Annotated in this window: 93 protein-coding genes and 1 tRNA gene (1 of these 94 running past the window's edge); 47 read left to right on the forward strand and 47 right to left on the reverse strand. The window is 55.0% G+C overall.

What is annotated here, in order from left to right:
- A partial coding sequence (locus JIN85_RS05135) for a hypothetical protein (RefSeq protein WP_200268298.1) occupies positions 1–489 on the reverse strand: 489 nt, incomplete at its 3' end.
- A 542-nt stretch (positions 490–1,031) separates the two neighbouring features.
- Here JIN85_RS05135 and JIN85_RS05140 point away from each other — a divergent pair.
- From JIN85_RS05140 to JIN85_RS05155, 4 genes are all read left to right on the forward strand, one after another.
- On the forward strand, positions 1,032–1,499 hold the full coding sequence (locus tag JIN85_RS05140) for an iron-sulfur cluster assembly scaffold protein (protein ID WP_200268300.1): 468 nt from the start codon (positions 1,032–1,034) through the stop codon (positions 1,497–1,499).
- Between the two features lie 21 nt (positions 1,500–1,520).
- Entirely contained in the window at positions 1,521–3,251 is a 1,731-nt protein-coding gene (locus tag JIN85_RS05145) for an ABC transporter ATP-binding protein/permease (protein WP_200268303.1), read from the forward strand.
- 78 nt (positions 3,252–3,329) lie between these two features.
- Complete coding sequence (locus JIN85_RS05150; protein WP_200268305.1) at positions 3,330–3,734, forward strand: hypothetical protein; 405 nt, start codon at positions 3,330–3,332, stop codon at positions 3,732–3,734.
- 15 nt (positions 3,735–3,749) lie between these two features.
- Entirely contained in the window at positions 3,750–5,627 is a 1,878-nt protein-coding gene (locus tag JIN85_RS05155; protein ID WP_200268308.1) for a hypothetical protein, read from the forward strand.
- 27 nt (positions 5,628–5,654) lie between these two features.
- Here JIN85_RS05155 and JIN85_RS05160 read toward each other — a convergent pair whose 3' ends face one another.
- Entirely contained in the window at positions 5,655–6,626 is a 972-nt protein-coding gene (locus tag JIN85_RS05160; protein WP_200268310.1) for a helix-turn-helix domain-containing protein, read from the reverse strand.
- A gap of 102 nt (positions 6,627–6,728) precedes the next feature.
- Here JIN85_RS05160 and JIN85_RS05165 point away from each other — a divergent pair, with 102 nt between their 5' ends.
- The 5 genes from JIN85_RS05165 to rsmI all read left to right on the forward strand — a co-directional run bounded on the left by JIN85_RS05165 (position 6,729) and on the right by rsmI (position 14,476).
- Positions 6,729–7,925, forward strand: coding sequence for a substrate-binding domain-containing protein (locus JIN85_RS05165; protein WP_200268312.1), 1,197 nt, complete (start codon positions 6,729–6,731; stop codon positions 7,923–7,925).
- Positions 7,926–7,971: 46 nt separating this feature from the next.
- Positions 7,972–11,997 (forward strand): family 78 glycoside hydrolase catalytic domain, encoded by a 4,026-nt coding sequence (locus tag JIN85_RS05170; protein WP_200268314.1) that lies wholly within the window; start codon positions 7,972–7,974, stop codon positions 11,995–11,997.
- A gap of 133 nt (positions 11,998–12,130) precedes the next feature.
- On the forward strand, positions 12,131–13,378 hold the full coding sequence (gene fabF / locus JIN85_RS05175; RefSeq protein ID WP_200268316.1) for a beta-ketoacyl-ACP synthase II: 1,248 nt from the start codon (positions 12,131–12,133) through the stop codon (positions 13,376–13,378).
- Positions 13,379–13,382: 4 nt separating this feature from the next.
- Entirely contained in the window at positions 13,383–13,781 is a 399-nt protein-coding gene (locus JIN85_RS05180) for an acyl-CoA thioesterase (protein WP_200268318.1), read from the forward strand.
- Positions 13,778–14,476 carry a 16S rRNA (cytidine(1402)-2'-O)-methyltransferase gene (gene rsmI, locus JIN85_RS05185; RefSeq protein WP_234047253.1) on the forward strand — a complete coding sequence of 233 codons (699 nt, stop codon included), beginning with the start codon at positions 13,778–13,780 and terminating at the stop codon, positions 14,474–14,476. The genes JIN85_RS05180 and rsmI overlap by 4 nt, the downstream gene beginning before the upstream one ends.
- A gap of 16 nt (positions 14,477–14,492) precedes the next feature.
- Here the strand turns inward: rsmI and JIN85_RS05190 are convergent, their stop codons facing one another.
- From JIN85_RS05190 to JIN85_RS05215, 6 genes are all read right to left on the reverse strand, one after another.
- Positions 14,493–15,692: a hypothetical protein gene (locus JIN85_RS05190; protein ID WP_200268320.1), complete on the reverse strand. Its 1,200-nt coding sequence runs from the start codon at positions 15,690–15,692 to the stop codon at positions 14,493–14,495.
- Positions 15,693–15,823: 131 nt separating this feature from the next.
- Positions 15,824–17,227, reverse strand: coding sequence for a sulfatase-like hydrolase/transferase (locus JIN85_RS05195; RefSeq protein WP_200268322.1), 1,404 nt, complete (start codon positions 17,225–17,227; stop codon positions 15,824–15,826).
- A gap of 93 nt (positions 17,228–17,320) precedes the next feature.
- Complete coding sequence (locus tag JIN85_RS05200; RefSeq protein WP_200268324.1) at positions 17,321–18,226, reverse strand: alpha/beta hydrolase; 906 nt, start codon at positions 18,224–18,226, stop codon at positions 17,321–17,323.
- Positions 18,227–18,327: 101 nt separating this feature from the next.
- On the reverse strand, positions 18,328–18,750 hold the full coding sequence (locus tag JIN85_RS05205; protein ID WP_200268326.1) for an ExbD/TolR family protein: 423 nt from the start codon (positions 18,748–18,750) through the stop codon (positions 18,328–18,330).
- Between the two features lie 3 nt (positions 18,751–18,753).
- Positions 18,754–19,404, reverse strand: a complete 651-nt coding sequence (locus JIN85_RS05210) for a MotA/TolQ/ExbB proton channel family protein (protein ID WP_200268328.1) — start codon at positions 19,402–19,404, stop codon at positions 18,754–18,756.
- Between the two features lie 9 nt (positions 19,405–19,413).
- Entirely contained in the window at positions 19,414–20,583 is a 1,170-nt protein-coding gene (locus JIN85_RS05215; protein WP_200268330.1) for a hypothetical protein, read from the reverse strand.
- Between the two features lie 271 nt (positions 20,584–20,854).
- Here JIN85_RS05215 and ilvB point away from each other — a divergent pair, with 271 nt between their 5' ends.
- From ilvB to JIN85_RS05230, 3 genes are all read left to right on the forward strand, one after another.
- A complete protein-coding gene (gene ilvB / locus JIN85_RS05220; RefSeq protein WP_200268332.1) occupies positions 20,855–22,582 on the forward strand; it encodes a biosynthetic-type acetolactate synthase large subunit in 1,728 nt (575 codons plus the stop codon).
- Positions 22,583–22,626: 44 nt separating this feature from the next.
- Entirely contained in the window at positions 22,627–23,169 is a 543-nt protein-coding gene (ilvN, locus tag JIN85_RS05225) for an acetolactate synthase small subunit (protein WP_200268333.1), read from the forward strand.
- Between the two features lie 153 nt (positions 23,170–23,322).
- Entirely contained in the window at positions 23,323–23,970 is a 648-nt protein-coding gene (locus tag JIN85_RS05230) for a lamin tail domain-containing protein (protein ID WP_200268335.1), read from the forward strand.
- 73 nt (positions 23,971–24,043) lie between these two features.
- On the opposite strand, the gene pbpC is transcribed toward JIN85_RS05230, so the two are convergent.
- Positions 24,044–26,326, reverse strand: coding sequence for a penicillin-binding protein 1C (gene pbpC / locus JIN85_RS05235; protein ID WP_200268337.1), 2,283 nt, complete (start codon positions 26,324–26,326; stop codon positions 24,044–24,046).
- Positions 26,327–26,419: 93 nt separating this feature from the next.
- On the opposite strand from pbpC, the gene JIN85_RS05240 reads away from it, so the two are divergent.
- Positions 26,420–26,884 (forward strand): cytochrome b562, encoded by a 465-nt coding sequence (locus JIN85_RS05240; protein WP_200268339.1) that lies wholly within the window; start codon positions 26,420–26,422, stop codon positions 26,882–26,884.
- Between the two features lie 68 nt (positions 26,885–26,952).
- Here the strand turns inward: JIN85_RS05240 and JIN85_RS05245 are convergent, their stop codons facing one another.
- Genes JIN85_RS05245 through JIN85_RS05265 form a run of 5 tightly spaced genes read right to left on the reverse strand, consistent with a single transcriptional unit; the run spans position 26,953 to position 31,188 of the window.
- Positions 26,953–27,606 (reverse strand): L,D-transpeptidase, encoded by a 654-nt coding sequence (locus JIN85_RS05245; RefSeq protein WP_200268341.1) that lies wholly within the window; start codon positions 27,604–27,606, stop codon positions 26,953–26,955.
- Positions 27,607–27,639: 33 nt separating this feature from the next.
- Positions 27,640–28,389 carry an SGNH/GDSL hydrolase family protein gene (locus JIN85_RS05250; RefSeq protein ID WP_200268343.1) on the reverse strand — a complete coding sequence of 250 codons (750 nt, stop codon included), beginning with the start codon at positions 28,387–28,389 and terminating at the stop codon, positions 27,640–27,642.
- 28 nt (positions 28,390–28,417) lie between these two features.
- Complete coding sequence (xerA, locus tag JIN85_RS05255; protein ID WP_200268345.1) at positions 28,418–29,308, reverse strand: site-specific tyrosine recombinase/integron integrase; 891 nt, start codon at positions 29,306–29,308, stop codon at positions 28,418–28,420.
- 24 nt (positions 29,309–29,332) lie between these two features.
- Positions 29,333–30,232: a thiamine-phosphate kinase gene (locus tag JIN85_RS05260; protein WP_234047261.1), complete on the reverse strand. Its 900-nt coding sequence runs from the start codon at positions 30,230–30,232 to the stop codon at positions 29,333–29,335.
- The gene (locus tag JIN85_RS05265) at positions 30,232–31,188 is read right to left on the reverse strand and encodes a CPBP family intramembrane glutamic endopeptidase (RefSeq protein WP_200268349.1); all 957 of its coding nucleotides are present in this window, start codon (positions 31,186–31,188) and stop codon (positions 30,232–30,234) included. The genes JIN85_RS05260 and JIN85_RS05265 overlap by 1 nt, the downstream gene beginning before the upstream one ends.
- Before the next feature lie 69 nt (positions 31,189–31,257).
- Here JIN85_RS05265 and JIN85_RS05270 point away from each other — a divergent pair, with 69 nt between their 5' ends.
- Positions 31,258–32,676, forward strand: coding sequence for a CPBP family intramembrane glutamic endopeptidase (locus JIN85_RS05270; RefSeq protein WP_200268351.1), 1,419 nt, complete (start codon positions 31,258–31,260; stop codon positions 32,674–32,676).
- Here JIN85_RS05270 and JIN85_RS05275 read toward each other — a convergent pair.
- Positions 32,673–33,068: a globin domain-containing protein gene (locus JIN85_RS05275; RefSeq protein ID WP_200268353.1), complete on the reverse strand. Its 396-nt coding sequence runs from the start codon at positions 33,066–33,068 to the stop codon at positions 32,673–32,675. The genes JIN85_RS05270 and JIN85_RS05275 overlap by 4 nt on opposite strands.
- A 192-nt stretch (positions 33,069–33,260) precedes the next feature.
- Between JIN85_RS05275 and JIN85_RS05280 the strand changes: the two genes are divergently transcribed.
- Both JIN85_RS05280 and uvrA read left to right on the forward strand, forming a co-directional pair.
- Complete coding sequence (locus tag JIN85_RS05280) at positions 33,261–34,967, forward strand: serine/threonine-protein kinase (RefSeq protein WP_200268355.1); 1,707 nt, start codon at positions 33,261–33,263, stop codon at positions 34,965–34,967.
- A gap of 71 nt (positions 34,968–35,038) precedes the next feature.
- A complete protein-coding gene (gene uvrA, locus JIN85_RS21890; protein ID WP_325108394.1) occupies positions 35,039–40,660 on the forward strand; it encodes an excinuclease ABC subunit UvrA in 5,622 nt (1,873 codons plus the stop codon).
- Positions 40,661–40,707: 47 nt separating this feature from the next.
- Here the strand turns inward: uvrA and JIN85_RS05290 are convergent, their stop codons facing one another.
- From JIN85_RS05290 to JIN85_RS05305, 4 genes are all read right to left on the reverse strand, one after another.
- Positions 40,708–41,616 carry a PEP-CTERM sorting domain-containing protein gene (locus tag JIN85_RS05290; RefSeq protein ID WP_200268357.1) on the reverse strand — a complete coding sequence of 303 codons (909 nt, stop codon included), beginning with the start codon at positions 41,614–41,616 and terminating at the stop codon, positions 40,708–40,710.
- 77 nt (positions 41,617–41,693) lie between these two features.
- Positions 41,694–46,349, reverse strand: a complete 4,656-nt coding sequence (locus tag JIN85_RS05295; protein ID WP_200268359.1) for a beta strand repeat-containing protein — start codon at positions 46,347–46,349, stop codon at positions 41,694–41,696.
- A 118-nt stretch (positions 46,350–46,467) separates the two neighbouring features.
- Positions 46,468–47,094, reverse strand: a complete 627-nt coding sequence (locus tag JIN85_RS05300; RefSeq protein ID WP_200268361.1) for a response regulator — start codon at positions 47,092–47,094, stop codon at positions 46,468–46,470.
- Positions 47,091–49,202 (reverse strand): sensor histidine kinase, encoded by a 2,112-nt coding sequence (locus tag JIN85_RS05305; RefSeq protein WP_200268363.1) that lies wholly within the window; start codon positions 49,200–49,202, stop codon positions 47,091–47,093. Before JIN85_RS05305 ends, JIN85_RS05300 begins: the two co-directional genes overlap by 4 nt.
- Positions 49,203–49,452: 250 nt before the next feature.
- On the opposite strand from JIN85_RS05305, the gene JIN85_RS05310 reads away from it, so the two are divergent.
- Entirely contained in the window at positions 49,453–50,487 is a 1,035-nt protein-coding gene (locus tag JIN85_RS05310; protein WP_200268365.1) for a hypothetical protein, read from the forward strand.
- Positions 50,488–50,546: 59 nt separating this feature from the next.
- On the forward strand, positions 50,547–51,635 hold the full coding sequence (locus JIN85_RS05315; RefSeq protein WP_200268367.1) for a hypothetical protein: 1,089 nt from the start codon (positions 50,547–50,549) through the stop codon (positions 51,633–51,635).
- A 14-nt stretch (positions 51,636–51,649) separates the two neighbouring features.
- Here JIN85_RS05315 and JIN85_RS05320 read toward each other — a convergent pair whose 3' ends face one another.
- Both JIN85_RS05320 and prfB read right to left on the reverse strand, forming a co-directional pair.
- Positions 51,650–51,808, reverse strand: coding sequence for a hypothetical protein (locus JIN85_RS05320; protein WP_200268369.1), 159 nt, complete (start codon positions 51,806–51,808; stop codon positions 51,650–51,652).
- Positions 51,809–52,021: 213 nt separating this feature from the next.
- Positions 52,022–53,162 (reverse strand): peptide chain release factor 2 gene (gene prfB / locus JIN85_RS05325; protein ID WP_200268371.1). Its coding sequence is split into 2 segments (ribosomal slippage): positions 52,022–53,083 and positions 53,085–53,162, totalling 1,140 coding nucleotides; the frame shifts between segments, so codons are not numbered across the junction.
- Positions 53,163–53,356: 194 nt separating this feature from the next.
- Between prfB and JIN85_RS05330 the strand changes: the two genes are divergently transcribed.
- On the forward strand, positions 53,357–54,133 hold the full coding sequence (locus JIN85_RS05330; protein WP_200268373.1) for a GNAT family N-acetyltransferase: 777 nt from the start codon (positions 53,357–53,359) through the stop codon (positions 54,131–54,133).
- On the opposite strand, the gene JIN85_RS05335 is transcribed toward JIN85_RS05330, so the two are convergent.
- Entirely contained in the window at positions 54,106–55,041 is a 936-nt protein-coding gene (locus tag JIN85_RS05335) for a hypothetical protein (RefSeq protein WP_200268375.1), read from the reverse strand. The genes JIN85_RS05330 and JIN85_RS05335 overlap by 28 nt on opposite strands.
- A 164-nt stretch (positions 55,042–55,205) precedes the next feature.
- On the reverse strand, positions 55,206–57,473 hold the full coding sequence (locus JIN85_RS05340) for a glycoside hydrolase family 2 protein (RefSeq protein ID WP_200268377.1): 2,268 nt from the start codon (positions 57,471–57,473) through the stop codon (positions 55,206–55,208).
- 218 nt (positions 57,474–57,691) lie between these two features.
- Here JIN85_RS05340 and JIN85_RS05345 point away from each other — a divergent pair, with 218 nt between their 5' ends.
- The 3 genes from JIN85_RS05345 (at position 57,692) to JIN85_RS05355 (ending at position 63,738) form a co-directional block, all read left to right on the forward strand.
- On the forward strand, positions 57,692–58,219 hold the full coding sequence (locus tag JIN85_RS05345; RefSeq protein WP_200268379.1) for an RNA polymerase sigma factor: 528 nt from the start codon (positions 57,692–57,694) through the stop codon (positions 58,217–58,219).
- Complete coding sequence (locus JIN85_RS05350) at positions 58,216–59,586, forward strand: FecR family protein (protein WP_200268381.1); 1,371 nt, start codon at positions 58,216–58,218, stop codon at positions 59,584–59,586. The genes JIN85_RS05345 and JIN85_RS05350 overlap by 4 nt, the downstream gene beginning before the upstream one ends.
- Positions 59,587–59,841: 255 nt before the next feature.
- Positions 59,842–63,738, forward strand: coding sequence for a sulfatase-like hydrolase/transferase (locus JIN85_RS05355; RefSeq protein WP_200268383.1), 3,897 nt, complete (start codon positions 59,842–59,844; stop codon positions 63,736–63,738).
- A 97-nt stretch (positions 63,739–63,835) separates the two neighbouring features.
- Here the strand turns inward: JIN85_RS05355 and trxA are convergent, their stop codons facing one another.
- Both trxA and JIN85_RS05365 read right to left on the reverse strand, forming a co-directional pair.
- A complete protein-coding gene (trxA, locus tag JIN85_RS05360; RefSeq protein WP_200268385.1) occupies positions 63,836–64,156 on the reverse strand; it encodes a thioredoxin in 321 nt (106 codons plus the stop codon).
- Between the two features lie 204 nt (positions 64,157–64,360).
- The gene (locus JIN85_RS05365) at positions 64,361–64,990 is read right to left on the reverse strand and encodes a hypothetical protein (RefSeq protein WP_200268387.1); all 630 of its coding nucleotides are present in this window, start codon (positions 64,988–64,990) and stop codon (positions 64,361–64,363) included.
- 198 nt (positions 64,991–65,188) lie between these two features.
- Between JIN85_RS05365 and proS the strand changes: the two genes are divergently transcribed.
- On the forward strand, positions 65,189–66,706 hold the full coding sequence (gene proS / locus JIN85_RS05370) for a proline--tRNA ligase (RefSeq protein WP_200268389.1): 1,518 nt from the start codon (positions 65,189–65,191) through the stop codon (positions 66,704–66,706).
- A 507-nt stretch (positions 66,707–67,213) separates the two neighbouring features.
- Here the strand turns inward: proS and JIN85_RS05375 are convergent.
- The 9 genes from JIN85_RS05375 to JIN85_RS05415 all read right to left on the reverse strand — a co-directional run bounded on the left by JIN85_RS05375 (position 67,214) and on the right by JIN85_RS05415 (position 75,995).
- A tRNA-Arg gene (locus JIN85_RS05375) sits at positions 67,214–67,290 on the reverse strand.
- Positions 67,291–67,382: 92 nt separating this feature from the next.
- Entirely contained in the window at positions 67,383–68,180 is a 798-nt protein-coding gene (locus JIN85_RS05380) for an HAD family hydrolase (protein WP_200268391.1), read from the reverse strand.
- Between the two features lie 13 nt (positions 68,181–68,193).
- The gene (locus tag JIN85_RS05385) at positions 68,194–68,652 is read right to left on the reverse strand and encodes an ExbD/TolR family protein (protein WP_200268393.1); all 459 of its coding nucleotides are present in this window, start codon (positions 68,650–68,652) and stop codon (positions 68,194–68,196) included.
- A gap of 5 nt (positions 68,653–68,657) precedes the next feature.
- The gene (locus JIN85_RS05390) at positions 68,658–69,095 is read right to left on the reverse strand and encodes an ExbD/TolR family protein (RefSeq protein WP_267906619.1); all 438 of its coding nucleotides are present in this window, start codon (positions 69,093–69,095) and stop codon (positions 68,658–68,660) included.
- Positions 69,096–69,135: 40 nt separating this feature from the next.
- On the reverse strand, positions 69,136–69,900 hold the full coding sequence (locus tag JIN85_RS05395) for a MotA/TolQ/ExbB proton channel family protein (RefSeq protein ID WP_200268397.1): 765 nt from the start codon (positions 69,898–69,900) through the stop codon (positions 69,136–69,138).
- 44 nt (positions 69,901–69,944) lie between these two features.
- Positions 69,945–70,799, reverse strand: a complete 855-nt coding sequence (locus tag JIN85_RS05400) for a tetratricopeptide repeat protein (RefSeq protein WP_200268399.1) — start codon at positions 70,797–70,799, stop codon at positions 69,945–69,947.
- An 11-nt stretch (positions 70,800–70,810) separates the two neighbouring features.
- Entirely contained in the window at positions 70,811–73,702 is a 2,892-nt protein-coding gene (bamD, locus tag JIN85_RS05405; RefSeq protein WP_200268401.1) for an outer membrane protein assembly factor BamD, read from the reverse strand.
- A gap of 106 nt (positions 73,703–73,808) precedes the next feature.
- Positions 73,809–75,143, reverse strand: a complete 1,335-nt coding sequence (locus JIN85_RS05410; RefSeq protein WP_200268403.1) for a hypothetical protein — start codon at positions 75,141–75,143, stop codon at positions 73,809–73,811.
- 174 nt (positions 75,144–75,317) lie between these two features.
- Positions 75,318–75,995, reverse strand: coding sequence for a class I SAM-dependent methyltransferase (locus tag JIN85_RS05415; RefSeq protein WP_200268405.1), 678 nt, complete (start codon positions 75,993–75,995; stop codon positions 75,318–75,320).
- 50 nt (positions 75,996–76,045) lie between these two features.
- On the opposite strand from JIN85_RS05415, the gene JIN85_RS05420 reads away from it, so the two are divergent.
- On the forward strand, positions 76,046–76,375 hold the full coding sequence (locus JIN85_RS05420) for a TM2 domain-containing protein (RefSeq protein ID WP_200268407.1): 330 nt from the start codon (positions 76,046–76,048) through the stop codon (positions 76,373–76,375).
- A gap of 92 nt (positions 76,376–76,467) precedes the next feature.
- Here JIN85_RS05420 and JIN85_RS05425 read toward each other — a convergent pair whose 3' ends face one another.
- Entirely contained in the window at positions 76,468–76,743 is a 276-nt protein-coding gene (locus tag JIN85_RS05425; protein WP_200268409.1) for an HU family DNA-binding protein, read from the reverse strand.
- Positions 76,744–76,979: 236 nt separating this feature from the next.
- Between JIN85_RS05425 and JIN85_RS21895 the strand changes: the two genes are divergently transcribed.
- The 13 genes from JIN85_RS21895 (at position 76,980) to JIN85_RS05490 (ending at position 90,780) form a co-directional block, all read left to right on the forward strand.
- The gene (locus tag JIN85_RS21895) at positions 76,980–78,317 is read left to right on the forward strand and encodes a YiiX/YebB-like N1pC/P60 family cysteine hydrolase (RefSeq protein WP_200268411.1); all 1,338 of its coding nucleotides are present in this window, start codon (positions 76,980–76,982) and stop codon (positions 78,315–78,317) included.
- 126 nt (positions 78,318–78,443) lie between these two features.
- Positions 78,444–79,334, forward strand: coding sequence for a F0F1 ATP synthase subunit A (atpB, locus tag JIN85_RS05435; RefSeq protein ID WP_200268413.1), 891 nt, complete (start codon positions 78,444–78,446; stop codon positions 79,332–79,334).
- Positions 79,335–79,405: 71 nt separating this feature from the next.
- The gene (locus JIN85_RS05440; protein ID WP_200268415.1) at positions 79,406–79,633 is read left to right on the forward strand and encodes an ATP synthase F0 subunit C; all 228 of its coding nucleotides are present in this window, start codon (positions 79,406–79,408) and stop codon (positions 79,631–79,633) included.
- Between the two features lie 84 nt (positions 79,634–79,717).
- A complete protein-coding gene (locus tag JIN85_RS05445) occupies positions 79,718–80,284 on the forward strand; it encodes a F0F1 ATP synthase subunit B (protein WP_234047254.1) in 567 nt (188 codons plus the stop codon).
- A gap of 23 nt (positions 80,285–80,307) precedes the next feature.
- Positions 80,308–80,700, forward strand: a complete 393-nt coding sequence (locus JIN85_RS05450) for a F0F1 ATP synthase subunit delta (protein WP_200268417.1) — start codon at positions 80,308–80,310, stop codon at positions 80,698–80,700.
- A 42-nt stretch (positions 80,701–80,742) separates the two neighbouring features.
- Entirely contained in the window at positions 80,743–82,284 is a 1,542-nt protein-coding gene (gene atpA, locus JIN85_RS05455; RefSeq protein ID WP_200268419.1) for a F0F1 ATP synthase subunit alpha, read from the forward strand.
- 103 nt (positions 82,285–82,387) lie between these two features.
- Positions 82,388–83,233, forward strand: a complete 846-nt coding sequence (gene atpG / locus JIN85_RS05460) for an ATP synthase F1 subunit gamma (RefSeq protein ID WP_200268421.1) — start codon at positions 82,388–82,390, stop codon at positions 83,231–83,233.
- A gap of 82 nt (positions 83,234–83,315) precedes the next feature.
- On the forward strand, positions 83,316–83,636 hold the full coding sequence (locus tag JIN85_RS05465) for a hypothetical protein (RefSeq protein WP_200268423.1): 321 nt from the start codon (positions 83,316–83,318) through the stop codon (positions 83,634–83,636).
- Positions 83,637–83,684: 48 nt separating this feature from the next.
- Entirely contained in the window at positions 83,685–85,148 is a 1,464-nt protein-coding gene (gene atpD, locus JIN85_RS05470) for a F0F1 ATP synthase subunit beta (protein ID WP_200268425.1), read from the forward strand.
- 84 nt (positions 85,149–85,232) lie between these two features.
- Entirely contained in the window at positions 85,233–85,646 is a 414-nt protein-coding gene (atpC, locus tag JIN85_RS05475) for an ATP synthase F1 subunit epsilon (protein ID WP_200268427.1), read from the forward strand.
- Positions 85,647–85,769: 123 nt separating this feature from the next.
- Complete coding sequence (gene proB, locus JIN85_RS05480) at positions 85,770–86,540, forward strand: glutamate 5-kinase (protein ID WP_200268429.1); 771 nt, start codon at positions 85,770–85,772, stop codon at positions 86,538–86,540.
- A 5-nt stretch (positions 86,541–86,545) separates the two neighbouring features.
- Positions 86,546–87,808: a glutamate-5-semialdehyde dehydrogenase gene (locus tag JIN85_RS05485; RefSeq protein WP_200268431.1), complete on the forward strand. Its 1,263-nt coding sequence runs from the start codon at positions 86,546–86,548 to the stop codon at positions 87,806–87,808.
- Between the two features lie 716 nt (positions 87,809–88,524).
- Positions 88,525–90,780 carry a discoidin domain-containing protein gene (locus JIN85_RS05490; RefSeq protein WP_200268433.1) on the forward strand — a complete coding sequence of 752 codons (2,256 nt, stop codon included), beginning with the start codon at positions 88,525–88,527 and terminating at the stop codon, positions 90,778–90,780.
- Positions 90,781–90,847: 67 nt separating this feature from the next.
- Here the strand turns inward: JIN85_RS05490 and JIN85_RS05495 are convergent, their stop codons facing one another.
- From JIN85_RS05495 to JIN85_RS05515, 5 genes are all read right to left on the reverse strand, one after another.
- Positions 90,848–91,906: a peptidylprolyl isomerase gene (locus tag JIN85_RS05495; RefSeq protein ID WP_200268435.1), complete on the reverse strand. Its 1,059-nt coding sequence runs from the start codon at positions 91,904–91,906 to the stop codon at positions 90,848–90,850.
- 10 nt (positions 91,907–91,916) lie between these two features.
- Positions 91,917–93,056: a L,D-transpeptidase family protein gene (locus JIN85_RS05500; protein WP_200268437.1), complete on the reverse strand. Its 1,140-nt coding sequence runs from the start codon at positions 93,054–93,056 to the stop codon at positions 91,917–91,919.
- A gap of 19 nt (positions 93,057–93,075) precedes the next feature.
- Positions 93,076–94,377, reverse strand: coding sequence for a GTPase HflX (gene hflX, locus JIN85_RS05505; RefSeq protein WP_200268439.1), 1,302 nt, complete (start codon positions 94,375–94,377; stop codon positions 93,076–93,078).
- Between the two features lie 67 nt (positions 94,378–94,444).
- Positions 94,445–94,786, reverse strand: a complete 342-nt coding sequence (locus JIN85_RS05510) for a hypothetical protein (RefSeq protein ID WP_200268441.1) — start codon at positions 94,784–94,786, stop codon at positions 94,445–94,447.
- Positions 94,770–95,189: a hypothetical protein gene (locus tag JIN85_RS05515; protein WP_200268443.1), complete on the reverse strand. Its 420-nt coding sequence runs from the start codon at positions 95,187–95,189 to the stop codon at positions 94,770–94,772. Before JIN85_RS05515 ends, JIN85_RS05510 begins: the two co-directional genes overlap by 17 nt.
- Before the next feature lie 356 nt (positions 95,190–95,545).
- Between JIN85_RS05515 and lysS the strand changes: the two genes are divergently transcribed.
- On the forward strand, positions 95,546–97,021 hold the full coding sequence (gene lysS, locus JIN85_RS05520; RefSeq protein ID WP_200268445.1) for a lysine--tRNA ligase: 1,476 nt from the start codon (positions 95,546–95,548) through the stop codon (positions 97,019–97,021).
- A 66-nt stretch (positions 97,022–97,087) separates the two neighbouring features.
- Positions 97,088–98,314, forward strand: coding sequence for an aspartate kinase (locus JIN85_RS05525; protein WP_200268447.1), 1,227 nt, complete (start codon positions 97,088–97,090; stop codon positions 98,312–98,314).
- A gap of 14 nt (positions 98,315–98,328) precedes the next feature.
- Here the strand turns inward: JIN85_RS05525 and JIN85_RS05530 are convergent, their stop codons facing one another.
- The gene (locus tag JIN85_RS05530) at positions 98,329–99,039 is read right to left on the reverse strand and encodes a hypothetical protein (protein WP_200268449.1); all 711 of its coding nucleotides are present in this window, start codon (positions 99,037–99,039) and stop codon (positions 98,329–98,331) included.
- A gap of 557 nt (positions 99,040–99,596) precedes the next feature.
- A complete protein-coding gene (locus tag JIN85_RS05535) occupies positions 99,597–100,670 on the reverse strand; it encodes a tetratricopeptide repeat protein (RefSeq protein ID WP_200268451.1) in 1,074 nt (357 codons plus the stop codon).
- A gap of 101 nt (positions 100,671–100,771) precedes the next feature.
- On the opposite strand from JIN85_RS05535, the gene JIN85_RS05540 reads away from it, so the two are divergent.
- Positions 100,772–102,082, forward strand: a complete 1,311-nt coding sequence (locus JIN85_RS05540; RefSeq protein ID WP_234047255.1) for a Glu/Leu/Phe/Val family dehydrogenase — start codon at positions 100,772–100,774, stop codon at positions 102,080–102,082.
- 11 nt (positions 102,083–102,093) lie between these two features.
- Here JIN85_RS05540 and holA read toward each other — a convergent pair whose 3' ends face one another.
- From holA to tadA, 4 genes are all read right to left on the reverse strand, one after another.
- Entirely contained in the window at positions 102,094–103,242 is a 1,149-nt protein-coding gene (gene holA, locus JIN85_RS05545; RefSeq protein WP_200268453.1) for a DNA polymerase III subunit delta, read from the reverse strand.
- Positions 103,243–103,314: 72 nt separating this feature from the next.
- Positions 103,315–104,913, reverse strand: coding sequence for a leucine-rich repeat domain-containing protein (locus JIN85_RS05550; protein ID WP_200268454.1), 1,599 nt, complete (start codon positions 104,911–104,913; stop codon positions 103,315–103,317).
- 16 nt (positions 104,914–104,929) lie between these two features.
- Positions 104,930–106,975: a carbohydrate-binding domain-containing protein gene (locus tag JIN85_RS05555; RefSeq protein ID WP_200268456.1), complete on the reverse strand. Its 2,046-nt coding sequence runs from the start codon at positions 106,973–106,975 to the stop codon at positions 104,930–104,932.
- Positions 106,976–107,073: 98 nt separating this feature from the next.
- Positions 107,074–107,625: a tRNA adenosine(34) deaminase TadA gene (tadA, locus tag JIN85_RS05560; RefSeq protein WP_325108426.1), complete on the reverse strand. Its 552-nt coding sequence runs from the start codon at positions 107,623–107,625 to the stop codon at positions 107,074–107,076.
- 81 nt (positions 107,626–107,706) lie between these two features.
- On the opposite strand from tadA, the gene rpe reads away from it, so the two are divergent.
- Positions 107,707–108,375 carry a ribulose-phosphate 3-epimerase gene (gene rpe / locus JIN85_RS05565; RefSeq protein WP_325108428.1) on the forward strand — a complete coding sequence of 223 codons (669 nt, stop codon included), beginning with the start codon at positions 107,707–107,709 and terminating at the stop codon, positions 108,373–108,375.
- 50 nt (positions 108,376–108,425) lie between these two features.
- Positions 108,426–109,274, forward strand: a complete 849-nt coding sequence (locus tag JIN85_RS05570) for a hypothetical protein (RefSeq protein WP_200268459.1) — start codon at positions 108,426–108,428, stop codon at positions 109,272–109,274.
- Here JIN85_RS05570 and JIN85_RS05575 read toward each other — a convergent pair.
- Positions 109,271–110,203: an AraC family transcriptional regulator gene (locus tag JIN85_RS05575; protein ID WP_200268461.1), complete on the reverse strand. Its 933-nt coding sequence runs from the start codon at positions 110,201–110,203 to the stop codon at positions 109,271–109,273. The genes JIN85_RS05570 and JIN85_RS05575 overlap by 4 nt on opposite strands.
- Before the next feature lie 167 nt (positions 110,204–110,370).
- Between JIN85_RS05575 and JIN85_RS05580 the strand changes: the two genes are divergently transcribed.
- The 5 genes from JIN85_RS05580 to JIN85_RS05600 form a co-directional block, all read left to right on the forward strand.
- Positions 110,371–111,105, forward strand: a complete 735-nt coding sequence (locus JIN85_RS05580) for an SDR family oxidoreductase (RefSeq protein WP_200268463.1) — start codon at positions 110,371–110,373, stop codon at positions 111,103–111,105.
- Between the two features lie 29 nt (positions 111,106–111,134).
- Complete coding sequence (locus JIN85_RS05585) at positions 111,135–111,896, forward strand: SDR family NAD(P)-dependent oxidoreductase (RefSeq protein ID WP_200268465.1); 762 nt, start codon at positions 111,135–111,137, stop codon at positions 111,894–111,896.
- 114 nt (positions 111,897–112,010) lie between these two features.
- On the forward strand, positions 112,011–113,642 hold the full coding sequence (locus tag JIN85_RS05590; protein WP_200268467.1) for a hypothetical protein: 1,632 nt from the start codon (positions 112,011–112,013) through the stop codon (positions 113,640–113,642).
- 8 nt (positions 113,643–113,650) lie between these two features.
- Positions 113,651–115,009 (forward strand): hypothetical protein, encoded by a 1,359-nt coding sequence (locus JIN85_RS05595; RefSeq protein ID WP_200268469.1) that lies wholly within the window; start codon positions 113,651–113,653, stop codon positions 115,007–115,009.
- Between the two features lie 109 nt (positions 115,010–115,118).
- A protein-coding gene (locus JIN85_RS05600) for an ankyrin repeat domain-containing protein (protein WP_200268471.1) crosses the window boundary here: on the forward strand, positions 115,119–115,343 show its start. The gene runs 2,874 nt beyond the window's last position; only the first 225 of its 3,099 coding nucleotides appear in the window; its start codon is at positions 115,119–115,121; its stop codon lies off the right edge, out of view.

Raw genomic sequence — 115,343 nt, forward strand, 5'->3', positions numbered from 1 at the left:
TCCAGTTGCTCCAGTTGCTCCAGTTGCTCCAGTTGCTCCAGTTGCTCCAGTTGCTCCAGTTGCTCCAGTTGCTCCAGTTGCTCCAGTTGCTCCAGCAGGACCCGTCGGCCCGATAAGATCAGCTAGTCCAGGGCCAGTGATTTCTCCGGCAGGTCCATCAATCGTCAGGTATTCGTCACCATTCGAATCCACGATGGTGGTAGAGGTGGTTCTCAATGGAATCAAATCCAATGGCAGCACCAAGGTCCCGTCATCTTTGATCCCGGTAAACTGACCGACGGGTGCGACCAGGTTTGCCAATCCAGTGTTGATATCGGTCCAAGTTCCTCCGCCGAGTGCGATGGTTAGATAATTGTAAATGTAACCGTCGGTTGTGGGTCCCATGCTGATCCCGGCTGAGGCATCAATCGGTTCCGCGGCTTTTGTGAAACTCGGTGCTGCAATGGCGGCTGCTGCAAAGGCTGCGAGATAGTTTGTCTTAATTTTCATTCTTTTGATGGATATTACAAATGTGAGCGGAGAATTATGAATGACTTATCAAAACTTCTATTTGATAAGTCTGCTCGATTCGCTGAGAGGTCCGAGAAGGCTAAAAATAGTTTATGGTGCTTCGAGATTACGAAAGCGGTGCAATTCTACTGTGGGGGAGTTGTAGGGTTCCTCTCGGAATGGCTGCAGATGTATATCTAAAGAAATCCCATGGGATATAGGATTTGTCATGTTTTAAACTAAGTATATTGCCGAATATCCACCAGGTTCGGGATGATTGTGTGATGAGGCTGGTACTCTCAAATGCAATGACTCGTTAACTTGATTTTGATGCCTGCTGAATGAGTCTTATGACATAATAATAAACTCATTCTGAAATTGTTATATGATGAGGATCAAAAGGCCTGGATGCCTGATCTGGTTATTTTATTCATCAAATGCGATGGTTGAGACCACTCGAATCAGTAAGCTCTGTTTGTTGAAGAGGAGCGGCTACAACCTTACCGCTTGCGGGTTTCGATGGGCTCCGGCATTTTTCCGGCATGAGCGATTTCGAAGCAAAGGTCCGCGAGGCTTTGTCCAACCCACAAAATCAGGGAGAAATCTCGGATGCGGATGCCGTTGGCACCGTCGGTTCACCCGATTGCGGCGATATGATGCGGATGTGGCTGAAATTTACGGAAAAGGGCGGAAAGCGTGTGATCGACCGCGCGTCATTTCAGGCTTTTGGCTGCCAGACCGCGATTGCCGTTGCGTCCATGGCAACGCAGCTGTTGAAAGGAAAGACTGCCGAGGAAGCTGCGAAGCTTTCTGCTCAGGATTTGGCTGGGGATCTTGGCGCGCTGCCGCCGATGAAAATCCATTGTGGGCAATTGGTAGAAGGGGCACTGCAAAATGCGTTAAACCCAGCCGCATCAACCCCGTCGGATAAACCATCAGCCCCAGACACGCTGTCTTCTGCGTTGAATCGTCCTGCCGCTGGTAAAATCCGCATTGTGCCGCTTGACTGAAGCCTTTTCCTATTTCTTCCCGTGCTGGAACTCCAAGATGTTTACTTCACGATTCGCAAAGACGGCGCGGATCATAATTTGGTCGATCAAGTCTCGCTCCGGATCCCCGCAGGCCATTTTATGGCGATCGTGGGGCCCTCGGGTTGCGGTAAAACGACCTTGCTGAAAACGATCGCCGGACTGCAGCCGGAATCCGCAGGGGCATTGCTGTGGGAAGGTCGGAATTTGGCGACGGAGGGGGATTTCGCGCCCTCGGAAATCGGCTATGTCCCGCAATTTTCCGTGGCTTATGATCCGTTGACGGTCGACGAATCGGTGGAAGCCGCGACCCGATTGAGGGTTCGCAGCAAGTCGACAGCGGATCTGGATCATCGGATCGACCGGGTTTTGGAAGAAACCGGCCTTACCACGATCAGTGATCGCTTGGTGAAGGTCCTTTCCGGAGGGCAAAAACGCCGGCTGGGTCTGGCGATGGAACTGGTTTCCGACCCGAAATTGCTGCTTTGTGATGAAGTCACCTCAGGGCTGGACCCACGATCTGAAAGGGAGATCGTTCACTTGCTGCATGATCTTTCGCGCAAGGATGGCCGCATCGTGCTTTCAGTGACGCACTCTTTGGCTCATCTGGAACTTTATGATTCCGTGCTGGTTCTGCACGAAGGGCGGGTCGCCTTCCATGGTCCGCCCGATAAATTGAATCATTATTTCTCGGTTAAGGACACGGAGGAAATCTATCCCCAGCTCACGACTCGGTCCGCAGAATCCTGGCAGGCATCCTGGCAGAAGCATGGCGTGGCTTATGATCAAATGATCGCCCGCAACCGGGAGAAATTGATCCAAAAGGGGGCACTGCTGCTGCCAGCCGAAGTGGCTGAAGGTGAAGAACCACCGGCGGTGAAAGAACCCGGCTTTTTCAGCCAGTTTAAGACGCTGCTCTCGCGCCGGTGGCGGATATTTTTGCGCGATCGTGGTCAGGTCATGCTGCAGCTCGCGATTCTGCTTTGTTTCCCGATTCTGGTTACGATTTTCAGCGACAAGGCGTCTGGCAATATCCGCAAATTTTCCGATACGCGGCAGTCGGACTTCATCGCTGAAATCCAGGAACAACAAAATGTGCGCGCAGACCAAGCCAAGGTGGGATCTGCGATTTCAGGCATCATCATGTTCCAGGTGGTTTTGCTGGCGCTGATGGGATCGAACAACTCCGCGCGCGAAATCGCTGGCGAGCGGCCGATTTACGAGAAGGAGAAATTCGGCGGACTGCGGCCATCGGCCTACCTTGCGTCAAAACTGGCGTTCCTCAGCTGTCTGGTTGTCGCCCAATCGCTCTGGATGGCGTTTTTTGTGAACTACTTCGGAGAGTTCCGGGGTGATTTTTTCCAACATGCGATCTTTCTGCTGTTGATCAATGGCGCGATGACCTCGATCTGTCTGGGGATTTCCTCGCTGATGCGGACGGCCGAACAGGCGTCATTGCTTTCGATCTATCTCGTTGGCTTTCAATTGCCTTTGTCGGGGGCGGTACTCGCTTTGCCGGAGCACATCGAAGCGTTCACGCGGCCGTTCATTTCCGCTTATTGGGCCTGGTCGGGTTCTGTTGACGCGCTGCAGACGCAGGTTCACACAGCGGTGAAATCGATCATCGACACTTCGTTATCGGTGAAGGGAGCCTGCCTGTATACCTTGGCGATCCACATCGGCATCGGGGTCATTGTGGCATGGGCTGGTGCGAGGCGCGCGCAATGGGAGTGATGTGAGCGGGGATTTTCGGTGAACTTCTCTCTCGCTCTCTCGGCTGTTGCGCCTAGACTGGCGAGAGATTTCTAAATTATGGCCCGTCGCGCGAGTTCAAGTCTTCATCCCGGTATCATCATTGGTGGCGTGATTGCCATCATTCTGGTCGTGGTTGCCGGAAAGTCCCTGGTTGGCAAAAAATCATCGCCTTTCAGTAATGTGCAGAAGCTGGATGTCAGTGAGTTACTGCAAGATGGCAATCAGCTGCGAGGTGGCGAATATCTGGTTGAGGGTAAAATCGATGAGAAGCTGCGCTGGACGCCAACCAAAGGCCAGATCGTCAGTGTTCGTGTGGACGATGATGGCCATGAGGAATTTGTGGGCATCGAGATCCCCGCTAAATTTCACAACATCAATATTGAGCGCGAGCAACGCTATGCATTCCGGGTCGAATTCCAAAGCGGCGGCATCGCGGTCGCTACTGATGTAACTCGCCTCTAAATCCAATTTCGACTGATGAAACTTCCACGGATATTGCCCCTTTTGCTGGTCGGTCTCGCGCAGGCTCAGGTCTACACACCTCCTCCGCAGCCAGCGCCAGCACCTGTTCCACAAGAGACGGCTCCTGCGCCTGCGTCATCTGGTAATTCCAATCCGGCGTCGCCTCTTGGCCAGGAATTCCCGCTACTGGATGCTTCTGCAGAGACGATCACCATCGGAGGGATCACGATTCCGCTAGGGGATAACCGCTTGCTGAAAGCCCGTTTTGAGAAATATCTGAGCCAACCTGCGGAAGATGGTGAAGAAGCGGAAGCCTACCGGGCGACGATCAAAGAGATTCTGGACACGGTTTCCCCCTTCCATGCCGGAGGCCCGGATCTGTATGAGGCTTTCAAAAAATTGCCCACAGCCTCCGTTTATCCGGGGGATGCGAATATCTGCGGCTCCCTGGCGGAGGCCATTTATTCGTCGATGCTCGCCAAGAAAGACATTCAAGGATTGAAAAACCTGAACGCATCGATCGAAGCGGAAAAGCAGCACATCATCAGTCAAGCGGATTGGGCGAGCCGCCATGAGAAGGAAACCATGCTGCGTCAGGTCCCTGCAAAAGCAGGCGAAAAACAAGGTAGCACGACAGAAACCCAAGTCGTGCCCGGACAAGGTGTGGCATCCCTCAAATACGCGGACCAGCTCCGGCGCATCGCTGAAATTGAGGCGATGAAAAAAGCGAACATCGCCCGCACCGAAACTCAAACCATCAGCACCAAGGCGCAATACCAGGTCAGCATGGCTCAGTGGTTCTTCCAGCGCCGCTATGAGCATGTCCTCATGGCTTCGAGGTTCTACAACCAGATTTGGAAAGACGGTGATAGCGCCCTGCGCATCAACAAGAACTCGGACGTGGCCAAGCTCTTCACCCAGTCCGTTGGCATCAATCCCACCGTTTCCTCGTTGGATTCGCTTTCGAATGAAGCGATCCGTGAGGTGGAAAGCTACGTGCAGGCATTCGAATTGATGCTTTCCCGCGGTGAGCTCCATTCCGCATCGAAGCGTCTCATGGAGGCCTTTGCCCTGGGTGAGTTTCTTCCACCGGTTGAAACCCTGCCATTGGAGAAAAAGCAGATGGTTGCAGGCTATGTCCGCGATCTGGATGAGCTTTATGGCTCGCTCCAAGCTCACGATTTCACCCGCGCCAAGGTGCTTTGTGCCAGTCTGAAGCAGCAAGCGAAGGATTTCCCATCGTCCAAGGTGGATAGCGTGATTGCTGCCTCCACCTTGGCATCCGATCTTGCGATCGAGGAAGCAAAGGCCCAATTGATGGCTCGGGACAGTGATAAAGCTGCGGAAAAAATCCGCCAGGCAACCGAGTTCTGGCCGACCAATCCGAAGCTCGACGATTTCCGCAAGCTGGTGGGAAATTCGAGTGCTCTGGTGATGGCTCGCAATGATTTCGACCGACTCCTAAGCGAAGGGAATTACCGGGAAATCGCCAACCGTCAGTATGAATTCGCTCCGGCGATCCAAGGCGATGCGCAGCGCCAGGAAGCGTTCAAGCAGATTATTACCAATCTCACCACCATCGAAACCGCACTCAGCAAAGCCTCGGAATTCAGCCGGGTGGGTCAGAATTACTCGGCCTGGGAGCAGCTGGCGAAGCTGAGAAAAGATTTCCCGGATGATCCCAAGCTGGGCCGCGAACTCGAAATTCTGGCACCGAAAGTGGCGGATTTCACCAAAGCGCTGGATCAGGCAGAGCAGTTTGAAAATCGGACTCCCAAGCAAACCGGATCAGCCCTTTCCTGGTATTTGAAAGCTCGCGGCATTTACCCCCAGAGTGATTTCGCCAAGGCAGGCATCGATCGCTTGCTGGACCAAATCATGCCAGGGGAATGATCGTCTCCGAAGGGATAGCAAGTTGTATCATTCTTCCGCGGTGATGCTGAATTCGCGTCTTACCCAGCGATTCCAGAGGATTCGCGTTTCATGGGGGAAGTGAGCTTCCCGCAAAAAGCGGTTCATGAACAGCTTGAGCGGCGGCGGCATCTCGCCGCCTTCCCAGAGAGGGCCAGCCAAGACGGCCATGGGTTTCATGGAGTTGCGCAGATCGTGGGTATCCAGCGTGGCGGATCGGATAAATTGTTCGTCCACCGCGAGATAGACACTCGCGTGGGCTGAAGCGTGACACGAATTGGTCGCAAATTCCATCGCCCGCCAATGGTCCGCATCATGGGCACCGTCCTTGCTGCTGCGGGCGGCGATAAGGGATTCCAGCAGCCTGGCAGCACCGATCGCGACAGCAAATGCAGCGTCCGCCGCATGGGCGTCCTCTTCAAATTGGGAATTTTTGGCAAAGCCCGCCGCCAGGAAGCAGGCGTCTGCTCCTTTGGCCAGTTCGCTGATCTCCGGCATCCGACCGGGGCCGCCCATTAAGAAGGTGATCGTTCGCAATCCAGAGACGACCGCCGCGACTAAATGCCGAAAGTGCGCCTTTGCCTCACTGGATCTCGGTGAATAGACCGGCATGATTCTGGCCAGATTTCGGATAGCGAGTGCCTGCAACAGCAGCGGCGGCATCTGGTAGAGCATTTCCCGGCTTTGCACCCACACGGAGCCGATTTTTGGCGCAGCCTCACGTTTGAACGGTGAAACTATCTGTTCTTCGACACTCCGATTCCAGTCTTCCGAAACGATCAAATCGGTATCCGAGCAGCCGAAAACGGAAACCAGAGCTTGGATGGTTGCAGGCGCGAGCGGGCCGCCGCGCTCAGCTTTTTGAATGACGCTGCGGGTTAGGCGGCTTTGGCTGGCAAGCTGGTCTTGGGTGAGGCCTTGGTTTTCGCGCTGTGTGCGTACGAATCGGCCATCGATGAGGAATCCTTTGGGGCGAGGCATTTGTAGAAAAAATGCTAGAGTGAGCTTTTAATATCAATCGGATAACGATTCCCAGGGTACATGGCAAGCTGTAGTTCCTGAAAACATCATCCACTCCCAAGTATGAAACCCCCGGGAATCCAATATCAGCCTGTTTCCGGAATGGTCGCCACCAAGCGCCCATCCTTGAAATCTCGCGATTTTCCGGCTGCAGCGGCAGAATTGCCAACGCGGCGGATTGCTGCGAGATCGGCCATTTTGGTGACCCTGACAATGGGCGATTACGATCCGCGTATTCATCTTGGGTTTATCCGTGCCGGGCGAGAATTGGGATGGAATATTCAGGAAATCCGCGAATTTTCACAGGATTTCACAACTCCTTGGAAGTTGGAGGCTGGTGATTGCAGCATCCGGCTTTTTCCGGCAGACGGATTTTTCACCAAAGAGTCCCACGGAAGAGCGGTTTCGTTGCCATTTGCCGCAGCCGGTGCAGCAGCGGCGAAGCATCTGATCGCGTTGAACTATCCGCATCTTGCATTTTTCTATAGCCATCCAGATCAGATCCGTGGGCGCATGTTTGAGTCATTCGTTCGATGCTGTGCGGAGGCTGGCAAGGAGGTGATTCCGTTGGCTGGGGATTTGCAAAGTGGTTTGGAGGCGTGCCATCGGACCCTTGAAATGCTCAAATCCCTACCGCTGCCCTGTGCGGTTTTCGCGGCAAGCGATGAAGACGCAGCCGCTTTGATCAATGCGGCTGCCACGATCGGGATCAGCGTGCCTTCACAATTGGCGGTGCTTGGTTGCGGAGATCACGAAATCGCCCGCGCCAAGTGCCATACCGGATTGTGCTCGATCGACCTCAACCACGAGCTCGCAGCTTACACGACTGCGAAATTGTTCCATCATTTACTGAGTGGCGATGCCATCGCCGAGACGAACTGGACGGTGAAGCCGGGCAAGCTGATCGAACGCGAATCGAGCGGTAAAAATGGATCTCATCCAGGAGTCAGCCATGTTCTTGCCCGTATTGAGAAGGACTACTCAGAGCCGCTGGCTGTGCCGCAATTGGCGAGAGAGGTCGGCATGTCGGTCCGCACCTTGCAGCGCATGTATGGTGCAATGACTGGCAGCGTGATCGGCGAGGATCTGCTGATCCGGCGACTCAATGCTGCTTCCAAATTGTTGAAAAACAGCGACTTAAAATTAGAGGCGATCGCTCACATGGTGGGCCTTGGGAACGCCAATCGCCTTTGCCGTTTATTTCGCGCCCGTTTCGGTTGCACCCCCAACCAATGCCGAATGGAGCCTGGAGCTCACTAAACCATCATTTTCCAAGCAAAACCCAAATTTAGTCCTTAACACATTCATGTTCCACCAGAACCAAAACCAAAAGTCGTCATCCAGGCGGCTACGTACGCCAGCACTGGCGACGGCGTTGGCAATTTCCAGTTTCATGCCATTGCATGCAGCTTTGGAAGTTGCGAATCCGCGCTGCGAATACCTGACAAATCCCCAAGGGATCGATCAATTGAAGCCACGTTTTTCGTGGATCGTGGAATCGGCAGAACGGGGAGAGAAACAAACCGCGTGGCAATTGCTTGTTGCGTCGAGCCCGGAGGAGTTGGCTTCAGACCAAGGCTCGGTTTGGGACAGCGGCAAGGTGATGGGCGATGAAACGAGTCAGATCGTTTATGCGGGGTCAGATCTCGTATCCAGAGAGGTTTGCTATTGGAAAGTCCGCTCCTGGAACAAGGATGACGAGCCATCCCCATGGAGTGAAACGGCGACATTCAGCATGGGTCTGCTCGAATCGAGCGATTGGTCAGCCAAGTGGATCGACGGCTTGCTTCCCGTGCCGACGAGTTCGGAAGATCAACAACGGGTGATCGTTTCCGCAACTTATGGTGCGGTTACCGGAACGGGTTCTTACAACGTGACAGCCCAACTGCAGGAGTTGGCTGCGGAGGGTAACTACGCGCTTCCAGTCACCAATGATACCTTCGGTGGAGACCCGGCCTATAATAGCCTCAAGCAGCTTCGTGTCGTTTACACCATCAACGGCCAGACCCTGGTGAAGACCTTCGCGGAAGACACGTTGATCATTTTTCCGGCGGATTTGCCGGGGATTTTGGAGCCGGAAATCACCAGCGCTCGATACGAGTCAGTCGCCGGGACCGGCTTTAATGACGTGACTGCCAAGCTGGCGGCACTGGACCAAGGCGAGCCTTACTCGGTGGTGGTGAACAATACCAACTTCGGCCCTGACCCAGCTTACAACCAAGTGAAGCAACTCCGGGTCAACTATACCCTGAATGGTTTGTCGGGAGTGGCTTTGTTCGCGGAAAACGTCACCTTCAATTTCCCAACCGATCTTCCCGAGCTGGTGGAAGCGCCGACGTTGACGGCGGCTACCTACACGGCGATTGACGGTTCGGGGAGTAGAAATGTTCTCGCTACGTTGAACACAAAGGCGGCCGCCGGTTCCTTCTCGTTGGTCGTTAATAATGCCAATCTCGGTGGCGATCCCGCACCGGATAAAGTCAAGCGGCTGATTCTGGAATACGAATTGGATGGAAAGCAGGTGGTGAAATACTTCGACGAGGCGGCCACTCTGAATTTCCCATCCGATCTGGCGGAGCCAACGAATGTCCCGTATTTGCGCAAGAGCTTCACGGTGGATAAGCCGATCGCGAGGGCGACGGTCTATGCGACCGCGTTGGGACTTTACGAACTTTCGCTGAATGGCAGCCGCATCGGCGATCATACCCTGGCACCGGATTGGACGACTTATGATAAGCGCCTGCGTTATCAGGCTTTCGATGTGACGGCCCAATTGACGAATGGCGAAAACGTCATCGGTGCTCAACTGGCGAACGGCTGGTATGCCGGTCACATCGGCAACGGTGGTTACCAACATTGGGGCGTTAGCCCGGCATTGTTTGCCCAGATGGAAATCACCTATGAGGATGGTTCCACCCAAACGGTTGTCACCGATGGCAGCTGGAAGATGGGCAACAGCCCGCTCAACTTCACCGACTTCATGTATGGCGAAGATTACGATGCGCGCCGTGAAGTGGCAGGTTGGAATGCTCCTGGATTTGACGATTCAGCCTGGTCCGGCGTGCTCTTGCGGCCGGGCACCGATGTTCCGATCGATGCCCAAGTGATGGAGCCTGCCCGCGAAGTGATGGAGATCAAACCGATTTCGCTGAGTGAGCCAGCCACCGGCAAATGGACCTACAACATGGGCCAGAACATGGTCGGCGTTTTGCGCCTGAAAATCACAGCAGAGGCTGGAACGAAAATCACCCTCCGCCATGGTGAACGCCTCAACCCGGATGGGACTCTCTACACCGCGAACCTTCGGGGGGCACCCTCCATCGATACCTACATTTGCAAAGGTGGGGGCGAGGAAACCTGGCAGCCGAAATTCACCTTCCACGGCTTCCAATATGTCGAACTGACGGGGATTTCCGAAGCTCCGACACTCGACACCATCACGGGAATTGTCATCGCATCCGACACTCCGAAAACCGGCGAATTGACCACTTCGGACGGCGTTGTGAACCAACTCCAGTCGAACATCGAGTGGGGTCAACGCGGCAATTACCTCAGCGTGCCGACCGACTGCCCGCAGCGCGACGAACGCTTAGGCTGGATGGGTGACGCGCAGGTTTTCATCCGCACCGCCACCTACAATGCCGATGTCGCAGCCTTCTTCACCAAGTGGCTGCAGGATGTCCGCGATGGACAATACACCAATGGCTCTTACCCAGACGTAGCCCCTGATGATGCCCCATCCAGCGGCACACCAGCATGGGGTGATGCCGGCGTCATCTGTCCGTGGATCATTTATGAAGCCTATGGCGATACCCGCATCCTTGAGGATAGCTATGCTTCCATGGTGGGTTGGGTGAATTTCTGCAAAGCAAGCTCGCCGAACTACATCCGCACCCTCAATCGCGGCGGTGACTACGGTGACTGGCTTTCAATCAATGCCGACACCAGCAAGGAAATGATCGGCACTGCGTATTACGCCTACTCCACCAAACTGCTTGCGAAAGCAGCAGCAGTCCTGGGGAAAACCGACGATGCCGCAACTTATGAGGCATTATTCCAGTCGATCAAAAGCGCTTACATCGCGAAGTATGTGAACACCACCACCGGTGTCATCACCAGTGATACCCAGTGCGCTTACCTGATGGCATTGAAGTTCGATCTGCTTCCAACCGATGCCTTGCGTGAACTCGCCACCCAGCATCTCGTCGATGATATTGCGGCAAAGGGAACTCACCTTTCCACCGGATTCGTCGGGGTCAGCTACCTGCTGCCGGTCCTGACTAAGATGGGTCGCACGGATGTCGCCTACCAATTGCTGCACCAGGACACTTTCCCATCCTGGATGTTCTCCATCAAATATGGAGCCACCACCATTTGGGAGCGTTGGGATGGATGGACGCCTGAGAACGGATTCCAAACCACGATCATGAACTCGTTCAACCACTACTCGCTCGGCTCATGTGGCGAGTGGCTGTATGGCACGGTTGCGGGTATTGATATGGATCCTGAAGTTCCAGGTTACAAAAAGATCGTCATCCACCCTCAACCCGGCGGCAAACTGACCAGCGCCAAGGGTAGCCTGAATTCCATCCACGGACTGATCTCGACATCGTGGCGCACCTACGAAGGTGGCTTCACACTCGAAACCGAGATCCCCGCGAATACGACTGCGACCGTTTATGTTCCAGCGACGGGTGAGGATGACGTGAAGGAATCCGGAAAAGCGATCGCTGATGCCGAGGGTGTTTCCTTCGTCGGCATGGAAGGTGATTTCGCCGTCTTTGCGGTGGAGTCCGGGCGCTATCGTTTCACCTCAGGGGATGGCGTGGATCCTGGTGGAGACACCGTGATGCACGATGCCGGCGCGCCGGTGAAAATCCGCATTTCCACCCTCATGGGAAACGACGGGGATGGACCTTATGAGTTTGTCTCGGCCGGTCCGACCAGTGTCAACGGTGGCACGATTTCCGTCCAGGACGGATGGGTGATCTACACTCCTGCTGCAGGAGCTTCCAGCACGGGTGACTCCTTCACTTACTCCATCCGCGATGAAAACGGAGGCGTCAGCACCATGACTGTCGAGGTGGACTTGATCCCGGAAGACGCTCCTGTGCAATCCACTCTGGATTTTGGCATGAATCAGGATGGGTCACGGCGCATTGTGTTTCTAGGGGTTCCGGGCCGGATTTACCGAGTTCAGATGGTCGACCACCTCGGCACGGATGATTGGCAAACCGTTGCTAGCGTTCAGGCGGATGAAGATGGGAGCTTTGAATACCTGGACACGGCTTCGGCTCCTTCGGCCCGTTTTTACCGTGCGGTCTTCCCCTGAATTTGCCTGAGGGCCTTTCTCCCTCCAGTCGCCGTAGCCCCGAATGTTGTTCGGATAGGGGTTGCGGCGATTTTTCGTATCGCGATGAGACTTGCGCCCTTGCGCGGGAGGCCCCAAAGTCCCCAAACAAACTATGAGTGAACGACGCGTGGTGATCACAGGCATTGGCTGCCTCAGTCCTCTCGGGAAAGACCTGAAGAGCACTTGGGACGGATTGAAGAACGGCCGCAGCGGTATCGGACGGATTACTCTGCTCGATCCGGAGCCGTTTGATTGCAAAATCGGCGGTGAAGTGAAGGACTTCAATGCGGATGAATATTTCCGGGTGCCAAAGGACGCCCGCCGCGCGGATCGCTATGTGCAACTCGCTGTGGCTGCGTCGAAAATGGCGATGGAAGACTCCGGGGTTGATGTTGAAAAAGTCGATCGCCGCCGCTTCGGCGTCATGGTCGGCAGCGGCATTGGCGGCCTCGGCACGCTGGAGCGCGAACACGAAACCTACATCAAAAAAGGTCCGAAGCGCGTTTCTCCGTTCACCATCCCAATGATGATTTCGAACATCGCCAGCGGCATCGTTTCCATGGAACACGGGCTCTACGGGCCGAACATGGGCATCGTCACCGCTTGTGCGACTTCCAACAACAACATTGGTGAAGCCTGGCGCATCATCAAGTTCGGCGATGCCGACGCGTTCCTCTGCGGTGGTTCCGAAGCGGCCATCCTGCCGATGGGCCTTTCCGGATTTGCCAACATGAAAGCGCTCAGCACGCGCAACGACGAGCCAGAACGCGCATCCCGCCCGTTCGATCGCGATCGCGACGGCTTTGTCATGGGCGAAGGTGCAGCAGTGCTCGTGATCGAAGAACTGGAGCACGCCAAAAAGCGCGGTGCGAAGATTTACGCGGAACTCATCGGCTACGGGGTCAGTGCGGATGCGCACCACCTGAGTGCGCCGACACCAGACGGAACCGGCCCTGCATTTGCGATCGAAATGGCGCTGAAGCACGGCAAGATGAATCCGGAGGACGTTGACTACCTCAACGCCCACGCGACCTCGACCGGCCTGGGCGACATTGCGGAAACCAAGGCCATCAAGCTCGCCTTCGGTGATTATGCCAAGAACGGCCTGCTCGTCAGCTCCACCAAATCGATGACCGGTCACATGCTCGGCGCAGCAGGTGGTATCGAGTTGATTGCCAGCATCATGGCCATCCAAGAAGGCATCGTCCCGCCGACCATCAACGTCGAAAATCAGGATCCGCTTTGCGATCTGGACGTCGTACCAAACGTTGCCCGCGAGGCCAAAGTCAAAGTCGCTCTCAGTAACGGCTTCGGCTTCGGTGGTCACAACGCAGCGGTGTTGGTCCGTAATTTCGAGTGATCCCATGGAAAACCCGCTTCACCGCCAGGCATTCGAAGTCGCTTTCGGGGACACCGATGCCAGCGGGTGGATGCATTTTCCAAAGATCTTCACCTACGTTGAAGCGGCCGAGCACGCCTACTTGCGTTCTCGAGGTGTGCTCGTTTTCGCCCGCGATCAGGGCGGTTGGCCCCGGGTCAAAGTGGAATGTGATTACAAGCGGCCCTTCCTTTCGGGAGATCCGCTTGAAGTCCAGCTGCGGATCGCCCGCATCGGCGGAGCTTCGCTGACTTGGGAATTCGAAGTCTACAACGCTGCTCAGGAACTCGCAGCCGTCGGCAGCATCGTCTCCGTCCGGGTCAATCACCTTGGCCGACCCCAGGAAATTTCCGCTGAAGAACGAGCCGCCCTCTTGCCATCTTGAACTCGAACGACGAACTCTCAGGTCGCATCATTTTGGTGCCGACGCCGATTGGCAATCTGGGCGACATGACCTTGCGGGCGCTGGAAATCCTGCGCGCAGCGGATCGGATTGCCTGTGAAGATACCCGCCACTCGGCGCCGTTGCTGTCGCATTACGGCATTTCCGGCAAGCCGCTGGTCGCATTGCACGATCACAACGAGGCACGCAAAGCGCCGGAACTCATCGCCGCCGCTCGGGCTGGCGAGTTGATCGCCGTGATCACCGATGCCGGGATGCCTGGGATTTCCGATCCGGGCTATCGCTTGGTGCAAGCGTGCATCGAAACCGGAACTCCGTTCGAAGTCCTGCCCGGTCCATCAGCGGTCGTCACCGCGTTGATAGGCTCCGGATTTCCCTGCCACGCGTTTCGCTTCGGCGGGTTTCTTTCAGTGAAGTCAGGAAAACGCCGCACGGCTTTGAGTGCCGCATTGGGCTCCGGCGAAACCGGGATTTTCTTCGAATCGCCACACCGCATCCTTTCCACGCTGCAAATTTTGGCAGAAATCGACCCGGCTGCACGCACGTGTGTCGCACGTGAGCTGACCAAGAAATTTGAGACCTACCACCGCGGCACCGCCGCCGAGGTGCTGGAATATTTCCAGGCTCATCCTGCGAAAGGCGAAATCGTGCTATTGGTTCACGCGGCGGAAGACTGAAAATCAACAGACCCAATCACGGTCTCGGCGGAATCAAACCGGCCCTTTCCCAATCCAGTCGGGTTGCGGAGGGAATCCGGGATTGAACCTCAGGTTGTTGCAGGAAGGTGGCCCGTTCCGCCGGCGATAACTTCGAGAGAAGTTCCCGGCGGAGCACATCGGAGCTTCCTCCACTGCGATTGGCCGTGGTAGTGAGAAGTTGTTCGATCAAAGTATTAGCAGGGGTGTCAGGGGATGCTTGTTCAAGAAAGGAGTCGATTGTGACCGAATCCGGCCGGGTCGCGAGGGCTGTCCAAACCTCCGAGACTGCCGCCGCCGGATTCTCCGCTTTGGAATAGTATTCGGCAGTGAATTGGCCGAGCGATTCGGCATCGGCGACCCGGGCGTAGTCGCCGAAAAATGATTGCAAGCTGTACTGGCCAGGAGCTTGATTCTTCCAGGTTTCGCCTTCAGTAGTGAGGCACCAGTCGAAGGCCGCCTGGGGATCTTCCGAGATCCAGGATTGTAGCAAATTTGCAGGATAAGCACCGAGTCGAGCAGGTAATTCATTCTTGTCGCGCGAGGCATCGAGCTCCTGCAGTGACCCCTTGAGCTGTTGCATGAACCCGGAATAATCAAAACCTACTGGGAAGTTCACATTCCAGCCGCTGGAGGTGTTATTCTTGCAGGCGGTTGCTACGATGGCTCTGCCGAGGAGCTCGGGATCTTCTGCCAGTGCCCGATCGAAAAGATCATAGGGGATCTGGATCTCCGTGGAATCGGTACACGAATACCGGTCCAGTAAATCGACCGCCTGGCGAATGTCCTTGGAAGCAAGATCCGGCAGGACTTGTTCAAAGAAAAACTGCCGGTCGGGAGAATCCGGCAGGGTGTCGAGCCAAGCGAGGAATCCATCTGGATCATCGGCATACCAACTTTTAATCAAGGATTTAAGACGAGTGGCATCTCCCTGATTGATTCCCCGAATGCCGCCTTGCATGGCCAGACGGATCACCGCGCTGGGTAGTTCTGATTTGCTCAATGGCATGGTAACGTCGCGAATTCTCGAAAGCGTCAGACTTGGACTTGAAGAAATCTGTACATTACGCGGACGCGATGACCTGGAACTTTCAGGTTTGGTGGCGATCGGCGATTGCTGAGCGCCACCCAAGGCCACCCAGCCGATGCCGATTCCGATAGAAAGGGAAATGAGAGCGGTGAACAGATGCGATTTCATCAGGCTAGCAAATCGAAAGTGATAGTTACGATTCATACGAAGTTTTCAGCGTCGTGGAATCATATAAGTTAGAAAAAAGCCGCCCTGGAATTGGGCGGCTTTGAAAACAGGCAAGAAGTTCGGCCTTTGGCTCAGTTTTTGCCAAGCTCCGGTCCGTTATCGGTCGGCATCGTCGCATTCCAGGCTAACACTTTCTCGGTTAGCTCCTTGACGATCTTCGGATGCTTTTCTGCGACGTTTTTGGTCTCTTCACGATCGTTCTTCATCGAGAAGAGTTTCGGTTTGCTGCCATCGTATTGGCACAGCAGTTTCCAATCCCCATCGCGCACGGAAAGGTCCGGCAGACGGGCATTTTTCGGGCCCGGGCGATCCGGTGGGCGGCGGAAGAACAGCGGCGCGGAGCGTGAGGCATCGGACTTCCCGAGCAGGATGTCTGGCAGGGCTTCACCGTCGTATTTCACCTCATCAGGCACTGGCGTGCCGGTGATTTTCAGGATCGTCGGCGCAAAGTCGATGGCGGCGAACACCGAGCTGGTGTTGGTGGTGCCTTGTTTGTCTGCAGGGATGAATTTGGGGCCCCAGGCGATCAGCGAGGAACGCACTCCGCCTTCGAAGAGTTCCCCTTTGTGACCACGGAACGGGCCGGCTGAACCTGCGCCTGGTTCTGGGCCGTTGTCCGAGCAAATGACGACGAGGGTGTTGTTGCGCAGTTTTTCATCGTTGCGGATGTAATCAAAAATCGGCGCAAACTGCTCGTCCATGGTATCGAGCACGCCGTGGAAAAGTTGTCGTTTGCTGCCATCACCGCGGCGATCAGAAGGCGGGAAAAACGGCGAGTGGACATCGTCCGGCCACAGATTCACGTAAAATGGCTGATCCTTTTTTTCGGCATCCTTGATGAAGTCGAGAGCCGCGGAGGTGAAGGACTGGGTGACCAGCGACCGGTCTTTCCAAGTGATCGGGCCATGTCCAAGGCTGGCGGAGCCGAGGTCGTAGCGCTTTGGCGGTTTGCCGTCGAACGCATTGAGCAGTGGCAAAACTCGCGGTCCCAAGCCTTCGAAATTGGTCAATGTTTTGTCGAAACCGTATTCCGCGATGAGCGGAGCCTCGCCCACATCACGCTGACCGCCCATGTGCCATTTGCCGAAATGTCCGGTGGTGTAGCCGGCCTTGTGAAGAATGCCAGCCAGGACGGGTGCCTTGAGGTCGAGCCATTGTGCCATGCCGCGGCGTTTGTTGTCTTCCCGATTGCTCAGGTAGGACGAAATCTTCCAGCGCTGGGGATATTGACCGGTTGTAATCGCGGTGCGGGATGGGGAGCAGATGGGAGAATTGACGTAGAATTGCTCGAAGCGGACCCCTTCTTTCGCCATTTGGTCGATGTTTTGAGTCTGCACGGTTTTGTCGCCAAAGCAGGAAAAGTCACCCCAGCCCATGTCATCGACGAAGACGAGGAGGACGTTTGGTTTTTCAGCGGAAAAGGCAGGAAGTGGAGCGAGGAATAGCAGGGAGAGAAAAGTGGGAATTCGTAACATGAGTCAGCATTGGGTTAGGCGGGATCATGGTGAAACCCCACCAGGGTTGCCAGGTTTTAGAAATAGTGTTGCCTACCAGTGATTTGTGCTCGGCTATTTCACGATCCGGCGGATCCAGGTGTCGAGAAGGGAAGGCCATTCGGCAAGGTCGCCTTTGCCATGGAGTCCGTAACCGTGGCCACCGGTTTCAAAAAGATGAAGGCTGACGGGAACGTGGTTGGCCTTGCAGGCGCTGGCAAAATTCAGGCTGTTGCGGCAATCGACACCGTCATCGGCGGTGGTTAGCAGGAAAACCGGCGGGGTGTCCTTGGTGACCGCCTTTTCAGTCGAGAGTTTCTCGATCATTTCGTCGCTCGGATTTTCGCCCAGCAAACGTCGGCGTGATCCGCTGTGGGTCAGGCCGTTTTCCATCGTGATGACCGGGTAGATCAGGATGGCGAAATCCGGCCTGCAGCTTTGCTGGTCGATTGGATCTTTCGTTTCTTGGTCGAAGGTATCTCCAAAACGGGTGGCGCAGAGGCTGGCAAGATGGCCACCGGCCGATGAACCCATCACGCCGACTTTTTTGGGGTCGATGTGCCAGGCAGCCGCATTTTCCCGGACCGTGCGGATGGCGCGGCGCGCATCGAGAAAAGGCACCGGGTATCCATAGTGCAGTGCGTCCTGACCGCTCACCCGATATTTAACGACCATGCCGAGAATCCCGCGTTCGGCGAGCCATTTGGCGTATTCATGGCCTTCGTGATTCATGGCATCGAAGGTATAGCCGCCACCTGGAAAGATGACCACTGCGGCCCCCGTCGCCTTCTCCTTGTCAGGAAGATAGAGCATGTATTGAGGAACCTCTACGTCGGTGGTCCGGCCACCATCGCCGACTTTTTCCGTCCCGGCAGGAGGTCTGGGCGCACCCGGAGCCTCAGTCGGCCACAAATCCTTCCATTGGGCGGCAGCGATTGAAGTCAAAGCGAACAGGGCGAGAAGCGTGCGTTGGAAGAGCATGGTGGGTTTTTGCAAATTTACTACGGATTCGTAAACTTGAGGCTTTCATCACTCCGCTCCGAACTTCGAGGGTGGCTCCAAGCACCGCTTGCCTGCCGTGCTCAGGATTTTTCCGGCAGTTTGATCCGTGCGGGGACTTCCTTGATGGGAATGCCGGCTTTGGTGAGGGCTTCCCAAACCGAAAGCAGGCGCTCCAGCGGGAGCTTGCGGTCTGCTTCGAGCTCAAGCTTGCGACCGGGATTCTGCTTTTGAAAAGCCGCCAGGTAGGACTCCAGTAGCCCTTCCGGCACGGCTAGCGAATCGAGAGTGATGTTGCCGAGCGCGTCGACGGCGATGACCGATCGCTGCTCGGTGGTGGTGTCGGAAGGGATTTCATGCACGGTCGGTAGATCGATGCTGAGGATTTCCCGCGGCTTTTTGAAGGTGGTGGAAACCACGAAAAAGATCAGCAGGATCAACAGGATGTCGATCATCGGCACGACCTGGATCTGCGCTCTGGTCCGACTGGAGCGATACAAATTCATGGATCAGGCGTGGGGGTTTTTGCGTTGGCAGGCGCTGACCAGATCAGAAAGCAGGATTTCCAGCCGGGCGGTGAGGATCTCGATTTTCCGCAGGAAATAACCGTGGGCGATCACGCAGGGCACGGCGATGGCGAGGCCGAAAATGGTGGTGTAGAGCGCTTCGGCGATGCCGAGGGCGATGCGCGAGTTGTCGTTGGTTTCGCCAAGTCCTCGGAAAATCGTAACGAGTCCGGATGCGGTGCCGAGAAGGCCAAGCAAGGGAGCCACGGTGATGACGATATCGAGCACGCCGATTCCGGAGTGAAGCCGGACGTTTTCTTCGCGCGATGCCGCTTCTACGGCCTGGATGATTTCCTCACGTGGTTTGCCGCGATGCTTGATGGTCACGGCGGCGAGTCGCGCCAAGGTGCTTTGTCCTGCCTGGATTTCGCGCAGCGCGGCGTCGTTGTTTTTCGCGGACTCCGGAAAGGAGGCGAGGCTGCGTGACAGACTTGGTGGGATGATGCGGCTTGGGGCGAGGGAGAGATATTTGTAAATCACCGCCATGACCCCGGCAACGGAGGTGAGGATCAGCGGGTAAATGAAGGGACCGCTCTTGAAAAAGAAATCGGTAAGGGCATTGGACTTGGGGGCCAGGGCGAGGATTTCGAACATGTGGATCGGTTAGAAGTAGAAGTTGAAGATGAGTTCCAGTGGCTCGTCGGCGTATTCTTCCCGCACTCCCTTGGGCATGGCGGGGATGGCGGCATCGCGGATGGAATTGAGGGTGAATCCTTTCTGGATTTGGCCGGTTTCCATTTCACCGACAAATTCCACACTGCGGACTTTGCCCGATGGCTCGACGAAGAATCGGACCGTGAGGTAGCCCGGGATGATGAAATCGCGATTTCGCACGCAGTTGAGCTGCCACTCGCGTTCCACGGCTTTGCTGATGGCGGCTTGATAGCGGCCCAATGGCGTGTCCGCGACATCGTGAGAACTGCGGCCGGTGCGTGAGATATTGCCGCGGATTGCGGTTTTCCGCTGATAGCCACTGAATCCGGGTTTGCCTGATGCGGGCGGGGTTGCGGGTTTTTCTGGCTGCGGTGTTTCGGCATCCGCCTGCTGTTTTTCCTGCTCTTTCTCCGGCGGGGTGTCCTCCTTGGTGACTTCTTCCTCTGGCTTGGCCTCTTCCTTTTCCTCTACCGGCGGAGCATCATGAGGCGTTTCCCCCGGGATTTCCTTGGGCACCGGGACATCGACCGGATTCGGTCCGTCTACCAATGCTTCCCGCGGAGGCGTGGCTGGCGGTGGAGGTGGCGGATTCGCGGGTTTTGCCGATGCCTCTTGGGGTGGTGTCGGAGGCGTTTCCGGAGCGGGTGGAACGGGAGGCATCGGTTGATCCGCAGTTTCGGCCTCCGCGGAATGATCGAGATCGCCTTCCTGATAATCGCTCTCGGTTGTTTCCATTTCCTCGTTATTGCGAGGATCAATACCGGCCTGCGAGGGGAGAGCTGGTGCCGATTCATCAGGCGGGCGGTCGCTGGTCGCCTGGGTATCGCGTTCGCCCATGAAGGCAGGTTTGTCCGGGCGTTTGCCGCGTTGATCCTCCGAAGTGCGGGCAAATTTCGGGTCGGCTGCCGGTGGAGTGGGTGCTTTCTCCGCAACGGCCTGGAAGAGATCCGGCGAAATCAAAACCGAAGCCTCGCGCGGTGACTCCTGCGGTTTGGGCGGAGTGGACGTTGGTTTCTCCGGTAAGATGATGGAAGCAATCCCTAGAAGCGCGAGAAGGGACAGGTTGATCAAGACAGACGCCGCGAAGGCGACCGCCCAAAGGCGACCGTCACCATGCATTGTGGCTGACTTTCGTTTTCCCATTGGCGGACGCCGCACATGTTTGGCTCAAAACAGGTTCCATGCAATGCATGATTTTCGCCAGTATGGTGGATTTTATGTCTCCAAGTTTTTTGGCAGGATTGTGCGGCTTATCAGGTATTTGGGTTTGAATTGGCAAATTTTAAATAGGATAAGCCGGAATTGTGGCAACTTTGCCTCAAAAACCTCAATTTTCGGTTTGCTTGACGGGGTGATCTGGGGTTTTCTCGCTCCCCAACCCTCATTTTTCATGAGCAAAGCACAGATTGACGGCGCACAGGCGCTCATCCAGACGCTCGATGACCTCGGCATCGAATTCATCTTCGGCTACTCCGGTGGAGCAGCCATTCCTATTTTCGACGCGCTCGAAACGGTCAAGACGAAGATGAAGTTCATCCTCGTCCGCCACGAGCAAGGCGCTGTCCATATGGCTGACGGCTACGCGCGCGCCACCGGCAAACCGGCTGCGGTTCTGGTCACATCCGGACCAGGTGCGGGCAATACCGTGACAGGCCTGATGACCGCCATGATGGATTCGGTACCGATGATCGTCATTTCCGGTCAAACCGTGACCTGGATGCTCGGCAAGGATGCTTTCCAGGAGGCAGACATTTTCGGCATCACCATTCCGGTGGTGAAGCACAACTATTTGGTGAAAGACACCAACTCGCTGCCGCGCATTGCCCGGGAAGCACATCACATTGCAACAACGGGCCGACCAGGTCCGGTGTTGATCGATATTCCGAAAGACATCTCCTCGGGTGCATTCACGGGTGATATGAACCCGCCATTCCAACTTCCGGGGTATGATCCGAAGAGTGCCTTTGAGATCGATGCGAACGCGGTAAAAGCTGCCGCTGAGCTGATCTCCCAGGCCAAGCGCCCGGTGATTCTCGCTGGTCAAGGCTGCATGATCGCACGTGCCGACAAGGAGCTGCGTTACCTCGCGGAAACCTTGAACGCGCCGGTCACTTCCACGTTGCTCGGCAAGGGAGTTTTCCCGGAGACCCACCCACTTTCCTTGGGAATGCTGGGCATGCACGGCACCGCCTACGCCAACAAGGCGATGATCGAGTGCGATCTGCTCATCAACATCGGTTCGCGGTTTGATGACCGGATCATCGGCAATCCGGCAAAATTCTGCTCTTCGGCGAAGATCATCCACATCGACATCGATCCGGCGGAGGCTGGAAAAATGATCCAGCCGGACGTGATGATCGTCGGCGATGCGAAGGCGGTGCTTTCGGAAATCAACGAAAAGGTCGGCCCGCTTGAGACCGAAGAATGGCTGGTGAAGCTCGATGGCTATAAAAAGAAATACCCGCTCGGCTACAAAAAGCAGGGTGGTCTGCGCATGCAGCAGGTCATCGACGAGTTGTATGAACTCACCGAGGGCAAGGCCATTGTTTCGACAGACGTCGGCCAGCACCAGATGTGGGCCGCACAGTTTTACAAGAACCACGAATCGTTCCATTGGCTCTCATCCGGTGGTGCTGGAACCATGGGATTTGGTTTCCCGGCAGCGATCGGTGCCCAGCTGGCGCATCCGGAAAAAACCGTGATCTCCATTTCCGGAGACGGTGGATTCCAGATGACCTTGTTCGAATTGGCCACGGCGCAGATCCACAAGTTGCCGATCAAGATCGTGGTGCTGAACAACCACTACCTCGGCATGGTTCGCCAGTGGCAGGAGCTTTTCTACGAAGATCGCACCTCGGGTGTGGACCTCGTTGGGAACCCGGATTTCTGCAAACTGGCAGCCGCTTACGGCATCCCGTCCGTGTTCATCAAACGCCCGGCGGATGTCACCAAACAGCTGGAAAAGGCGCTGGCATATAATGACGGGCCGATCCTGATCCACGCGGAGTGCGTGAAGACCGACAATGTTTTCCCGATGATCCCATCCGGTGCACCGCTTGAGGAAATGATCATCGAAGCGCCGAAGACGAAGATGGAAAAACCCATCGGTTCCACGTGATTCGAAAAGCCCATCACTGAGTTTCATTCTACCCTTTTTCGAAAATGTCTACGATCGTAACCACCGACACCCCGTCGCCGAATCCGGCAAAAATCCGTGGCGGGACTCATACGCTTTCCATCCTGGTCAACAACGCTCCTGGAGTTCTGATGCGCATTTGCCAGGTCTTCTCCCGGCGTGCCTTCAACATTGATTCCCTCGTTGTCTCCCAAGGTCGAAATGGCCACTTTTCACGGATGACCATTGGGATTTCCGGAGATCCGAACGGGCTGCATCAGATCATCATGCAGGTCTCCAAATTGGTCGATGTGATCCATTGCTCCGAGCACAATCTGGATGCGGCGGTCACCAAGGAAATGATGTTGATCAAGCTCAAGTGCTCGCCTGCGGAGCGTTCGCAAGCGCTGCAGATCACCGAGCACTTCGGCGGAAAAACCGTGGATCTGACACCGGTTTCAATGATTGTGATGATCAACGGTGACAGTCCGAAATTGGATGCTGCCGTGGCGATGTTTTCCCAATTCGACATCATCGAGACGGTGCGCACCGGCAAGGTCGTGATGGCCCGCGGCGAGATGCCGACCTGATCCAGGTCGGGCATTTGTCAATTTTGTAACTACAGCTGGATTGCTCGAGGGGGCACCAATGAGGAACCATCGTGTTTAAGTGTGGCACGATGTGTGCTCATTGGTGCTCTTCGGCTTTTTCGAAGAGTCAATTAAAAATCGAATCCAGCTCCTATGAAATTGAAACTCGCTCTATTTTCTGCGGTCGCATTGGCTGCTGCTCAGTCCTCTAAAGGTGCCTTGATCATCAGCCAGTACTACGAAGGCTCCTCCCTTAATAAGTACATCGAAATTACGAATACTTCTTCCACCAGTATTGATCTGGGAGCTGAGAGTTATTACTTGGCACTCTTTTCGAATGGAAACCGTGAAATTTGGAAAACTGATGGCACACCAACCGCCACAATCGCATTAACAGGAACGATCGTTGCGGGTGAAACCTTGGTGTTTATGAACGCCGGTGCAGTTGATCCCAGCTACGCGTCTACAACTGCTACTACGATTTCTTCAGTTAACTTCAATGGAGATGACTCTGTTGTGATTTATACTGGCTCTTCGTTCACAACCGCATCAATTGTTGATGTGTTTGGAGCAACCGCGAGTTTATATGCAGATACTAGTTATGTCCGCAATGCTGACGTGCTAACTGGAACGACCACTGATTTTGATTCTGCTCAATGGACCCAGTATAGCCTCGCGGATGTTGCGAACGCAGATCCATCCTCCACAGAATACTTGGGAACCCACGTTGTCATCCCGGAACCCGCCAGCGCACTTCTCGGTGCCTTAGGCTTGGTCGGTTTGCTTCGCCGCCGCCGCTAAGCCGTTTTCTCGGTTCATGGTTTATAAAACCCCGGTGGCTGATTTAGCTACCGGGCTTTTTTGTGCTCCAGCATCACATCGATTTCACATGCAGCGTCAGGTGCTGCTGGCTACCGTCGCGCGGATCGGTTGCGGTAAGGATATGATCTCCGGGAACGAGATGAATCATCGGTTCTGGCGATCCTTGTTCGATTTTCAAGGTTGCCGAACTCCATTGCGCCACGCCGGGGAGATTGGTGATGGGGCGCAGTTGATCGGAGCCAGAGGGGATTTCCGGATCAATGAGAAAGGTCGCACCATCACGTGGCGAAATGATTTTGAGTGAAGCGAGCGAGACCGCTTTCGCATTCATCGCCAATTCTCCCCTGCGTTGATTGTAGCTGCTGTTGAACCAGCTGGAGTAGATTGGATCGAGGAGCGCCTTTTGGCCGTCCACGTTGTAGTCGGATGCTGACGCAAGCATCGGAATTCTGTCCGTTGGCACGAGGTCGCTCACCGCTTGTGGAGCTTGGTTGGCGGTATTGCCTGTCAGTAATTTTCCGTTGCGGCGATCAATGGTGATTTTGCTCAAACCCTCGGGCATGGCGAACCAGTGAGGCGAGGTTCCTTGATAAAGTTCCAGCATGGTTCGATGAAAAATGGGTCCGGCGCCATCGATCCCGGATAAGCCTTTCATCGGTTGCTGCTCGAAGTTTCCAGCCCACACGCCGACCGTGAAATCCGGGGTGAAACCGACACACCAGTTGTCGTGGAAGTCGGACGAGGTTCCGGTTTTTACGGCGCATCGAAAAGGTAGATCCAGGGGGCCGCCAGGGGTGAAGGCCGGGGCACGGGCCGTGGAGTCCGAAAGGATATCGGCCATCAGGTAGGCAGAAATGGCATCGAACCATCGCTTTTTCTCCGTGATCTCAGCTGGAAGAAAAATGGTGGGAGGAAAGGAAATTCCGCCCCGGGCGATCGCCGCGTAGGCATTTGTTAGGTCGAGCAAACGCACCGGGGCGTTTCCAAGTGTGAGGCCAAGCCCGTAAAATTCAGGTTTTTGCTCGAAGGTATCGATGCCCAATTTTTGTAACAAATGATACAGCGGGGTAGGGCCGCCAAGTTCATTCAGTTCGCGCAATGCTGGCACATTCAGTGAGCAGGCCAAGGCGGTCCTCAGTGTCACGGGGCCGCGGTAGCACCGGTCGTAATTTTCCGGCAGGTCGAGACCTTGTGGCGTGCGGAACGGGCTGGGGATATCCGCTAAAATGGAGGCGGGGGTGAGCTTCTCTTGTTGGAATGCCAATAAATAGGTGAATGGTTTAAGGGTGGAGCCGGGAGATCGAGGAATCAGCGCGCCATTGAGCTGGCCGCCACGTGGATCGTCCCAAGAGGCGGATGAGACCAAAGCAAGGACTTCCCCGGTGGGATTGTCGATCACCACCACCGCGGCATGCCGAAGGTTGGAGTCTCTCAATTTCGCGGTTTCTTCCCGCACGATCCGTTCCACGGCTTTCTGCAGCGGTAGATCCAGAGAAGTTCGATGTTTGGTAGAACCTGTGGAAAAATCCGGTAGCCACGGAGCTGCCCTGGCCTGGCGCAGCGGCCTTAGTTCGAGCGGCTCATGCATCGCCGTTGAAATCCGCGTCGCCGAATATGCCGGGTTATCAGCGAGCCGTTCCAAGACCATGTTCCGACGTTTTACCGCCCGTTGCGGATGGCGTAATGGATTGAGCCGCGATGGCGCTTGCGGCAGCCCCGCCAAAAGGGCGGATTCTGCAAGTGAAAGGTCGGCCAGCGGTTTCTGAAAATAAAACCGGGCTGCTTCGGCCGATCCGATCCGGAGGTTCCCGTAATCCAGCCGGTTGAGATAAGCAGTTAGAATCTGATCCTTGGACCAGATCATTTCCAAATGTCTGGCTGTGAATGCTTCCCGCAGCTTGGTCCCAAGGTTTCGCTTACGTCTTGGCGACGAAATCTTGATCAGCTGCTGGGTGATGGTCGAGGCCCCGGAAGTCACACGCCGGTGCAGCACAAAATCCCGGGTTGCTCTGCTGATGGAGAGCAAATCCACTCCACCATGCTCGAAGAACCGCTTATCTTCAGCAGCTAAGGTGCAGGCGAGCAAATCCGGTGGGATATCCTTGAATTCCAGGGGAATCATTCGGGTGGAATCGCCGAATGTCAGGTGATGTAGCGGCAAGCCATGCCGGTCGGTCAAAATCGGTGAACCCGCCGGGTTTTTGAGTAAACGCGGAGGGATGGGAAACGCGAATGGCACTGCGAACCAAATCAGCATGGCCAAGCCCACAACCGCGGCGGTTAAGGTGAGGAGGAGTCGTGGTTTCGGAAAACGAATCTTCAACAGGCTTCTCATAAGCGCGATATGCCGATTCTGAAAGAAAGGAAATCCATCCAGAGAACCAGCGAGTGCAACATTTGCCGGTAAATCTAGGGGTTTCGAGGCATTTTGAATTGGAAAGATGCTTGGGTGTGGCGTAATGACCAGCGTATGCAATACCGGACAATTCTAATGGGATGTGTGGCCGCAGTCATGTGCGCACCAATGGTTTCCAAAGCTGAAGAGAAAAAAGAAACCCCGCTGGGTAAAGAAATGCACGCGATGAACGATGCCTACAAGGCGATGCGTCGCGAGAAAGACCCGGTCAAGGGGGCTGAGGAAGCACGTGAAGCTCAGGCTGCTGTGCTGAAGTGCCTTCAGGAACTGCCTTCCACGGTGAGTGAAATCGCTGATCCTGACGCCAAGGCGAAAGCTTCGGTGAAATACCGCACGATGATCGCCAAGCTTTACATCAGCTTCTGCGAAATCGAAGACGCATATATGGCAAAGGATCTCGCCAAAGCGGAGCAACTCATTGGTTCTCTGCGTGAGGCTAAGAAAGAAGGCCACGATGCCTTCATGGAAGATGAGTGATCGGCCTGCCGATTGATCGACCGATTTTCTGGATCACCTCCGCTGTGGCGGAGGTGATTTTTTTGTGGTTACTGAACTCGGACTGATGTGCCGACTTTAACCTTGGAATAAACAATCGGCATGGTCCCTTTTGGTCCCCGCACGCATGCGTGGGAAGCCGGGTAGCGCCGCACCGGGCCAACGTGGTGACCCACACCGTCCCAAGTCAGGCGCATCCAGTAAGCCATCGGAGCACCGATAAATTTTCCGCCTTCAGGGATCGGATCCTTGTTCACATCGGCATTGGAGTTCACCACTTCCCCTTCAGCATCAACGATTTTCCCATAGGTATTTGAGTGCTTGTCGACGATTTTCTCCAGGATTTTGTAATCTCCGGGAGGTGTCGGGCGTTCTTCGGTTCCCGAACAAATCGGGTAGTCCATGGCGACTTTATCGCCGTTCATCAACTGAGCTCGTTGATTGGAGAGATTGATGACGATGCTGGAGTTGCTTTCGTCGGTTTTCGTAAGCAGCTCTTCGTTTTTGTAAACGTCGTAGGTCTTGCGATAATTGGGTTCAGCCCGGAAGTGATCGTAGGTTCCTTCGGGATAAGGATTTACCGGTTTACCATTTGCATCCGTGACAGGCTTGCCATCTGGAGGCAACGAAGGTGAGCAGTTCACCAGCAACAAAGCAGTTGCAGCGGCTAGCGAGAGAGAAAGCAGGCGTTTGGTGGCGATCATCGGTAAATATGGAGCAGGGGGGTAAGATTCCCCTTAAGGCACAATGCCGCGCAATGCAATACCGTTATCATGAACTGCTGAAAACAGCGAATTATAAAACACGCGTGCAGTCAGCTGGTTTCCGATGGAGGTCGGGTGGCTGCCATCCTCGATAAATAATTGGTTTCCATGACCTGTCGCGATTTCTTTGGCCCAGGCGTCGCCAGCTGGGATCACGACCAATCCACCAGCAGCTTTGGACGCGACGCGATACCCTTCCGCGAGCCTCGCGCTCATGGCGGCGGATGTGTCTCCTGGGACGTTTTGCTGGTCTCCATGAAGGCGGCCCCAGGTTTGGTAAAGCACAGGTACGGCACCTGCGGCGCGTGCCTCAGCCGCGAGTTTTTTGACAGCGGGGAGCATGCGGTGATTTCTGCGGAAGCCCTTGAACGATGGAATTTGGCTTTGCTCCTGAAGCACGACCACGTCCCACTTGCCCTCGCGGATTTTCTTCAGGGTTGATTCGTTTTTAACGTGTTGAGCCAGCGACCAGCCGCTGAAGGTCGAGTGGCCGATCCGGATCGGCTGATCATGCTTCGCGCATTCTGCGGCCAAGGCTTTGGGCATGCCGAAGCTGTAGCTATTTCCAACGAATAGGACGGCTGGCTTCGATTTCGAAGCGACCCGGTCATGCAATTCGCGCTGGGCGTCCGCCACGGAGCGAGCCGGTTTTTTATCACGTCCCAAATACAAGGGTGCACACGCAGCAGTGGCCAGAATGCAGAAAATGAGGACGTATTTCACAAAAGAGTAGGTGAGAAAGGGGGATGGGTCATGCCCGTGGATGTGCCGAATCGTAGGCCTGCTTCAGACGTTCTCTGGTGACGTGGGTGTAAATCTGTGTGGTGGAAAGTGAGGCGTGTCCGAGCAGCGCCTGAACACTGCGCAAATCCGCCCCGGCGTCCAGCAAATGGGTAGCAAAACTATGGCGTAATTTGTGGGGGCTGATCTTGAAGGGGATACCACTCAGCCGCAGATATTTTTTCAGCAGCTGGTCGATCGCTTGCTGGGTGATCCGCGTTTTTCGGGTGCTGAGAAAAAGCGGGCCGCGCGTGATGGCTAGGGTTTGCCGGTAGCGTTGGATCGCGGCAAGGGCTGGGCTGCCGATGGGGACGATGCGCTCCTTGGCTCCTTTGCCCATGACGCGCACGGTTTCGCCGACAAAATCGAGATCTTCGACGTTGAGCGAAAGCAATTCGGAAATCCGCAAGCCACTGGAATAAAATAACTCCAGAATGGCTGCATCCCGTTGCGGTATCCAGAAATGGGCTTCTTTCGCAGGTGGATGGCGCAGTGGAACCGAGAGTAAATCATCGATCTGGGCGACGCTCAAAACCACGGGGAGATTGCGTTCCGGCTTGGGCAATTGGACCTCCGCCACCGGGCTGTGGCCAAGCCCCTGACGCAGAACCAGATACTTGTAAAAGGAACGCAGCGCGGAAAATCGCAGTCTTATCGTCGCCCGCTTGAGCCCCTTTTTCATCAGGTCGAACAGGTAGTCGCGGAAGTCATCGGCCTGCTCCTTTTTCCAGCCGGCGAAGCGTTCTCCACGCCACTCCCGATAGGCGGCCAGCGCGTCACGATAATTCACCAAGGTCCGTGGCGATGCAGCTTTCTCCGTTTCCTGGAATGACAGAAATGAATCTTCCTCAACCTCGGACATCCGATTCAGGATAGCTTGGATTCCCTAATTACCAAGTGTTTTGAAGTGATCCCAGCCGCCACTTAATTCGCCACCTTCGCCTGCTGAGGTCATGGTGCCGATCTGGGTGAGTCCCAATTCCGGGAAATGCCGAGCCCAGGACTCCATCAGCTCTGCCAGCGATTCCGGGCGAGTCGTGATCAGCAATTCAAAGTCTTCTCCGTCACCCAGTGCCTGCTGGAGCGAGCAGCCGGGAGTGATCGGAATGGCAGATTTTTCCAGCATGAAACCCAGCCCGGACGCCTTTGCCAGCCGTGGCAGATCTTTGGCCAAGCCATCCGATAGGTCCATCATGGCGGTTGGCTTGAAATGTTTCACTAACCACTGAGCCTGCTCCGCGCGTGGGGTGAAATCGAGATGTTTCCCGGCGAGGGAGCCACCCAGTTTTCCGGTCACAAGTATTGCATCGCCAGCACGCGCTGTGGATCGCAGCACCCATTCATCCCGCTCTACTTTACCAGTGGCCGCGATCGAGATCACCGCAGCAGATCCGATTGGGACCGATGATGTTTCGCCACCGGCCAGGTAGCCACCAAACTTCCTCAGGCAAGTGCCGATGCCGCGATAAAATTCTTCCACCCAAGCCACTGGTAAAGTGGGCGGAAGCGCCAGGGTGATCAGGAAATGCTCGGGCTTGCCGCCCATGGCTGCGAAATCGGAAATCACCCGTGCCACCGCTTTCCAGCCGACCCGGTGAGGCTCGGCATCGGGGGTGAAATGCACGTTTTCGACCAATGCATCAGTTTTGAGCAAGCGGAGCGCACCGTGGCCATCATCGATCACCGCGCAATCATCACCCGGTCCGGCCCACGGCGAAGGGTCGTGGGGAACCAATGCCACCAGCCGTTCGATCAACGCGTCCTCGCCGATGTCACGCAGCTGCATCACTTTGGAAGATCGATGTGGAAATAGCGGAGCGCGATTTGAGCGATGACCGTGAGTGCGTTGAAGCACATGTGCGTGGCCATCGGGGCCCAGATGGAACCGGTGGTTTCGTAAACGACCACCAACGCAACGCCGACCAAGAACAACGGTGCCAAGGCGGCCAAGCTGCCGTGGGCTGCAGCGAAGACAAGGGCGACGCAAAATCCGGCGACCCATCGACCGGCAAAGCGCTTGGCGGCGGGGTAAAGGTAGCCACGAAATACCAGTTCTTCGCAAACCGGTGCGACGAATACGGCGGTAAGCGCCATCAGGGCCAAGGCGACCGTATCATCGGAATTCTGCAGCATCTTCACCGTTTCCTGCGTCTGCTGGACGTGAAGTTGCTCCATCCACTGTTGATAACCTGCAACTTGGAGGATGTAAGTGAGGACCAGCAGCACGCCGACGGTAAATGGGGCGATCAGGAACACCATCGGCCAGTGTGCCCAGCGCAGGCCCAGCCAGCGAGTTGGCCGCATGCGCGGAAACACCATGAAAGTGGTGACCGTTGCCAGGAACAGTTGGAACCCGCAGGAGATCAAAATCGTAGGAATGTCGATCTTGGCGCCGTGGGAATTGCCGGTCGCGCGTGCGGTGGAGACGCTCAGGAGGCAGAAAATACAGAAAATGAAGCCCATCCACAGGAAATCGAGCGGTCGATAGAAATGACTGGGAACCTTCTCCGCAGGTTCTGGGCTATCCTCTTTAAGCGGAGAAATATAGGGATCTTCAATCAACTCCTCGGTGGCAGGTAGCGCCAACGAGATATCCGCTTCCTGCTCTGAAACCGTGGTGCTGCCAGCGAGATCGGCGTTCTGTCCACGCTTGGTCAGGTAGCGCGCGTATGAGGTGACGGCAAATAGACCGAGGGCAAACAGGAAACTAAGCCACAAGGTAAGTTCGGTCGGATCAGACATGGGTGATTGGTTCGGCGGGAATCTGAGGCCAGGGCATGGATTCCGCCAGTGGTAATAATTTGCCGGTGCTTGCTAAAAGCACACGCTCCAGCTCAAGTTGGATGCATCAAACGTGATAAATCCGCCAGAGTCCAACCCAAGAATCCATACCGCAGGATTCTCAGCCGGGATTATCCGGAACCTCTGATCGCGCTTCTGGCGTTCCTGTTCGGAATTTGGCTCTGGGATCATTACTTTGGAGAAACCCTGGGCTATCCTCCGGGAACCACTGAGGTGGCGATGGTGAAAATCGACCGGGACCTGCGCTTGGCAGATGCGATGGAGCTCGATCCCGCATGGCTGCGTTGGCTGGCCGGTGTGGATACTCCAGCTGAAGTGCGAAAGGATGCACTCACGATTTTTCGCAAGCTGGGGGCAGGCAAATCTTTCGGCCAGCCGGTGTTCGAAGCCTATTCCGTCGTATCAGCCATCGATCAGCATCAATCCATCCTGCAATCGATGGGGAATCAGCTCGGGCCGGATCAGGTCCCGCAATTTGCGCTCATTGCCGATGATCTGGCTGCCTTTCGCGGTAGTTGGTGGGAGGCAAAGTTGATGGAAGAGGCGCCGGTTTCGTTTGCGGAACCCTTGTGGAAGCGACGCTACGAGGAAGGCCTGGCCCGGTTGCGCACCCGGGCGATCATCACCCGGTCGGTGGTCTGGCTGTTGGGCCTGGCTGGCTTGGCATTTTTACCGCAAACCCTGCGCTGCTTATCCAAATCGACCCGGAATCGGGTGCAGGGTTATGCCGCTGCTTGGCGACCAACTCTCGGCCTCACGGTGTTTCTGGTCGCCGCCTTGGCATGGGTGGGATTCACAACGGTGCTGAATTTCGGGATCGTGGCGGTGCATGGTTTGCCACCGCTGGCGGCCACGGCGATTGATGCCGCAGCGCGTTTGCTTCCCGCGATGATTGCGCTCGCGCTGCTTTTCAAGCGGCCTTCGCATGCGGCGCGGGTTTTAGGCGCGGAAAAGCCGGTATTGCCGGCGATCGTGCTCGGTTTGTTTGCCCTGCTGCTGCTGGCTGACCAATTGCTGATGAGATGGTTGGGGAATGCCAGCACGGTCAGTCCCGGCGGCGGGCTCAACCTCTCGGAAGCAGGATTCAGCGGCTTGGTCTACGCGATCGTATCGGCGTGTCTCCTGGCACCTCTGACCGAAGAAATCCTATTCCGTGGGGTGCTGTTCCGCTCGCTGGCAAACCGGCTGCCGGTTCTGGTCGCTGCGATGATTTCCGCGACGGTTTTCGCGCTGATCCATTTTTACAACCCCTACGGCCTGATCAGCGTCGGGATTTTTGGATTTGCCTGCGCGCTGCTTTACTCCGCCACCGGATCGCTAACCTCGGTCATCACCCTGCATTTGCTCTACAATTCCGTCGTCAAAATCCCCCAGTGGATCGTTTATCACGCCCCGACTTCAGGATTTTTGGACCGCTGGCCGGGCTAGGAGCCAGCGGCGGGCTCTTCCTGATTGCGCATGAAATCAGCAGTGTGGGCGAAAAATCCTTCCAGAGCCTCGCGTTCTTTGCCGTGCAGGCCGATTTCGTCCATGGCGTTGGTCATGAGTAAAATCCACCGATCCCGTTCCGCGATGCCGATTTTGAAAGGAAAATGCCGCATGCGTAGCCGTGGGTGACCGCGCGTTTCCAGATACGTGGGGTCTCCGGCGAGGCGGAAGCAAAGGAAGTCCGCCAACCGTGTTTCGGCTTGGCTCAGTTCCTCAGTGGGATACATCGGCCCCAGCAAATCATCTCCTGCCACCTGCCGATAAAATGCTGCTGCCAACTCGCGAATCCCATTTTTTCCCAATTTCGTCACGATTTCCTGCTCCCACGTCATGGACTTCTTTTGGCAAGACCCGCCGAATCTACAACCCCGGCGTGAAAAAACTTCTAAACTTTTTGGCGCTGGCGGGTTTTACACAGGAGAATTCCAATTATTTCGTCCATTCGTAATCGCTTCCTGACAATATCCCCGCCACGATCTGTCTCCCGATTGCTTTCCATCCTCTCATCATTTTTCTAAGCGCTTATGAGTTCCGAAGCTCCGTCGTTTGCGGCTCCTTCACCTGAGGAGTTGGCCGCTCTGTTTCCTGGTTATACCATCCATTCGCTGATCGCCTGCGGTGGTATGGGGGCGGTTTATTTTGCCACGCAAAATGCCTTGGACCGCCAGGTCGCCATCAAGATCCTCCCACGGGAATTCAGTTCGGATGAGAATTTCCGTGAAGGATTTGCTGCCGAGGCAAAGGCGATGGCCAAATTGAACCATCCGAACCTCATCGGTGTGTATGATTTCGGCGAGGTCGACGGCATGCTCTACATCATCATGGAGTATGTTTCCGGCCAATCGCTCTACCATGCCGCCTATAAAAAAGCGATCGATGGACGTGAGGCAGCGCGCATTATGGCGGAAGTTTCGTCCGGCATCGCCCACGCCCACGAGCACCGGATTTTGCACCGCGATATCAAGCCGGCGAACATCTTGCTGGACGGTCACAATCGGCCAAAAATCGGTGACTTTGGCCTGGCGCGGCCGGTTGGCCTGATTTCCAAAGAGGGTGAAGAAATTTACGGGACGCCCCATTACACCGCTCCGGAAGTGGTGAATGCCCCGTCGCGTGTGGATACCCGTGCGGATGTGTTTTCTCTGGGTGTGGTCTTGCATGAACTGCTTACGGGCAAGCTTCCTGCCGAGGATCCTCGTCTGCCGTCTGCCATTTCCGGCTCCAGTCCGAAACTGGATGCGATCGTCAAGAAATGCACCCAGCCCGATCCGGTCCTGCGCTACACCAGTGCCGCTGAGATTGCGGCGGATCTGACGAAGTTTCTCAATAACTCGGCGACGCCGGGGCCAGCAGGCATGGTTCGCCCAGGCCGCGGAGCTCCACCGGCGCCGAAACGCCGTGCCCCATCCAGCGTTGTTCGTCCGGTTGCCAAGCAATCCAGCGGTGCAGGCGGAATCATCGCGTTTCTGCTGCTCATCGGGATTGCAGCAGGCGCTTACTTTTTCCTGAAAGATCAAAAACCTAAGCCGCTGAGTGATCAGGATGAACAATCGGCCACTCATGCTGAGAAGACTGCGAATCCCGCGGCAAACTCCACCTCCGCCACCAAAACCGAGCAGAAGCCGCAGACCGCTACCCCGAAAAATAATCGGGGATCATCTCCTTTCGGAAGCACTTCATACTCACAAGGCACCAGTTCGCCATTCGGCAGCACGGCACCACCGGTGAGCCGCCCTGCAGGCCCGGCTCCGATTTTTGATGTGGACAGCTTTTTGGATCGCGCACGCGGCATCATGCGTGACAAGGCGTCATCCGAACTGGCCTCCTACAAAAAAGCCACCGAAGACATTGCCGATAAGTTGGATAAGGCGCTGAGCCGTGAGGTTCGATCGGTTGATCGCGGACAGCGTGACGATGCCAAAAATGATCTCAAGCGGGTGATGGCCGAGATTCGGAATTCCGGAAATTACATCCCCATGAGCGTGAGCATCCGTGGTGCTGACGATGGCGACATCCGGAAGGCCTTGCAGGATGCCCGTGAAGCTCAGTCGAAGAATGAGGGCCGCCTCATCAGCTCACTGAAACCTCATGCAGCGACTTATATTCATGGCATTGAGCTGCAAATCGAGCGACTTCCCGAAAACGACATCGGCGCACTCCGCATGCTGAACGATGAAATTGCCGATACGAAACAGAATGAAGGCCACTTTGCTTCCATTCTCAGCCGTTGATCGGTGAAAATTGCGCTCTTCTGAACAATAGTTCCGCTGGCAGGTTGGAGAATTCCGCCTAAGCTGCGGCTGTGCCCGCGAAGAAGAAATCCACCTCTCATTCCTCTGACTCAAAAGCGACCGCCCACGAGGTGATCCGCATTCGCGGAGCGCGCCAGCACAATCTCCGGTCGCTCGATCTCGACATCCCGCTCGGTCAACTGACCGTGGTTACCGGGCCGTCCGGATCAGGCAAATCCTCATTGGCCTTCCACACGCTCTATGCGGAAGGTCAACGTCGCTACGTCGAAACGTTTTCTCCTTACGTCCGGCAGTTTTTCGACCGGATGGATAAACCGGAAGTGGATCAGATCGAGGGCATCCCTCCGGCGATCGCGATTGAACAAAAAAACAACGTTCGCACCACCCGGTCGACGGTCGGCACCCTTACCGAAATCAATGACTACCTGAAGTTGCTGTTTCCGCGTCTTGCCACGGGACATGACCCGGAAACTGGCGAGACCATCCAGCCGGATTCGCCGGATTCCGCTGCCGCCTGGGCTCAGGAAAACCTCGCAGGCCAGGCCCTGCTGGTGGTTTTTCCGCTATCCATTCCGCCTGATACTGCTGCTACGGATCTGTTTCCATTCCTCAGCCAACAAGGCTATCTGCGCATTCTCCATCGTGGGGAAACCTTGCGGACGGACGAACCGGCACCGCCTGATTTCAAATTGGCAACGGGTTCGGTTTTGGTGGTGCAGGATCGGTTGAAGTTGAGCGCAAGTTCAACCACCCGGTTGCTGGAAGCGCTTGAGGCAGCATTCGTGCTTGGAAAAGGCAATGCGGGCATCGCTTACGCCGCGGGATCTGGTTCGTCGACCGATCAACTGCGATCTTTCACCACGGGCTGGACCAACCCAAATACGGGCTTCACCCTCCGTCCTCCCACCGCCTCACTGTTTTCGTTCAACAATCCACTGGGTGCCTGCCCGAAATGCCGGGGCTTTGGCCGCGTGATCGGCATCGATTTGGAAAAAGCCGTTCCCGATGGCTCGCTTAGCATTGCGGAAGGCGCGATCAAACCGTTCCAAGGCGAGCGGGGCGATGAGTGCCAGCGCGACCTGATTCGCTGCTGCAAAGAACGTGGCATTGAAATCAAAACACCGTGGGAGGACCTTGAACCCAAGGAACGCGAGTGGATCTACTATGGGGATCGTAAGTTGAAGGAGATCACTCCGGAAGCACTTGAAGAGCTCTGGCAGTCCGGTGATTGGTACGGGGTGAAGGGGTTCTTCGATTGGCTGGAAACGAAGTCCTATAAGATGCACGTCCGGGTATTCCTATCCCGGTATCGTTCCTACACCACGTGCTCGGAATGCCGTGGCAAGCGGCTCCAACCCGAAGCACTGTGTTTCAAGATTGATGGAATGACATTGCCCGAGCTATGGCAGCTACCCATCGATGAACTCTTGCCATGGATTTCACGGCTAGTTGAGGGGCATTCATCATCCAATGCACCATCAGATCCGACATTGGATCTTGTTCTAACCGAAATTAAGTCACGCCTGACCTATCTGGAACAAGTCGGCCTTGGATACCTGACCCTGGACCGGCCAACCCGCACGCTTTCCGGGGGAGAGATTGAACGGGTCAACCTGACAACCTGTCTTGGTGCGTCTCTAACAGGGACTTTGTTTGTGTTGGATGAACCAACAGTGGGACTGCACGCCAGAGATATTCACCGATTGGTTGGGGTGATGCACGGGCTGCGCGACAAAGGGAATACCCTGGTCGTGGTGGAGCATGAGCAAGCGGTGATGCAGGCGGCGGATAACCTGATCGATATCGGACCAGGGGCGGGTCAGTTTGGTGGGCAGTTGGTCTATCACGGACCACTTACACCGTCGGTTCAGTTCAAAAAAGGAACCCTGCCATGGCTCCGTGGGGACCGGGCGATTGCCATTCCGAAAAGCCGAAGGCAGCCCGGAAAGAAAATGCTCAAAGTTCGCGGCGCGACCCGGCATAACCTGCGCAAACTGGATGTCGATTTACCACTGGGCCTTTTCCTGTGTCTCACAGGAGTTTCGGGTTCCGGCAAATCAACGTTCGCCCATGATGTGCTTTATGCCAATCTTGCGAACAAGTTCCGCAAAGAGGGGAATGACCTTGAGGCCGCGCCCATCAAAGATCTACTGGGTTCACAGTATTTGGATGATGTTCAACTGGTGGACCAATCACCGATCGCCCGCACTCCGCGATCGACGCCGGCGGTGTTTCTCGGCGCCTTCAATCAGATCCGGCAACTTTTCGCTCTAACCGATGAGGCGAAATCACGTGATCTAACGACGGGCTTTTTCTCCTTCAATTCCGGAGCGGGTAGATGCGATCGCTGCTCTGGCAATGGATTCGAGAAGGTTGAGATGCAATTTCTATCCGATCTCTACGTGACATGCCCGGATTGTGGCGGGCGTCGTTACAAGTCCTCCACGCTGGACATTCATTATTTTGGCAAATCCATCGCCGATGTTCTGGATTTCACGGTTGATGAAGCGATGGAGTTCTTTGCGGATACCTCAGGTCTTAGCTCGCCGGTCGCCAAGCGCCACGGTCAGATCCGCTCCCAGTTGCAGCCTCTGGTCGAGGTGGGGCTTGGGTATTTGAGGTTGGGCCAGCCTCTGAACACGCTCTCCGGCGGTGAGTCGCAACGGCTGAAACTTTGCCAGCTATTGGCTTCAAATCTGGAGGGAGCACAAGGGGCGAACAAGCTGCTGATTCTTGATGAACCGACGACCGGACTCCATTTCTCCGATATTGAGAATCTGTTAGGCGTGTTCCAAAAGCTGGTTGATGCTGGTCACACCTTGTTGGTGATTGAGCACAATATGGATGTGATCAAGTCCGCTGACTGGATCATCGATCTCGGCCCTGAAGCCGGGAAAAATGGCGGCAAGCTGGTCGCGGAAGGGCCACCTGAGAAGATCGCCTCACTCGATACGGAGACGGCTCGGTTTTTGAAGCCTGCGCTTGCCGGGAAAGAGGAACTGGAACGAGCGATTCCCAAGCCATACATTCCAAGCTCGCACTCGATCAGTCTGCGCGGCGCACGCCATCACAATCTGAAAAACATTTCGGTGGATCTGCCGCGCGATCAATTCGTGGTGATATCCGGCCTGTCTGGCTCAGGGAAATCGACGCTCGCATTTGACATCCTATTCGCAGAGGGGCAGCGCCGGTTCCTTGATTCGATGTCAGCCTATGCGCGACAGTTTGCAGAGCAGTTAGAGAAGCCCGAGATTGATCAACTGCAAGGTTTGCCGCCGACAGTGGCGATCGAGCAGCGGGTATCCCAAGGCGGGGGGAAATCCACGGTTGCCACCGTAACCGAGCTCTGGAATTTCATCCGGTTGCTCTATTCGAAACTCGGAACTCTCTACTGCCCGGATTGTAAAATTCCGGTGGAGAAGCAATCGTTGTCCGCGATCGAGAATGCGATCCGGGTACATCTGAAAAAGGGAACGGTTCGTATCCTGGCGCCGTTGATCCGGGCGAAAAAAGGTTATCACACCGATGTCGCCGAATGGGCGTTGAAGCATGATTTCACCCGCTTGCTGGTGGATGGTGAATTCCGTGACTCGGAGAACTTCGAGCGGCTTGAGCGATTCAAAGAGCACGACATCGATGCGGTGGTTGCGGAAATTTCAAAGAATGGCGTGAAGGAACTCCCCGCTGCCATCGAAACTGCACTCACCCATGGCAAGGGCATTTTAAAACTCCACACCGCACGTGGTGAATTGATTTTGCTTTCCACCCACGCAAGCTGTCCGTCCTGCAATCGCTCGTTCGAAGAATTGGACCCCCGGCTGTTTTCGTTCAACTCGCCCCACGGTTGGTGTTCGGAATGTCGCGGTCATGGCCGGGTGCCCAAACGTCGTCGCCAGCGGTTGGATACCGCACGCTTTGATTCTGTCCTCGAAGCCGAAATGGATGCGGATCGGGCAATCGAACGAATGGATGATGATGAGCTGGTCGAATGCTCGGGATGTCATGGAACGCGTCTGAATCCTACGGCATCCATCGTACATTTGAAGGATACGCCGGTGTCGGCGCTGGCTAGGCTTTCGATTGATCATGCTGCAACCCATTTCAAATCGATCAAATTTGGCGATGCCCGTGACTCCTTGATTGCCCGCGATATTCTTCCTGAGATTCGCCAGCGATTGTCGTTCCTGCAGGAAGTCGGCCTGGGTTACCTCCAATTGGATCGATCAGGAAACACTTTGTCGGGTGGCGAGTCCCAGCGGATCAGGTTGGCGGCTCAATTAGGCTCTAACTTGCGGGGTGTGCTTTATGTGCTGGATGAACCAACCATCGGTTTGCATCCGCGCGACAATGCCGCACTGCTCACGACCTTGGTTTCTCTCAAAGATCAGGGGAATTCTCTCATCGTGGTGGAGCACGATGAAGACACGATTGCAGCTGCAGATCATTTGGTGGATCTGGGGCCGGCCGCCGGGAGACTTGGCGGGGAAGTGGTCTATCAGGGAAAGCCTCCTCAGATTTCTGTAAAATCAGGAAAGCCATCCACACGCAAGGAACTCGCAAACTCACCAACCTATCGGGCGCTGACTCATCCGATTGTGCATCCAAGCCGAGGGGAGCGCCGCCCGGTTGATAAGGCTCATCCCTTCTTAACTGTTAGTGGTTGTACGGCGAACAATCTGAAGGATATTGATGTGTCCATCCCGCTTGCGAGGTTGACGGTTTTGACCGGCATTTCGGGATCAGGGAAATCGACGCTGATGCATCAATGCATCGCTGTTGCCGCTGCGGCGGATGCCGGTCGCAAACGGAAATCCGCGAATTGGAAATTCAAAAAGTTCAGCAACTTCTCAAATATCAAGTCCACCTACGAAGTAGATCAGTCTCCGATTGGCAAGACGTCGAGGTCGTGTCCCGCGACTTATGTGAAAGTGTTCGACCACATTCGCGCGCTCTACGCGCAGCTGCCCGATGCACGGATTCGTGGATTCGATGCATCCCGGTTTTCATTCAATACCGAAGGTGGTCGCTGTCCTGAATGCAAAGGCAACGGGCGGATTAAATTGGAAATGGATTTCCTGCCGCCAACGTGGGTGCACTGCGAAGCGTGCAATGGACAGCGTTATAATCCGGCGACTTTGGAGGTAACTTTCCGTGACAAAAATATCGGAGAGGTGCTCGCCATGACGATCGATGACGCAGCTGAATTCTTCGAAAGCCAGCCGCGCATTTCCGCGCCGCTGCAACTCCTCGCCGATACCGGCCTTGGTTATTTGCAGCTCGGCCAGGCATCCCCAACCTTATCCGGTGGAGAAGCCCAGCGCATCAAACTGGTTTCGGAACTGATTCGAGGCCGCGGCACCAAGGCGACCCTCAACAACGCGGCGATAGCTGCGAGAAACCTCTATTTGATCGAAGAGCCAACGGTTGGATTGCACCTTGAAGACATCAAACGGTTAATCGATGTGCTCCATCGCCTTGCGGATGAAGGGCATACCGTAGTCGTAATCGAACATCACATGGCAGTGGCCGCAGAGGCCGACTGGATATTGGATATCGGCCCAGAAGCGGGCGAGAATGGCGGCGCCATCGTTGCTGAAGGACCGCCGGAACAGATCGTAAAATCGAAGAAATCCCGTACTGCACCATTTTTGAAAACGGCTCTCGGAATATAATGCAGCGCGGAATGGTGTGGGATGGTGAACTTTGAAGCGGCTGGATTTCAGCGTCGACGCCGCCATGCGAATCCCAATCCCACTGCAAGGAGCATGGCTGATGCTGGCTCCGGAATGACGCCAGTGACATCACTCCAGGTCTGGCCGATGCGGATGGCATCCAATTCACCGGCGTCGGAGCCACTGTTGCCGTTCATCCAAATTACCAAATGATCTGCGACCATGGAGGAGTCCAAACTATCACTGGCGGACCAGGAAACGAGTGACGGATCAGCCTCAATCGTGTCGCCCACACCGTAGCGTTTGATGTCGATCAAATCGGCGCCCGTCGAGCTGATGATGATGCGGCCAACAATCAGTGCATCACCATTGACGCTGTTTTGAATTTCATGATCTCGGTGTCCATAGACTCCTTCATTGCTGCCAAGCTGACCATAGCTGATGTAGGCGGCATTACCGGCATCGAGATCACCTGTCGCTAGAGTGCGGGCATTGTTCCAACTTAATCCGGCACCCACGAATTCTGCCGCGTCACCCGTACCCGATGAGAGGCCGATGCCCATGGAGGTATCTCCGCTATTATTGGCGAGATAGCTGAAGTAGATGGTTTGATCGATGCTGAAGTCGATGGTGCTGGTGAGTGGGCGGGTTGCGTAAATTCCGGTGCTGTAATTGCCGCCGGTGAAATTGTAGATTCCTCCTGAAGTGCCAGCATTTGAAGGTAGCCCGGGTAGTCCATCCCCGGCGTTGAAGTTGCTGGCGGTGTAAATACCTGTGTTTTCGTGGGTGCTCCAGGTTCCTGTTAGACCGACGGTAGTGGAGGTGTCGCCTTTGCCGTTCAGGCTTGCATCGCTACCGGGTGGAGGGCCGGCGATGGCATCGAACAATTCCTGAACGATGATCGCTCCTTGGCTCGTGCTGCTGCAGGTGAACAGGATGGCGAGGCTGGCCGCCATGAGGCGAAATGGGTTTGTTAGACAGATTTTCATGTAGGTTTTAATTTTGATATTTTGGTTCGTTGAGATGCCGGGTGTCAGCGGTTCGAGTTCAGGCGCGTGAACAACTTTTCGTTCTGGGTGATGGTGCGGGGAATTTTGACAAGTACCCGATCGATCCCGGGTCCGTATTGATCCGCATCTTGTGTAATGAGCACTCCATTGACCCCAGCTTCAGCGGGTAGCCATGAAGTTAGATCCGTGCTATATTCCACAAATGGATAAGGCGGGATGTTCGCCCTCGCCATGCGGCGGTAAGAGAATTCGTAGAAATCTCCCTCTAACAAGGTGACTGGCATTTTGCTGAGATCGTTGGCAAGTAGAGGGTTGCCGCCAGTGATGAATTCGATCGCATTAGGAATTCCATCGTGATCAGGATCGGCGGCGGGTGCCACATCTGACCCTGTTAGAAAATATGGAGCTGAGCTGATCCAGGATTCGTAAGGGTCTATCGAGCCAGTGACTCCAGACCAGTTATTACTGAAACGGATCGCATCAAGTTCGCCTGTGGTGTTGGAACTGGAGCCATTCAGCCAGACGAGTAAATGGTCGGCGATCATCGAAGAATCGATACTATCACTTGCGGTCCATGTGATGGTAGAGGGATCACTTTCAATGACATCACCGGAGCTGTAGCGCTTGATGTCGATTTGATCTGGTTCAGTTGAATGAAGCGAGATCCTCCCGACTATCAACGCGCTGCCGTTGATGCTGCCCATGGGTTCGTGATTCCTGATGCCATACGGGCCGCTATCATTACTAAGAGTTCCGTAGCTAATGTAGGTGCTATTTCCGGCATCGATTTCACCAGTTGCCAGAGTTCGGGCATTATTCCAGGAAAGACCCGAACCGATGAATTCTGCACTGCCATCTGCCCCGGATGCCAACCCGATGCCCATGCAGCTGTCTCCGCTGTTGTCGGCTCGGAAACTGAAGTAGATCGTGCGTTCAGAAGAAAAATCGATGGAGTCAGTTAGTGGACGTGTTGCGTAAATGGTGGTTCCCCAGCTGTTTGTATTATTCCAGAGTCCACCGTCCAGTCCGTCACTTGGTGGCAAGCCCGGAAGGGAGGCTCCGGTGTTGAAATTGCTGGCAGTAAAGATTCCGTCGTTTCCGTTGGTCATCCATGCTCCAGTCAGTCCGATGGTGGTTGTTGTGTCACCCTTGCCATTCAGTGTGCTATTCGTTCCGGGTGGCGGGCCAGCGATTCCATCAAATAACTCACGAATCAATAGGCTGGTATCCTCGATCGGCTCGACCGCTGTGACAACCAGATCCACGGAGGAGGTCGCGCTGTTGTTCACCAAGGTGGCGGTAATACCTGGGGTAGGTGTGAGATTGAAAGCAGACATTCCATCGCCGCCGATACTGCCATTGTAGTAGATCAACGGGTAGGTGCCTGGAGTTGCACCGGTTGATGCTGAAATGTGGATATGGTGGGCGCCAGAAGTTACCAGGCCGTCGGGAGAAGTGACCGACAAGCTGTTTGCTGATCCGCCGATGCGGAATGTCGATGCTGATCCATCTGCCAGATCCAGTCTGCCTATGCTGCCGCTGCCTTGAGCGTAAAGATTGCCAGGAGCGATCACGGCGCCAGATGCTACATTCGCTGTTAATGACGAAGTTGTGCCGATCCGTAATGTGCCTTCCATCACATCAATGCTCCCCGAGTAGGGAGAAGGCCCGGTCAGGGCGAGAGCATTGGTGCCAGTTTTTGTTAGATTTCCCGTTCCAGATAATCCTGCTGCAAGAGAAATTTCGCCGCCTGAGGTGTCGATGGTCGCAGGAGCTGTGACATTTGGCTGAACAGCGGACGCCCAGTTGGCACTGGCTGCTAAGGTGCCACCGGCCATTTCGAAGTTTTTGTTGGATGTAGCTCCGTTCGAGATTCCAGCAGTGCCAATGGACAGGGTTCCTCCTGTCATTTTTACTGCGGCAAATTGACTCCGTCCGCCCCAACCAAACTCAATGCCTTTCAGGTGCACTTGCGCGGTGCCACTAATGTTCAGGGAGGCTTCACTATCCCATGAAAGGTATAACGGAGCGCCTGTTAGATCGAGCGTCCCTCCGCTGATGTTGTAGGTTACATTTGCTCCACCGCTCCATAGACCCCAGCGGTTCGATGCATTATCTCCTCCGGGGTTGTTCGTAGTCCCCGTGTTGCTAACAGTTCCTCCAGATTGATTGACCGTGAGAGCTGCCCCAGGATTCGCGCCAAGGACGAAGTCATCATGGATCAGTAGTTGCGATTGATCAGAAACTTCCAAGCTATGTGCAAGGTTACTGCCACGGTTTGTCCAACGATCCGTGGTTAGAATGGCTGACCCGCTCAGACGAACGGAACCGCCATCCATCTGAAAGGTGCTTTGGCCGGGAGAGGAAGTCGTTAAATGAACCGCCGCCATGCCATCCAGGTGAAGTGATGGAAGATTGCTGGTGGTGGTAAGTGTCAGGTTGCGTGCTGTAACGGAAGTCGTGCCTGAGCCGTAGAAATTCGCGCCGTCCAAACTCAGCGTATCCGTTAGGCCAAGCATGACATCCTCGGCAGTGAGGGAAGTCCCGCTTCCCATTGAGATGCTGGTCAGGGTGGGAAAACTGGTGCCATTTGCAAAGCTTAGTGAGGGAGCGGTGATGCCAAGAGGGCCTGCGATTGGGTGGGTTCCGGAAATTCGGATGTCGCCATCGCCTTCCAGGAGTAAACCACTACTGCCCGTTAGCTCGGATTCGATGTCCAGGCTGGCACTTTCCTCAGCACGTATGACAGCTGGCGTCATGAGCTGCAGAGATCCACCACTCAGGGTCACATCTCCTTCCTCAACCAATATTCCTTCTGCAGTTTGTTCTCCGGTAACACTGATGGTGCTGGCAGAGGTGGCATCGTTTCCGGCGGAAAAAACCGCGGAATGCCCGGATTCAGGCCAAGCTACGGTTTCCTCCGTACCATCTGCCGAATCAGTCCAGTTTGGATTCGTTTGATTCCAGACCCCACTTGTCGACGAGCCCGCTCCAAATTCCGAACCATTGGTGTCCCAATAAGCGTTCGCATTGTCAGGATTGAAATCGAAAGTCACCGTCGAGTTATCAGGGCGGATCAACAGACTGGATGAATCCATCCCGTTGGAAACTTTGGCGTCTGTTGTGCGCAGGGCATACCCAAAACGATTGTGTTGGTAGCCGATGCTGCGCTCGGTGGACGTCACGATCGAGGTGGTTTGCTGAGCACTCCAGCCGAGTTCCATTCCCCAATCGGATGGTGCATTTTCACCCGTGACTTCCAGGATGAGTTGATCGGGGCTGCAATGGATTTTCAGTTCACCGCCACTGTTGATTGGCATGCGAATCAACAGTCCATCAGTTCCCACTTCGCTTACGGTAGGTTCACCATTTTGTAGCAACTGCCGGGTAGCTTCCAGAGTGTTGACCAGAGGTCGGATGCCCGCAAGGTCACTTGCAGTGCTCCAATGGAAACCATCCATCACAGGGAGTGTGTCGTAGGTTGCCGTGGAGCCGGTGACTCGATCCTTCAAATACCTTTCCGGATATTTTTCATTGAAAATGTGAAGGTCGCGGATCCGCCAGCTACTGCCTTCCCAGTAGAAGTTGATCCGATAAAACCGGCTTTCATACCAAATGCTGCGGTGGCCCTGGTCATCGAAATCATCCATTGCTACCACCGCGGTCGCCGGAGTGGTTTCGAAATGGTCGCGGTACCAGCTTCCGGATTGTTCGAGAGTTTCAACCCGGATTTTGCCTTCCGCTACTTGCTCTTCCATCAATTGATATTGATCCTTCAAACCGGCTTCCATCGCAGGCCAACCGAATGAATTTTCCTGTCCGGCTTGGGTGTAAGCAAAAGCAAGATTCGGCGCGTTGAAGTTGGCATCAAAAAACCAGCGCACCCAGTCCGGCGATCCGCCACCGGGTCGATAGACTGGCTCAAGCGAGATCACTCCCTGAATTCCATTTCCAAGGTTGTGATCATATTGATAAACCGGATCACTTCCAAGCATTCGGAAGATCGGCACGTTTAACTGCTTGTCGGTTGTCTGAGCAGGCATGAACGCATTGATACGGCTCGGGTAGTAGGCCTGATTCCAGTATCCACCCCAAAGAGTGTAGCCATCCGTGCCGCTCTGGTCTTTGCAGTTGCAGGCAGCCACAATGTGATACTTATCCGACAGATAGTTCAAGGTGGGTGCGTCTAACACCCAGCAGCCCACCGAGCGCGGGTATTCGCCAAACTCGGTTTTGAATCGTTCCATCAGGACATCCATGAGCTTTTGTCGGTCTTCAGGGGTGTAGGCTTCGGTAAGTCCGACTGCGGCGTTGTAATCCCATGGCCAGCGACCTTTCCATTCCAAACCAGCGGCCTCGACCTGTGGTTGCACGACCTCCAACCAGACGCCAATTTCGTCATTCGGTCCCAATTCGTTTTTCAGAAGATTGACAAAATCGGGGTTTACCAAGGCATCGTATTGAATGAGGAAAGTCGTCGGCAGCCCATGTTGCATCGCAAGTTGGATTTGCTGGATCACCGGTTCTAACAAATCGACATTCGCCCTTGGTTCGGTGCCGCGGATGAAGTTGATAATGTTGACTACCTTGGGGCCTTCAGCGAAACCGCTTTGCATGGTGAGCAAGGCAGCGATTCCCAGAGCCGACAGTTTTCTGAGTCGATTGTGTTTTCGTGTCATTAATCCAGTTTCGGCATTTTGTTCCAGATGCCGATGAAACGAGAATAAATGACGCACCCAAAACCCGACTACCCCCCCAAGTGGGCTGGATTTCCTGAAAGGCTGTTGAAGCCTCCGGTTACTGCGGGCCGCGAAACTTCAAGGCCGCTTCGGTCCGCGAATGCACGTGGAGCTTGGCGTAAATGTTTTTCAGGTGCCAGCGCACCGAATCCACCGAGAGATGCAACCGACCGGCCAGTTCTTTGTTGGTGAATCCATTCGCAACCAGTTCAAGGATTTCCCTCTCTCGGGGCGTCAACTTATCTACCATCTCCATCGTAGATGATTGATCGCGGAAATATTGGATGACCTTACGCGCGATGCCGCCGCTCATGGGGACTCCGCCTTGCTGCACATCACGGATTGCCTGAACAACTTCCTCTGGCGCGGATCGTTTGAGTAAATAGCCGGATGCTCCAGCTCTCAAGGCGCTGAAAACCCTGTCCGAATCCTCATACACCGTGACCATGATCACCAAGACATCCGGCAGCAGTGCTTTGAGCTTTTGCACGCATTCCACACCGGTCATTGCTGGTAGCTGGATGTCCATCAAAACAACTTCCGGGGATTTCTTCGGCAACAATCGAAGTGCCTCCTCCGCGGTTTCATAGGCACCGACGCACTGATAATCCGGAGAAAGATCGACAATGGTCCGCAGCCCTTCACGGGTGGTTCTGCTGTCTTCGACGATGCCGATCTTGATCATTCGATGCCTTTCAATGGGATGATGAAGTGAACCGTAGACCCGATCCCGGGTGTGGATTCAATGCTGAAATTTCCGCCAATTTGCTCAAGCCGATCCTTCATGCCACGCAGTCCGTTGCGGTTGCCTTGTTCATCGACCGGAGTAAATCCGCTTCCATCGTCGGTAATGCGAATCAGTAGTTCTGTCGATTTTACACTTATTGCAAGTATGACTTCATTCGCGTTCGAATGGCGCACGACATTGGTTAGTGCTTCTTTTGTAGCCAGAAAAATCGCATGGCGCTGGTGGGGGCTGAGTGGGATTTTTGGAATCTGATCGTCGATCTGCAAGCGGCAACGGATTCCTGCAAGATTGAGAAATCGAGGTGCGAATAAGGAAAAGTAGTCAGCGAGATCTTCCGCTGAATCATAGCGTGGGTTGACCGCCCATACGATCTCATCGAGGCCAGAGACAAGCGAGTGGCAGACTTGTCGGAGCTGGTCCAAATAGCCATCTTTGTCCTTGATGGAAATCTCCGGGTTTTTCATCAGCGCGGTTAGAAACCCGGCCTCTGTTAGGCCGGACCCAAGTTCATCATGAAGGTCCTGCGCAACCCGGCTGCGCTCCTGTTCCAGAATACGGTGTCTTTCGAGTGACTCACGCTCCTCGATTTCCCTGGCAAGTTCCTTTGAACGCCGGGCCACGGTCCGATGCAGTGAAGCAACCCAGGCGACCGCTAGCAGGAGTGCGCCGCACAGAATGGTGATCAGGATAACCGTATGTTGGAAAGTCCACCATGGGCCGCGTTGCAGAACCTCGATGTCATTTTTATTCTGAAGCCTGAGTTCGAACAAATTCGAGCTGGTGGATATCTTGTTAGAAGCATTGCTAAGATAGGTGCCCGTCAGTCTGATAATGCTATTTTTTTCCAGCGGAACCAATGAGTCGGATATGCTAGGAACGTAGGCAAAGAAGTGATGGTTGCCTGAATTGCATTCGAGGATCCGCTCGTTCTGACGGACTGAATCGCTCAACACGGTGGCTTCCAGCCGAACGCGTGTGGAATCGAACCTTGAATCCAGAATTTCGTCTGCGTGGAGCGCTATGGGAGCAGGCATTTTGGTTCTACCAATTTTACGAATGGCTGCTTCCTGTAGGATTGGTGATGGTCCGCCCGGTTGGGAATAGCCGACGACTTCCACTTGATCGCCGGGGACGACATCGCAATTTTTCCGGCATATGGCGCGGAAACCCTGCTCTGCGTCAGTCAGGAAAAAAAGCGGTGGCTTGGTATATAAAACGAGTCCGGTGACCTTGACTGGTTCAAGAGCATTGAGATGTGAGGCAAAGCCTAACAAATCTTTGGCGTGGGCAGCAGTTGCAGCAAATGGATTTTCCAGGGCTGGCTTCTCAAGCGTCATGACAGCATTCCCGAGATGGAACTCGGTGGGGTGGACACGCCCAATGCTGATGTCCCAACTGGAGGCGTAGACTCCTCGAAATCGGACCAGACAACCGATCAGTGAGGTGACTTCTTCATCCGTCATTGCTTCGAATGGCAACGGGTAAAACGAATCTGATAGAATGGTTGTCGCGCCACCTTGGGTGAGAAGTTTTACCCGCGATTTGGATGCTTCGATGACCACTCCGCGGATTTCTATTTGTTCGGCATCAAGGCTGCCGCCAAGAAGCTGATCCCATGTCGGAATGATGGGCTCGGGGAGAGTCCCATGTCTAACAAAGCGCGCATCGGTGGCGTAGATGACAGGCGAGAAATCTCCTGCGCCAGTGATGCCATTGATACGCCAAATCTCGCCGGGATGGGGTTGAGGTTGCCCAGGCGGAGTTCGAAAGTGAATGTAGACACCTCCGCTGGCATCTTGGAGCACGAGTGATCGTGAATTCGACATCGTCACCACCCCTTCGAGTTCGACGTGATAGGGTCGATCCGCCTGCTCCGGTTTCAGATGGCGGACCTCGATGGCATTGGTTAGAACATTCTGTTGTTCGACTTCCTCTGTCGGAATGGTTTCTTCCCGTGAGGTCGGTGTTTCTTTGGCGTAAGAACGAAATGAGGCAGCCAAAGCCAGTGCCGCGAACAAACAAATTTTTCCAAGGCAAAATCTCATCGAGTTCCGTATCCAAGTGATTGCGTGGCAATGCCAAAAGCCATCCTAGAACGCCCGTCAAGCTGAGCCCTGCGCTGGCAGAAACGTGTGGGTTTCGTGTTTTTTGTTAGATGACATGCCGAGTTTTAGTGGGCAGTGTATAATTTTTAGATTTGATCTTGCGATCGAACAGAAATCGCCTTGAGGGCGATTCCAATCGCCGTTGGAGATTGGTCTGGCTAAAACGTGGCTTTCGTGTTTGCTGATAGGCGTGAAACTGAAGGATATCGTTTGGCTGATCCCACTTCCCGTGGGTGTTCTGGCATTTCTCTGGTCTTCTCACCAAGGCTCGGAGGCAACTCAGCTTTCTAGCAGCCGAACATCTTCATCCGAAGCTCACACGGTGGCGCGAACGTCGTCACTTGATGAGTTCACCCACAGAATCAAGGAAATCAACGAGCAGGCATCCCCGAAGAAAACGGCGGTTCAGCCTGCGAGTATGGATTTCTCCCAGCTGTCGGTCGCCGAGCTGAAGGAAAAACTACTCTCGGAAAAGGCTGGAGGAGATCCATTTTCGCCCAACGATAATCTGCTGGAATACGCCCGTTTGCTTGGATTGAAAGAAGGCAAAAACGCCTTGGCCTGGCTCAAGGAAAACTGCCCGGAGGTCTATGATGAGTGCTATGATTCATGCTTCGATGGCTGGGCGGACGCGGATGCACATGGAGCCTTTGCCTATCTATGCCAATCCGATCAGGTGAAACCCTGCAGTGGGGAGACCTTACTGAAATTGCTTCAAACTTACGCCGGCAACGCAGAGTCATATCGACAAGCGTCGGACCAAGTGCCTTGGGAGCTTTTCCGAGTTTGGGTTCATGGAGGTATAGACAAGATAGGGGTTCAGCTAGCCGACAACACCGATATCAGACCATTGTTAGAAAGTGGAGTGGCTCAAACATTGGCGGAAGAGGGATTTTACATGGAGGGACTTTTTAAATCCTGGGCATCGCAAGATTTTTCAGAAGCACTCAAAAATTGGTCCGAATGGGCGACGGCAGATGATCAAATGGTTGCAGCTCAATTTTTAGAAATTCTGAGGAGCCAGACACAAACCCCTGACGGTCCTGCGCGGTTCGAGCAAAGCTTGCGTCAAATGAGCCCTGAGGCGCAGGAAAGAGTTATCGATGCGATTGGAATTCTACAGGTAGAGATGCCCAAATACGGAACCATGCTTCAAGAGGAACTCACCCAACTCATGCCACTTTTGCCGGCAGATTTCCAACCTCAAACCGATTCCGATCAATGAAACCCGCTGCCCGATCTACGATGGTTCTAGTTCTTTCGCTCGGAGCGGCCTGGTTTGGCATGGTTCTCGGCGAGAACCGACACAAGCGTGAGATTTCTGATGCCCCTGAAGGTATTCAATTCACCAGCCGCCGACCAGTTAGGGCGAATGCTCCAGCACCCTCGCCAAAGGAATTGGATCCCAGCCAGCTCCGTCGCCAAGCTATCGCTCGCTGCGATACGGATACCCTGTGGGACTGGTTGCAGAATTTAGGACCGGAGTATAAGAATAATCGAGCCGTCGCAGATGTGATTGAGGAACTGATTGATCGTCTTGGGTTCGAAGGCGCGTGGGAAAAGGCGATGTCCTTGGATGGGCAAGCCCGTTATGATATTTCAAGTTCGCTTGTTGGAATTCTGAGCACCGACGATCCATGGGAAGCCTTCAAATACTACAAGCTGCACCGGGGTTTTTTTGATGAAATGTGGGGGTATGGGGCCACATTTAGTTTTACTAGGGAAAGCCTTAAAATTTCGGCGGATAAGGCAATTGAAGTTTTTGAAAACTCAGATGCGAAGGAATCAAAATGGTGTGTTTCAGGCGAATATCCTGAAGGTTTTGACTACGAGAAGTTGGCGAACTATTTCGTAGGTTCTGCTTCGAGGCCAGTTAGTTTACCCGATAAGTTACTTGCAGATTGGGCAGCGAAAGATCCCGTCAAAGCAGCGGAGTGGATCACTGCGAATCCGCCTATGGAAATCAACGACGAAACCGACAGCATTAACGGGGCGGTTGGCATCAACATGGCCTTGGAATCAATCGTGGAGTCCGATTCGGATTCACGAAATGAGGCCATCGAGGATCTGGCAAAACTCCCCCAGCCGGTGCTGGATAAAATTTGGAGTTTCCGAGCAGAGAGCTCGATTCAGCCCGAACTTCTATCCCTGGCAGAGCAAATGGGACAGCGGGATGCTTACTTGGTTAATAGCCTGCTAAAAACCAACAGAGCATCATCGATCGACCCCTCCTGGGACGAGATTCCCGTGGCCGAGCGAAATCAAATCTTAGACACCGCTGAACAACGGTGGGCCTCTGAATCCTCGTCTCCCATGGATGAACGTGCACGCCAACGCTGGCGCGAGATGGTGGAAAAATCGTGGGCGCAGTGAGGGCAATTTCCGGCTTAGACTGCCGACTCTCGAACCGGCGCGAGCAGGTAACCGATGGACGCCCACAGCCAGCCGATCAATGCAATTAGTGCCGGGATGCCGGTCATGAGAAGTGCGGACTGATACATATCCGGATCAAGCTTGCCATTTGGGCTCCTGATTCCTGATCCCATGATCTATGAAACGTAATAGAAGCCTGCAAGGGCGGCGCCGATTGCCCCACCCGCTTGCATCAAAATGGGTATCAGGCCGGAGCAGGCGTTTTACCGTGGTCGTTCTCATGGCCGATCTACTGAAATGAAAGTTCAGCCAATCGCCTAATGCATCAGGCCAGATGTTGTCAAGGTGCAGGGTGTTAGATCCCCGCACCTTGGACGCAGTGCTAATCAATCATCATCGCCACCGCCGCCTTTGACGCGGACTTTTCCGCGCAGCTTGGCTTCGATGAAGGCGTCGAGGTCGCCATCCATGACGTCCTGGATGTTGCCGGACTCTTCGCCGGTGCGAAGATCGAGCACCTTTTGGTAGGGCTGGAAAACATAGGAACGAATCTGGTTGCCCCAGGAAACGTCGCCTTTCTCACCGTAGGCGCGATCCGATTCGGCGCGCTGCTTGTCTTCCTCAATCTGATAGAGTTTCGCTTTGAGAATTTCGAACGCCAGCTCGCGATTCTGCCCTTGGGATCGGGCAGCGGTGGAGCGGATCAAAATCCCGGTAGGAAGGTGGCGCAGCAACACGGCGGTTTCCACCTTGTTCACGTTCTGACCGCCTTTGCCGCCGGAACGTGTGGTGGTGATCTCGATGTCTTTGTCCTGGATCTCGATTTTGATCTCCTTGGAAATTTCCGGAGTGGCATCGATCGATGCGAAAGACGTGTGACGTTTCGCAGCCGAATCGAACGGAGAAATCCGCACCAGGCGATGAACCCCGCGTTCGTTTTTGAGGAAGCCGTAGGCGTAGTCGCCGGTGATTTTCAAAGTTGCGGAGCGCAAGCCCGCTTCGTCGCCGTCCTGCCAGTCGAGCGTCTCGACCGAGTAGCCTTTGCGTTCCGCCCAGCGGGTGTACATGCGGTGCAGCATCTGCGCCCAGTCGCACGCCTCGGTGCCGCCAGCTCCGGCGGAAATGACGAGGAAGCACGGGGAAATATCGCTCGGTTGATCGAGCAAGGTCAGCAGCTCGTAGGAGCGGATGTCCTTTTCCAGTGACTTCGCGTTATCGATCGCCTCGCGCGCCATGTCGGCATCGTCGAATTCCTTGGCGAGCGAGATGCCTTCCTCGATGTCCGCCACGCGGCTTTCGAGCGCGAGAAAGGATTCCAGTTTTTTCTTCAGTCCGGCTGCTTTGGAGCTGATGCTCTTGGCTTTATCAGAGTCGTTCCAAAATTCCGGGGCGCCCATGGCTTCCTCCAGAGTTTGGATTTCGTTTTCGAGAGTGGGGACGTCAAAGATACCTCCTGAGTTTCGACAGGCGGCTTTTCAAGCCGTCGATGTCGAGCGCCAGGAGGTCAGCGGTAGGAAGGGTGGACATTGCGACGGCAGCAAAGGACATGTGCCCGCGCGACGCAAGGGGGAACTCCCGCGAGTTTGCCCCGATGCGGCGAAAATCTCATCAACTTCGACCGGCCAGGGCGGTAGGGGCGATGAAATGGCGACTCGTCGTCAAAAATTGAACCCTATGCCAGAATCCGGAGGCTTCATCCGGGAATTCCGGGAAGGAGGCCGATGCCAATTGGCCAGTATCTGTTGTGGAGCGGGGTGGTGCTGTGGTTGATCACCCGCTTTGGCAGCTGGTTGCGTCCCGTTGTTCCGGAGCCCTTTCGCGCAGCGGTGGCTGCACAGCTTTGGTGGGACTCGCTGCGTTTCTCCTCTGATGGATTTGTTGTTCGGAACTTACCCCTGCACGCCCCACGAGCCGGAATCGTTTTGCATTCACGAGCCGATTTCACGAAATTACTTCGGCCAGCTATGGCATCCGTTTCGAAGAAAGAGTCGCAGAGCGAAATGATCATCCGCATTTTTCAAGTTGGCGACCATGAAGCGATCGCGGAAATTTTCACTCGGGCGATCCATGAAATCGCGTCTGAGGATTATACCCTTGAGCAATGTCTTGCTTGGTCGGATCGGCAGCCGAACCCGAAGCATTGGGAGCAGCGATGTCAGAAAAAGAAGCCTTTTGTCGCGGTGATTGGCGGAAGGATCGCTGGCTTTCTGGAACTGGACCCGGATGGTCACATCGATTGTGCCTATTCCCATCCAGAGTTTGCTCGGCAGGGAGTGATGACCGCCTTGGTCCACCACGCCCGACGTGTTGCAGAAGAAGCCGGAACACGTCGGATGTGGGTGGAGGCGTCGATTTGTGCGCGACCGTTGTTCGAAAAATGCGGCTTCGTGGTGCAGCGCGAAAACTTGGTCGATCTAGGCGGAGTCGAGCTGATCAATTACTGGATGGAACTCCGCTTGATCGGCGAAACTCAATCTTCGCCCTCTTGCGAGTCCTGAAGTTGGCGGAACTGGGCGGCGCTTTGCATGATTTGCATGACGCCACCGATCATTTGCCGACCGGAGCTGAAGGCGGTGTCGCGCGTTTCCAAATCGGCGGCGAGCTTTGATGGATCTTCAAGCTTTTGCTCACGTTCCTGCTCCTGCTTGTCGATCGCTGCCTGGAATGACTCCGATTGTTCGGGATTGAGAATGGTGGCGAATTTTTCGTTGAAAACCTCATCACCCGCCAAGGATGGCTGGCCCATGCGCTGCATGCGGGTTTCCATTTTCAGGAACAGATCCTGGGATTCTTCGTTGCTCTGGCGATACATCTCGGCGAATTCCGCATCGCTGGTTTCTCCGCGCTTGTAGGCGTCTTCAGCGAGAAAGAATTTGGTCAGCCGGCTTGGATCGTCCTGCAGGGTGGTGACGGCACCTTTCAATTCCTCAAGCCGGTGCTGGCGGGTTTGTTCGACAATGTCGAGAGCCTGGGATTTTTGCTCGTCAGTCAGCTGAAGCTCGTCCGTGAGACCATAGGCGCGGAGCGTGCCATTGAGCAGGTCGCGGTTGACCCTGGCGGGATCTTGGGCGCTTGCGAGTTCGGACAGGCTGGCCAAGTCGCCCAACAAGCCAATGAAGGTGGAGGAAACGTGTTTGGAAAGATTGGTACGAGCTTCGCCGTACTTGGCGATCAGCTCGGCGTCATCACCCTGATCACGGCGTTTGGTTTTGGTATCCTGCGGTTGAGTTGGCTTGAAGCCGCTGCTGTGGGTCGAGTTTGCGGCCGATGAATCCGAGCGGGTCGGGGGGGAATCGTTGGTTTTCGCAGCCGGGTCGGATGACGAGCCTTTGCTGTTGAAGTAAACGATGAGTCCGGCGGCGATGAGTAACGCGGCGGTGGAACCAAGAGCGGTCTTTTTAGTCATGAGACGTGGTAGTTGGGGATCGGGGCCTCATATTCCTCCAGAATTGGGCTTTCGGCACTCTAATTTTTCAAACAATCGATTTTTTTCTGCGGCAAAACTACAGAAATTGCAAAAAAAGGCCCGCCTGCATCACTGCGGGCGGGCCTTGAGATCAATCAGCGAAATCAGCGGATTTCGACTTCATCGACCAATCCGGCGTCGATGTATTGGCCGCCGTTGGTTTGTTTGACGTGGATCGCGAGGATGTTCTTCCCACGTTTCAGCGCGGTGATGCCGTCCTTGCTCACCTCGACCATGGTGTATTCACCGGTGTGGCCGGGGAGGTTGGCGATTTCGACGCCATTGATGAACACAGTGGCGTCCTCATCGTGATGAATGCGCAGGAGCAGGCTACCCTTCGGACGGGTTTTCATTTCGAACTCACGGCGCAACCAGATGTCGGAGCTTTTCCATTCAGTGCCAATTTTGGTATTCGGGGTGAAATCGGTGCCGAACCCTCCTTTGCCTTCTTTCCAGGCCGCGTCATCGAAGCCCGGATCCTGCCATTTGCCATCCGGCTTGTCGGTGGTGTATTTCCAGCTTTGGGCGATGGCTTCCGAGGTTGGGGCGATGTTGAAATACGCAGCCGCGTCGGCGGTGTTGAGCAGCGCTTCATGCAGAGGTTTCAGCCACGAAGCAGGAACCTTCTCGACCCGGTCATAGGTCAGCAGGCCATTGATTTCACCTTCGACATCGGTCGTTTGGGTGTAAACGCCAGCCGCGACTCCTTGGCGCCGGAGATGGCGCAGGACGTTGATGGATTTGGTGTAGCGCTCTTTCCATTCGTCCATGGTTTTAGGCAGGCCGCCGTAGCCCCAGTTGTCCTTGTCCGCATCCCAGAGGTGGCCTTTGACCGCCCATCCGTGGCCGCCGAATTCGCCGACGACTTTGATGTAGTCCTTGAACCGTGGATTGTTCACCGGGAAATTCGGATCGGGATAGGCATGTTGGTCCGCGATGTCACCCACCGGCCAGAAGTTACCTCCGGAAGCGATGTTGATCGGGCGGGTCAGATCATAAGCGGCTGCCATTTCGCCGACTTCCTCGGTGCGGTGCTGGCCCCAGGCTTCATTGAATGGAGACCAGACGACGATGGATGGGTGATCCCGCAGGTGATCGACCATGGCCTTGTATTCGGTGACCCATTGTTCGTGGGCTGCATCCGGCCAATCGGCGTCTTTCGGGTTAGGAGCCATACGGGTCCAGGCCGGGCCGTGATCCGCGCTGACCTGATCCTGCCACATCATCATGCCGAGTTTATCGCAGTAGTAATAGTAACGTCGCGGCTCGACCTTGATGTGCTTGCGGATCATGTTGAATCCGGCGTCCTTGAGATACTGGATATCGGAAAGCATGGCCTCGTCGGTAGGAGGGGTCAGCAATCCATCTGGCCACCAACCTTGGTCGAGCGGACCCCAGTGGAAGATGAATTTTCCGTTCAGGGTGAAACGCCAGTTACCCTTTTTATCCTTGGCTTTGCCGAGCTCGCGCAAGGCGGTGTAAGATTTTACCTGGTCGATCACTTTGCCTTCGCCGTTGAGAAGTTCGACCTTGAGATCGTAGAGATTCGGCGCGTCAGGTGACCAGAGTTGGGGGTCTTCGACGCTGACCGCGACGACGCTTTCTCCTTCGGCGGACCCGGCCACTTTGCCGTTGATGCTGGCGGTGACGCGGATTTTCTCACCGGGAACGGGCGTGCCGGAGAACTTGGCACGGACTCCGATGGTGCCGGACTTGATATTGCTGGTGAAGTCCAGATCCTCGATCGCGCGATCGTTGATTTCCTCCATCCAGACCGTTTGCCAGATTCCGGAAACCCGGGTGTACCAGATTCCTTCGGGCTTCAGCCGTTGCTTGCCGAGCAGTTGGTAATCACCAGTGCTATCGTGCACTTGAACAACGAGTTCATTATCGCCGTCCTTGAGGTCCGGCGTCAGATCGTAGGTCGTTGGAGTGAATCCGCCGGTGTGGCTGCCGATTTCTTTGCCGTTTAGGTAGATGGTGGATTGGTAATCAATGGCTTCGAAGTGGATCAAGGTCCGCTTGCCAGGGGTCTTCTTGGCGGAAAACTTGCGATGGTACCAGAGCGTTTGATCCGGCTGGATCAGTTTACCGACTCCGGAGAGAGCGGCCTCCGGCGCGAATGGGACGAGGATTTCTCCGGCCCAATCAGCCGGGGTCGAGGCGTCTTTTGCCGTGATTTGGTAGTCCCACAGACCATTGAGGCAGGTCCAGTTCTCGCGTTGGAGCTGCGGGCGTGGATATTGGGTCCAGGCATTTTCAGGAGTCACCTCTTTGGCCCACCGAGTCATGATGTGGCCTTCGATCGGTTTCCATTCGGCATGGAGCGGAGTGAGAGCTGCCAGCAATGCCAGCAAGGTTTTCGTCTTCATGGATGTGATTTGGATTCGAAATGATCCGCCGTCGCGGAATTGGGTTTGGCGGACGTTTGCATACCGCCGGAACGTTTTGAAACCACAAATCGGAAATCGAAAGAAGAGGTGGATTTCACACGCTCAATGCGGTGATGCGATCAATTGTCCGTGAAAATCTTCGGCAATTCTGGTATTTGCGGGAACGATCGGCCGATTCATCACACACGTACTCAGTAATGCCAGATCTGAAACACTTCACCCAAGTCGTCAGCGAGCACCATTCCAGCCTACGGTTCTTCATCCTGGGGCTGGGAGTGAATCCTGCTTGGGTGGATGATGTGGCGCAGGATGCGTTCTTGATCGCCTACCGCAAATGGGACGAATTTGAGACCGTGGAAAACCCCGGCGCTTGGCTGCGGGCGATCGCGCGCAATGTGGTGCTGAATGAGACCGCGAAAATCAACCGGCGCCAGCGGCTTTTGAATGAAAACCTGACCGGGCTGTTGCTGGAAGCGGATCCGGAAGAGCTTTCTGCGGATGAGCAAATGGACGTCGCTGCCCGACGAACCGCACTGCGGACGTGCCTGAAGTCATTGACCGATAAAGCACGAAATGTCGTGGAAATGCGATATTATCACGACAAAAAGTCGCATGAAATCGGCGAGTTGTTTTCGATGAAGCCAGCAGCGGTGCGAAAAATGCTGTTTCATGCCCGGCAAAGCCTGGCGACCTGCCTGAAAGAAAAATTGGCCGAAGCACGATGATTTCGAACGAACTACCGGATGATCTGATTCAGCTGATCGAGCTCCTGCTAGAGGGATCGCTTGATGAGGCCGGTCACCGTGAGCTGGAATTTCAATTGCGGCACAATCCCCAATGGGTGCCTCATGTCCGCCAACATTTGATGATTTCCGGCCTGCTTGAAGGTGCAGCCTCCGAGGACTCGGATTTTGTCGGCAAAACTTCGTCCCATGTGGTGAAGCTGGCCATGGAGGAAGAATACGAATTTGTCGGTCGCGTGACCCGCACCATCATGCGGCGGCGATTGACGTATGCGATTCTGGCGGCGGCAGCGGTATTTCTGATCGGCTTGATCCCGCTGTTTCTCAACTCGCCTCAGGAATCGGCAAAACCGTCTCATCTGGTAGCGACTTTGACGCGGATGAACGAGCGCGGCGAAGTGATTTCCACCACTCATATCCGCGCCGGAATGCATGTCGAGGCGGTGGATGGCTTGCAGCGTCTCGATTTCAAAAATCGCGCTGTGGTAGCTGTCGAGGCCCCCATGTCCATGCGGGTGGTCTCCGAAGATGAGGTCATCTTGGAAAAGGGTCGCCTCAATGCCTGGTGCCCGGATACCGCGCATGGTTTCCAAGTGCGCACGTCTTCTGCGGTGGTCACGGATCTGGGAACTTCATTTGGAGTGAATATTTCCCACGACGGCCGGGAGGAATTTGTCGTTTTGGACGGCATGGTGCAGGTCGAGAAAGGCGAAGAGAAAGTGAAGCTTTCCGAGGGAGGAGCCTTGGAATCGAGTCTGGAAAATCCGTTGAAATCCGTGGTGTTCGAGCCATCGGACTTCCGGAAAACCTGGCCGCTTTCCTACGGGATTTTGGCAACACGCGGAGCCGTGGTTCCTGCGGATCCGGATATTCCAGCCAAGGTGATGCAGATGGAAAGCAACGACAACGTGCTGGTCATCCCGGAGAAACGCCAAGTGCCGTTCACCCGTGCCATTTTGGCAGAAATCAATGGTCCAGGAACGCTGCCCGGAGAATTCGGCGGCGGATTATACGTGATCGGGCCAAATCCGGAAAAGAAACTGCGCAGTTTTCTCATCCGCTACAATCCGGTCGGAACCGTGTCCGAGGAAAACTTCCTCCGATTCGAAGGCGAGGTGACATTTGATCGACCGGTGTTGGCCATTTGCGCGCAGCTGGAAGCCTTGGAGCAGACCGACGGCGCATTTGCCACCGGCAGCTGGGATGAGCGCTACCGGGGAATCGAGCTGCAACAAACCTTCAACCCTCCCGATAGTGTCACCCTTTCAGCAGATCGCCGCACGGTGAAGGTCATCTTTTACGCAGGAGCGTCCTCCGATGAGGTGCGGGTGATTCTGGAGGGAAATTAGTCCATCCCAGTCATCCAGGAAAAGGTTCATGAAAAGTGGGAACACATTCCCACCTTGGGGACACCATTGCTGAACCCTGGCAGGATTTTGTTTCCAAGCAGAAACTTGCCTAAAAAATAAACCCCAAGCGAAAACTACCTTCGGATGAATGGATGGCGCTGCAACCGCCATGATTCACCAAGAGAGTCTGTTCAACAATCACCTCCCCAACAGGTTACGGTGATCGCAAACGGACTTTGGTTTTGATGATTGAATATGAAAACCCTGATTCGAGCCGGGTTCGTCCTGGCTGCCTTTCCCGCTGTTCTTGCCGCGCAACCCATCCTATTTCAAGATCGCTTCGACCGAAGTGACAGTCGCGATATCGCTGCGGCTTTGACCGGAGTGACGAATTCGACCGATCCGGCGTTGCCAGCGAGCGGGTTCTATTTCCTGCCACATCTTGATGCAGCGAACACCGCAGCTGGAGGGTTCGGCGTTCAGGATAATGTTGCAGCCGATGGCGGGGGAGCGGCGATTGTTTCGAACCAATTGCAGTTGGCGATCGGCTCCGGAACCTCGAATGCCGTGTTGGATCACAATTTCACCGATGCTTCGATTTTAACAGCGGGTGGATTTTCCGTTTCGTTAGATGTCACCTCCTACTCACAGGCAACCAATGGTCAGGGTGCTGCCTTTGCCATTGGCATGTCCAAAGCGGAGGCGTTGAGCTGTGGGGATGCCTACAGCGGAGCGCCACGCATGACGGCTGGCTTGGGATCAACGATCGGAAGCACGGTCACAGCGGATTCGGTCTCGGATTTCTGGGTGGCCCTGCGCGGGGACAGCACCTTGGTGTGGGGGAGCGCAGGCGGCGTCGTTGCTGGGACCGCAGGGCTGTCAGCGAAGACAGGAACGATTTCGGCAACTTTCACCGTTACCGATTTCACGGCCGGTAGTGTGGTTTATTACGAAGTTTTTCTGAACGGCATTTCGCAAGGAACGGGGAGTTTTGCCTGGAGCGGATCGAATGAAAACTACATCGGGGTCGATGCACGCGATGCGAGTTTTGTGGCGCTGGACCAGTTCGAAATTGCTGCGGTAGCGCCGCCTCCGGTGCTGTCGCTCGCATCCTCAAATTCCTTTGTCTTATCGAGTAACTCTTCACAAACCGTGACACTGACTGGGACCGCTTCCGGCCTGCCGACCGGGGCGACGTTTGTGATTTCCGCAGACCAAGCGGTAACCTTTCCCAATGGTGGAAATACCGGCCAGGCTGTGGATGGAACATTTACAATCGATGCGGTGGTCGACGGCACTCTGGGTGATACGACCTTTACTTATGCAGTGGCGGACAGTGGTGGTGCTGCCCTGGCAAGCACTACGGTCACCGTTGAGCAAATTCCGCCGCCATCGGATCGGCCGAACATCATTGTGATGCTGGTCGATGACATGGGTTGGTCGGATTTGGGATGTTACGGCAGTGAAATCCCCACGCCGAATATCGATGCGCTTGCTGCGACAGGGGTGAAGTTTAGAAATTTCTACAACGCAGCGCGATGCAGCCCGACCCGGTGTTCCATTCTCACCGGACTGTATCCGCAGCAGGGCGCGGTCGACCCATCTGCCCAATTGCCGAATTTGAGAGCGGACAACAACATGACCTTCGGGGAAATGCTGAGTGCCGATGGTTATGGCACCTACATGGCTGGCAAGTGGCACCTCGGAACTGGCGAAAGATTGCCGGAAAATCGTGGCTTCCAGCAGGTCTGGAGAATGGCCGATGGGAATGCAAACAACACCAACCAATGGCGGCAGGATCTTTACACCTTGGTCTCGGCGAATAACGAAATCGCATTCCGGGACTACACGGCAAAGGGAGAGCAGTTTTACCAAACCAATGCGATCGGCGACTACGCGTTGGATTTCATTGATCACAACATTACCCATGGAGATGGCAAACCGTTCGGCATGTTTCTCGCCTTCGGAGCGCCTCACTTTCCGATCCAGGCACCGGCTGCCAGCGCGGATGAGTTCATGCCGGTGTATGCCCAAGGTTGGGATAAAATCCGGCAGGATCGATATGATCGCCAAATGAGTCTCGGAGTGACGGACAGCCGCTACCCCTATCTGCCACTGGGCGGCGTGGGGCCGCATCAGGCGGAGCCGATCGAGGCGATCCCTGCCTGGAATACTCTGGATACAGCCCGGCAAGCGGACTTGACCCGCCGGATGGCACTTTATGCGGCGATGATCCACCACATCGACCTGAATGTCGGAAAAATCGTGCACCATTTGGAAGAGACCGGCCGACTCGACAATACTCTGATTTTCTTCGTCTCGGACAACGGCGCGAACCATGAAAGCGGCGTCTTCGGCACGATTAATGGAACTCTCACTGAAGATCCACTGACCGGTGATGCTCTCACCAACATGGGGCAACCTTCGGTTGCAGATGGCATCCACTACGGCGGTGGTTGGGCACATGTCAGCAACACGCCTCTGAAGCTTTTCAAGCATTTCACCCACGAAGGTGGCATTCGCGCGCCGATGATCATGCATTGGCCGGCAGGTTTTTCCGCCCAAAATACCTGGATCGAGCAACCGGCCCACTTGATTGATATCGTGGCAACGATCGCCGACGTGACTGCGGCACCACATCCCACCACTTACAACGGTCATGAGGTCTTGCCATTGGAGGGAGAAAGTCTCGTGCCGATGCTGGAGGGTGTAACACTTCCAGATCGGGCACTTTATGTGGAGCACGAGGCCAACCGGATGATGCGGAAGGGGAAATGGAAATTGGTGACGGAAAACTTCACCGCATTCGATGACGAATTCTCAGCCCACCAGCGGCTGCTTTTCGACATGGAGGCGGATCCCGGTGAAAGCACCAATCTCGCATCGCAATATCCGGCGTTGGTCGTCGAGATGGTGGATGAATGGAATGCGTGGGCGACCCGGGTCGGGCTTCCGGCCGGGCGTTTGATGGTGCCGCCGCCGGAAAATCTCACTCCCCCGGTGCTGGCAACGGACTTGTTCTTCGACTCGTTCAACCGGGACGATGCCACCGATATCGATACATCCGCTGCGGGCATGTGGGGCAGCTTGGTTCCTCCGCTCGGAGCGGATTCAGCTTGGTATGAGGGTTACGAGGGCAGCGGTACGGCTTCGTCGATTCAAATTCAGGACGGCATTTTGCAAATGGCTGTAGGAGCGGGGATGAGTGAAAATGGTTTGCGCCACAATTTCATCGATCCTGAAATCCTGGATGCTGGTGGTTTTTCGGTTTCCCTCAAGATCCTGCAAATCAACAGCGATAGCTCCGACACGGCGAATCGCTATGCGGGGTTTGCTGTTGGACTCAATGAATCTGAAGCGTCAGGTGGAAATGACATCGCTACCGCCAGCCCGAAGCCATTCCGAGGCAATGGCAGCAATCTCGGCGTGGCCGATTGCTTTCTGGAGCTGGATTTGAACGGAAACGTGAAATGGTGGAGCGGTGGTGTGTTGCAGGCCACGGTGCCCGTCGGGGCCACGAGCGGCACTCTTACCGCTTCGTTCAAGTGCAGCAGTTTTGCCGCAGGCAGTTCCGTGACGATGAATGCCTATCTGGATGGAAACTTGCTGGATCTTGATCCAACAGGCCCGGGAACGGCAGCGACGTTTTCGTGGAAAGAATCGAATGCGAATTACCTGGGACTCAGTGCCCGGGCCAGCAGTCAGGTTTTGCTGGATAACGTTGCGGTTCGTTTGTTGCCGGTTTCTCAAGCCCTGGCCGTAAACTATGCCTTGGCGAGAGGTTTGGAATCGGCCGATGGAGATTTAGCGGCAAATCCGGATGGAGACGGACTGAACAATTTCGGCGAATGGGCGTTTGGCACGGATCCGGATCTGCCGGATGACGAACTGGCGTCGACCTCGTTGATCCTGGAAGATGGGATTCTTCGTTTTGCTCACCGCAGGTTGGAGGGAATGTCGAATGACGGCTCAATCTACCACTACCTTGTCAGCGACGATTTACAAAACTGGCAAGAGGTGACAGCGGTGGAAGAATCGGCCAGTTCGCTTTCCAGCAGTCCGGGATACGAAGTGGTGACGCTGTCTTTGCCGGAGTCTGCCACCTCCGGGCGTGGAAAACTGTTTCTTAGGGTAATCGCAACCACTCCGTGAGGAATAGGAGGGGTCGCATCTAATGGCAAAAGGCCGGTTCCGAGTGCATCGGAGCCGGCCTTTTTGTTAAAAAATTGAGGAGGTTGGGAGGGGCAAATCAGGCGAGAGCAAGAAGCTTTGCCTTGATTTGGTCTTTGGTGACGTTGGCTCCAACGATTTGATCCTTCACCTCTCCGTTCTTGAAGAACAGAAGCAGGGGAATCGATTTCACGTTGAACTTCACAGCGAGGTCTCGGGAATCATCCACGTTGACTTTGCCGACGACGGCTTGACCTTCAAGATCAGCAGAAACCTGTTCGATCACAGGGCCGATCATTTTGCAGGGTCCGCACCATTCTGCCCAGAAATCGACCAAAACTGGTTTGTCGGATTCGAGGACTTCGGTTTGGAAATTCGTGTCTGTAAATTGGTGAGACATGGCAGGAGGAAGATGGATGTGCCGGGAGCTTACGTCAAGAGCCGCTCCGCAGATCGCGAAACGGCTCTTTTGAACAGTGAAAATCCTAGATTAGCTCAAGCCGCATGCGGAAAACGCAACGAAAGCGACGGCGAGAGCGATCAGGATGTTGATGATTGGAAGGACCATGGTTTTTTAAGGATTTAGAGTTTAGAAAGTTACTTCTTAGTCCATCAGGTGGGAGAGGCCTGGCTCGTCGATGTCTTCAGCGCCGGTCCAGACGTTGGCAACCATCAGTTGAGCAACGAGAACGACGATGGCGGCAACAAAGCCAACAATCGCGACTGCCTTCAAAGCGCCGGTTTCTTCTTCCTCATCGTCTTCGATGATCGTAGCGGAGCCGAAGTTGACCGGAGGAGGAGTGGATTGCAGAGGCATGGTTGCCTTTGGCAAAGTGGCTGCGCCTGGGAGAGTGGCGGCGCCTGGAGCTGCTGCCGCTGGAGTGGTGGCAAGCTTGACGGTAGGGGCCGGGCGGGCGGCCGGAGCGGCAGGTGCTGCTGCGGTCTTGAGAGGAACGGTAGGAGCCGGTGCTGGTGGGCGGGGTGCGCCAGCTGGTGCTGGAGGAGCCGGAGCCGCAGGTGCGGATGGAGCGACTGGAGGAGCCGCCGCAGCTGGAATGGAAGGCGCAGGAGGTGCGGTAGGAACTGGTGGCTTCACAGGTGCTGGTGCGGAAGGGGCTGGAGGAGCTGGCGGTGCATCAGCTGCTTTGAGCGTCACGCGCACAGTTTCTTTCTTCAATGGAACGCTCGATGTCTGTTTGGACGGAGCCGGCGGCTGGTTTTCGTTTTCGCTCATGAATGGCAGGCGGTTTTATTAGAGGCTTTGAGACTCCGAATTAGCCAAGTCGTTTCGATGGTGTCAAACCCCCAGCAGGATTTCTTCCAATCAGGAGTGGATTTTTTTGAAAATTGGGCATTTAGGAGAAGATTTTGCGGTCAATTGAGATTTGAATGGGAAATCTAGGCAGGACTGAGTCAGATTCCGCCCAGCCCCATGTCCTCCGAGAAGACTGCCATTACCCCGACGCGCGCCCAGGATTTTCCTGAGTGGTACCAGCAAGTGATCAAAGCCGCCGACCTGGCGGAAAATTCCGAAACCCGCGGCTGCATGGTGATCAAACCGTGGGGCTACGGCATCTGGGAATTGATCCAACAACAAATGGATCGCATGTTCAAAGCGACCGGCCATCAGAACGCCTACTTCCCGCTGTTGATCCCTCTTTCCTATCTGGAGCGTGAGGCGGAGCACGCGGAAGGTTTCGCCACCGAGTGCGCCGTCGTCACCCATCATCGCCTCGAAGCGGTGAAGGATGAAGAAACCGGTAAGACCAAAATGGTCCCAAGCGGCGAGTTGGCGGAGCCTTACGTCATCCGGCCGACTTCCGAGACCATCATCGGCGCGGCATTCGCCCGTTGGGTCCAATCTTACCGCGATCTCCCACTGTTGATTAACCAGTGGGCGAACGTGATGCGTTGGGAAATGCGCCCACGGATGTTCCTGAGAACGGCTGAATTCCTCTGGCAAGAAGGCCATACCGCCCATGAAACCAAGCAGGAGGCGATCGATGAAACCCGCCAGATGCATCGGGTTTACGAAGAATTTCTCCGCGATCATTTGGCGATTCCGGTCATCCCAGGCGAAAAAACCGAAAACGAACGATTCCCCGGTGCCGATATGACGCTCACGGTGGAAGCGATGGTGCAGGATAAAAAATCGATCCAAGCCGGCACATCGCACTTCCTCGGACAAAATTTCTCCAAAGCGCAGAACATTTGCTTCACCGGCCGTGACGGCACTCAGGAATTTGCCTACACCACCTCATGGGGAGTTTCCACCCGCATGATCGGCACTTTGATCATGGCACATTCGGACGATGACGGATTAGTCCTGCCTCCCCGGGTGGCGACCCAGCAGATCGTCATTCTGCCAATCACGCCGAAGGAAGACACCAAAGACGCCGTGCTTGCCTCCTGCCAGGCGCTTGCTGAAACCCTGCGAAACCAGAATTTCCACGGAGACCCGCTGCGCGTTCTGGTCGATACCCGCGATCTCAATGGCGGCGTCAAAAAGTGGGAATGGGTGAAAAAAGGAGTGCCGATCCGGATCGAAATCGGCCCGCGCGATGTCGAATCCAGAAAAGTCTGCATCCAGCGCCGGGATCAAGCGGTTAAGGATAAGGAATTTGCTGACAAAGAAGACTTCATCCGCCGTGCCTCCGATCTGTTAGGAGAAATCCACAAAGCCCTGCTCGATAAAGCCACCCAGTTCCGCGATGAAAATATCAGCAAGTGCGGTGACTTGGATGAATTCCATCAGCACTGGAGCCAGGACAATCCCGGTTGGTTGCTCACTCCATGGGCAGGCAGCCCGGATCAAGAGGATGTTCTGTCAAAACAGCACAAAATCACCATCCGCTGCATGCCGATCGATGGCCAGAATGGTGAGGAAGCCGCCTGCATCCTCACCGGCAAAATGACCCAAGCCCGCGCCATCTGGGGACGGAGTTATTAGGCTGATTCTGTGCTCTTTAATTAGCTCCGGGCGCCATGCGTTCGGAGCGCATGTGTCCTCATGGTGCTGGATTCAAATCGTCTCTGGCGTAGAGCTCCAAAAAACCGCACTGGTTACAGCGGTACGCTCCGATGGCGCTACCTTTTCCTTTGGGTCGTTTGATGAACAAGCCACCCCAGAATGACTTTCTCGGTTTTCCTTCGGACCATTTACTTACGAGAATCCCTCCATGAGTGTAATCCGGGATATAGCCTCGGACCATCAGACTCTCGCATTTCTGATAGCGCATTTTTAGAAATTTTCAATGCTGAGAAGTCTTCGGGACCACATCGTCGGCCTGCATATACCAACGAAGGCGGCGAGTTGCTTCACCGTGAAATCGATTCGTCAGCCATCTAGCAAGCCCCCCAATTTCAGCCTCATCCCCAATCTTTGGTGTAGACCCCAATTTCACTCCATTTGGACAAAGAAAAACCCCGTAACCTTTTGAGTTACAGGGTTGAAAAGTGGTACACCCGTAGGGATTCGAACCCCAAACCTTCTGATCCGTAGTCAGACGCTCTATCCAATTGAGCTACGGGTGCTTTGCGCTCAGCGCGGGCGGAAAGAAAGCCCAGTTTGGCCACGGATGTCAAGAAATTCAGCGGAACTTTTTCCGTTTTTTGGATCTTTTCTGTTACACGTGGAAATAGTGCCGCAATGCTTCGATCGCTCCGGCGGAATGGTCGGCTTTTGCTAGAAATCCGCCGCTTGCGAGAACCTTGGTTTTAATGGCCTCCACCGAGTTTCCAGGGCAGGCAATCATGCCAGCGTGAGTGGAATCAAGCATGGCGAGATCGTTGTGGCTGTCTCCTATCGCAAAGCATTGAGGGGCGGCGATTTTGAAGTTTGAGGCGACTTCGGTGAGGCTGCTGCCTTTTTGGAAATCGAGATGGCCGAACCGCAGATAGATGGAATTGCGTTGCCAGCTGAGTTTTGGATTTTCAGCTGCAAGGTTCCGGATTCGTTGCTCGATCCAGTCCATCTCTTCATCGGTGCGTGAGATCAGGCCTGCGGGATCGCCGCTCGTTTCGACCCATTGGGCACCGGTGTGCTCTTCGATGTCCTTTCGTATCGAATCCAGCAGCTTGCGGGATTTTTTGAACAAGCGGCGGATTTCTTTCTCACACTTCTTGTTCCACTCCGTGTGAGGAAGGTAGCGACCGAGTGGATTTGGAAAGTAGATCTCCCTTTCACGCGCAACCACGAAATCCGGTAAAAAGGGGAATCGGCTTTCGATGAATCCATCGATGACTTGGGGCATCGACCGGCCGGTATTGATGCCCCAAATGGCATTTTTCTCCGTTCGCAGTTGCTGAATGAGGACAAAAAAATCCGCCCAAACCGGTGGTTGGGCGGATGGATCGTGAAGCGTGCCGTCGAAATCGAAAGATAGGACGGCAGAAGCGGTAGCTGGCAGCTGAAGAGGCTTCATGCTGCCGGCGAATTTATTCCGCAGATCCTGCTTGGAAAGTCACGCTGGAGATTTTCGCACGGCTCAAAGCATCGAGCACGTCGACCACCCGGGTGTAGCGTGCCAAGTCGTTCGCATAAATGGTGACGAGGACATCGGATTGAGAGGCGACACTACTTTCATGCAGCTGATACAGAGTTCCCGCCAGTTCCGGCAGATTTTTGCTCTCAGGTGAATCAAGCGGATCGTCGTTCAGGTAGACTTGGCCATCGTCCTCAATGCGGATGGAGATTTCATCCGGCATCAAGGTTTCGGTATCAGTCGGTACGGTGCCTGGCAGCTTGGTAATGTGTTCGTTTTCCGTTTGCACGTTTGCGGCGGCAACCATGAAGTAGAGCAGAATCACGAACACGACGTCGACCATTGGAGCGATTTGGAACCCAAGATGGACTTCGGAAGATTTTTTGTGTCTAGCGCGGCCTTTTTTTCTCATGGGATTTATCGGTTAGAGGCTGCGAAGGCGATATCGGCGATACCGGCTTGGCCGATGATATTCATGATTCGCTGGATTTCAGAAGCTGGAAGCTGAGCGTCACCACGAATGACGACGCGCAAATTATCATCCTTCTTTTTGCGGTCTTGAAGAATGGGAATCAGGTCCGCCCAGTTCTCAAAGATCTTATCATCCACCACAAGGACACCTTTATCGATGTCCTTGTTCCAGCGGAGGTTGATCGCCATCTCATGCTTGACCATCGACTGCTCGCGTTTTTTCGCGTTTGGTGAAATGGGCAAGGTGAGTTTCTTATCAACCTTCAGAACTTCCGCTGATGTGATCGTCACAAAGAAGACGAGCAGCACCAGCAGAACGTCGATCATGGGTGCGATTTGGAACTCGGGTTCCCCGCTATCTCCTCCTCCTCCGCCGCCGGCCATATGAGTGTGATGTTAAATGGTTGGAATGGGTGACAACAGATCAGCCTTCTGGAGCTTCGATCCAGTTTGGCATGGCTGCGTAAGTTTCTTCCTGACCGACGTCTGCGTTTTGCAAGTAATCGTAAGGAGCATTGCGGAACAGGCGCTCTGATTGCTCTTGCAGTTGGTGAATGGCACCTTGGAGACGGTTACGCAGGAAGTAGAACGCTGCGAAGGAAGGAATGGCGACAAGAAGTCCTGTTGCCGTAGCGACGAGCACCTCACCGATGTGCTGGGCAAGGCCACCCACATCGCTCAAGCCGCTGGCACCGAGGCTGCCGAAAGCACCTCTCATCCCGCCGACGGTTCCAAGCAGCCCGATCATCGGGGCGCAAACACCGATAACCGAAAGATAGTTGATCCGGGTTTGGAGGGTGGAGTTGATTTTATCCACGGTGGCGTAAAGGGTTTCTTCGGTTGCGTCCTTGCCGTGGCCAACGGAGCCGAGGGAAGAGCGAACCACTTCACAGAACGGGCTGAAGCCAGCGCGCATTGCCTGATAAGCACCCACATAGTCACCAGCCCGGAACAGTTCCTGAGCGGTTGCGACATCCACCGGTGGAGTCATTTTCTTTTTACCGGTGCGAAGTGTCACGTCAATGATGAGCCAGACCATCGCGATCGAGCAAACAAGCAGAAGGTGCATCACCCAGCCGCCTTCCTGGTAGGTGCTGAACAGGGTTTTTTTCTCGGGTTCGGCACCGAAAGCGACGACTGGAAGGAGGAACAGCGCGGTGGTGAGGGCTGTTTTGAGGGGCATTTTCATATCAGGTTCTTGCGTGGATTCTTGTTAAAGACGGTGGATCGTGGTTACTGCAGGCTTTTCAGTCTCTTCTCCGCTTCATCGGCAATGGCGGTGCCTTGGCCTTCCCGTTTTGCGGAGATGAGGAGAGCGATGGCTTCTTCCCGGCGATTGCGGGAGGCGAGAATTTTGGAGGCATTCATTTCAGCAGCAGCATTGATGATCATGCCCCCCGTTGGGTAGAGCGTGCTGACGGCGAGATAAGCCTCCAAGGCTTCATCGTCGCGCTTTGCGGATTTGAGCAAATTGGCGCGGAAAAAGCTGGAGTAGGCACTGACGTCGGCGGGCGATTCATCGCTGGCCTCTGTTGCGAGAAGGGCAAGGCGTTCATCCAGCGGGGTGGCAGCTGTGATGAGCAGGGCTTTGCCAAGCGCGACCATCGGATCGGTGCCGGATTCGGGGGTAGCGTCGGAAATTTGTTTGCCGAGATCTTCCGCCTTGGCCTTGAAGCCACTGAGAGCGTTTGCGACCAGAGCGGCACGGGCAGTTTCCAGCCAGAAGTTGCCCGGAATTTTTGCGGTGACCTTATGCTCGTCAAGGATCGGCTCCAGGACTTTGAGCGCGTCCGATGGCTTGTTCATCAGAAGCAAGGCGATGCCCTGGTTGATCTCAATCGGCTTCTGGCCCTGAATGTGCGAAGCTAGGCTGAGCGGGAACGTCTGGCCTTGGGTAAAGCCGTTCATGGCTTTTTTCACCGTGATTTTGTCGTCCTTTACCGTGACGGCATCAAACGGCAACGTGCGGCTGCCGACGAATGCGATCTGGAGTGGGGTGGCCTGCTGATCCTGGGCGTGAAGAACTGGCGAAAAGGTAAGAGCCAGGGCAAGGAGCGGCGACCAGGGGAGAAAGGAAGGTTTTTTCATGTGAAATCTGATCAGGGGAGAAGCTTCTTGGCTTGTTTGGCCCGTTCGGTGTCCTTGAGTTTTGGTTCGTCGGCCAGTTGTTGGAGCGTTTTGGTGGCGATTTCAGTTTCGCCAAGTTCGCCAAGGACTTCGTAGGCATCCCAGTAGGCTTCCGCGCAGACTTCCGGGTAGGCTTTGTAAGCACTGTAGACCCGTTGATAATAAGCGTGGGCTTTTCTCAGGCACTCGACCTTGGCAGTGCCGGCTTTTTGGTCACCGTATTTGCGGTAGATTTCCGCCCACAGCATGTAAGCTTGCGGGATGTAGATGCCGCGGAACTGTTTGTCGCCGGTGATCTCAGTTGCCAATTTTTCGGCTTCTTCGAGTTTTCCGGTCTTGGTGAGCGCTTCCAGCTCGCCGACTTTGGCTTCGCGGTAGCGGGACATTCCGGGGTTGTTGGCGAGGGTGTCTTGGAAGAGTTCAAGAGCCTTGTCGTTTTCGCCGCGGGCAAGTGCCACGCGTCCCAAGCCGACCGGGCCCGCATCGGCAAAGGATGAATCTTTGTAGCGGTCGGTCAGGCGCTGGAACATTGCCTCGGCTTTGTCCAGATCTCCATCTTTGAGAAGAATTTCACCGGAAACCGCGAGCAATGCAGGGCTGAGAGCCGCAGGGTCTGGAGTCGTGGTGGCGATCCCTTTGAGATAGAGATCGGCCTGCTCCTTGTTCCGCATCGACTCAGCGAGTCGGGCACGCGCGTAGTAAATCCGAGCGGTTGTGGTCGGGCTTTCCTGGCCTTCTGCCGCTTTGTCGAGGATGCCGACCAGCTTGTCCATCAGCTCATCCATGTTGGTTTCGCTGATTTGTTTGCGTGACCGAGGGACCAGCGTGCTGACCAATTGGTCGATCAGGAATTCGACTTGCTCATTGGTTGGGTCGCCAATGGTGTTTTTCAGCTGTTTGGCCAGAAGCTCGGCCGCTTCTTCGCCTTTGCCTTGGCGGAGTTTCATTTTGGCAACCCAGGTGGAAGAGATGAGTGCGAGCTGGGAGCCCTTCATCTTATCCATGATTTCCGCGTGGAGATTGGCAATGCCGTCCCAATCCTTCTTCTTCTGCAGGATGGAAGTGGCGGTATCGATCGCGTATTGGGTCACTTCAGGGTTCTTGGATGCCCAGATCGCCCGAATGTAATACTCCAACGCCTTGTCCTCGGCGCCTTTCTTCTTCTGATCGTAGACGTCACCAATCAACGTGAGCATTGAGCCGATCGAAACATCCTCTGGGTGGCCGTCGATATAACTATTCAAGTCCTTGATGATCTTGTCCGACTGATCTTCTTCCTTGTCTTGGAAATCGATGAACGACAGGCGGTAGTGGACATCGCCGGCATATTTTCCTTCCGGATAGCGCCGCAGGTAATTTTCACATGCAGCCAGCGTTTCCTTATATTCGCCGGTCAGGAAATTTGCCATGGCGACGCGGTAAATCGCATCTTCCAGCAATTCGCTGTTCGGGAAATCCTTCTGGAAACTGCTAAAGAGAGCGGCCGCTTGTTTGAACTGGCCGTCCTGAAACATCGCGACACCTTCGTAGAACTTGTAGCGATCCAGATTCGGAGATTCCGGGAATCGGGCTTCAAGATCTTGATAGAATTTCAGCAGCTCAGGCCATTTCCGTGCTTGGGCAAGACCATCACCTGCGATCAGGGCTACCTGTTCCAGATTGTCAGCTTTCGGGTATTTTTCCAGGAACTGCATGGCGAGTTTCTGAATGTGGTCCGAGTCCTTGAGCTGGGTGTAGACGAAAATCTCTGAATAAGCGGCAGTCTCCGCATCGGAGGCTGTTGGGTATTTGGTCCGGATGGTGCGGAAGCACAGAAGTGCCTCTTCGTAGCGGTCCAGGTAATAAAGCGCGCGACCACGGCGCATCAGGAGAGCGGCATCCAGATCGGTTTTATCCTCAATGGCCTTTTTCGCTTGGGTCGTCAGATCCAGCGAGTTTTTCAGCTCCGAGAGTTTTTCGGAAAGAGTGGTGGAGCGCTGCTCAATCGGCTTGGCGCTTTCCTTTTTCACCTTTTCCTCGAGATCTTTGACCTCGTCCTTCATTTTCTCGATCGAGCGACCTTGTGTTTCGAGAATTTGGTAGCGCGGCGGAATCGATCGATAAAGAGCAAGCGCGCCAGCGTAGTCGGAGTCGGAAATCAGTTGGTCACCCTCGACGATGACTTGGTTCGCATACCACGCAATGGCATCGCGAACACCCGGCTGATTGATCAGGCGGTCGAGGTAGGAAACCAAATCGTCCAACTTCTCGGTCCGGGCCAGCAGGGTGACGACGGAAACCGCAGCATTTGTTTGCTGGGGAGTTCGGACGTCAGAACCCATCAAGGTGCGGAAAACCTGGAGCGCCTCGTCATTGCGATCGGTCTCCATGTAGACATTGCCCAGGGAAAGTCCGGCTTCGGTGCGGTATTCTGGGTCTGCGGCTGCGGTTCGCAGCGCATCAATCGCCAGTTTGTATTTCTCAGGAGTCGCTTGGGCAGCGCAGGCACGACCGAGGCCGAGGTAGGCGCGTGTCGTATACTCGCCTTTGGGAAACTGGGCGACACAGGCGGCAAATGCTTTTTCCGCTTCTGGGTATTTTTCGTCGAGAAGGTAGGCCAGGCCGATGTTGAACCGGAGCATCTCAAGAGGCGCTCCTTTGTTTTCCTTCACCAGTTCATAAAGAGTGTTCAGCGTGCTAGCTGCAGTTTCGTATTCCTTCGATGCAAACGCTTCGCTCGCCTTGTCAAACAGAGCGCTCGGATCGGAAGCATTGTTGGTAGCTGACGCCTGCGCGAACGCTGTGCTGGGCACCCACACCGGGGAAGATGCCGCGAGAACTGCACACAAAAGCTGTGCCTGGAAATGGGATTTTTTGAGAGCCATACGAACCGTTCGACTGTTTCTTCAATTGTGCTCCTGCCTTGTCAAGCTGAAGGTCGAGAAGCGATTTGGATCTTGATGGAAGAGGGGGGATTATTCTCCGGCCGCCTTAAATCTTGAGTTTGCCACGAGTGTTTGCGAGCTTCCAAGGGCGCTCTTTCTTACTGAATGGAGGCGCGTTGTTGCCGGTGGTGTTTTCCGGAACGCTCTCATCCAATCTGAATAGCGGCAGGATCGGGGCCCCCGTGCTTGATTTTTCGTAATCCGCACCAATTTCTTCGATCAGCAGAGTGGTGCAGAAAAGTCCGCCCGGAAGCTCGCTGATGAGAATTTCGATCGGATAGGAAGAGCCGGCCTTGACGTTGAAAGTAGCTCCTGCGGCCAATCCGTTGATGGTGGAATTCCATTGTTCGGTGCTTGGATACTTGTAGTAAGTGAGCGGGAGTTTCATCGGTAGCTTCCGATGGGTAAGGTCTTCAAGCTGTTGGCTTTCCGAATCGCCGCGCAGGGCGGGAAGGAATGCCTTGAAGCTGAATCCGCAGGTGCCGGATGAGCAGCCGTAGTCAAAAACATTCTTTTTGTTGAAGCGGACAGTCAGAACGTCATCGCCAGCTCCGACAAAGCGGAATTTGCCGGTTTTAGGTGCAATCACATCGCCGCGGTAGATGACTGCCCAGCGGCTTGGTTGAACGTCCTTTTCGCAGTTGAACGCAGCAGGCGCCTCATCTGCGGGCATTTCAGGAATGTAGATCTTGGTTTGGTAAAGCGTCTGAGGAGCCTTGAAATACTTCGCGAGTTTACGCTCATTCCAGCCGCTATCGACGAAGTCGGCAATGGTGGCCAAAGTATCCTGAACCGAAATGTTGGTGGATTCACGCTCATCGGTTTGCTTGAAGTCATAGAAAGTGCCGACGAGTGCGTTGCCGCTAGGGTTGGGCATACCGAATGGATTGGCACCGGTGCCGAGGCCGCCCATGCCAGGGCCGCTGCCGCTGCCGAAACCTGTCCCGTTACCAGTGCCCCGGCCGCCGCCGGAGCCGGAGCCGCCAAGACCGCCGGAAAGTCCTCCCTGGCCGAGTGCGGCAAGCGGATTAATATCAGACATGGTGTCTGGATCAGGCAGGGTGAAGTTGCTGGTCACATCCATCGCTGCGACCCGCGGCATGTTCTGCTGAATCATGTTCGCCATGCGCTTCTGCTGAGTTTTGTTCTCAGAGCTAGGGGGGCCACCGCCGCCGCCTTTTGGAAGGAATTCGACGTCTTTATCTTTATCCGCTGGCTGAACGATTTTGATGATCCAGATCAGGCCGACAGCCAGGAGAATCACATGGAAGCCGATGGAAATAAAGAGTGAGCCACCGCCAAGTCTGCGCCAAAATGAGAGTTTGGGTTTCTCTGCAGAAGTGGCTTGGGCTGCCAAATGTTGATAATTGTCGCCGTTCATTCGCGTATCTCCGGGTTCCGTTTTTCCAAAACAAGCCCCAACATTCATCGGAGGCAAGGATCAAAAACGTGCGGTCGCGTTTGAAATCAAGCTATTCTCATCTTAATTTCGCGACTTTTTGGGTTTGTGGGGTTTTAGGTGGTTTCCAAGTCGCGAAATAAATTGCACCATTTGTCAACTGGCTGGCTGCCCCTTGCGTGCGAGCCAAATGGGATGCAACCGCGGTTTCTTGGCATTTGCCGAAGCGGGGACTGAATATTCGGCAACATCGAACCCGGCTCGTTGCAGGTTGCGGTAGAGATTTGCTGACGGGCGACTGCTGGCTATGGCGAGCAGACCGCCGGGTTGGAGCGCTTCGTAGGCAGCGGACAACCAACGTTTTTCATCGGTCCATGGGCGATTGCGCGGACCCATTGGAGAGGCGTCCAAATGGATTAAAATCGCATGTAGAGTTCCCGCGTGAGGCGTCAGGCCGGTTGGGCCTGGGTCCGATTCCACGGTGATTCTCGCATCTTTTCCGATCGGGCTGTCTGGAAGGAAGTTCTCGTGCCAGCTCAGCAACTGATCAAGTGGCTCCGCCACGTAAAATTTGGCCCGCTTTTGAAGCAATTCGCCTTGGACTGCCTGGATCATGTGACCGAGGCCGGCGCCGCAGAACCAGATCGCTGGCTGACGTGCGGGGCGGAACGGGGCGCAGGCAAGCCTCGCCAGCTCTTCTTCTGCGGACTTCGTGGAAGGGCCGCAGATTTGTTGGCCGTGAACCAATAGATACCGGCGTCCATCGTGTTCCTGCAGAACGAGCGGTGATCCATCAGGAAGTTCGGTTTCGGCGAGGTTGATTCTTGGTTTCATTTTCGGTTGCTGCTTGAAATGGTCGGAAAATTGAATGAGATCAGAATGCTATGTCAAACGACTCGGAAAATCCTAATGAGCATGGAGTAAGGCCTTCGCCATCACCCGTAAATTCAGCGCGTTCTGAAAAAGAGATATCCGAGAAAAAGACCGTCGCAGGCGTTTTAGGTATCGCGGTACTTGGTGGTTTTGGAGTCCATAAATTCTATCTGGGTTACCAGAAAGAAGGGATCATCATGCTATTGATCACGCTCCTGACCTGTGGTGCTGCTTTTGTGCCGGTTTGGATTGTTGGGATCATCGAAGGTGTGCTCTATCTCACCAAATCAAACGCCGAATTCGACGCGACTTACCTGACCGGACGCAAGCCGTGGTTCTAATTGTAATCCCTTGATCATCAATTGAAAACCCCGGCCCTTGCCGGGTCGGGGTTTTTCAGGGTGGAATTCTGGAAAGATTCCAGGGCTCTGGATTAGAGGCTGCCCTTCAACACGGAGGATGGCTTGAAGCTGACTGATTTGGAGGCAGCGATCTTCAAAGGCTCACCGGTCTTTGGGTTGCGGCCAAGGCGGGCAGCGCGCTTTTTCACTTCAAAAGTGCCGAATCCGATGATTTGGACCTTTTTGTCTTTCTTCACGCCTTTGGCGATCGAATCGAGTACCGCTTCAACGGCTTCGTCTGCAGCGCGTTTTGTGGCATCTTTTCCGAGGGCTTTTTGGACGGCTTCTACGAGTTCAGCTTTGTTCATGGCAGCAGTGTTTGTGCGAGCCTCTGCGTAGGTTGGCAAGAGAAATTCGGGTGGCTGCAGATAGATTTTTTCCTAGAGCTTGCTTGACTTTGCGGGGTTTTTTATCGCCTCGCTGCTGGATGTTTATTGCTGATGCGAAGCTTTGAGGGCGGATTTCAAAATTGTTAGAATCTGTTAGATTGCAGGGATCTCGGGGTTGGATTGACGGCGTGGATGGCTTTCGTCAGGCTGGGTGAGTGAAGCTCGGGCAGGAATTGATCGATGAAAAAGTCGTGGCAGGCGCTCGTGCGGTGATGGCCGCGGCTGCAGCGCTGCCTACAGAATCCTCGGTGGAGCAAGAGCTTGCGAGCGCGGCCCGGGCGCAGGAGCGAGGTTATTTTCTGCCGGATGAGGATGTGCTGGTTCGTCTACGGTATTCGCAGTACTTGACGGTTCGTGCCGCGCTGCTGGAAACAATTGCGGATCTGAGTGTTGCTGCTGGGCGCGGATCTGCACAGTGGCAGGAGAAGCTGCCGGTTTTTGTGACGGCGTTCGCTGCGGCTTGTCTCCTAATGCGTGTGACGAGGTTTATTGTCGATCAGGCGGCGGAGCGATCGGTCGTCTGGAAGAAGCTGGATGAGGCGGATGGGCCTGCTGGAATTCCACGGAAAACGTTCACTTCGCTTTATAAATCGTCGTCTTCAGGGGAAAATGCATGGCGATTCATCGCGGCTGCGGACTTTTACTTCCGGAATCGAGGCAAAATCCGGCTCGCGGCAAAGGATCCGGTCGTCGGTCCGGTGGTGGAATTGTTGTTGGCGGAGGAGATGTGGATTGAACATCGGCGTCGCGATTTGCTGAGGCGCGCGGTTTCTTATCGCTGGTATTCGTTTCTTCGGCGTCACCGCTCGGCCTGGAAGCAGGTTATGTTTGGGCTTTTCAAGGCATCTGGCAGCGCGATCGCCGAGCTTCGCCAACCGGGGATCAAGCCTGCCGGGGCCCCTAAGCGGATGACTGACGAAATGCGATCCATGCTGCTGGCGCGGGTTCGGCCGGGCGACGTGTTCGTCACGCGGCATGATGATGCGATGAGCAATCTCTTCCTGCCTGGTTTTTGGCCACATGCGGCATTTTACTTGGGTGAGGGTGACGGATCCTCGGTCTGGGGAAAAAGCGGGGGAAGGTGGTTTTTGGAAGCAAAGAAGGATGGGGTTTTGTTCCGGGAAATTGCGGAAACCCTCTCAGTGGACTCTTGTGTGGTGTTGCGTCCGCCACTGAATGATCAGGAAAGGATGGAGGGGCTTCAGCGCGCCACCTCTCACGCGGGGAAGCCCTACGACTTTTTGTTCGATTTCCGGACGGCGGACTGCCTGGCGTGCACCGAAGTGGTGTATCGGGGGCTGCATGGAATTGGCCCGATTCGATTCACGCTGCGCGAAGTCGGCGGCAGGCTGTGTTTGCCTGCAGAGGAGATGATTTCCCAAGCGTTGGAGTGTGGATTTGAGGTGGTCGCGACCGCGGGACTGGGGGGCGCGAAGGTTTTATTCGGGACGGCAGCGGAAATTGCCTTCCATGGTAGCCGACAGCCGGTGTAGGGTTACCCGGAAAGCAGAGTTTTGCGGGGAAAATCGCCGCTTGTGAAATTTTTCACAAATAGCTCTTGCGGTTTCCATCACCGTTACTTTAAGACCCACGCGCCCGACGCAATTGGGCTACCTCGCATGCGATTTATCTTCACAACATCCGCAATTTGGCTCCTCGGCCTCGTATCCGCTTTCGCGGAAGAAGGCGGCCATGATCATCTTCCGCCTCACGCGGAGGACATCCTGAGAGTCGGCCCCTTCGTGTTGACGAACTCCATGCTGATGATCTGGATCGTGGCGGCTGCGATTATTTTTGTGGCTCAAATGGCGACCAAGAAGTTGGAGCTGATCCCGAGCGGACTGCAGAACTTCGTCGAGTGGATGACTGAAAGTCTCTATGACTTCTTGGAAGGAATCCTCGGACCTCATCTTGTCAAACGGACGTTTTGGTTCTTTGGTTCGATTTTCATCCTGATTCTCTTCACCAACTGGTTTGGATTGATTCCTGGTGTTGGCACGGTTGGTTGGGAACGTCACGGGGATCTGCACGATTCGTTCCGTCCTTTCCTTCGCGGTGGTAACGCGGATTTGAACATGACCGCTGCGATGGCGTTTACGTTCGCGCTGCTCTGGTTCTATTGGGCCATTACCGAAAACGGCCTCAAGGGCTTCTTCATGCACATCTTCGCTCCCAAAGGAAAATTCTCCGGCGGTATGGCGATCGTGATGTTGATCGTCTTCGGTTTCGTCGGTCTTTTGGAAGTGGTTTCCATTCTGTTCCGTCCGGTTGCGCTTTCATTCCGTCTCTACGGCAACGTTTTCGCTGGAGAAAACATTCTCGAAAATATGCCTAAAGTGGTGGGTGAGCATACCTGGCTGGCCTGGCTGCCGCCGGTCCCGTTCTACTTCCTTGAGCTCCTCGTCGGTCTGATTCAGGCCCTGGTTTTCACCCTACTTACCTCGGTATTCCTCAAGCTGATCTGCGATCATGGAGATGAGCATCATGAGGAAGATGGACATTCACATTAAACAATTTCCCGTTCTGACCATGGCATAGCGACCGTGGGGGGCGGAGAACCCACACCCAACAATCCTGTAATATGTTACTCGAACAACTCGCACAAACTACTTCCAACTTCAATACCTGGCACTTCGCGGTTGCTGCTGCAGCAATCGGCGCTGCGATCGGCATCGGTCTCCTGGGTTACAAGGCTACCGAAGCTGTAGGCCGCAATCCTGGTGCTGCTGGTGATATCCGCACCCTTTCGATCATTCTTGCCGCTCTTATCGAAGGTATCGTGTTCTTCGCGATCTTCCTTGCTAAGTAATAGTTGTTTATCACACGCAGGGATCCGATGGGGGTCCCTGCACCCCTGCCTTCATTCTAAGATTCTCTCACTGCCTTTTTTACGATGATCTCGATGTTCGATATTCTGGCTCAAGTATCTCACGCTCCGGAAGCTTCCGACAGTGGGGTGGTGAGTGGCATCACCCAGACATTCCATGTCGAATGGGTTCCTTTCATCAGTCAGGTAGTCAGCTTCCTGGTCGTTGCCTATCTCCTCAAGAAATTTGCCTTCACTCCAATTCAGGACATGCTCGAGCAGCGCCGCTCCCGCATCATCGAAGGTGAGGAAAAGCTCAAGGTCATCGAAAAGCAATTGGCTGAGTCCGAGGCTTCCACTGCGGCCGCCATCGCCAAAGCGAATGATGAGGCCCTTCGCTTGATCACCGAGGCAAAAGAAAGCGCAGCTATCTTCTCCGAGCAGAAATCGCAGGAAGCCATTGCTTCCGCACAGCAAATCCTGGCGAAGGCCGAAGCTGCAGCTCAGGCAGAGCGCGCTGCGATCAAGGCTGAATTGAAGAACGAATTCGGTCGCCTGGTTGCAGCAACCACTTCCCAAGTCACCGGTAAAGTGCTTACCGCTGAAGATCAAAGCCGCATCAACGAGGATGCGCTCGCCAAAGTCGAAGGCTGATCTCCCAATTTCGTCGCGCCACCATGAAAATCTCGAAAACCGCCGCTGCCGCCGCTCGCCGACTTTTCGGCTATTGCCAATCGGGTGGCCGCCTGGATCAAGATAAGCTGCGCACCGTTTTCTCCCGCATCAGCGAGGAAAAGCCGCGCGATTATCGTGACATCCTGATGGCGTTGCAGCGCCTTGCCCGTCTCGATTTGGAGCGCCGCAAGGTCACGGTGGAAAGCGCCGTCGAGCTGGATGAACCGGCACGTCAGCGCCTGGTCGCCGATCTCGAAAAGAAATACGGCAGCGACCTTGAAGTCGAATATCTCGTCAAACCCGCTCTCCTGGGCGGTCTCACCATCCGCGTCGGTTACGACGTTTTCGACGGCAGCGTTCAGGGCCGTCTCGATCGCCTTGCCAAGGCATTCTGATTTTCCAACGAAACCACTTTTCACCACCAGCCAACTCTCCCAATGAGCAGCATCCTCCAAGAACTCGAGCAACAGATCGCGGGCATCACTTCATCCGTCGAAAAAACCAACGTCGGCATCGTCCGTCAGGTCGGAGACGGCGTGGCGAAAGTGGAAGGTCTCACCGATGTCGCGCTGAACGAGATGATTGATTTCGACGGCGGCGTGGTCGGCATCGCCCTCAACCTTGAGGAAAGCGAAGTCGGTGTCGTTCTTCTCGGTGACTATTCCGCAGTCAAAGAAGGAGCTGAGTGCCGTGCTACCGGAAAACTCCTTTCGGTTCCTGTCGGTGAAGCGATGCTCGGCCGGGTGGTGAATGCCTTGGGTCAGCCAATTGACGGAAAAGGTGCCATTGATGCCGCAACGACTTACCCGCTGGAAAAAATCGCTCCTGGCATCATCAAACGGAAATCCGTTTCCGTGCCAGTTCAAACCGGCATCATGTCGATCGACGCGATGATCCCAGTTGGTCGTGGCCAGCGTGAGCTCATCATCGGTGACCGTGCTACCGGCAAGACCACCATCGCAGTCGACACCATCATTTCGCAGGCCAAACAGAACAAGGCCGCTGCGCAAGGTAAGCTGCAAAACCACAAGCCGATGTATTGTATCTACGTCGCCATCGGCCAGAAGCTCTCGAACGTTGCCCGCACCGTCCGCACTTTGGAAGAAGCAGGCGCCATGGAATACACCACGGTGGTTTCCGCTTCCGCTTCCGACGCAGCCGCGATGCAATACCTGGCTCCCTATGCAGGTTGCTCCATCGCCGAGTATCTGATGGATAAAGGCCAGGACTGCCTTATCGTGTTCGATGACCTTTCCAAGCACGCGGTAGCCTATCGCCAAGTTTCCCTGATCCTTCGTCGCCCATCCGGTCGTGAAGCGTATCCAGGTGACGTTTTCTACCTCCACTCCCGCCTTCTCGAGCGTTCCGCTCGTCTTTCGGAAGCCGCAGGTGGTGGCTCGCTGACCGCATTGCCGATCATTGAAACTCAAGCAGGTGACGTTTCCGCCTACATTCCGACCAACGTGATCTCGATCACCGACGGTCAGATCTTCCTCGAAACCGACCTTTTCTACCAAGGCATCCGTCCTGCGATCTCCGTGGGTCTCTCGGTTTCTCGCGTGGGCTCCGCTTGCCAAACCAAGACCATCAAATCGGTGGCAGGAACGACCAAGCTCGACCTCGCTCAGTTCCGTGAGCTTCAGGCATTCGCCCAGTTCGGATCGGACCTCGATGCTTCGACCAAGAAGAAACTCGATCGCGGTGCCCGCATCGTTGAGCTCTTCAAGCAAAACCAATACAGCCCGCTCGCCATGGAGTTGGAAGCGGTTTACCTGTTCGCCATGCAGAACGGTTACTTCGACGACGTTGCCGTTGCCGATGTGAAGCGCTTCCAAAACGACATGGGTGAGTTCTTCAACACCCGCAAGACCGAGTTGCTCGACAAGATCCGCAACGAAAAGCCGGACCTGAAGAAGGACGCAACGATGGTGGATGCCGTCAAACAAGCGATCTCCGACTTCAAGGCTTCCTGGAAGTAATCGAAAGGCATGAGGAATGAGGGATTGGAAATCCTGCAACGACCTTCCACTCCCCGTTCCTGATCAACTCAATCAACGAATCTCCTAATCCCCTTTTAATACTGTGGCCAATCTCCGCGACATCCGCCGACGCATCAAGTCGGTCAAGAACACCGCGCAAATCACTCGCGCGATGCAGCTTGTTGCCGCCGCCAAGATGAAAAAGGCGCAGGATCAAGCACTTGCTGGACGTGACTACGCACAACAACTCAATGGTGTCCTGCAGGATATCAGTGAGCAATTTGCGGAAGCCACCCATCCATTGCTTGAGAAGCGTGAAGGCAATCGCGAGTTGGTGCTCGTGATCTCCACCGACAAGGGGCTTTGCGGTCCGTTGAACACCAACCTCGCTCGGAAACTTCGCGACCAAACGTCGCCTGAGGCGGATTACGTTACGATCGGTCGCAAATTGCGCATCACTCTTGAAAAGTTGAGCCGCCATATCGTTGCGGATTTCACCATCAAGGATCCAGTCCCGTTTGCAGATGCTCGTGCGGTTGCGAAATTGGTCTCGAAATTGTTCCTCGAAGGAAAATACGACAAGGTTTCGATCGCTTACACCAAGTTCGTCAACACGCTGTCTCAGCAGCCTGAAGTGGTGCAACTCCTGCCTGTGGAAACACCAACGGGTTATGCCGACGCCACCGACACCAACGAGTTTTTGTTCGAGCCAAGCACCGAAGACGTGTTGGGTGCGATTCTCCCGCTTTACGTGAATTTCAAGGTTTTCCAAGCCTTGGTCGATGCCCGCGCATCCGAGCACTCCGCACGGATGGTCGCGATGAAGGCGGCGACCGACAACGCCAAGAAGTTCATCAAGGAGCTTACCCTCGAATACAACAAGCTGCGTCAGAGCGCGATTACTGCGGAGCTTCTGGAAATCACCACCGCCATGAAGGCCATGGAGTAAATCCCAACTCAGAGGATTTTCCCAATCCGCAGCGGATAGGGAGGGCCTTCTGCCCGGAACACTTCCTTTAGCCTTTTTACCTATGAAACTCATCAAATCCACATTCCTGATTCTGGTTCCCACCATCTCGTTGGGACTGATCAGCTGTGCTCCACCGACAGTGGGTGAGCAACTGCTTGCCCAAGGGGGCACCGGTGCTCATGCGCTCGGAGAAAAGTGGAACCTTGGTGAACAGCTCGTTGCCGATGGCAAGAGCATGCGAAACAAAGGCGAAGATATGATTTCAGATGGTCAGAAGTTGGTCAGCAAGGCTGAGGCCCGGACCAACGAGGGCAAAAAAATGCAAAAAGAAGCCGAAACCGAAGCCATCCAAGCCGGATACCTTAAAAACAGAGGCAACTGACTCTTTCACGTTTAGCAAAATCGACTGATTAATTCTCCAATTCTTCCCATGAGCAACCAAGGAACCATCGTCCAGATCATCGGTGCTGTTATTGACGCCGACTTCTCCAAGGCAAGCAAACTGCCTGAAATTTTTAACGCCCTGGAGGTTCAGTATGATCTCAATGGCGTGGACACCAAGCTGGTGCTTGAGGTTCAGCAACACCTTGGCGATGGCTGGGTGCGCGCGGTTGCAATGTCCACCACGGACGGCTTGAAGCGCGGCATGACCTTGATCGACATGGGGCAGCCAATCTCCGTGCCTGTCGGCAAGCAAGTTCTCGGTCGTATCTTCAACGTGACGGGTGACCTCGTGGACGAAAACGTCGGCCTCGAAGACGCATCGTTCCGTGCTCCAATTCACCGCCCGGCTCCTGCTCTGACAGAGCAATCCGCAAACACGGAAGTGCTTGCAACCGGTATCAAGGTGATCGATTTGATCTGCCCACTGCTCAAAGGTGGTAAGGGCGGCATGTTCGGTGGTGCGGGTGTCGGTAAGACCGTTGTGATCATGGAGCTCATCAACAACATCGCGAAAGCACACGGTGGTTACTCCGTGTTCGCCGGTGTGGGTGAGCGGACCCGTGAAGGTAACGACCTCTACTGGGAAATGATCGAAGGTAACGTCATCGCGACCGAGAAGGACGAGCATGGCGAAGTGAAGCTTGCCGAAAACGGCACTCCGGTTCTCAAGGAAGGATCGAAAGTGGCACTTTGCTACGGCCAAATGAACGAGCCTCCAGGTGCACGTCTCCGCGTTGCGCTTTCCGCTCTCACCATGGCGGAACACTTCCGTGACGAAGCGAATCAGGACGTTCTTCTGTTCGTGGACAACATCTTCCGTTTCTCCCAAGCCGGTTCGGAAGTGTCCGCACTTCTTGGACGGACTCCTTCTGCGGTGGGTTACCAGCCAACACTTTCGGAAGAAATGGCCGGTCTCCAGGAGCGGATTACTTCCACCAACAAAGGTTCCATCACTTCCATTCAAGCGGTTTACGTTCCTGCGGACGACTTGACCGACCCCGCGCCAGCCAACACCTTCGCCCACTTGGATGCGACCGTGGTTCTCGAGCGTTCCCTTGCCGAGCAAGCGCTTTTCCCTGCGGTTGACCCACTTGCTTCAACTTCAAAAGCTCTCGCACCAGAAATCATTGGTGAAGAGCACTACCGCGTGGCCCGTGGCGTTCAGCTCGTGTTGCAACGTTACAAGGATCTTCAAGACATCATCGCGATTCTTGGTATGGACGAGCTTTCCGACGAGGATAAGCAAACCGTGTTCCGCGCCCGTAAGATCCAACGCTTCCTCACCCAGCCATTCCACGTGGCCGAGGTTTTCACCAACGTTCCTGGTGTGCTGGTTTCGATCGAAGACACCGTGAAAGGATTCGCTGAGATCCTTGATGGCAAGATGGACACCGTTCCTGAAGGCAACTTCTACATGAAGGGCGGCATCGAATCCGTTTCTCGTGACTAATATTTAGGTTTACTGGTTCTCAGGTTCAGCCTCTACCAAGATCTGGAACTGAACCTGGGTACCAAAAGCTGACTCTGAAAATTTATGGCTCTCCAACTCGACATCGTAACCCCCGAGAAAAAGATTTTTTCGGACACCGTGGAAAACGTCTATCTTCCAGGGGCGGACGGAGAGCTTGGCATTTTGCCGGAACACGCCGGTCTGGTGACTGCGCTCAAGGCCGGTGAGTTGCATTATCAGTATCAAGGGAGCCGGGTTACCCTGGCAATTGGCTCCGGTTTCGCGGAAGTCAGTCAGAAAAAAGTCGTGGTCCTCACGGACTCCGCTCTCGGTGAAGCGGAAATCGACGAAGCCGCTGCTGAAGCCGCCATCAAGCGTGCCGAAGAACAGCTGGCCTCGATGGGGCATGATGCTGACGCTGAGGATATTGCTCACCTTCAGAGCATCATTGCTCAAGCCGCTGCGGCGCTTCATTTCAAGAGAAGAACCCGCCATTAATTCTGGCGTTCTCACCATAAATGCCGGGCCTTCCCGGCATTATATTCAAACGACTGAAGTCATTTTTGACTCAGTGTGCTTGGCATTGTACGGGATGGAGCTAAGATCAAAACCCATTTCGTAATGTCCGAACTCACTATTATAAAAGTCGGCACTGGCGTTCTAACGAACTCGAACGACGGTACTCTTGATCTTGCCTCACTCGTTCACTTGGTTTCCGCAATTGCGGGTCAAGTGACCACTGGGCATCGCTGCATATTTGTTTCCTCAGGTGCGGTAGGTGCCGGTGTTTCTTCGTTAGGTTTCACGGAATACCCGCAGGATATGGTCACCAGGCAGGCATGTGCTGCCATCGGCCAAGCGAAGTTGATGCAAACTTACAGCAGTCTGTTTGCCAATTTCGACATTACCATCGCCCAGGTCCTGTTGATTGCGGCAGACATGGCGACGCAAAAGCGTGCTGGTTACATTTACAACACCCTTCACCGGCTCCTTGAAGAACCAAGAATTCTGCCGATCATTAACGAGAATGACTCAGTCGCGATCAAGGAATTGCGTTTTGGTGACAACGACATGCTCGCGGTTCGTCTTGCCAAATTGATCGGGGCGAAGCGGGTGATTTTGCTCACCAGCGTGGATGGCTTGTTGCACCCGGAAACCAAGGAATTGATTCCTGAAGTGTCGGATATCGATCGCGCATTTGCCCATGTCCGCGGAGATAAGGGCAGATTTTCCATGGGAGGAATGGCATCTAAGCTAAAAGCGATTAAGTTCGCAGTAGAATCTGGCATCGAGACTCACATTGCTCATGGCAGGTATCCAGAGCGCATTGCCGACATCATGGCAGGTAAGGGGATTTCCACCCGTTTCGCTCCAGCATCCGAACTTCATTGATTATCATGCCTTCTAACATCGAAGAAACCGTTCATCAGATGGGCCGCCAGGCTCGCACGGCCTCATATCGGTTGGCCCAGCTTTCCACCGAGCAGAAAAATGAGATTCTACGTGCGATGGCGGCGTCGATTCGTGCGAAGTCAGCCAAATTGATCGAAGCGAATGCATTAGACCTGCAGGCGGGCCAGGAGAAAGGATTGTCCAAGGCGATGCTGGATCGCTTGAAATTGGACCAGACCCGGATTGAAGCCATGGCTGCCGGCATTGATCAGGTTGCGACGCTGCCGGATCCGGTCGGGCAGGTGCTCGATACATGGGATAGGCCAAATGGAATCCAAATTGAGCAAGTCCGTGTGCCGATTGGGACGATCGGCATCATTTACGAAAGCCGCCCGAATGTGACTGCCGACGCGGCGGTGCTTTGTTTCAAGACCGGAAATGCAACGATCCTGCGTGGTGGGAGTGAAGCCATTCATTCCAACCGGGCGATTGCCGAAGCTCTACAGACTGGCGGGGCAAATGCGGGACTACCCGACCACGCTGTGCAGCTGATCCCATTCACGGATCGGGAAAGTGTCGCCGCGCTAGCCGGGATGGACCAGTGGCTGGATCTGATCATTCCACGTGGCGGAAAGGGCCTGATCGAGGCCGTGGTCTCGATGGCGCGAATGCCTGTGATCAAGCACTACGACGGCATTTGCCATTTGTTTGCTGACAAGGATGCCGATCAGGAAATGGCGGTTGCGCTGACTGTGAATTCAAAAACTCACAAGCCGGGTGTCTGCAACGCGCTGGAGACTCTGTTAGTTCATCAGTCCATCGCAGCCGATTTTCTTCCAAAGGTAGCGGCAGCGTTGCTGGAGAAAGGCGTGGAATTGCGCGGCTGTTCCCGGACACTCGAAATCTTGCCGGACTTGGTCCCGGCTGTGGAAGAAGATTGGGACACTGAGTATCTTGATCTGATCCTCTCCGCCAAGGTGGTCGATTCGCTCGAACAGGCGGTCGCCCACATCAATCACCACGGTTCTCATCACACAGATGTCATTGTCACAGCGAACCAAGCAACTGCGGAGGCTTTCATGCGGAGTGTTGATTCCGCCTGTGTGTTCCACAATGTATCCACACGCTTCAACGACGGTGGTGAATTCGGTTTCGGCGCGGAAATTGGCATTTCCACCGATAAACTCCATGCCCGTGGCCCCATGGGATTAAGGGAGCTTACAAGTTATCAATACCGCGTGAGAGGAAATGGTCAGGTGAAGTCCTGAAAAACTCACGCGATTTGACAAAACTACCGACAAGAAACTCTCTTTCGAGCTTTTAAAGGCAAGAGACCCGGACGAATGGCTCGGGTCTCTGCCGTTTCCTGACCTCACTTAGGTAACATCTGGTGGCGGTCATCAAACTCAAATTGTGATCTGCGACCTAACTGAAATGGGTCTTTTTGAAAACGCCAGCTAACAAAATAATTGAACTCGGTTTTATCCAACGAATGGTTCAAACTTTAGTTTGCATTATGCGGAATATCTAGTAAATCTGCATAGCTTTTATTTTGAATCAATTGCACTTCTATTTGATTTTTGGATATTTTTCTTAGATGGGATTTGACGCTATTTTAGATTTATATTAAATTAATTTTAGCTATTTGTGCTTTCACGATATAGTCTTTGGGTCGAAGCGAAGGTCCCATTTTTCAAGGGGTTGGAGATGAAAAGCTCCCGCCGTTTTTGATGAAATCTTGCAAAATGTTTGAAGACTTTCCTTGACGAGAAACATGGAATTTTCATACTGCCAGATATTCCTCTCTCAGCTCCTCGGCTAGTGGAAATAAACCCATTATAACATCATGAATAAACCCAAATCAGGGTGGGGCTCTATGGCTCTACTCTTATTGTTACTTGCGTCCGTAAGTTCGGCCTCAGCGGCAGAAAAGACTTATCGTTATTATCAGTTTGCGCCGACATTACTTCGGCAAAACACAACGATGACTCAACTATCTGAGTTCCAATTTTTACGGAATGGCACTGTTCTGGATCTTACAGGCGTCGTTATGTCGAACCCAGGAGGCACAAACCTCATCGATGCGAACGAAGGCGCTAATAAGATTATCGATGGTCTAACCACCACCAAATGGCTCGATTCCGCTGGATTGCCGATCCTGATCTTTGACTTCGGCACTCCGACGACGATCGATCAATACAATTTCGCAACAGCGAACGATGCAACAGCTCGCGATCCGATCAGTTGGACTTTTTCGGGTAGCGATGACGGGGAAACCTGGGTTGCCCTCGACGTGCAAACCCTCCACACGACACCAACGACCCGTTATGCCTATGATACAGGCTTCGAGCTGACAGGACGCCCCGTCATCACCAACTTCTCGACGAATAAAACCATTGTGGTCAATGGTGCGAGCGATGTCACTTTATCGTGGGCCGTGGATGATGCGACTTCGGTCTCGATTGACCAAGGAGTCGGCAATGTGGATGCCACTGGCAGCACCACACTGACCCTGCCAAACGGTACCGATACCGCTTACACGATCACCGCAACGAATGATCTCGGCACCAGCACTTCCAAAGTCACTGTGCGAACTGTTGTGGGAGGCACCCTAAACTATCGCTACTACCGTTTTGTGCCGGATAAAATCCGTTCATTGGCGCTGGTTTCCCAGATCCAAATGTCGGAATTCCAACTTTACACGCCATCCGAATATCTGTTCCCGGTTGCGGTGGAAAGTTTGACCGGCGGGTCGACCCCGGCTGCTGAGGTTCCTGCGAATCTCAAGGACAATGACGTCAGCACCAAGTGGCTGGACTACAATCGCATCGGCTTCCTGGTCGATATGGGTGAAAATCCACCTTCCGCGAATGGCTACAGCATCGGCACAGCGAACGACAACGCCCCTCGTGATCCGGTTCGTTGGTACATTGAGGGAAGTGATAACAAAACGGATTGGGTGCTGGTAGACAACGTCACAGGCTTCGACTTCAACACGCCACTGGAGCGCAAGGCTTACTCGGAAGATATTCCGTTTCCGGGTGAGAATGTGACGCCGTTTGCTCCTACCGTTTCATTCGTTGGTGATACCAAGTTGATTGCTGGTGAGAGCTTGGCACTCGCATGGACCGTGACGGATGCTGAAACGGTTACCATTTCCAATATCGGCACGGTTAGCGCATCTGGTTCTACCTTGGTCAGCCCTACGGTTGATACCACCTACACACTCACTGCAACGGGTTCAACGGGGGTCGTAACCACCGCTGAAATTTCGGTCACCATCATCGAATCCGACGTCACGGAGATCAATTATCCGGACTTTGATGAGGCAGGGAATGAAATCTCACTGCTGGAAACTGCGGCGATCACGAACGTATTTGCGACCATTCCATCACCAGCCGACGCGAAGCGTCTTCGCCTGACCGCCAACACAGGAAGCGTGCGGGGAACTGCTTGGTTCCGCCGGAAAGTCGCTGTTGGCAATGGATTCGAGACCAACTTCGGGATTCAACTCATCAGCTCCAGCGGTGGTGCCGACGGGATGTCCTTCGTGGTGCAAAACAGCACGGCGGGGTCTGCCGCTACACCCTTGGTAGACAATGAGAAAGGCCTGGCTGCAAACGCATTGAGCATCGGATTCGACTCCTATCAAAATACCGGTGAACCAAGTGCTGCGCTCTTGCGTGTCATGAATGGTTCTACCGAATTGATTGCCGTTGATTTGGGAACGATCGACGGACTGTCGCTGGGCGGAACGGAGACGGCACCGGACCTGACAAAGTCGGATACCTCATCGGCTCCGTACGCTGTCCGCGTCACCTACGTTCCTGGCGATCTGGACGTCTACATTGATGGAATCCAAGTGGTCACTGACTTGAACATCACCTTGGAAGCCTGCGGCGCAGTCTCTGACGGCAAGGCTTGGGTTGGATTCACCGCCCGCACCGGTGGTGTGGCTGAGTCCCATGATGTGACCAGTTGGACCCTGACGACGGGCGAACCAACCGAGACATCGGTGGATCTGGCCTTGTTGAGCCATGTGATCGATTTGAGCACGAACCAAATCACCCTCACCTGGGCATCTTCAACTGGCACAACCTATCGCATCACGACGTCTACGGACCTTGAAGATTGGAGCACCATTTTGGCACAGGACATTCCAGGAGTCGCTACTCAGACATCGACCACGGTGTCGTTCACTCCGACTGTTCGTCGATTCTTCCGTGTCGAGGAGCAATAGAGATCGGCCAACTCCCGAATCTCACTGGGCCTTCCGGATTACCGGGAGGCCCTTTTTCATGGCTCTTTCACTGGTTCATCAATTCATGGTGAACGATGATCGATGCATCCTTTTGCAGTTGCTCGCGGTATTTCTGAATGGCCTGATTTCGTTTTGCAGCACGCAAGCCGGCGAGGATTTCAGGTTTGGCATCGTCGAAAGACTGCGGCCTGGCAGCTTCTTTTGCCGTCACTTCGGCGAGATGCCAGCCCAATTGGGTTTGGAAAATGGTGGGTTGGTGAAGTGGAAGCGCGAAAAGCTGTTTCGCAAAATCTTCAGGTAATCGTTCCCGGGTCATCCACCCCAGTTCTCCGCCATGATGTTGGGTGGCGGGGTCCATGCTGATTTTTTCCGCCAGTGAATGGAAATCTTCGCTCTCATGGGTCAGCGAAACGAGCGCCTGTTCCAACGTTGCTTTCGCCTGAGCGGATGGCACATCGAGTGTCGGAATGAAAAAATGGCGTGCCTGGATTCGCTCCGGTAATGCGAGTTCCTGCTGGTGGGCATCGAACCAGTCACGGGCGTCTTGTTCGCTGACTTGAGCAAGCGGGCTAATCTGGGAATCGATGAAATGTTCCTGACGAATCAAAACCGCAACCCGGTCCCGCAATGCGGACTCATTTGGAATGCCCTGGCTCTTCATGGCGGTTTCCATTTCGGATTTGTTGGTAAAGCGTCCGAGCAATCGCTTGAGCCGTGCATCCACTTCCTCTTTAGGGACTTGTGGAAATGAGGTGTCGGCAGCGATTTTCTGGTTGAGGAGCTCGCTGTCGATCAATTCAGAAAGCGCTTTGTAGCGGGCGATTTGACGGTCGAGCGAGTTGAGCGAATCAAAGTTCTTTCCCTGAAGCCAGAGCGCTTCGATCGTGGCAAGTTCCAGCTGGCCTCGGGTGATCGAGCGATCTCCCACGCGCGCGATCTCCACATTGGCGCGCGCGCGTTTGATCGATTGCGGGCTGTTGGGAGATGCTTTTTTGAGGCTTTGGCTCAGCGGGCCGTTGAGGGAAAAATCACCGGCCAAGTAAACGATGAGAACCGTGTAAACCAGCAGCCGCAGGGCCAGGAAGAAGCGGAACGGTTTGTTCATGCTTAACGGATCAACGAATCTCAACGGTCACACCTGGACGCACGATGGTCGGCAGGCGGATCGCATCCCAGTTGGCGAGGCGGATGCAACCGGCGCTGCGCGCGCGGCCGATCGTTTCCGGATTGGAAGTGCCATGCATGCCGATGCCGGACCGGCTGGTGCCACACCAGATGATGCCGACCGGGCTGTTCGGTCCTGGTGGGATATTGAGCGCTTCGCTGCCGCGTTTCCCGGTTTCGAGGAATTGTTGATCGTAGCGCCAATAAGGCATTTCGATCATGTTCTTCAGTTCCCAGGTTCCGAATTTCAGGAACTTGTCCTGGCCCGGAGTGATGGGAAATGAAGCGATCAACCCGTGGTTGGGTCGGATGTCGGCCTGTCCGCTTGCGCCGGGTTCAGCGACGATCAGCGCAGCTGGGGCAGCTTCAAAAATTCGGACCTGATTGACCTTCGTGTCCACCACCACGTGGCGTTGATTCAAGGTTGGATCGGCGGGATAAGATTTGCCGGTAACCAGTTCGATTTGAAATGGTTCGACATTCGGCACGATGATCGAGTCATGCGACTTGAGGTTGTTGATTTTCGAGCTGCTGTTGAGCTGGATCAAATAGGGCACATCGCAGTGGTAGCGCTCTGCCATGAACTCGGCGTTGCTGGTGTAAGACATGCGCTTGAGCTTGGCCTGTTCTGCGCGGCTGCTTGGCAAGTTAGGATTCACCCAGTCTTTGATCGCGTCTGGCACCACGGCGACGGCGAAGGCGTTTGGCACGGATTTGCGTGCCGCTGCGGTCACGGCGGTCCAATCGTCCAAGGCCACGCCATTTGCCTCGTTCCATGATCGGACTGCAAGTTCGGTGAAGCGCCCCGGGCGGCCATCGATGATCCCAGGTCCGAAATGGCTTTGATCAAGAAAGATCTGAAGCTGAACGGCGGCGTCACCTTCCGGTTTCGCATTGGCTGGAACGAGCGGCGCAGCCGGCTTGATCGGGGTATCGGCAGTGCTTTCGTCTAACGGCTGCGCCGATAGAACTTCAGCCTGTTTGGTCTGCGGCAGAGGAGGGGTGGGGGCTTTTGACGCGGATGCATTCTCTGCAAATGCAGATGAGGCAGAGGCGAGCGCCAGGCACAAGGGGGCAATCCATTTCAACATGACAAAGTCGGGGCGATGATTACGCAGGAAGCAGGGAGAAGGTTTCAAGTCGGCCAGCAATTGAAGCCGGGACGACGGCGCTCACCAGGATGTCGTCCCCGTCGTATTCGGTGGAAAGAACTTTCGCATCGCGGTGCAACAGGCTCACCAAATCCGCCCGCTTTTGGGGGATACGATATTGCTGCCGCCTCACGCGATCGGCGAGAATCCGGGTGCAGGCGAGGAGAAAGTCTTCCACTCCCTGGCCGGTGAAAGCCGAAGCGTGAACCGCATCCGGATACTTCAATTTCAATTCCGCGAGAGCATCGGGATCCGTCACGCGGTCGATTTTGTTGAGCACCGTAATGACCTGCTTGTCCTCGGCTCCGAGCTCTTCCATGACCTCCAGCGTGGTCTGGTGGAGGCGATCCATTTCTGGCGATGAGGCGTCCAGAACGTGAATGAGAAAATCCGCGAGGACCGCTTCTTCCAAGGTCGCCATGAAGGCTTCAACCAAGCGGTGTGGCAGATTTCGGACGAATCCGACGGTATCGGTGAGCAAAAGTGGCTGGCCATCCGGTAATTCGGTGCGGCGGGTGGTCGTGTCGAGCGTGGCAAACAGCATGTCTTTCGCCATCACTTCGGAACCGCTCAAGCGATTGAGCAAAGTGGATTTGCCCGCGTTGGTGTAGCCGACGATCGCGGCGTGTGGCGTGCCGAGCCGTTCGCGCTCCTTGCGCTGGGTTTTGCGTTGTTTGCGAACGACCTCCAACTCGCGCTTGGCGCGGTCGATCGTGAGGTGGGCGAGTCGCCGGTCGACTTCAATTTGCTTTTCACCCATACCCCGGGAGGCTCCGCCGCCTGCGCCACCCCCTGAGCCCGCGCCTTCGCGGTCAAGGTGCCCCCACATCCGGGCAAGGCGTGGCAGCGCGTATTGCATCCGCGCCAGTTCCACTTGCAGCCGGGCTTCGCGGGTTTGCGCGCGTTTGGCAAAAATATCGAGAATCACTTCCTCACGGTCGATCACGCACAGATCGGCCAGTTTTTCCCACTCCCGTTGCTGGGAAGGAGCAAGGCCGTTGTCGATCACGATGACATCGCACTCATGAGCGCGTGCCAGCTCCACGATTTCCGCAGCTTTGCCGGTGCCGCAGAGGAGTTTTTTGTGCATTTCCCGGCTGCGATAGAGCACGGACTCCGCGACCTCGATGCCGAGGGTGCTCACCAATTCTCCCAGCTCTTCCAGCAGGGATTCGGCTTCGCTTTCTTCGCGCTGATCGAAATAAATTCGCACCAGAAGTGCGCGTTCGACCATATCCGGCTTCTGTCTTACCTCAAACATCCGCGCCACTTATAGCATCGGAAGGACAGACGGCGATGGCAAATTTTTACCGGAAATGCCGGATTCGTCAGCGTCTCTCGTTCCGCATCAGCCGTTCATGCGCCCAAAGCCCCCAAACGACTGCTGCCAATCCAACCGAAAGCAGCAGCGGGGGCAATGCAATCGTTGCCGCGATGCCAACGGGGCCGATGGCTTCAAAGAAAGCCAAATTTTCGAAATGCGGCGCACTCACCACATACATCCGTGCAAGCAGCAGGCAGATCGCCCCCCACGTCATCACGGTGCCGCCTTTGGAACGATGCTGATGCGATAGCCGTGCGGCTGCCAGCCCGATCAATCCCAGTCCGAGCACCCCCGCCATGTTGAGCGGCAGATTGTTGGCGATCAACGCCTCAAGCAATGGACTCATGAGTCGTCGAGGTGCTCGATTCGGTATGGAATTCCGGACGATTGGAGTTTAATGGACGTAAAACTCCCACATGGATCGATGCCCCGAGGCCAAACGCGAGCCAGCCAAGATTCATCAATACCAACTTCACCGCGTGCCAGCCGAGTGCCGCACCCGAAAACTTTTCCACCCAGTCGCCCGTGCGCATGTCCTCGGCGGTGATCGTGATTCGCTCGATCAGTCCGGCTTCATACATCGGCAACAACACCGCGTAACCCAGCCCAAGCGCGAGCGCGCCGAACAACATGATGCGCATGCCCCAACCATTCGATCGCTGAGCCATCCGGCAGGCGAAAATCATCAGAGAAACCCCCATCACCATATAAAAAACCGGTCGCAACGCAGCGATCGAACCCAGTGTCATGAAAGCAAAACACGGCATAAGCGGTTAGCATGCACCTTCTAACAGATTGTTCAAATAGATTCAAAATCACCTTTCCTGATGATGCAGAAAATCCGATTAGTCTGATTTCCTGATGTCGAATGACTCTTTGAAATTTGGAATCCCAAATGAAATCGGGCTGATGACCGACGGTTCCAGGAATCGACCAGCAAGGCAGCTCAACGCATCGGCCAATAATTTTGTCCTGACAATTGATGCTGATTTCGTCTCCAGCGACCCAAGGAGGCGTAAAAAACTTTACAAATTTCAATTTCGAAGACCGTCAACCCCGCAAACCCCTTGCTTCGGCGGGCGATCCAGCCTAAGCCCGGCGCGTCATGAGTGAAGCCGCCCCGCAGCAGCCCCAGTCCACTGAAGCCGAATTAATTGCCGTCCGTCGCGAGAAACTCGCGAAACTGCGCGAACTCGGTGTGGATCCATATGGCGCACGATTTGTGACCAGTCACACGCCAGCAAACCTCCGCGCGGATTTTGCCGAAGGCCTGCAAGTCAAGGTCGCGGGTCGCATCGTCGCCCTGCGCGACATGGGTAAATCCGTCTTCTTCTCCCTCGGCGATGTCCACGGAGCGATTCAAGGATACCTCAGCATCAAGGGATTGGATGAAAATAAAGCTGCCCAGTGGAAGTGCCTGGATCGTGGCGACTGGATCGGCATCGAAGGGGAAACCTTCCTGACCCGCACCGGTGAGCCAACGGTCAAAGTTTCCGATTTCACCATTCTTTCCAAGGCCCTGCGTCCGATGCCGGACAAGTGGCACGGCCTCGCTGATCGCGAAATCAAATACCGCAAGCGCCACCTCGACCTGATGGGCAACGAGGAAAGCGCCAAGCTCTTCGTCACCCGCTCGCTGATGCTCGCGGAAATCCGCCGGTTCTTGCAGGACCGCGGATTCCTTGAGGTCGAAACCCCGATGTTACAGGACGTTCCGGGTGGCGCGGCTGCCCGCCCGTTCGAGACCTTCCACAACGCGCTCGGCATGCCGCTGACCATGCGGATCGCCCCAGAATTGTTCCTCAAGCGTCTGATGGTGGGTGGTTTCACCAAGATTTTCGAACTCAACCGCAACTTCCGCAACGAAGGGATTTCCCGTCGTCACAACCCGGAATTCACCATGCTGGAAGCCTACTGGGCATTCTCGGATTTCGAGGAAATGGCCGATTTGGTGGAGGAAATGACCTGCCATTTGGCGGAAAAGTTCATCGGCACCCTCAAAATCGAGCACAAGAACGAGGAAGGCGAAGTCGTGCGAACGATTGATCTGAGCCGTCCTTGGAAACGCGCCAGTTATCACAGCCTGATCGAAGGCGCTGCCGGTGCGGATTTCTTCAGCCTCACCCCGCAGCAACGCCGCGAAAAATGTGACGAGCTCGGCGTCCAGATTTCTCCGGAAATGGAAGATCACGAGGTGGTGCAGCAGGTTTTCGAAAAGCTGGTGGAGGAAAAAACCTTCGATCCTTGCTTCGTCACCCACGTTTCCAGCGAGCTGGTGCCGCTGGCAAAGGTCACGCCTGGGGGCAAAACCGTCGAGGTTTACGAGCTGATTATCAACGGTCAGGAAATTTCCCCAGGGTATTCCGAACTCAACGATCCAGATGTGCAGAAAGCGCGCTTGGAAGAGCAGTCCGGTGAGGAAACCCACAAGATCGACTACGATTTCATCGAAACTCTGGAGCACGGCATGCCTCCGGCAGGTGGCATCGGCATCGGTATCGACCGCCTTGTCATGATGCTCACCGGTGCTCCAACCATCCGCGACGTCGTCCTGTTCCCCTTGTTGAAAAGGAAGGACTAACGGCTCCGGCCAGCCTATCCTTGCCATTCCCGGCAGCATCCATTTCACTGCGCCCCGCGCAAAACCATGGCACTCATCGTTCAAAAATACGGCGGCACATCCGTCGGCTCGCTTGATCGCATCCGCAACGTCGCTGCGCGCATCAAACGCACCCGTGACGAAGGCAACCAAGTGGTGGCTGTCGTTTCAGCCATGTCTGGCGTCACGGATGGTCTGATCAAAATGGCCAAGGAGCTTTCGGAAACCCCGACTGAGCGCGAAATGGACGTGCTTCTGGCCACCGGCGAGCAGCAATCGATCGCTCTGGTCGCCATGGCTCTCAATGAGTTGGGCGTGGAAGCTGCCTCCATCACCGGCCGCCAAGCGGGCATTCACACGACCGGATCCCACACCCGTGGCCGCATCCTGAATTTGGACCCGAGCCTGATGAAGGAATTTCTCGATGCCGGTAAAACGCTGGTCGTCGCCGGTTTCCAGGGCGTCACTCCCGATGGCATGATTCACACGCTCGGCCGTGGCGGCTCGGATTTGACGGCGATTGCGGTCGCCGCCTCGATCAAGGCCGATGTCTGCCAGATTCTTACCGACGTCGATGGCGTCTACACCTGCGATCCGCGGGTGGTGAAAAATGCCCGCAAATTGCCGGAGATTTCCTACGACGAGATGCTTGAAATGGCCTCGTCCGGCTCCAAGGTCATGCAATCGCGATCGGTCGAATTCGCGAAAAAATTCGGCGTTATTTTTGAAGTTCGCTCCTCCCTCAACGACAACCCAGGAACCCTCGTGTTAGAAGAACATCCCACCATGGAAAACGTTGTCATCCGCGGCATTTCCATCGAGCGCTCACAAGCCCGCGTCACCATCACCGGCATTCCGGATGAGCCAGGTATGTCGGGCATCATCCTGGGCGCACTCGCGGATGCGGAGATCAATTTGGACATGATCGTCTCGAACATCGCGCACGATTTCCGGGCCCGTCATTCGTTCACCATGCATTCGAGTGACCTCGGTCGCGCTCAAGCTGCGCTCAAGCCGGTATTGGCAGAGCTGGCACCGGATGCCTCGATCGAGACCGAAGCCGGCATTGCCAAGCTTTCGGCAGTCGGCATCGGCATGCGATCCCATTCCGGCGTTGCGTCCACCATGTTCAAAGCCCTGGGCGACAAAAACATCAACATCGGCATGATCTCCACCTCCGAGATCAAAATCGCCGTCACCGTGGATGAAGTGCACATCGAGGACGCCGCCCGCGCCGTCCACGACGCTTTCCACCTCGACCGCCAGCCGGGTTGAGGGACCGGGTGATCTCACGGATGCTTTGAAAGCATCCACTCGTTTGCGGAAATATCACCAGATTGCTGTAGCCGATCAAAATACTCGCTCCACTCGGAATCCGGAATGCTGTCATAGCTCATGAGGCCAACAACCCGTTCACTTTGTTTTGCCAGCTCTTTGTTTCGCTCACGATTGGCGGCGATCTGCCCTTCTGCTTCGGGAGTATCTTGAACTCGGAGGGCGTTGGACAGGATACTATTAGCCATGATTGAGTTTGGCAGGTGATTCCCAGAACTTCGAATCTGGTTAACCAATATCATCTGGTTTTTGAATATTTGCTCTCGCATTTCCGCATCCTCACCTTTCGGAGTCGACGTCGCAGCCTTATTTAAACCTCTGGATAAGTGCCCAAGTTGAAATAGCGATGGATTTCCGGAAGAAGAGATCGCTCCAAATTTAGACTCCAAGGGTGAGAAGCTTGTGCTCAGAAACGCTTCTTCAGTATTTCGTATTTGGTCATTCAAATACGATTCAATCGATTTGTTCTGTCCTAGCTCCATCTCCTGCAGCGCGGCTTCTATATCTCCCTGATCCAGTAGCGCTTTTGCGCTAAGCAAGTTTCCAAGTGCATTATCCGGATCAACGCGCTTCAGAGTTTCGAGTGTTTTCAATGTCTCAGCGGGATCTGAAGTGATTTGTAAAGAGGTTAGCAGAACCCGTGGATTTTCCGGATCATTCTCCATCGCTTCCCTGAGATAGGAGCCATCGTGCGATAGATCGTATGCGGTCAGCAAACTTTCGGAGCTGCGGTTTTTGGAGGCGAGGTAAGCTTCGATTTGCTCTGGGGTGAGTTTGAATTTTTCGGAATTATTGATGAGCCTTCGCATCGTGGATCGGTTTGCACCGACTGGTCGTTGATGGGCTCTGAAGTTGCCGGCGTTGGCAGATTCACCGGCTTCCCTGAGTCTGGAAGATTGTGCATGCGATGCTCCGAGGGCGAACATTCGTAAACTCCATCGGTCGCGTAACATGAAGATGCAAACCAAGGCCGCTACCAAGACGAGTCCGGCAGCGGTGATTTTGAGAGTGCGTGGGTTTGCTTTCATGGGTTTGCAATCACACCAATTGCCGCTACATTTATGGATGGCGGTAAGTCTGACTTTTAAACGGCGCCACCCAGATGGCGCAATCCGAAAAGTCCTAAGCGCAATTTTTCACGAATTGCAAAATCCGCATGGTCTTCGTTCGAAATCCAAATCGGCGTTGCCAAGCTTTCAGCCGTCGGTATCGAGATATGACCTTACGGATGCTTTGAAAGCATCCACTCGATCGCGGAGATTTCACCAGATTGCTGCAGCCGATCAAAATACTCGCTCCACTCGGAATCCGGAATGCTGTCATAGCTCATGAGACATCCTATCCGTTCGGCTTGTTTTGCCAGATCTTTGTTTCGCTCACGATTGGCGGCGATCTGCGCTTCTGCTTCGGGAGTTTGTTGAACTTGGAGGGCGTAGGACAGGACCCTATCAGCTACGATTGAGTCTAGCAGGTAATTCCCAGAACTTCGAATCTGGTTTGCCATTACCAACTGGTTGTTGCGTATTTGTTCACGTATTTGCGTATCTTCGTTGTCCTGTATTGAAGTCGCAGACTTCATCAAGCCTCTGGATAAATCGCCAAGCCGAAGCCGAGATGCGTTGCCACAAGAATTGAGAGCGCTAAACTTAGACTCCAAGGGTGAGAAGCCTGCGCTCAGAAACGCTTCTTCAGTATTTCGTATTTGGTCATTCAAATACGATTCTATCGACTTGTCCTGACCTAGCTCCATCTCCTGGAGCGCTGCCTCAATATCTCCCTGATCCAGTAGCGCTTTTGCGCTAAGCAAGTTTCCAAGTGCATTATTCGGATCAACGCGCTTGAGGACTTCGAGTGTTTTCAGTGTCTCAGCGGGATCTGAAGTGATTTGTAAAGAGGTTAGCAGAACCCGTGGATTTTCCGGATCTTTCTCCATCGCTTCCCTGAGATAGGATTCATCGTTAGATAGATTGTATGCGGTCAGCAAACTTTCGGAGCTGCGGTTTTTGGAGGCGAGGTAAGCTTCGATTTGCTCTTGGGTGAGTCTGAAATTTTCGGAATTATTGATGAGCTTTCGCATCGTGGATCGGTTTGCACCGACTGGTCGTTGATGGGCTCTGAAGTTGCCGGCGTTGGCAGATTCTCCGGCTTCCCCGAGTCTGGAAGATTGTGCATGCGATGCTCCCAAGTCGAGCGTTCGCAAACTCCTTGGATCGCGTAACATGAAGATGCAAACCAAGGCCGCCACCAAGACGAGTCCGGCAGCGGTGATTTTGAGAGTGCGTGGGTTTGCTTTCACACTGATTCCGGCTGCATTTATAGATCGCGGTAAGTTTGATTTTTAAACGCCACCAACCAAGTGGCGCAATCCGAAAAGTCCTAAGCGCAATTTTTCACGAATTGCAAAATCCGCATGGCGTTCGTGAGTTCTTGCGCTTGAATGACATCATGCGCGACGAGCTTTTGAAAAACCCGGTATTTGCCATGGCGGCGGAACAATTCGACAAGGTGGCGGATTTTCTGGATTTGTCAGATGAGCTTCGGGAGCGCTGCAAATGGCCGAAACGCTTGATCACGGTCACGGTGCCGGTGCGCCGCGATGATGGCAGCACCGAACTCTATTTCGGGCACCGGGTGCAACACCACCTGACGCGCGGCCCGGTGAAAGGTGGCTTGCGCTATCATCCGGCGGTCGACCTGGGCGAAGTCGCGGCCTTGGCGATGTGGATGAACTGGAAATGCGCGCTGATGGACCTGCCCTACGGCGGTGGCAAAGGCGGGATTTGCTGCGATCCCCGCAACATGTCGATTGCAGAGCTGGAGCGGATGACGCGCCGCTTCACGATGGAAATGATTCCCTTCATCGGCCCGGAAACCGACGTGATGGCTCCGGACATGGGGACAAACGAGCAGACGATGGCGTGGATCACCGACACCTATTCCACCCATGCCGGTCACTTGGAGCCCGCGATCGTCACCGGCAAGCCGCTGACCCTGCAAGGCTCTGCCGGGCGCACCCAGGCCACCGGGCACGGCGTGGCGTTCCTCGCCTCCAGCGCGCTCAACAAGCTGGATTTGCCGGTGCGAGGCTCAACCGCCATCGTGCAGGGATTCGGCAATGTCGGCTCACACGCCGCGCAAACGATGGCTTCGTATGGCATGAAAGTGATCGGGATTTCCGATGTGAACGGGGCGATCTGGAATCCGGAAGGAATCGATGTGAAAGCTTTGAAGGCCTATGAAATCGAACATCGCACGGTTGTCGGCTTCCCAGGTGCGGAGCCGGTGGATCCGGCGAAAATGTTGACTGAACCTTGCGATGTTCTGGCCCCCTGCGCGCTCGATCGGGTGATCCATGGCGATAACGCCGGTCAATTGCAGTGCAAGATTTTGGCCGAAGGTGCAAACGGTCCGACCACGCCTGAAGCGGATCGCATCATTGACGCGCGTGGTGATATTTTCGTGATTCCAGACATTCTTTGCAATGCGGGCGGTGTCACCGTTTCCTACTTTGAATGGGTGCAGAACCTGCAGCGATTCCAGTGGACCGAGCGCGAGGTGATCACGAAGCTGGAAACCCGACTGCACGCGAGCTTTGAAAAAGTCGTTGGATTTGCCCAGCGGAACAACATTTCCCAGCGCACGGCCGCGCAGGCGATCGCCATCAAAACCGCGGCCGATGCGAAGGCGGCACGAGGGATGTTTCCCTAATCTGCGCCAGCTCAGCGTCTGCGGCGAACCACGCGTGCCGCCGCAATTTCCGCCATCAGCCGGTGCAGGATCAGCCGGTGATCCAGCCCGGTTGTCACCAGTGACTGGTCGGCGCGCAAGGTTGACTCGAGCACGCTCTGCAGGCCTGCGAGGTCAAAATTTGCCGCGCCATGAACGGCGAGAAACACCGGGAACACGTTCACCCCGCTGCCGTCTTTTTTTTGCGGCAACCAGGCTCGGTCCGACTCCGGCAGGCGGTTCAGCGCGCCGGCGAAAGCGCCGTAGTTGCCTGCGGAAATCTTGAGTTTATCGACGATCAACTTCGCCATGAAGAGATTCCGGATCGTCGGAATGATCGAGGCACGCATGATGCCGATCGCGGATTCGTCAGCTTCCAATTGCTGATCGATCAACGAGATCGCCCGTGCGGTATCGCCTGACTGGATTGATTTTCCGATTTCGAAAACCACGGCAGCGCGGCTCAGGGGGACCATCGTCCGCACGTCATCTTCGGTGACGAGGCGCCGGTCCGGACCGAGATAGAGGTCGAGTTTCTCCAGTTCGTTGCCGATTTGCTGGGAAGCCTCGCCTGCGAGGAGAACGAACAATTCCAGCGCATCGTGCTCGAATTCCAGGCCCAGCTCATCGGCTTTACGACCGACCAAACGTGCGACCTGATCCATCCAGTCGTCGCGATTGGTGTCGATTTTGTCGAACACTTGCACGGTGGCGCTTTTTTCGATGAATTTCCAGAAGCCACGGCGTTTGTCGATGCCTTGCGCGGTGAGGAGAAATTTCACGCCGTCCGGCAGACCTTTTTCCAGGGTTTCTCGCAGTTTTTCCACGCCAGCCTCGGTGCGTTGGGAGCGGCCGGTGACGGAATCTGACAAGAAATTCACGTTGCGGAGCCACACCACCTTGTCGCCGCCGAACATCGGCATCGTCAGCAAGGATTGCACGGTGGAGGAGCAAATTTCGTAGGCGGAATCGGAATTATCCGCGATCCCATCGATGGTTTCGTGGGTGAATCCGTCGTCAACGCCGCCGGTCAGTTGATTGAAAAGCTGCAGGGATTTTTCGCGCACTTCGCCTTCATCACTGCCGACGAGGGCGAAGAAATTGCCGCTTTTCTTGGGATTCGCTTTTGCCTTGGCCGCCACGCACTGGTCTTAGCGAGCGGCCCGCCGTGGCGCAAGTCCGGGGATCGCCGAGTCGGGCGAGATCCCGATGGATCAATAGCTGACAACCAGGCGAATGAAGCGTGAAGCTCCGTCCTGGGCGACTTCCGCGGTGCGCAGGCCGTTGGCATCCGGATCGGAAAGGCTGACGCCGTCCGTGGTCCAGTTTTCCAGATCGGTGCTGGTTTCTGCGGTGTAGGTCACGTCGGAACTGTTGCCGTAAAAACTCAGGCTCATTTCGTCGTCAGCCAGTACTGGCTGTGGCATGCTGCTGGCGAGGTTTTCGCTTGGATCAAGATTCAACGCGTAGGCCATCAGCAGGCTCACTCCGTCGCTATTGGTATCGGTCGCCATGCTGGTTCCCGGGGAATAGCCATTTCCTGTCAGCCATGTGGCAAAGGAGGAGGGAATTTCCAGGGCAACCGCTGGGTAACCAAGCCAGGTCGGGGATTCGAAGCCAGTACTACTCGAGTAGTAGTAAACGGTGAACGCGTCTGCGGTGTGATCGAAGACGCTTTCCCCCATGTCGGGCGCGTCTCCATTGAACAGCGCCCATTCCAAACTCAGGCAGGAATCGAATGAATCATCGCCAAGAGTTGTTAGAGCCTCCGGAAAGGTTACTCCCGCAAGGCTGGAGCAGCCGGCAAAGCACCAATCGCCAATCGAGCTGATGTTGGTAGGCAGTTCGACGGATTCCAGCCCGCTGGCATAGTAAAATGCATCAGCGGGCAGGTCCGTGAGGCCCGAGGGGAGGCTAACTGAAGTAAGAAGGTCACAATGGGCGAACGCACCCTCAGCGAGTGATTCCACCATGACAGGAATCGTATAGTCGCCCAGCTTTCCCTCCGGGCACAATACGACTGACGTCTGACTTGCATTTAATAGCACGCCATCCTCGCTGCTGTAGGTGGGATTTCCTGATGAGACAGAAATCGACACCAATGAGTCACAATCCTGGAAAACCCGATCTCCGATTGAACTCAGGGCGTCGCCCATTGTGATTGTAGTGAGTGCTCCGCATCCATGGAATGCATCGTCGCCCAAGGTGACGAGCGATTCCGGCATCGTGAAGGATGCCATTGCGGAACAATCGTAAAATGCTGCATTCCCGATTTCGGTGACTGCGTCTGAGAGACTGAGCGTTGTCAGGCTCGTGCAATGATCGCAAAGCTGGCCGGGGATCGTGGTGATCGAATCGGGAATCGTGAGAGAAACGAGACTCTCACAATTTAAGAAAACCGACTCGCCCAGCGTGGTCAGGCCATCGGGCAAGCTGATGGTGGTCAGGCTTGAGCAATCGGCAAATGCCCCACCATCGATTTGGGTGATGGAGCTTGGCAAGCTGATCGATGCGAGAGCGGTGCAACCCTGAAAGGCGGAGATGCCGATGCGGGTGACATTGACCGATGAGGCAAAGGTAATGCTGGTGACTGCGGTCTGGTTTTTGAAGGCCGCGGCTCCAATTTCGCCAACCACATAACCATCCACCGTGGAAGGAATCGCGATCGCCCCAGAAGGGGAGGCGGTGCTGGTGAAACCGGTGATGGTCGCCACACTGTCCTGCAGCACGTAGGTGTAAGTCGAATCCGCGAGCGCGTGGCTGGTGAACACAAGGCCAACCAAGGAAGCGATGGTGAGGTAAGTTTTCATCATTTGGTTGCTTTAGCCATCATTGCACCGTCGTGACCGTGCTGCTGGTGGTGAAGGTTTTTAAGGTGGTTCCTCCGGTCACAGTTGCGCCGGTGTAGAGTCCGTGGAATTCGGTGCCGCCGCTGACGGTCGCGCCGCTGACCAGAGTGTAGGTGGTTCCTGATGCCAGCGTGGGCGTGCTGAACAACATGGTCATGGATGACGAACTGCTGCCACCGCCACCGCCGCCGCCCGGTCCACCGCCGCTACTGCCGCCGGAGTAGGTTCGAGGAAGTTTGTAAACCAGGATGTTGCCGCTGGAGGATTTGACCTGAAGGATGACATCCGCCGTTCCAGTTCCTTTGTAAATGACGGATTTCTGGGTGCTGGAAGATGAGGTTGGTGTGCTGGTTGCGCCGCCGGTTCCGATGAGTGTGCCGCCGGTGATGGCGAAGTTGTTCGAGTCGCAATCGAATCCTTCTTCCGGCGAAGTGGTGCCGGAGCTGATGATCGTGCCGCCGCTGAAAGCAAATGTGCCGTTGGAATCGATTCCGTCGTTGCCGCTGCTGTAGGAGTAAACATTGCCACCGGTGACCGTGATTTTGGTGGCGGCGTTGATGCCATCGTCATACGCATTCACTTCAATCGTGCCGCCATTGATGGTGAGGGTGCTTTTACTTTCCAGACCTTCGCCGCCTTCTTCTTGGGTGGTGGCCGTGATGGAGCCGCCATTGATGGTCATGGCTCCCTCGGATTTGATCGCTTTCGGATTGGCGTAATCGGCGCTTTGACCCGATCCACTTACGGCAACTTGCGCTCCGGTGGTGTTCGCGGAAATCACTGGCGATTCGTCGTTTCCAAGCACGCCGAGGACAGCTGCTCCGTCACAGGAAATCGCGTCGCCCGCGGTGCCGGTGCTCGTGGCCAGAATGGAGCCGCCGGTAACCGTCAGATTTCCATCAGATTTCACGCAGTCGGCGGAAGCAATGTCCCGCTCTCCGCTCCCGTTGGTAAACGTCGCAGAGCTTCCGCCGCTGGTGAAAATTCGCATCTCCCCGCCGGTAACGGTCATGTTGCCGTCGGTAGAAATTCCTTTGCCGGCCAGGCCGGAGTGTAAAATTTCGATTTGCCCGCCATTCACGGCAAGGTTGCCGCCGCACTTGATCGCGGTGCAGTAAGAAGGATCGACATAGGTGGACGAGTCCTCGGTGACCGATTCCAGGTAAACACCGCCGGTCAGGTTGAACGCGAGGCTGCCACCGTTGATGGTGATGTCGGAATCGGATTTCAGCGCTTTGGATTGGTCACCCTCGACCACGAAGTTCAGCAAACCGCCATTGATGGTTAGCGCGCCGTCGCAAGCGATTCCCTTGGTATCATCGTCCACACTGACATCCGAGATCGTGCCGCCGTTGATCACGATGGTGCCTTCATCGCCATCGATGCCATCGCCTTGGGCGGAAAGGGTCAGGCTGCCCTGATCCATTTGGAAAGATTCGCTGCAATGAACGCCATCTTTCACTGCGTCTGACACGGTCACGTTGCCACCGAGAAAACGGATCGATGTTCCGCCGTAGATGGCGTGGGATTTTGTTCCGGTGATGTCCAGGCTTCCCTTGCCGCTGAAAATGAGCGGTCCAGAGCTGTAAAGTGTTCCTGAGCCATCACGTTCATATGAACTCGCATCTTGGATCGAGTTGGTGGTTTCTGCTGCCAGCACGACAAAGGTGCGGGCCTCTGAGGTGACGGAAACAGCAGGGCCGTCCGAACTCGTGAGATCCAGCCCGGCCAAAGTGACTTTCGATGGCTTGTTGCTGGTGATTTCCACGTAGCCATTGGTCGATGTTCCGGAGAGTAGGTATTCGACACCAGCCACTTCGGAAACGATGGAAATGCTCGCTCCGTTGGTGCCGGTTGTGACCGTTACGCCTGCTCCATTGGTGATGGTGGCATCCGTGCCGTTGAATTCGATTTGAACGGTTTTGTTAAAATCGGAATCCTCCACGTAGTCGCGGTCCGCTGCGCTTGCGTGGCTCGCAATTGCGCAGAAGATGCATGCCGCTCCAAATGTGTTCCTTGCTCTCATGAATCAGGCGGCAGCGTAGCACGCCTAAGATTAAGCCCGCGTTAAGCACGCAAAGATGATGAGAGAAGGAGCGATTTTTTGTTTTTTGAGCGCGTCTTTCAGTCCTCGCCCGGGAGCTCAAACCCTGATCCCGCAAGGTCTCCGCCCTCACGACGCAGGGATTTTTTCTTTTCCCGAGCCTCGCGGAAAAAACTTTGGATCAACGCCAGACATTCATCGCCCATGACGCCGGGAACGACCTCGCAACGGTGATTCAGTGGCGGATTTGCGTCCAAAAGGTTGATCCAACCGCCCGCAGCGCCAGCTTTCGGGTCCGGGCAGCCAAACACCACCCGATCCGGCCGACAATGGACGATCGCCCCCGCACACATCGGGCATGGTTCCTTCGTCACAAACAAGGTGCAGCCTTCCAACCGCCAATCGCCCAGAACGTTTTGGGCGGCGGTCAACGCCAGCATTTCAGCATGCGCTGTGGCGTCTTTCAGCGTTTCCACCTGATTCCAGGCCCGTGAAATCACACGTCCTTCCTTGATCACCACAGCTCCCACCGGCACTTCCGTGGCCGCATAGGCACGCCGCGCCTCGCGTAGCGCCTGGCCCATGAAATAAACGTCGCTGTGCAGGTCAATGATTGGTCCTTCTTCGTCCACACCCGCTTGCTACCGACTCTTTCCCGGCGATACAATGTTCGATGTTGGACGTCCGGCGATCCTTGCTCCATCATTTGCTCCGTGATCCCAAAAACTTTCCAAGACCGCGTCATCGCCCCATCGCTGCTCGCCGCTGATTTTTCCAAGCTCGGCGAGGAAACCTCACGAGCCATCAATGCCGGAGCCGACTGGATGCACATGGATGTCATGGACGGGCATTTCGTCGACAATATCTCCTTTGGCCCCGCCATCATCCAGACGGTCCATGAAACCAACGACATTTTCCTGGATGTGCACCTGATGATCTCGCGCCCGGACCACTACTTGACACGCTTCATCGCTGCCGGTTCCGACTCGATCACCGTGCATGTGGAAGCGGATCACGATGTGGCGGAAACGCTGATTCGGATTCGTGAAGCCGGTTGCCAGGCGGGTCTTGCGCTGAATCCCGCCACCCCGATCGAAGCGGTGATTCCCTATCTCGACAAAATCGACCTTTTGCTCTGCATGACCGTTGTTCCCGGATTTGGCGGGCAAGCCTTCATGGCTGAGATGCTCCCTAAAATCAAAGCCGCCGCCGAGCTGCGCGCGGAAAAAGGCTTGAGCTATCACATCGAGGTCGATGGCGGGATCGATGCAACCACCGCCGCTCAATGCGCGGTCGCCGGGGCCAATGCCTTCGTTGCCGGCTCCTCCACTTTCAAAGCCCCGGACATGGCAGCTGCGATCGCGTCGATCCGTCACGCCTGAGAATTCCTCTAAACGATTTCTGCCCACTGTGGCGTTGATTGATCAAATCCATGAAGTTTTCCGCTATTCTTGCTGTCGTCACCGCTTGCATCGGTTTTGCCGTTGGCTGGGTTGCAAAACCATCCACTGCGGCAAGCGCCAGTAGCGCAGCCAACTCAGCCCAGCCGCCGCCCCGGGTTCGCCCACCTGCACATCGCGATACGCCGCCTGATGCGCCAATTCGCCCTGATTTCGCAGACGAAACATTGCCTCGGCTGGGGAATCCGGCTGATCTTACAGCACGGAGAAACGCAGCTCAGAGCATGGATTCGGCCAAGCTCATGCGTCTTGCTGAAGCGCTGCAACTGACCAGCGACCAGGAATCCCAGTTGGAAAAAGCGATCTCAGACAGCACCTCTGCAATCACGGAAGATCAGTTCATCAAGGGCCTCGCGCAGAGAGGAGACTACATCCTTTCCGCCCTGAAAACGCTGCTCAGCCCGGAACAGCATGCCGCCTTCATCAAATTGATGGAACGCAGTCAGGACAACACCATTGAGGCCAGCACCCAGCGCCAACTCGCGGATTTGATCGAGCAAATCGATCTGACGCCACAGCAGCGGGAAGCGATCGCAGAACAAATCCGGCAACAATTGCGCCAGGATTCCAGTCAATTGCCACCTTCACTCGCCATTCTCTCAGACACCTCGCCGCTTCCACTTGGTGGTAGTCAATTGCCGGTTGCGTCCTTGCGCGCAAGCCAGCTAAGCCCCGACGGTGCGCCAACCGATCCGAAGGCTCCCGAGCTAACTTCACAGCAGTTGGAAGGCATTCTAACACCCGCGCAAGCCGCGCAATTCGACGTGATCGAGGCCAAGAAGCAGCGTCTTCTTGAAACCCTCCGCCGTATGCCTCGCTAAACCAAGCGCAGCAGGTTGGTTTTCAAAAAGTCGGTCTCTGCAGCGGGAGTCCGGCCGAAGAAGCGCTTAAACTCACGGCTGAACTGCGGCGCACTTTCATAGCCGACCGCCACGGCGGCGCTGGCGGCCGTGTGACCTTCGTGCACCATCAGGTTGCGGGCTTTGTGAAGGCGGATGTTTTTCAAATACTGGAGTGGTGGCGAACTGGTGACCGCCTTGAAATGGGAATGAAAGGTGGACACGCTCATACCCGCCTCGGCGGCAAGTGTGGCCATGTCCATCGGTTGTGAGTAATCCTTGTGAATGCGTTGCAACACCCGGCTGATCTGGCCGAAATGGCTGTGGGGTGCGGCAAGCGCGCGCAATGGACCACCCGCTTCACCACGCAGCACGCGGAAGATCATTTCGCGAACCAACATGGGGCCGAGGATGCGGGCGTCTTCCGGATTGGCCAGAGCTTGTACGAGGCGCACCGTAGTATCATACAGGATGTCATCGAGCGGGTTGGCTCTGATTGCTTCCGGCCTGCCCATGGGGATCGGTGGAGAGGTTTCCATCTCAATCATCAAACTGCCAACCAGCGACGGATTGACTCCGATCGAAATCCCTAACAAGGGTCCTTCCGGCGATGACAGGGTTTCGCATTCGAATGGAAGCGGAACGGAGAGAACCAGAAAATGGTTCGCATCGTAGGTGAAGACTTTGTCGCCCAGATAGCCGCATTTTCGTCCCTGGGCGATGATCACGATGCTCGGCTCATAGGAGACCTGGGCGCGGATGGAGGGTCGGCTGGATTTCATGAAACGCACGCCGGGAAGCAGTGAGTCACTGAAGCCTTCCTCCATCGCCAAGGCGTCCAGAAGTTTCACCAGTTGACCTTGGCGCGCGGCAGCAATCGTTTCCGTGTGGGGTTGTGCTTCCCGTTTCATTTGGAAGAATAGGCAATGGTTTTGATGTATCTGGCAAGCTGGATCTTCGGAGTCGGAGGATTAGGCAATCATTCCATTTCATCAGGTATATCGAAAAGAATGATCCTTCATTAGGGTGTTGGGCATCGGGACGGCGTTCGTCGTTTCCCTCATCAACCTACCATCCCATGCAAACGAAAGAGTCAAAAGTTATCCTGATCACCGGAGCAAGCAGCGGAATTGGCGAAGCAACCGCCCGACTGCTTGCCGGTCAGGGCCATCATGTGGTCATCGGCGCTCGGCGCGTCGACCGGCTGGAAGCCATTGCTTCCGATCTCCGAGCTACTGGAAGTATCGTAGAATACGATTCGCTCGATGTGACGGATCTGGACGATGTTCGGGCATTTGCCGGACTCGCGATTCAAAAGTTCGGCCGCATCGATGTGTGGATCAACAACGCCGGCCTCATGCCACTGTCTCCACTCGACGCACTCAAAGTTGACGAATGGAACCGCATGATCGACGTGAACATCCGCGGTGTTCTCCATGGTATCGCGGCGTCGTTGCCGATCATGAAATCCCAAGGCTACGGCCAAATCATCAATGTGTCTTCCATCGGTGGACATACGACCTTTCCGACCGCAGCGGTTTATTGCGCGACCAAATATGCAGTCGTCGCGATTTCCGAAGGCTTGCGCCAGGAAAACCACGACATTCGCGTCACCGTGATATCTCCCGGTGTCACGACTTCCGAATTGGCAGGGACCATTACCCACGAGGCGTCCGCGGACTACATGGAAGAATTTCGCAAAATAGCCATCCCGGCCGCAGCGGTCGCGCGGGCGATCTCCCATGCGATCGATCAACCGGCGGATGTGGATGTCAGCGAAATCATCGTTCGTCCAACTGCCAGCAGTTATTAATAGTTATATCATTCAACCCAACTACCATCATGAACCATCAAAACAAAATCGCACTCGTTACCGGCAGCTCACGCGGCCTTGGAAAAAACATCGCTCAACATCTGGCCCGCGCTGGCGCTGACGTCATCATCACCTATCGCACCGGCAAAGAGGAGGCGGAGCAAGTGGTCAGCGAAATCCGTGCACTGGGTCGCAAAGCCATCACGCTGCAACTTGATGTCGCGGACACAGCAGGCTTCGCGGAGTTTGGCGAGACTTTGAAATCGTCCCTCGCCACGACCTGGCAGCGTGAAGACTTCGACTTTCTCATCAACAATGCCGGCATTGGCATTAACAAGTCGATCGCCGATACCACGGAAGATGATTTCGACCAGTTGATGAACGTCCACTTCAAGGGCGTATATTTCCTCACCCAAAAGCTGCTTCCGATCATCAAGGATGGCGGCCGCATTGTGAACACATCTTCAGGCCTCGCCCGGTTTTCCAATCCCGGATACTCGGCTTATGCTTCGATGAAAGGTGCCATCGAAGTCTTCACCCGCTACCTCGCATCAGAAGTCGGGAAGCGCCAGATCACCGCGAATGTGGTGGCTCCTGGCATTATCGAGACCGACTTCACCGGAGGCGCGCTAGCCAGAGAGGGCATGCGTGAAATGATGGCTTCGCAAATCGCGCTCGGCCGTGTCGGTGTCCCGGATGACATCGGAGGCGTGGTCAATTTCCTCTGTTCGGAAGCTGGCCGTTGGGTCAATGCCCAGCGCCTGGAAGCTTCCGGCGGCATGAAAATCTAATGCCGCCGGGTGTGATTCCCTCCCGGCATTCATCGGGTGTCTCAAGATATCATAGTTTTTTTTGAGGCGTTTCATTTCCTTGCCTTTCAGCTTCGGTTGAACTGAAGTGTGGATATGGATCGAAAAGCCGTGCGTCTTGTTAGACATCCGATGCTTGCCGGATTGGGTGGTTGCGTGATCGGCGTTCTGCTGTTCTACGGTCTCGATCAACGGGCCGGGCAAAACGATTCGAGCAATCCTTCCGAACGAACAGATCGTCCTGCGCGGCGGCCGGTCCACCGTGCATCGACGCCTGCTTCTGTTTCGTTTTACGTTAAGCGATTTCAGCAAATCGCGCTGCAGAATGAGGCGGATAGCAAATCACTGGCGCTGGAAATCATCCGAACTCGGGACAAATCGCGGATGCTTGAACTGGAGATGGCGTTTCAGCGCTGGATGAGTTTCGAAAAGCCTCTTGATTTGTTAGATAAGCTGCCAACCCTGGTCGAGAGTGATAATGCAGGTTTCTGGGCGGAACCGTTTTTCAAAGCCTGGGCCGCCAAAGATTATCCCATGGCTATGGCCCTTTCCAGCGATATGGGCATTTTCAGTCACTGCCGATTTTTGACTGCCATCGAATATCAGGACCCTGCGGTTTGGAATTATGCCGAAAGCGGATTATTCGGATTGTATGACAGAGAGGCCGTCCAATCGGGTTTGTTCCGACTGGGTCGGGATAGGCCAGATTTGTTGCGCGGCCTTGAAGTGGATCGCATTCCCGCGATCGCACTCTCAGAGGTTGTAACCGGACTTGCCAAGGGCTGGGCATCGGTTGATCCCAATGCGGCTCTCGCGTGGTTGCAATCGCTTCCGATTGATGACGATGCCAGAAAATGGGCGACGGCCGCCATGCAGGCAAAATTGTCGAAGTCAGATGCACCGGCGGCGGACCCTTTCATGGATGTGACCGATTTGTATCAGAAACTTGAGAAAGATGGAGATGCATTGCCCAGTCTCTGGTCTACATTAGTCACAGGATCCAGCTGGTATCCTACTGACCCGGAGCTTGCAGCGAAACAGGCCGAGGCTTTGCCGCCTGGGAAAATCCGCGATACCTTGATGAACGCAATCGCCTACATCTGGTGCGCCCAAGATCCAGATGCTGCCTATGAATTCGCGCAGCGAAATGGATTGAGGACCGAGTCCCTGCCGATGCCCTTGGATCGGGATCAGCTTGAACGGATCGCATCCGAGCCACGCGCAGCCTTCACCGATTTGTTGAAAGCCGCGAAGGAGAATCCAAGATGGGTCGATACCTATCATCAAGAATTGATGGAATGGGCCCGGGTACAACCGGAGGAAATGGCGGATTGGTTATGGAATGAATGGAACCAAGTGGATCTAACTCATGTGTCGTCTAGTGAGTCATTTCAGTTAGGTCAATTCATTGCCTATCAATGGGCGCAATATGATGCGACCGGCGCGGTGGATTGGGTTGAAACATTGCCGGATGGACCGGCGAAGTCCTCGGTTTGGAGTAGTATGATGTTTGACGCTGCCCGCTATGAGCCGGAGCGTGCTTTTGATCTAACCATGAAAATCGAAACCGGCGAGGGGCGGGAGAAATTGCTTCACTCGGCCTTGGAGTGGATGGTGCGGAATGCCGGAAAGCCCTCCGCGTTGGCTCATTTGAATGAAGCTGACTTGGGAGATGAGGAGCGCGCTAGTCTGCGGCGCTTCGTTATGGAAGGAAACGGATCTAACTGATACTGGCCATGAAGTTCAATCGAATCAACATCGCATCCTGTGTGTTGGGTGGAGCATTGGGATATGCAATTCCGGCAGTATGGAACGGGGGCCGTAGTCATGAAAATCCACAAGAACCTTCATCTCGTGGAAATGTAAGTAGTGCGGCGAGACAGCGGCGGGAGCTGATGAATCGCTGGCGGGATTCCAGAACGGGTCTGGATCAGAGGATGGCGGCTTTTCTGGAACAAGTCGGCCAGCTCAAGCGGGATGAATGGCCGGCTTTTTTCCGCGATCTGGGCCATGATCCCGAGTGGAATCAACTCGCCGCTCAACTCTGGGCGGAATCTGATCCAAAGGGTTTTTGGGAATACCTTCGCGATTGCAGGGATGCTTCTGAACTCACCCGATGGGGGCCGGAGTTGCTTCTGACCTGGGCAAAGCAAGATCCAGATGCAGCTATGGATGCTGCCATGATGGTGACGGATCGTGTCGCGGGTGATAAACTCAGGACTAAGCTCGTCGATAGCGTATTGGATCGGGATCTATCAAAAGGCTTGGAGCTGGCTGCTCGCGCGGGAGACTTTAATCGCTTTAGCACAGGGCCTAGAGCATGGATTGATCGCGATCCCGAAGCTGCGGCGCGTGGTTTGGCAGCGCTTCCTGCGAGCAGTGATTATCGGAGTTTTTTGGAAATGGCGATGGAGTCCTGGGCAAAGAAGGACCCGCAAGCCGCCATGAACTGGATGGTGGAGAACGGCTCGTTGAAGATGCAATTCGATCACAATCGGGATTGGGTCAAGAGCGGGTTTAAAGTCGCCGCAATGACGGACCCGGATGCTGCCATTTCTGCGGCATTGGCAATTGAAGATCCGGCTACACGAGATCCGGCGATCGCCGGAGTCCTTTCAAGCGGAGTGGTTGAGCCGAAGAAAGTAGCCGAGCTGCTCGCCAGCTGCAGCCCGGCGATCCAGGCTGCATCCATTAGCTCGATCCTCTGGGCATTGCCGAGAAACACGCTTGCGGATTTAGAGACTGCAACCGGGATATTGACGCAAGGGCCAGGATGTAAAAACGCGCTGTTTGCCGCTCGGAGTTTGGCGGTGGATTATACCCGCTTGGCAAGTACGGACCAGCAGTGGAACTGGGTCGCTTCGTTGCCTAGCCTGGCCATGCGTCGAGCGGCGATTGAAGTTTATGTCGTAAGTTCGTCGGAGGACCGCAATGCTCTCGCCACAAGGATCAGTCAATTGCCACTGTCCGAGCTATCAGATCAAATTTTCAGGAAGGCATTGAGTCGAATACCGGCTGAGGATCAAGCGATGTGGATCAGCAGGCTACCATCAGATCAGGCCGCATGGGCGCGGAGCGTGATCCATCCAGACTGATGCGGCTGCCGATGACGAGGCGATGCCTATTTAAAGTTAGGTGAAGATTTCTTAAATTCATGACGAAGCCGTGACAATTGGCATCTGAAAGTAGGATGTTATGGCAGTCATGAAGACGAAAACGATTTTCCTCTGCCTGTTTGCGATCGGAATTCCCGGCATGGCCCTAGCGGATGAGCTGCCCTTGAAGGATTTGTTGCGCGATGGGCTTTACTCGGAAGAAGTCAAACGCGATCCGGAAGCCGCAGCAGCTCAGTATCAGGAACTGCTCGACCGCTACTCGGCGCAGCGCGAGGTCGCAGCTGCCGCGTTGTTTCGCTTGGCGGAAGTTCGC

It is taken from the genome of Luteolibacter pohnpeiensis, from assembly GCF_016595435.1.
Taxonomy (GTDB): Bacteria; Verrucomicrobiota; Verrucomicrobiia; order Verrucomicrobiales; family Akkermansiaceae; genus Luteolibacter; species Luteolibacter pohnpeiensis.

Excerpts from the sequence above, each read along its gene's own strand:
- atpB (WP_200268413.1), top strand. The coding sequence starts at position 78,444 with ATGCGATTTATCTTCACAACATCCGCAATTTGGCTCCTCGGCCTCGTA.
- JIN85_RS05400 (WP_200268399.1), bottom strand. The coding sequence starts at position 70,799 with ATGAAAAAACCTTCCTTTCTCCCCTGGTCGCCGCTCCTTGCCCTGGCT.
- trxA (WP_200268385.1), bottom strand. The coding sequence starts at position 64,156 with ATGTCTCACCAATTTACAGACACGAATTTCCAAACCGAAGTCCTCGAA.
- JIN85_RS05200 (WP_200268324.1), bottom strand. The coding sequence starts at position 18,226 with ATGCTCTTCCAACGCACGCTTCTCGCCCTGTTCGCTTTGACTTCAATC.
- proB (WP_200268429.1), top strand. The coding sequence starts at position 85,770 with ATGTCCGAACTCACTATTATAAAAGTCGGCACTGGCGTTCTAACGAAC.
- JIN85_RS05515 (WP_200268443.1), bottom strand. The coding sequence starts at position 95,189 with ATGACACTGGGTTCGATCGCTGCGTTGCGACCGGTTTTTTATATGGTG.
- JIN85_RS05170 (WP_200268314.1), top strand. The coding sequence starts at position 7,972 with ATGTTCCACCAGAACCAAAACCAAAAGTCGTCATCCAGGCGGCTACGT.
- JIN85_RS05290 (WP_200268357.1), bottom strand. The coding sequence starts at position 41,616 with ATGGCGGCCAGCCTCGCCATCCTGTTCACCTGCAGCAGCACGAGCCAA.
- JIN85_RS05340 (WP_200268377.1), bottom strand. The coding sequence starts at position 57,473 with ATGAAGACGAAAACCTTGCTGGCATTGCTGGCAGCTCTCACTCCGCTC.
- JIN85_RS05495 (WP_200268435.1), bottom strand. The coding sequence starts at position 91,906 with ATGAACAAACCGTTCCGCTTCTTCCTGGCCCTGCGGCTGCTGGTTTAC.
- JIN85_RS05510 (WP_200268441.1), bottom strand. The coding sequence starts at position 94,786 with ATGAGTCCATTGCTTGAGGCGTTGATCGCCAACAATCTGCCGCTCAAC.
- JIN85_RS05530 (WP_200268449.1), bottom strand. The coding sequence starts at position 99,039 with ATGGAGAATGATCCGGAAAATCCACGGGTTCTGCTAACCTCTTTACAA.
- bamD (WP_200268401.1), bottom strand. The coding sequence starts at position 73,702 with ATGGCTCTCAAAAAATCCCATTTCCAGGCACAGCTTTTGTGTGCAGTT.
- JIN85_RS05575 (WP_200268461.1), bottom strand. The coding sequence starts at position 110,203 with ATGAAACGGGAAGCACAACCCCACACGGAAACGATTGCTGCCGCGCGC.
- JIN85_RS05550 (WP_200268454.1), bottom strand. The coding sequence starts at position 104,913 with ATGATGAAAACTTACCTCACCATCGCTTCCTTGGTTGGCCTTGTGTTC.
- ilvB (WP_200268332.1), top strand. The coding sequence starts at position 20,855 with ATGAGCAAAGCACAGATTGACGGCGCACAGGCGCTCATCCAGACGCTC.
- JIN85_RS05570 (WP_200268459.1), top strand. The coding sequence starts at position 108,426 with ATGAAGTTTTCCGCTATTCTTGCTGTCGTCACCGCTTGCATCGGTTTT.
- JIN85_RS05380 (WP_200268391.1), bottom strand. The coding sequence starts at position 68,180 with ATGAAGCCTCTTCAGCTGCCAGCTACCGCTTCTGCCGTCCTATCTTTC.
- JIN85_RS05180 (WP_200268318.1), top strand. The coding sequence starts at position 13,383 with ATGGAAAACCCGCTTCACCGCCAGGCATTCGAAGTCGCTTTCGGGGAC.
- JIN85_RS05245 (WP_200268341.1), bottom strand. The coding sequence starts at position 27,606 with ATGATCGCCACCAAACGCCTGCTTTCTCTCTCGCTAGCCGCTGCAACT.
- JIN85_RS05590 (WP_200268467.1), top strand. The coding sequence starts at position 112,011 with ATGGATCGAAAAGCCGTGCGTCTTGTTAGACATCCGATGCTTGCCGGA.
- JIN85_RS05195 (WP_200268322.1), bottom strand. The coding sequence starts at position 17,227 with ATGTTACGAATTCCCACTTTTCTCTCCCTGCTATTCCTCGCTCCACTT.
- JIN85_RS05350 (WP_200268381.1), top strand. The coding sequence starts at position 58,216 with ATGATTTCGAACGAACTACCGGATGATCTGATTCAGCTGATCGAGCTC.
- lysS (WP_200268445.1), top strand. The coding sequence starts at position 95,546 with ATGAGTGAAGCCGCCCCGCAGCAGCCCCAGTCCACTGAAGCCGAATTA.
- JIN85_RS05140 (WP_200268300.1), top strand. The coding sequence starts at position 1,032 with ATGAGCGATTTCGAAGCAAAGGTCCGCGAGGCTTTGTCCAACCCACAA.
- JIN85_RS05490 (WP_200268433.1), top strand. The coding sequence starts at position 88,525 with ATGACTCAACTATCTGAGTTCCAATTTTTACGGAATGGCACTGTTCTG.
- JIN85_RS05440 (WP_200268415.1), top strand. The coding sequence starts at position 79,406 with ATGTTACTCGAACAACTCGCACAAACTACTTCCAACTTCAATACCTGG.
- JIN85_RS05395 (WP_200268397.1), bottom strand. The coding sequence starts at position 69,900 with ATGAAAATGCCCCTCAAAACAGCCCTCACCACCGCGCTGTTCCTCCTT.
- JIN85_RS05330 (WP_200268373.1), top strand. The coding sequence starts at position 53,357 with ATGCCAATTGGCCAGTATCTGTTGTGGAGCGGGGTGGTGCTGTGGTTG.
- JIN85_RS05165 (WP_200268312.1), top strand. The coding sequence starts at position 6,729 with ATGAAACCCCCGGGAATCCAATATCAGCCTGTTTCCGGAATGGTCGCC.
- proS (WP_200268389.1), top strand. The coding sequence starts at position 65,189 with ATGTCCTCCGAGAAGACTGCCATTACCCCGACGCGCGCCCAGGATTTT.
- JIN85_RS05300 (WP_200268361.1), bottom strand. The coding sequence starts at position 47,094 with ATGATCAAGATCGGCATCGTCGAAGACAGCAGAACCACCCGTGAAGGG.
- JIN85_RS05410 (WP_200268403.1), bottom strand. The coding sequence starts at position 75,143 with ATGAACGGCGACAATTATCAACATTTGGCAGCCCAAGCCACTTCTGCA.
- JIN85_RS05335 (WP_200268375.1), bottom strand. The coding sequence starts at position 55,041 with ATGACTAAAAAGACCGCTCTTGGTTCCACCGCCGCGTTACTCATCGCC.
- JIN85_RS05365 (WP_200268387.1), bottom strand. The coding sequence starts at position 64,990 with ATGAGCGAAAACGAAAACCAGCCGCCGGCTCCGTCCAAACAGACATCG.
- JIN85_RS05415 (WP_200268405.1), bottom strand. The coding sequence starts at position 75,995 with ATGAAACCAAGAATCAACCTCGCCGAAACCGAACTTCCTGATGGATCA.
- JIN85_RS05425 (WP_200268409.1), bottom strand. The coding sequence starts at position 76,743 with ATGAACAAAGCTGAACTCGTAGAAGCCGTCCAAAAAGCCCTCGGAAAA.
- ilvN (WP_200268333.1), top strand. The coding sequence starts at position 22,627 with ATGTCTACGATCGTAACCACCGACACCCCGTCGCCGAATCCGGCAAAA.
- atpD (WP_200268425.1), top strand. The coding sequence starts at position 83,685 with ATGAGCAACCAAGGAACCATCGTCCAGATCATCGGTGCTGTTATTGAC.
- JIN85_RS05295 (WP_200268359.1), bottom strand. The coding sequence starts at position 46,349 with ATGACACGAAAACACAATCGACTCAGAAAACTGTCGGCTCTGGGAATC.
- JIN85_RS05215 (WP_200268330.1), bottom strand. The coding sequence starts at position 20,583 with ATGCATGGTGACGGTCGCCTTTGGGCGGTCGCCTTCGCGGCGTCTGTC.
- atpA (WP_200268419.1), top strand. The coding sequence starts at position 80,743 with ATGAGCAGCATCCTCCAAGAACTCGAGCAACAGATCGCGGGCATCACT.
- JIN85_RS05210 (WP_200268328.1), bottom strand. The coding sequence starts at position 19,404 with ATGTTCGAAATCCTCGCCCTGGCCCCCAAGTCCAATGCCCTTACCGAT.
- JIN85_RS05485 (WP_200268431.1), top strand. The coding sequence starts at position 86,546 with ATGCCTTCTAACATCGAAGAAACCGTTCATCAGATGGGCCGCCAGGCT.
- JIN85_RS05265 (WP_200268349.1), bottom strand. The coding sequence starts at position 31,188 with ATGTCTGATCCGACCGAACTTACCTTGTGGCTTAGTTTCCTGTTTGCC.
- JIN85_RS05280 (WP_200268355.1), top strand. The coding sequence starts at position 33,261 with ATGAGTTCCGAAGCTCCGTCGTTTGCGGCTCCTTCACCTGAGGAGTTG.
- JIN85_RS05525 (WP_200268447.1), top strand. The coding sequence starts at position 97,088 with ATGGCACTCATCGTTCAAAAATACGGCGGCACATCCGTCGGCTCGCTT.
- JIN85_RS05445 (WP_234047254.1), top strand. The coding sequence starts at position 79,718 with ATGATCTCGATGTTCGATATTCTGGCTCAAGTATCTCACGCTCCGGAA.
- JIN85_RS05390 (WP_267906619.1), bottom strand. The coding sequence starts at position 69,095 with ATGGCCGGCGGCGGAGGAGGAGGAGATAGCGGGGAACCCGAGTTCCAA.
- JIN85_RS05595 (WP_200268469.1), top strand. The coding sequence starts at position 113,651 with ATGAAGTTCAATCGAATCAACATCGCATCCTGTGTGTTGGGTGGAGCA.
- xerA (WP_200268345.1), bottom strand. The coding sequence starts at position 29,308 with ATGTCCGAGGTTGAGGAAGATTCATTTCTGTCATTCCAGGAAACGGAG.
- JIN85_RS05155 (WP_200268308.1), top strand. The coding sequence starts at position 3,750 with ATGAAACTTCCACGGATATTGCCCCTTTTGCTGGTCGGTCTCGCGCAG.
- fabF (WP_200268316.1), top strand. The coding sequence starts at position 12,131 with ATGAGTGAACGACGCGTGGTGATCACAGGCATTGGCTGCCTCAGTCCT.
- JIN85_RS05465 (WP_200268423.1), top strand. The coding sequence starts at position 83,316 with ATGAAACTCATCAAATCCACATTCCTGATTCTGGTTCCCACCATCTCG.
- JIN85_RS05305 (WP_200268363.1), bottom strand. The coding sequence starts at position 49,202 with ATGAGATTTTGCCTTGGAAAAATTTGTTTGTTCGCGGCACTGGCTTTG.
- pbpC (WP_200268337.1), bottom strand. The coding sequence starts at position 26,326 with ATGAGAAGCCTGTTGAAGATTCGTTTTCCGAAACCACGACTCCTCCTC.
- JIN85_RS05230 (WP_200268335.1), top strand. The coding sequence starts at position 23,323 with ATGAAATTGAAACTCGCTCTATTTTCTGCGGTCGCATTGGCTGCTGCT.
- JIN85_RS05580 (WP_200268463.1), top strand. The coding sequence starts at position 110,371 with ATGCAAACGAAAGAGTCAAAAGTTATCCTGATCACCGGAGCAAGCAGC.
- JIN85_RS05500 (WP_200268437.1), bottom strand. The coding sequence starts at position 93,056 with ATGTTGAAATGGATTGCCCCCTTGTGCCTGGCGCTCGCCTCTGCCTCA.
- JIN85_RS05355 (WP_200268383.1), top strand. The coding sequence starts at position 59,842 with ATGAAAACCCTGATTCGAGCCGGGTTCGTCCTGGCTGCCTTTCCCGCT.
- JIN85_RS05555 (WP_200268456.1), bottom strand. The coding sequence starts at position 106,975 with ATGAGAGCAAGGAACACATTTGGAGCGGCATGCATCTTCTGCGCAATT.
- JIN85_RS05205 (WP_200268326.1), bottom strand. The coding sequence starts at position 18,750 with ATGAATTTGTATCGCTCCAGTCGGACCAGAGCGCAGATCCAGGTCGTG.
- JIN85_RS05585 (WP_200268465.1), top strand. The coding sequence starts at position 111,135 with ATGAACCATCAAAACAAAATCGCACTCGTTACCGGCAGCTCACGCGGC.
- JIN85_RS05420 (WP_200268407.1), top strand. The coding sequence starts at position 76,046 with ATGTCAAACGACTCGGAAAATCCTAATGAGCATGGAGTAAGGCCTTCG.
- JIN85_RS05450 (WP_200268417.1), top strand. The coding sequence starts at position 80,308 with ATGAAAATCTCGAAAACCGCCGCTGCCGCCGCTCGCCGACTTTTCGGC.
- JIN85_RS05150 (WP_200268305.1), top strand. The coding sequence starts at position 3,330 with ATGGCCCGTCGCGCGAGTTCAAGTCTTCATCCCGGTATCATCATTGGT.
- JIN85_RS05190 (WP_200268320.1), bottom strand. The coding sequence starts at position 15,692 with ATGAAATCGCATCTGTTCACCGCTCTCATTTCCCTTTCTATCGGAATC.
- JIN85_RS05315 (WP_200268367.1), top strand. The coding sequence starts at position 50,547 with ATGGTTCTCGGCGAGAACCGACACAAGCGTGAGATTTCTGATGCCCCT.
- JIN85_RS05320 (WP_200268369.1), bottom strand. The coding sequence starts at position 51,808 with ATGGGATCAGGAATCAGGAGCCCAAATGGCAAGCTTGATCCGGATATG.
- JIN85_RS05385 (WP_200268393.1), bottom strand. The coding sequence starts at position 68,652 with ATGAGAAAAAAAGGCCGCGCTAGACACAAAAAATCTTCCGAAGTCCAT.
- JIN85_RS05345 (WP_200268379.1), top strand. The coding sequence starts at position 57,692 with ATGCCAGATCTGAAACACTTCACCCAAGTCGTCAGCGAGCACCATTCC.
- hflX (WP_200268439.1), bottom strand. The coding sequence starts at position 94,377 with ATGTTTGAGGTAAGACAGAAGCCGGATATGGTCGAACGCGCACTTCTG.
- JIN85_RS05275 (WP_200268353.1), bottom strand. The coding sequence starts at position 33,068 with ATGACGTGGGAGCAGGAAATCGTGACGAAATTGGGAAAAAATGGGATT.
- JIN85_RS05160 (WP_200268310.1), bottom strand. The coding sequence starts at position 6,626 with ATGCCTCGCCCCAAAGGATTCCTCATCGATGGCCGATTCGTACGCACA.
- atpC (WP_200268427.1), top strand. The coding sequence starts at position 85,233 with ATGGCTCTCCAACTCGACATCGTAACCCCCGAGAAAAAGATTTTTTCG.
- JIN85_RS05260 (WP_234047261.1), bottom strand. The coding sequence starts at position 30,232 with ATGCAGCTGCGTGACATCGGCGAGGACGCGTTGATCGAACGGCTGGTG.